Annotated in this window: 113 protein-coding genes and 1 riboswitch (1 of these 114 cut by a window edge); of the genes, 24 read left to right on the top strand and 89 right to left on the bottom strand. The window is 52.4% G+C overall.

Annotated features, from left to right (window positions below; all coding sequences use genetic code 11):
- A protein-coding gene (locus D3P07_RS08495; RefSeq protein WP_119799748.1) for a DEAD/DEAH box helicase crosses the window boundary here: on the bottom strand, positions 1-1,113 show its start. 3,432 nt of this gene lie to the left of the window's left edge; the window shows 1,113 of its 4,545 coding nt (coding positions 1-1,113); its start codon is at positions 1,111-1,113; its stop codon lies beyond the left edge, outside the window.
- A gap of 119 nt (positions 1,114-1,232) precedes the next feature.
- Here D3P07_RS08495 and D3P07_RS08490 point away from each other — a divergent pair, with 119 nt between their 5' ends.
- A complete protein-coding gene (locus tag D3P07_RS08490; protein ID WP_119799747.1) occupies positions 1,233-2,141 on the top strand; it encodes an NAD(P)/FAD-dependent oxidoreductase in 909 nt (302 codons plus the stop codon).
- A 107-nt stretch (positions 2,142-2,248) separates the two neighbouring features.
- Complete coding sequence (locus D3P07_RS08485; protein ID WP_119799746.1) at positions 2,249-2,539, top strand: hypothetical protein; 291 nt, start codon at positions 2,249-2,251, stop codon at positions 2,537-2,539.
- A 104-nt stretch (positions 2,540-2,643) separates the two neighbouring features.
- Here D3P07_RS08485 and D3P07_RS08480 read toward each other — a convergent pair whose 3' ends face one another.
- From D3P07_RS08480 to pyk, 3 genes are all read right to left on the bottom strand, one after another.
- Positions 2,644-2,910: a CD3324 family protein gene (locus D3P07_RS08480; protein WP_119799745.1), complete on the bottom strand. Its 267-nt coding sequence runs from the start codon at positions 2,908-2,910 to the stop codon at positions 2,644-2,646.
- A gap of 378 nt (positions 2,911-3,288) precedes the next feature.
- Positions 3,289-4,257, bottom strand: coding sequence for an EamA family transporter (locus D3P07_RS08475; RefSeq protein ID WP_119799744.1), 969 nt, complete (start codon positions 4,255-4,257; stop codon positions 3,289-3,291).
- Between the two features lie 287 nt (positions 4,258-4,544).
- On the bottom strand, positions 4,545-5,963 hold the full coding sequence (gene pyk / locus D3P07_RS08470; protein WP_119799743.1) for a pyruvate kinase: 1,419 nt from the start codon (positions 5,961-5,963) through the stop codon (positions 4,545-4,547).
- 124 nt (positions 5,964-6,087) lie between these two features.
- Between pyk and D3P07_RS08465 the strand changes: the two genes are divergently transcribed.
- Both D3P07_RS08465 and D3P07_RS08460 read left to right on the top strand, forming a co-directional pair.
- Positions 6,088-6,852 carry a helix-turn-helix domain-containing protein gene (locus D3P07_RS08465; RefSeq protein WP_259391395.1) on the top strand — a complete coding sequence of 255 codons (765 nt, stop codon included), beginning with the start codon at positions 6,088-6,090 and terminating at the stop codon, positions 6,850-6,852.
- A 51-nt stretch (positions 6,853-6,903) separates the two neighbouring features.
- Positions 6,904-8,961, top strand: a complete 2,058-nt coding sequence (locus D3P07_RS08460; protein ID WP_119799741.1) for a molybdopterin-containing oxidoreductase family protein — start codon at positions 6,904-6,906, stop codon at positions 8,959-8,961.
- A 103-nt stretch (positions 8,962-9,064) separates the two neighbouring features.
- Here the strand turns inward: D3P07_RS08460 and D3P07_RS08455 are convergent, their stop codons facing one another.
- The 4 genes from D3P07_RS08455 to D3P07_RS08440 all read right to left on the bottom strand — a co-directional run bounded on the left by D3P07_RS08455 (position 9,065) and on the right by D3P07_RS08440 (position 12,083).
- The gene (locus D3P07_RS08455) at positions 9,065-10,036 is read right to left on the bottom strand and encodes a 2-hydroxyacid dehydrogenase (RefSeq protein WP_119799740.1); all 972 of its coding nucleotides are present in this window, start codon (positions 10,034-10,036) and stop codon (positions 9,065-9,067) included.
- A gap of 22 nt (positions 10,037-10,058) precedes the next feature.
- The gene (locus D3P07_RS08450) at positions 10,059-11,243 is read right to left on the bottom strand and encodes a PstS family phosphate ABC transporter substrate-binding protein (protein WP_259391394.1); all 1,185 of its coding nucleotides are present in this window, start codon (positions 11,241-11,243) and stop codon (positions 10,059-10,061) included.
- Between the two features lie 66 nt (positions 11,244-11,309).
- Positions 11,310-11,675, bottom strand: a complete 366-nt coding sequence (locus tag D3P07_RS08445) for a GerAB/ArcD/ProY family transporter (protein WP_119799739.1) — start codon at positions 11,673-11,675, stop codon at positions 11,310-11,312.
- Positions 11,676-11,696: 21 nt separating this feature from the next.
- Positions 11,697-12,083 carry a hypothetical protein gene (locus D3P07_RS08440; protein WP_119799738.1) on the bottom strand — a complete coding sequence of 129 codons (387 nt, stop codon included), beginning with the start codon at positions 12,081-12,083 and terminating at the stop codon, positions 11,697-11,699.
- Positions 12,084-12,251: 168 nt separating this feature from the next.
- Between D3P07_RS08440 and D3P07_RS26920 the strand changes: the two genes are divergently transcribed.
- Positions 12,252-12,398: a hypothetical protein gene (locus D3P07_RS26920; protein ID WP_182914225.1), complete on the top strand. Its 147-nt coding sequence runs from the start codon at positions 12,252-12,254 to the stop codon at positions 12,396-12,398.
- Positions 12,399-12,569: 171 nt separating this feature from the next.
- Here D3P07_RS26920 and D3P07_RS08435 read toward each other — a convergent pair whose 3' ends face one another.
- The 3 genes from D3P07_RS08435 to D3P07_RS08425 all read right to left on the bottom strand — a co-directional run bounded on the left by D3P07_RS08435 (position 12,570) and on the right by D3P07_RS08425 (position 16,336).
- Entirely contained in the window at positions 12,570-14,405 is a 1,836-nt protein-coding gene (locus D3P07_RS08435) for a polysaccharide deacetylase family protein (RefSeq protein WP_119799737.1), read from the bottom strand.
- Positions 14,406-14,414: 9 nt separating this feature from the next.
- Positions 14,415-15,845 (bottom strand): MBOAT family O-acyltransferase, encoded by a 1,431-nt coding sequence (locus D3P07_RS08430; RefSeq protein WP_119799736.1) that lies wholly within the window; start codon positions 15,843-15,845, stop codon positions 14,415-14,417.
- A gap of 65 nt (positions 15,846-15,910) precedes the next feature.
- Positions 15,911-16,336, bottom strand: a complete 426-nt coding sequence (locus tag D3P07_RS08425) for a GNAT family N-acetyltransferase (protein ID WP_119799735.1) — start codon at positions 16,334-16,336, stop codon at positions 15,911-15,913.
- Positions 16,337-16,518: 182 nt separating this feature from the next.
- Here D3P07_RS08425 and D3P07_RS08420 point away from each other — a divergent pair, with 182 nt between their 5' ends.
- Together D3P07_RS08420 and D3P07_RS08415 are read left to right on the top strand one after the other, a co-directional pair.
- Complete coding sequence (locus tag D3P07_RS08420; RefSeq protein ID WP_119799734.1) at positions 16,519-17,478, top strand: cation diffusion facilitator family transporter; 960 nt, start codon at positions 16,519-16,521, stop codon at positions 17,476-17,478.
- Positions 17,479-17,660: 182 nt separating this feature from the next.
- The gene (locus D3P07_RS08415) at positions 17,661-18,848 is read left to right on the top strand and encodes a chloride channel protein (protein ID WP_119799733.1); all 1,188 of its coding nucleotides are present in this window, start codon (positions 17,661-17,663) and stop codon (positions 18,846-18,848) included.
- Here the strand turns inward: D3P07_RS08415 and D3P07_RS08410 are convergent.
- Together D3P07_RS08410 and D3P07_RS08405 are read right to left on the bottom strand one after the other, a co-directional pair.
- A complete protein-coding gene (locus D3P07_RS08410) occupies positions 18,830-19,708 on the bottom strand; it encodes a radical SAM/SPASM domain-containing protein (RefSeq protein ID WP_119799732.1) in 879 nt (292 codons plus the stop codon). The genes D3P07_RS08415 and D3P07_RS08410 overlap by 19 nt on opposite strands.
- A 46-nt stretch (positions 19,709-19,754) precedes the next feature.
- Positions 19,755-20,198: a thiol-disulfide oxidoreductase DCC family protein gene (locus D3P07_RS08405; protein ID WP_259391393.1), complete on the bottom strand. Its 444-nt coding sequence runs from the start codon at positions 20,196-20,198 to the stop codon at positions 19,755-19,757.
- Between the two features lie 107 nt (positions 20,199-20,305).
- Positions 20,306-20,405, top strand: a riboswitch (guanidine-I (ykkC/yxkD leader).
- Between the two features lie 120 nt (positions 20,406-20,525).
- On the opposite strand from D3P07_RS08405, the gene D3P07_RS08400 reads away from it, so the two are divergent.
- Both D3P07_RS08400 and D3P07_RS08395 read left to right on the top strand, forming a co-directional pair.
- On the top strand, positions 20,526-20,897 hold the full coding sequence (locus D3P07_RS08400) for a DMT family transporter (RefSeq protein ID WP_119799731.1): 372 nt from the start codon (positions 20,526-20,528) through the stop codon (positions 20,895-20,897).
- Positions 20,894-21,208 (top strand): DMT family transporter, encoded by a 315-nt coding sequence (locus D3P07_RS08395; RefSeq protein WP_119799730.1) that lies wholly within the window; start codon positions 20,894-20,896, stop codon positions 21,206-21,208. Before D3P07_RS08400 ends, D3P07_RS08395 begins: the two co-directional genes overlap by 4 nt.
- A 64-nt stretch (positions 21,209-21,272) precedes the next feature.
- On the opposite strand, the gene D3P07_RS08390 is transcribed toward D3P07_RS08395, so the two are convergent.
- From D3P07_RS08390 to sleB, 4 genes are all read right to left on the bottom strand, one after another.
- On the bottom strand, positions 21,273-21,488 hold the full coding sequence (locus D3P07_RS08390) for a cold-inducible protein YdjO-related protein (protein ID WP_119799729.1): 216 nt from the start codon (positions 21,486-21,488) through the stop codon (positions 21,273-21,275).
- A gap of 68 nt (positions 21,489-21,556) precedes the next feature.
- Positions 21,557-22,642 (bottom strand): lactonase family protein, encoded by a 1,086-nt coding sequence (locus tag D3P07_RS08385; RefSeq protein WP_119799728.1) that lies wholly within the window; start codon positions 22,640-22,642, stop codon positions 21,557-21,559.
- Positions 22,643-22,709: 67 nt separating this feature from the next.
- Positions 22,710-23,429: a DsbA family oxidoreductase gene (locus tag D3P07_RS08380; protein ID WP_119799727.1), complete on the bottom strand. Its 720-nt coding sequence runs from the start codon at positions 23,427-23,429 to the stop codon at positions 22,710-22,712.
- A 112-nt stretch (positions 23,430-23,541) separates the two neighbouring features.
- Entirely contained in the window at positions 23,542-24,198 is a 657-nt protein-coding gene (sleB, locus tag D3P07_RS08375) for a spore cortex-lytic enzyme (protein WP_119799726.1), read from the bottom strand.
- 332 nt (positions 24,199-24,530) lie between these two features.
- Between sleB and xerS the strand changes: the two genes are divergently transcribed.
- Complete coding sequence (gene xerS / locus D3P07_RS08370; protein ID WP_119799725.1) at positions 24,531-25,628, top strand: tyrosine recombinase XerS; 1,098 nt, start codon at positions 24,531-24,533, stop codon at positions 25,626-25,628.
- Between the two features lie 58 nt (positions 25,629-25,686).
- Here xerS and D3P07_RS08365 read toward each other — a convergent pair whose 3' ends face one another.
- Positions 25,687-26,208 (bottom strand): ADP-heptose synthase, encoded by a 522-nt coding sequence (locus D3P07_RS08365; protein ID WP_119799724.1) that lies wholly within the window; start codon positions 26,206-26,208, stop codon positions 25,687-25,689.
- Between the two features lie 171 nt (positions 26,209-26,379).
- On the opposite strand from D3P07_RS08365, the gene D3P07_RS08360 reads away from it, so the two are divergent.
- Complete coding sequence (locus D3P07_RS08360) at positions 26,380-27,366, top strand: YpdA family putative bacillithiol disulfide reductase (RefSeq protein WP_119799723.1); 987 nt, start codon at positions 26,380-26,382, stop codon at positions 27,364-27,366.
- Between the two features lie 13 nt (positions 27,367-27,379).
- Here D3P07_RS08360 and D3P07_RS08355 read toward each other — a convergent pair whose 3' ends face one another.
- The 9 genes from D3P07_RS08355 to D3P07_RS08315 form a co-directional block, all read right to left on the bottom strand.
- The gene (locus tag D3P07_RS08355) at positions 27,380-28,720 is read right to left on the bottom strand and encodes a DUF4129 domain-containing protein (protein WP_119799722.1); all 1,341 of its coding nucleotides are present in this window, start codon (positions 28,718-28,720) and stop codon (positions 27,380-27,382) included.
- Positions 28,717-29,850, bottom strand: a complete 1,134-nt coding sequence (locus tag D3P07_RS08350; RefSeq protein ID WP_119799721.1) for a DUF58 domain-containing protein — start codon at positions 29,848-29,850, stop codon at positions 28,717-28,719. The genes D3P07_RS08355 and D3P07_RS08350 overlap by 4 nt, the downstream gene beginning before the upstream one ends.
- A 7-nt stretch (positions 29,851-29,857) precedes the next feature.
- The gene (locus D3P07_RS08345; RefSeq protein ID WP_119799720.1) at positions 29,858-30,817 is read right to left on the bottom strand and encodes an AAA family ATPase; all 960 of its coding nucleotides are present in this window, start codon (positions 30,815-30,817) and stop codon (positions 29,858-29,860) included.
- A 32-nt stretch (positions 30,818-30,849) separates the two neighbouring features.
- The gene (locus tag D3P07_RS08340; protein ID WP_119799719.1) at positions 30,850-31,758 is read right to left on the bottom strand and encodes a polysaccharide deacetylase family protein; all 909 of its coding nucleotides are present in this window, start codon (positions 31,756-31,758) and stop codon (positions 30,850-30,852) included.
- Positions 31,759-31,794: 36 nt separating this feature from the next.
- Entirely contained in the window at positions 31,795-32,469 is a 675-nt protein-coding gene (locus D3P07_RS08335) for an MOSC domain-containing protein (protein WP_119799718.1), read from the bottom strand.
- A 265-nt stretch (positions 32,470-32,734) separates the two neighbouring features.
- On the bottom strand, positions 32,735-34,375 hold the full coding sequence (locus D3P07_RS08330; protein WP_119799717.1) for an amino acid permease: 1,641 nt from the start codon (positions 34,373-34,375) through the stop codon (positions 32,735-32,737).
- 114 nt (positions 34,376-34,489) lie between these two features.
- A complete protein-coding gene (locus D3P07_RS08325; RefSeq protein ID WP_119799716.1) occupies positions 34,490-35,095 on the bottom strand; it encodes a response regulator in 606 nt (201 codons plus the stop codon).
- Positions 35,096-35,111: 16 nt separating this feature from the next.
- A complete protein-coding gene (locus D3P07_RS08320; RefSeq protein WP_119799715.1) occupies positions 35,112-35,723 on the bottom strand; it encodes a DUF3298 and DUF4163 domain-containing protein in 612 nt (203 codons plus the stop codon).
- Positions 35,724-35,782: 59 nt separating this feature from the next.
- The gene (locus tag D3P07_RS08315) at positions 35,783-36,508 is read right to left on the bottom strand and encodes a phosphonate ABC transporter ATP-binding protein (RefSeq protein WP_119799714.1); all 726 of its coding nucleotides are present in this window, start codon (positions 36,506-36,508) and stop codon (positions 35,783-35,785) included.
- A gap of 155 nt (positions 36,509-36,663) precedes the next feature.
- On the opposite strand from D3P07_RS08315, the gene D3P07_RS08310 reads away from it, so the two are divergent.
- Positions 36,664-36,888 carry a hypothetical protein gene (locus D3P07_RS08310; RefSeq protein ID WP_119799713.1) on the top strand — a complete coding sequence of 75 codons (225 nt, stop codon included), beginning with the start codon at positions 36,664-36,666 and terminating at the stop codon, positions 36,886-36,888.
- 55 nt (positions 36,889-36,943) lie between these two features.
- Here D3P07_RS08310 and D3P07_RS27445 read toward each other — a convergent pair whose 3' ends face one another.
- Positions 36,944-37,078, bottom strand: coding sequence for a hypothetical protein (locus D3P07_RS27445; protein WP_259391392.1), 135 nt, complete (start codon positions 37,076-37,078; stop codon positions 36,944-36,946).
- Positions 37,079-37,233: 155 nt separating this feature from the next.
- On the opposite strand from D3P07_RS27445, the gene D3P07_RS08305 reads away from it, so the two are divergent.
- Positions 37,234-37,971 (top strand): HAD family hydrolase, encoded by a 738-nt coding sequence (locus tag D3P07_RS08305; protein WP_119799712.1) that lies wholly within the window; start codon positions 37,234-37,236, stop codon positions 37,969-37,971.
- Positions 37,972-37,974: 3 nt separating this feature from the next.
- On the opposite strand, the gene D3P07_RS08300 is transcribed toward D3P07_RS08305, so the two are convergent.
- From D3P07_RS08300 to pdhA, 11 genes are all read right to left on the bottom strand, one after another.
- Positions 37,975-40,266 carry a type IA DNA topoisomerase gene (locus D3P07_RS08300; RefSeq protein ID WP_119799711.1) on the bottom strand — a complete coding sequence of 764 codons (2,292 nt, stop codon included), beginning with the start codon at positions 40,264-40,266 and terminating at the stop codon, positions 37,975-37,977.
- A gap of 31 nt (positions 40,267-40,297) precedes the next feature.
- On the bottom strand, positions 40,298-41,344 hold the full coding sequence (locus D3P07_RS08295) for a glucosaminidase domain-containing protein (RefSeq protein ID WP_119799710.1): 1,047 nt from the start codon (positions 41,342-41,344) through the stop codon (positions 40,298-40,300).
- 50 nt (positions 41,345-41,394) lie between these two features.
- On the bottom strand, positions 41,395-41,715 hold the full coding sequence (locus D3P07_RS08290; protein WP_119799709.1) for a hypothetical protein: 321 nt from the start codon (positions 41,713-41,715) through the stop codon (positions 41,395-41,397).
- Positions 41,716-41,815: 100 nt separating this feature from the next.
- Positions 41,816-43,303 (bottom strand): glutamate synthase subunit beta, encoded by a 1,488-nt coding sequence (locus D3P07_RS08285; RefSeq protein ID WP_119799708.1) that lies wholly within the window; start codon positions 43,301-43,303, stop codon positions 41,816-41,818.
- Positions 43,304-43,532: 229 nt separating this feature from the next.
- Complete coding sequence (locus D3P07_RS08280) at positions 43,533-44,024, bottom strand: dihydrofolate reductase (RefSeq protein WP_119799707.1); 492 nt, start codon at positions 44,022-44,024, stop codon at positions 43,533-43,535.
- A gap of 17 nt (positions 44,025-44,041) precedes the next feature.
- Positions 44,042-44,998: a thymidylate synthase gene (locus tag D3P07_RS08275; RefSeq protein WP_119799706.1), complete on the bottom strand. Its 957-nt coding sequence runs from the start codon at positions 44,996-44,998 to the stop codon at positions 44,042-44,044.
- 123 nt (positions 44,999-45,121) lie between these two features.
- Positions 45,122-45,610 carry an acyl-CoA thioesterase gene (locus D3P07_RS08270; protein WP_119799705.1) on the bottom strand — a complete coding sequence of 163 codons (489 nt, stop codon included), beginning with the start codon at positions 45,608-45,610 and terminating at the stop codon, positions 45,122-45,124.
- Positions 45,611-45,830: 220 nt separating this feature from the next.
- Positions 45,831-47,246, bottom strand: a complete 1,416-nt coding sequence (gene lpdA, locus D3P07_RS08265; protein WP_119799704.1) for a dihydrolipoyl dehydrogenase — start codon at positions 47,244-47,246, stop codon at positions 45,831-45,833.
- A 3-nt stretch (positions 47,247-47,249) separates the two neighbouring features.
- The gene (locus D3P07_RS08260; protein ID WP_119799703.1) at positions 47,250-48,536 is read right to left on the bottom strand and encodes a dihydrolipoamide acetyltransferase family protein; all 1,287 of its coding nucleotides are present in this window, start codon (positions 48,534-48,536) and stop codon (positions 47,250-47,252) included.
- 39 nt (positions 48,537-48,575) lie between these two features.
- On the bottom strand, positions 48,576-49,553 hold the full coding sequence (locus D3P07_RS08255) for an alpha-ketoacid dehydrogenase subunit beta (protein ID WP_119799702.1): 978 nt from the start codon (positions 49,551-49,553) through the stop codon (positions 48,576-48,578).
- 20 nt (positions 49,554-49,573) lie between these two features.
- Positions 49,574-50,641, bottom strand: a complete 1,068-nt coding sequence (pdhA, locus tag D3P07_RS08250; protein ID WP_119799701.1) for a pyruvate dehydrogenase (acetyl-transferring) E1 component subunit alpha — start codon at positions 50,639-50,641, stop codon at positions 49,574-49,576.
- Positions 50,642-50,924: 283 nt separating this feature from the next.
- Between pdhA and D3P07_RS08245 the strand changes: the two genes are divergently transcribed.
- On the top strand, positions 50,925-51,662 hold the full coding sequence (locus tag D3P07_RS08245; RefSeq protein ID WP_119799700.1) for an alpha/beta hydrolase: 738 nt from the start codon (positions 50,925-50,927) through the stop codon (positions 51,660-51,662).
- Between the two features lie 97 nt (positions 51,663-51,759).
- On the opposite strand, the gene D3P07_RS08240 is transcribed toward D3P07_RS08245, so the two are convergent.
- The 3 genes from D3P07_RS08240 to D3P07_RS08230 all read right to left on the bottom strand — a co-directional run bounded on the left by D3P07_RS08240 (position 51,760) and on the right by D3P07_RS08230 (position 53,752).
- The gene (locus D3P07_RS08240; protein ID WP_119799699.1) at positions 51,760-52,227 is read right to left on the bottom strand and encodes a hypothetical protein; all 468 of its coding nucleotides are present in this window, start codon (positions 52,225-52,227) and stop codon (positions 51,760-51,762) included.
- Between the two features lie 359 nt (positions 52,228-52,586).
- Positions 52,587-53,084, bottom strand: coding sequence for a low molecular weight protein-tyrosine-phosphatase (locus D3P07_RS08235; protein ID WP_119799698.1), 498 nt, complete (start codon positions 53,082-53,084; stop codon positions 52,587-52,589).
- Between the two features lie 2 nt (positions 53,085-53,086).
- On the bottom strand, positions 53,087-53,752 hold the full coding sequence (locus tag D3P07_RS08230; RefSeq protein ID WP_119800014.1) for a trimeric intracellular cation channel family protein: 666 nt from the start codon (positions 53,750-53,752) through the stop codon (positions 53,087-53,089).
- 218 nt (positions 53,753-53,970) lie between these two features.
- Here D3P07_RS08230 and D3P07_RS08225 point away from each other — a divergent pair, with 218 nt between their 5' ends.
- On the top strand, positions 53,971-54,609 hold the full coding sequence (locus tag D3P07_RS08225) for a thiamine diphosphokinase (protein ID WP_119799697.1): 639 nt from the start codon (positions 53,971-53,973) through the stop codon (positions 54,607-54,609).
- 28 nt (positions 54,610-54,637) lie between these two features.
- Here the strand turns inward: D3P07_RS08225 and D3P07_RS08220 are convergent, their stop codons facing one another.
- The 17 genes from D3P07_RS08220 to metH form a co-directional block, all read right to left on the bottom strand.
- Positions 54,638-56,674 carry an endonuclease MutS2 gene (locus tag D3P07_RS08220; protein WP_119799696.1) on the bottom strand — a complete coding sequence of 679 codons (2,037 nt, stop codon included), beginning with the start codon at positions 56,672-56,674 and terminating at the stop codon, positions 54,638-54,640.
- Between the two features lie 573 nt (positions 56,675-57,247).
- Positions 57,248-58,771 carry a glycine betaine uptake BCCT transporter gene (locus tag D3P07_RS08215; protein WP_119799695.1) on the bottom strand — a complete coding sequence of 508 codons (1,524 nt, stop codon included), beginning with the start codon at positions 58,769-58,771 and terminating at the stop codon, positions 57,248-57,250.
- A 92-nt stretch (positions 58,772-58,863) separates the two neighbouring features.
- Complete coding sequence (locus D3P07_RS08210) at positions 58,864-59,646, bottom strand: MBL fold metallo-hydrolase (protein ID WP_119799694.1); 783 nt, start codon at positions 59,644-59,646, stop codon at positions 58,864-58,866.
- Positions 59,643-60,314: a GNAT family N-acetyltransferase gene (locus tag D3P07_RS08205; RefSeq protein WP_119800013.1), complete on the bottom strand. Its 672-nt coding sequence runs from the start codon at positions 60,312-60,314 to the stop codon at positions 59,643-59,645. The genes D3P07_RS08210 and D3P07_RS08205 overlap by 4 nt, the downstream gene beginning before the upstream one ends.
- A gap of 36 nt (positions 60,315-60,350) precedes the next feature.
- Positions 60,351-61,025, bottom strand: coding sequence for a GNAT family N-acetyltransferase (locus D3P07_RS08200; protein WP_119799693.1), 675 nt, complete (start codon positions 61,023-61,025; stop codon positions 60,351-60,353).
- A gap of 21 nt (positions 61,026-61,046) precedes the next feature.
- Positions 61,047-61,907 (bottom strand): carbon-nitrogen hydrolase family protein, encoded by an 861-nt coding sequence (locus tag D3P07_RS08195; protein ID WP_119799692.1) that lies wholly within the window; start codon positions 61,905-61,907, stop codon positions 61,047-61,049.
- A 23-nt stretch (positions 61,908-61,930) separates the two neighbouring features.
- Positions 61,931-63,292, bottom strand: coding sequence for a sensor histidine kinase (locus tag D3P07_RS08190; protein WP_119799691.1), 1,362 nt, complete (start codon positions 63,290-63,292; stop codon positions 61,931-61,933).
- Positions 63,289-63,987, bottom strand: coding sequence for a response regulator transcription factor (locus tag D3P07_RS08185; RefSeq protein WP_119799690.1), 699 nt, complete (start codon positions 63,985-63,987; stop codon positions 63,289-63,291). Before D3P07_RS08185 ends, D3P07_RS08190 begins: the two co-directional genes overlap by 4 nt.
- A gap of 77 nt (positions 63,988-64,064) precedes the next feature.
- Positions 64,065-65,687 (bottom strand): serine/threonine protein kinase, encoded by a 1,623-nt coding sequence (locus tag D3P07_RS08180; protein ID WP_119799689.1) that lies wholly within the window; start codon positions 65,685-65,687, stop codon positions 64,065-64,067.
- 170 nt (positions 65,688-65,857) lie between these two features.
- Positions 65,858-66,877: an SAM-dependent methyltransferase gene (locus D3P07_RS08175; RefSeq protein ID WP_182914224.1), complete on the bottom strand. Its 1,020-nt coding sequence runs from the start codon at positions 66,875-66,877 to the stop codon at positions 65,858-65,860.
- A gap of 51 nt (positions 66,878-66,928) precedes the next feature.
- Positions 66,929-67,270, bottom strand: a complete 342-nt coding sequence (locus D3P07_RS08170) for a cyclic-phosphate processing receiver domain-containing protein (protein WP_119799688.1) — start codon at positions 67,268-67,270, stop codon at positions 66,929-66,931.
- Between the two features lie 41 nt (positions 67,271-67,311).
- Positions 67,312-68,130 (bottom strand): Fpg/Nei family DNA glycosylase, encoded by an 819-nt coding sequence (locus tag D3P07_RS08165; RefSeq protein WP_119799687.1) that lies wholly within the window; start codon positions 68,128-68,130, stop codon positions 67,312-67,314.
- Between the two features lie 6 nt (positions 68,131-68,136).
- Positions 68,137-68,973 (bottom strand): TIGR01457 family HAD-type hydrolase, encoded by an 837-nt coding sequence (locus tag D3P07_RS08160; RefSeq protein WP_119799686.1) that lies wholly within the window; start codon positions 68,971-68,973, stop codon positions 68,137-68,139.
- Complete coding sequence (locus D3P07_RS08155; RefSeq protein WP_119799685.1) at positions 68,970-70,280, bottom strand: ribonuclease H-like domain-containing protein; 1,311 nt, start codon at positions 70,278-70,280, stop codon at positions 68,970-68,972. Before D3P07_RS08155 ends, D3P07_RS08160 begins: the two co-directional genes overlap by 4 nt.
- Positions 70,277-72,559, bottom strand: coding sequence for a DEAD/DEAH box helicase (locus D3P07_RS08150; RefSeq protein WP_119799684.1), 2,283 nt, complete (start codon positions 72,557-72,559; stop codon positions 70,277-70,279). The genes D3P07_RS08155 and D3P07_RS08150 overlap by 4 nt, the downstream gene beginning before the upstream one ends.
- Before the next feature lie 140 nt (positions 72,560-72,699).
- Positions 72,700-73,638, bottom strand: a complete 939-nt coding sequence (gene rnz / locus D3P07_RS08145; protein WP_119799683.1) for a ribonuclease Z — start codon at positions 73,636-73,638, stop codon at positions 72,700-72,702.
- A gap of 117 nt (positions 73,639-73,755) precedes the next feature.
- The gene (gene metH, locus D3P07_RS08140; protein ID WP_397334565.1) at positions 73,756-77,136 is read right to left on the bottom strand and encodes a methionine synthase; all 3,381 of its coding nucleotides are present in this window, start codon (positions 77,134-77,136) and stop codon (positions 73,756-73,758) included.
- Positions 77,137-77,337: 201 nt separating this feature from the next.
- Here metH and D3P07_RS08135 point away from each other — a divergent pair, with 201 nt between their 5' ends.
- A complete protein-coding gene (locus D3P07_RS08135) occupies positions 77,338-77,877 on the top strand; it encodes a 1,2-dihydroxy-3-keto-5-methylthiopentene dioxygenase (protein WP_119799681.1) in 540 nt (179 codons plus the stop codon).
- Positions 77,878-77,970: 93 nt separating this feature from the next.
- Here D3P07_RS08135 and D3P07_RS08130 read toward each other — a convergent pair whose 3' ends face one another.
- From D3P07_RS08130 to yneA, 4 genes are all read right to left on the bottom strand, one after another.
- Positions 77,971-78,759 (bottom strand): HAD family hydrolase, encoded by a 789-nt coding sequence (locus D3P07_RS08130; protein WP_119799680.1) that lies wholly within the window; start codon positions 78,757-78,759, stop codon positions 77,971-77,973.
- A 27-nt stretch (positions 78,760-78,786) separates the two neighbouring features.
- Positions 78,787-79,293, bottom strand: coding sequence for a hypothetical protein (locus D3P07_RS08125; RefSeq protein ID WP_119799679.1), 507 nt, complete (start codon positions 79,291-79,293; stop codon positions 78,787-78,789).
- A gap of 12 nt (positions 79,294-79,305) precedes the next feature.
- Positions 79,306-79,503 (bottom strand): DUF896 domain-containing protein, encoded by a 198-nt coding sequence (locus D3P07_RS08120; protein ID WP_119799678.1) that lies wholly within the window; start codon positions 79,501-79,503, stop codon positions 79,306-79,308.
- A gap of 179 nt (positions 79,504-79,682) precedes the next feature.
- Positions 79,683-80,057, bottom strand: a complete 375-nt coding sequence (gene yneA, locus D3P07_RS08115) for a cell division suppressor protein YneA (protein WP_182914223.1) — start codon at positions 80,055-80,057, stop codon at positions 79,683-79,685.
- A 158-nt stretch (positions 80,058-80,215) separates the two neighbouring features.
- Here yneA and lexA point away from each other — a divergent pair, with 158 nt between their 5' ends.
- Together lexA and D3P07_RS08105 are read left to right on the top strand one after the other, a co-directional pair.
- Positions 80,216-80,842 carry a transcriptional repressor LexA gene (gene lexA / locus D3P07_RS08110; protein ID WP_119800011.1) on the top strand — a complete coding sequence of 209 codons (627 nt, stop codon included), beginning with the start codon at positions 80,216-80,218 and terminating at the stop codon, positions 80,840-80,842.
- 154 nt (positions 80,843-80,996) lie between these two features.
- On the top strand, positions 80,997-81,173 hold the full coding sequence (locus tag D3P07_RS08105; protein ID WP_119799676.1) for a YjfB family protein: 177 nt from the start codon (positions 80,997-80,999) through the stop codon (positions 81,171-81,173).
- A 53-nt stretch (positions 81,174-81,226) separates the two neighbouring features.
- Here the strand turns inward: D3P07_RS08105 and D3P07_RS08100 are convergent, their stop codons facing one another.
- From D3P07_RS08100 to D3P07_RS08080, 5 genes are all read right to left on the bottom strand, one after another.
- Positions 81,227-81,424, bottom strand: coding sequence for a hypothetical protein (locus tag D3P07_RS08100; protein ID WP_119799675.1), 198 nt, complete (start codon positions 81,422-81,424; stop codon positions 81,227-81,229).
- Between the two features lie 135 nt (positions 81,425-81,559).
- Positions 81,560-83,383, bottom strand: coding sequence for an ABC transporter ATP-binding protein (locus D3P07_RS08095; RefSeq protein ID WP_119799674.1), 1,824 nt, complete (start codon positions 83,381-83,383; stop codon positions 81,560-81,562).
- Positions 83,380-83,781, bottom strand: coding sequence for a hypothetical protein (locus D3P07_RS08090; protein WP_119799673.1), 402 nt, complete (start codon positions 83,779-83,781; stop codon positions 83,380-83,382). The genes D3P07_RS08095 and D3P07_RS08090 overlap by 4 nt, the downstream gene beginning before the upstream one ends.
- Positions 83,782-83,823: 42 nt before the next feature.
- A complete protein-coding gene (locus D3P07_RS08085) occupies positions 83,824-84,297 on the bottom strand; it encodes a hypothetical protein (RefSeq protein ID WP_119799672.1) in 474 nt (157 codons plus the stop codon).
- The gene (locus tag D3P07_RS08080) at positions 84,297-84,791 is read right to left on the bottom strand and encodes a TlpA family protein disulfide reductase (protein WP_119799671.1); all 495 of its coding nucleotides are present in this window, start codon (positions 84,789-84,791) and stop codon (positions 84,297-84,299) included. Before D3P07_RS08080 ends, D3P07_RS08085 begins: the two co-directional genes overlap by 1 nt.
- Positions 84,792-85,504: 713 nt before the next feature.
- Here D3P07_RS08080 and D3P07_RS08075 point away from each other — a divergent pair.
- Positions 85,505-86,308, top strand: coding sequence for a DUF2935 domain-containing protein (locus D3P07_RS08075; RefSeq protein ID WP_182914222.1), 804 nt, complete (start codon positions 85,505-85,507; stop codon positions 86,306-86,308).
- Positions 86,309-86,440: 132 nt separating this feature from the next.
- Here the strand turns inward: D3P07_RS08075 and glnA are convergent, their stop codons facing one another.
- The 20 genes from glnA to D3P07_RS07975 all read right to left on the bottom strand — a co-directional run bounded on the left by glnA (position 86,441) and on the right by D3P07_RS07975 (position 110,666).
- Positions 86,441-87,769 carry a type I glutamate--ammonia ligase gene (gene glnA, locus D3P07_RS08070; RefSeq protein ID WP_119799670.1) on the bottom strand — a complete coding sequence of 443 codons (1,329 nt, stop codon included), beginning with the start codon at positions 87,767-87,769 and terminating at the stop codon, positions 86,441-86,443.
- Positions 87,770-87,795: 26 nt separating this feature from the next.
- Positions 87,796-88,206, bottom strand: coding sequence for a MerR family transcriptional regulator (locus D3P07_RS08065; RefSeq protein ID WP_119799669.1), 411 nt, complete (start codon positions 88,204-88,206; stop codon positions 87,796-87,798).
- Positions 88,207-88,267: 61 nt separating this feature from the next.
- Complete coding sequence (locus D3P07_RS08060; protein WP_119799668.1) at positions 88,268-89,563, bottom strand: methionine gamma-lyase family protein; 1,296 nt, start codon at positions 89,561-89,563, stop codon at positions 88,268-88,270.
- Positions 89,564-89,594: 31 nt separating this feature from the next.
- The gene (locus D3P07_RS08055) at positions 89,595-90,578 is read right to left on the bottom strand and encodes an AAA family ATPase (protein ID WP_119799667.1); all 984 of its coding nucleotides are present in this window, start codon (positions 90,576-90,578) and stop codon (positions 89,595-89,597) included.
- Positions 90,579-90,879: 301 nt separating this feature from the next.
- On the bottom strand, positions 90,880-91,557 hold the full coding sequence (locus D3P07_RS08050) for a YdcF family protein (RefSeq protein ID WP_119799666.1): 678 nt from the start codon (positions 91,555-91,557) through the stop codon (positions 90,880-90,882).
- Positions 91,554-92,111, bottom strand: coding sequence for a ribonuclease FAU-1 family protein (locus D3P07_RS08045; RefSeq protein ID WP_119800009.1), 558 nt, complete (start codon positions 92,109-92,111; stop codon positions 91,554-91,556). The genes D3P07_RS08050 and D3P07_RS08045 overlap by 4 nt, the downstream gene beginning before the upstream one ends.
- 189 nt (positions 92,112-92,300) lie before the next feature.
- Positions 92,301-92,954, bottom strand: a complete 654-nt coding sequence (locus D3P07_RS08040; protein WP_119799665.1) for a peptidylprolyl isomerase — start codon at positions 92,952-92,954, stop codon at positions 92,301-92,303.
- Positions 92,955-92,982: 28 nt separating this feature from the next.
- A complete protein-coding gene (locus D3P07_RS08035; RefSeq protein ID WP_119799664.1) occupies positions 92,983-95,469 on the bottom strand; it encodes a transglycosylase domain-containing protein in 2,487 nt (828 codons plus the stop codon).
- 148 nt (positions 95,470-95,617) lie between these two features.
- A complete protein-coding gene (gene hfq, locus D3P07_RS08030; RefSeq protein WP_116044566.1) occupies positions 95,618-95,863 on the bottom strand; it encodes an RNA chaperone Hfq in 246 nt (81 codons plus the stop codon).
- A complete protein-coding gene (gene miaA / locus D3P07_RS08025) occupies positions 95,860-96,882 on the bottom strand; it encodes a tRNA (adenosine(37)-N6)-dimethylallyltransferase MiaA (RefSeq protein WP_119799663.1) in 1,023 nt (340 codons plus the stop codon). Before miaA ends, hfq begins: the two co-directional genes overlap by 4 nt.
- Positions 96,875-97,654 carry a class I SAM-dependent methyltransferase gene (locus tag D3P07_RS08020; protein WP_119799662.1) on the bottom strand — a complete coding sequence of 260 codons (780 nt, stop codon included), beginning with the start codon at positions 97,652-97,654 and terminating at the stop codon, positions 96,875-96,877. The genes miaA and D3P07_RS08020 overlap by 8 nt, the downstream gene beginning before the upstream one ends.
- The gene (gene mutL / locus D3P07_RS08015; RefSeq protein WP_119799661.1) at positions 97,651-99,873 is read right to left on the bottom strand and encodes a DNA mismatch repair endonuclease MutL; all 2,223 of its coding nucleotides are present in this window, start codon (positions 99,871-99,873) and stop codon (positions 97,651-97,653) included. Before mutL ends, D3P07_RS08020 begins: the two co-directional genes overlap by 4 nt.
- A 30-nt stretch (positions 99,874-99,903) precedes the next feature.
- Positions 99,904-102,603, bottom strand: coding sequence for a DNA mismatch repair protein MutS (gene mutS / locus D3P07_RS08010; RefSeq protein WP_119799660.1), 2,700 nt, complete (start codon positions 102,601-102,603; stop codon positions 99,904-99,906).
- A gap of 273 nt (positions 102,604-102,876) precedes the next feature.
- On the bottom strand, positions 102,877-104,268 hold the full coding sequence (locus D3P07_RS08005) for a putative amidoligase domain-containing protein (RefSeq protein ID WP_119799659.1): 1,392 nt from the start codon (positions 104,266-104,268) through the stop codon (positions 102,877-102,879).
- A 189-nt stretch (positions 104,269-104,457) separates the two neighbouring features.
- A complete protein-coding gene (locus D3P07_RS08000) occupies positions 104,458-105,027 on the bottom strand; it encodes an outer spore coat protein CotE (RefSeq protein ID WP_119799658.1) in 570 nt (189 codons plus the stop codon).
- A 208-nt stretch (positions 105,028-105,235) separates the two neighbouring features.
- Positions 105,236-106,225, bottom strand: a complete 990-nt coding sequence (locus D3P07_RS07995) for an aromatic acid exporter family protein (protein ID WP_119800008.1) — start codon at positions 106,223-106,225, stop codon at positions 105,236-105,238.
- A 43-nt stretch (positions 106,226-106,268) separates the two neighbouring features.
- Positions 106,269-107,066, bottom strand: coding sequence for an ABC transporter permease (locus D3P07_RS07990; RefSeq protein ID WP_119800007.1), 798 nt, complete (start codon positions 107,064-107,066; stop codon positions 106,269-106,271).
- A gap of 91 nt (positions 107,067-107,157) precedes the next feature.
- The gene (locus D3P07_RS07985) at positions 107,158-107,955 is read right to left on the bottom strand and encodes an ABC transporter ATP-binding protein (RefSeq protein WP_119799657.1); all 798 of its coding nucleotides are present in this window, start codon (positions 107,953-107,955) and stop codon (positions 107,158-107,160) included.
- A gap of 27 nt (positions 107,956-107,982) precedes the next feature.
- Complete coding sequence (locus D3P07_RS07980) at positions 107,983-108,993, bottom strand: ABC transporter substrate-binding protein (protein ID WP_119799656.1); 1,011 nt, start codon at positions 108,991-108,993, stop codon at positions 107,983-107,985.
- A gap of 158 nt (positions 108,994-109,151) precedes the next feature.
- Entirely contained in the window at positions 109,152-110,666 is a 1,515-nt protein-coding gene (locus D3P07_RS07975; RefSeq protein ID WP_119799655.1) for a carboxypeptidase M32, read from the bottom strand.
- 127 nt (positions 110,667-110,793) lie between these two features.
- On the opposite strand from D3P07_RS07975, the gene D3P07_RS07970 reads away from it, so the two are divergent.
- Positions 110,794-111,129 carry an iron-sulfur cluster biosynthesis family protein gene (locus D3P07_RS07970; protein WP_119799654.1) on the top strand — a complete coding sequence of 112 codons (336 nt, stop codon included), beginning with the start codon at positions 110,794-110,796 and terminating at the stop codon, positions 111,127-111,129.
- An 11-nt stretch (positions 111,130-111,140) separates the two neighbouring features.
- Positions 111,141-111,698, top strand: coding sequence for a beta-class carbonic anhydrase (locus tag D3P07_RS07965; protein WP_119799653.1), 558 nt, complete (start codon positions 111,141-111,143; stop codon positions 111,696-111,698).
- 86 nt (positions 111,699-111,784) lie between these two features.
- Here D3P07_RS07965 and D3P07_RS07960 read toward each other — a convergent pair whose 3' ends face one another.
- Complete coding sequence (locus D3P07_RS07960) at positions 111,785-112,306, bottom strand: DUF309 domain-containing protein (RefSeq protein ID WP_119799652.1); 522 nt, start codon at positions 112,304-112,306, stop codon at positions 111,785-111,787.
- Between the two features lie 136 nt (positions 112,307-112,442).
- Here D3P07_RS07960 and D3P07_RS07955 point away from each other — a divergent pair, with 136 nt between their 5' ends.
- From D3P07_RS07955 to D3P07_RS07945, 3 genes are all read left to right on the top strand, one after another.
- Entirely contained in the window at positions 112,443-112,901 is a 459-nt protein-coding gene (locus tag D3P07_RS07955; protein ID WP_259391391.1) for a hypothetical protein, read from the top strand.
- Positions 112,901-113,194, top strand: coding sequence for a YxcD family protein (locus D3P07_RS07950; protein ID WP_119799651.1), 294 nt, complete (start codon positions 112,901-112,903; stop codon positions 113,192-113,194). The genes D3P07_RS07955 and D3P07_RS07950 overlap by 1 nt, the downstream gene beginning before the upstream one ends.
- 167 nt (positions 113,195-113,361) lie before the next feature.
- Complete coding sequence (locus D3P07_RS07945; protein ID WP_259391390.1) at positions 113,362-115,290, top strand: glycosyl hydrolase family 18 protein; 1,929 nt, start codon at positions 113,362-113,364, stop codon at positions 115,288-115,290.
- Positions 115,291-115,343 lie beyond the last annotated feature (53 nt).

The raw sequence follows: 115,343 nt of genomic DNA, 5'->3' as shown, positions 1-115,343 counted from the left end.
CCCGACGTCAATGCCGAGCTCCAGCGATGATGTTGCAACAAGGCAGCGCAGCTCGCCGCCTTTCAGAAGCGCTTCCGCTTCAAGCCGCTTCTCCTTGGACATGCTTCCGTGATGGGATCTGGCCATCTGATAGCCGGCATGATCGTTAATGCGCAGCACCAGACGCTCGCACAGTCTTCGGCTGTTGACAAACACCAGTGTCGAGGTGCAGTTCGCCATGAGATCGAATAGTCTGTTTAGAATGGGCAGCCATACGCCGTCTCTAGTCTGTGCCGGCACACTCGTATCCGGCATCGTAATGCGCACATCCATGCGCTTCTCCATCCGGCTCTCGACAATATGTACGGGACGCATAGCATAGCCGAGCGGATAACGCTCCTCTTCCAGAGCATCCTCGTGGGGTTCGCTCGCCAAGCCGCCGCAGTCCGGTTCAAGCCCGCCGAGAAATTGCGCCACCTTCCACATCGGCTTCTGGGTAGCGGATACGCCGATTCGCTGAATCCGGACTCCTTCAGCGGCGTTATGCTCCAGCCGCTCTAACGATACGGAGAGATGAGCTCCGCGCTTGTCTCCCGCTAAATCATGAATTTCGTCTACGATGGCATAGCGAACCTCGCTCAGCATAGCCCTGCCTTGCTCCGAGGTTAACAGGATATAGAGCGATTCTGGCGTCGTAATGAGCAGCTCCGGCGGATTCCTGAGCATGGATGCTCGCTGGGACGAAGGCGTATCGCCAGTCCGAACTCCGCTTCGGAAGCCGGGCCACGGCATGCCCAGCGCCTTCGCTTCTTCCTCCAGCTGGCTGGCAAAGGACAGCATATGATGCTGAATATCGTTGTTGAGCGCTTTGAGCGGCGTAATATATAACAGCTTGACCCCTTTTCGCACAGGAGACCTGCCGGTCGTTTTTTCTTGAACAATGGCATTGATGCACGGAAGCAATCCGGCCAATGTTTTACCGGAGCCTGTAGGTGCTGCAATCAAGGTATGACGACCTTCTGTAATCGCAGCCCATGCGCTCGCCTGCACGTCAGTCGGTTCGCCGAATGAGCGGCGAAACCAGGACATGACCGCGGGGTGCCAGACTATGCTATTCCATTCATATTGAGGCATAACTTTCAACTCCAACCGGCATAATAGTGAGAATCTATTCCTTGCCATCCTAGTCCAATTATAGCAGTGATTGCGACGATAGAATAAGAAATCCATTCGGAATTGGAAAAAGGAGTGTCATGATGAACGTATGGGATGTTGCCATTATCGGCGGCGGACCCGCAGGTCTGAGCGCCGCGCTTGTGCTTGGCCGCGCGCTCCGCTCGGTTGTTATTATCGATGAGGATAATCCACGCAATGGGTCTGCGCTCAGCTCCCATGGCTACTTGACCAGAGACGGTGTCTCGCCATCAGCCTTCAGGGAGCTTGGGCGCGAGGATCTGCGCGCTTATGAGCTGGTACGGCTGGAGCAAGATACTGCAGAAAAGGCGTCTAAGGAAGGCAACCATTTCCACATCGCCACTGCCAGCGGCAAATCATACATAAGCAAATACCTGATCGTGGCGACAGGCGCTCGCGACCAGCTCCCGCCTATACCGGGGATTCGGGAATGCTACGGCATTTCGATTTTCCCTTGTCCCTATTGCGATGGATGGGAGCATCGCGGCGAGCCTCTTGCCGTCATCGGCAGCGGCCCGCACTTGTTCGATTATGTGCGGCTCATCTTCAACTGGAGCCGGGATCTGATCGTATTTGCCGATGGAGCATCCATGCTGACGCTTGATCAGAAGCAAGCTCTTCAATCTCGCGGCATCTCGCTGCTTGAGCAGCCGATCAAGTCGCTGTACGGCAGCGGCGGCCAGCTGCAGAAGATTGTGCTGGAAGACGGGCAAGAGATCGCACGGCGAATCGCCTTCCTGGCGGATACCGGAGCACGGGACGCAACCGGAATTCCTGATGATCTGGGCGTCGAACGCGAGGAGGATGGCCAATACGAGACGCTGGAGCATGGCAGCACCCGCATCGACGGATTATATATTATCGGCGACGCCAAGCATTATTTTACAGGGTTAGTCGGTTCAGCAAGCGAAGGCTACGAGGCGGGGGTTGCGATTAATCGCAAGCTTGTGGAGGAAGATTGGGTTTAGTGTCGATAAGTATTCAGGCACAAAGCCAGGTTGCGACAAACATTTCAGCACGAGTCTGATAGGATGATAGGCATGTCGCCTATAACTAGCAGAGGAGCGTTGCGAGAATGAAATTGATTATGAATGAAGGTTTCAACAACGAGACGATCAACTTCGACGGATTTAGCTTTAAAAATTGCAGCTTTACGAACTGTGTCATCATCATTACGACGTTGAACTTCAACTTTGAGGGTTGTTCGTTCTACGGTTCTGCACTGCATGTAAATCCGGATCTGCCTATATTCGAAGTATCCCACCGGCTCTCTCAATCCGTCTACGATACCGAAACCAATTGCTATCGTGACGATTACAAATATCCAAGAACGAAAGTGCCGCTTCCAACCACGAACGTCCATTAATCGCGTACCGATCTCAGCCGTATTTGCAAAAAAAAAAGAACCTCCCGCCGCATCCATGCGACACTCGGGAGGTTCTTTGCATATCGTCCGCTCGTTCTGTTTCATTAGCGCGCCTTCACAATAATCTTGCGAATGCTCTCGCTGGACAAATGGTACTTGCGCTCCAGCTCTGCTACGGTTGCCCCGTTGCTGTAATGCTGGAAAATTTCCTTATTGCGCTCAGCCAGAAGCTTGCGCGTACCGCTCACTTCCCCCCAGCTTGCACGCTGGTTGGACGGTTTCGGAATATAGATTAGATCGCCTTGGATATATTTTTGCAGCTCCAACAGGAGACTAGGGGGAAGCACGTCTCTTCCATTTTTGTAGTTCACGGTATAAATCCTCCTCAAATAGGTTCAAACGTTTCACTTGCAGCATCTCATTCATAAATACATTTTTCATGTCTTGCCGCCTCCCTTTCGTCATTTAGTATTTGGGGTGGTCCCCGGGCTTCTTATGAAGCGTCACTTTTCCATTATAAAGAAAACTTATTTTGAGCACAATCGTTTTTTATCAAATAAAAAGAGGCCCGAAGGCCTCTTCGACTATGGTGATCTCCGATTAATCGGAGATCACCTCTAAGTTGTGAATCACACGGATCATCTCCTTTCCTTCACGTATTGCGTCGGCCCGACAACCAAAGTATACTGCCAATCCGTGGAAGCAGGAAAGGAATAAAACAGCTAAAAATAAACTTTACCAGATTGCGGCTATGCCCCGACACCGGATGAGATGCGTCTGCTGCGCTTAATCAGCTTGATCAGCTCCGGGTATGAGACGCCCGCCAGCACCAGTACAACGCCAGCCCATTGCAGCCAGGACACTTGCTCGTGCAGGACAACCGACGAGAGCAATACCGCGACTGGCAGCTCCGCTGCGCCTAGAATGCCGGCCATGCCTTCGCCGATATGCGGAACGCCGTAAGCGAAGAGCAGCGGCGGGATGAATGCGCCGAACAGTCCCAATAACGTGCCGAACAGGAACAGGCTGCTGAATAAATCACCATTCCACAGAAACTCCGGCGGGAACAGGATAAAGACGAATATCATACCGCCAGCCATCATCCACTTGCTTCGCGTAGCCGGCGCCACTTCAGGCGCAGCATTGCCGCTGAACAGTATGAACAGCGTATAGCTGATCGCGGCCAGGAAGCCCAGCGTCACGCCTAGCGGATGGAAGCTGCCCCCGCCATGCTCCATAATTCCTGCAGCCAATATCGTGCCTCCAAGCAAGATAACGAGCGTAGTGATAATGGCGCGGTTCGGGCGTTTCTTCTGTCTGATGCACTGCACCAGGACGCCAATCCATGTGAATTGGAATAAAAGCAAAATCGCGAGCGAAGCTGGAATATAGCGCAGCGAGTGATAATAGACCAGTCCGGTAATCGCAGTCGGCAGTCCGGCTGCCATAAGCAGCAGCCGCGTCTTCCAGGTCAATCGCTGCAAGCCCTGCTTCAAGCCGTCTCCTCCCGAGTCCTTTCCGGCCTTTCCGGACAATGCGGATTTCCTCTGCTTGCGCTCTATATATGTCGCGAACAGCCACGACAGAAGAAAGCCGATCATCAACTGGCTTCCTACCACTTCGCCTAGTTTATAGCCTTCACCGTATGCGAGCACGACGAATGTCGATAACACGCCATAGCTGGCTGCGCCAACAAACACGGATATCATGTATTTCATGTTGTCTTCTCTCCCCCTGTATCTATCTCAATTGGCTAATAAAACGCAAAAAAGCTACGGATAGCGAGGTCTTGATGAATCATTAGACCTGCCATTCGTAGCAAGGAAGTTAGGCTTCCCGTAGAAACCCCCACCCTGTGCCCAAAGCCGTTATGTGGGGTTATACGAAATGATTGCGTGTACGGATCAGTGTCACTAGCGTGAACCGAACCTCACTAATTGTGTCACCAAGGAGCGTTTCTGTCAATAGCCGGTTGAGCATAAAAATAGTGCTTTTGCCGCTGATCCTACTCCATCTGCCGAATCTGAATCAGGTTCGTCGCGCCAGCCCGTCCGCTCGGAATGCCCGCGGAGATGACGAAATAATCGCCCGACTTCAGCAGCTGCGTACGGGACGCATTGCGTACTGCCGATTTGATCAAGGCGTCTGTGGACTCCGCCCATTCGCCCTTTACCGGGACGACCCCGCGTACCAGCGTCAGACGGCGCAATACATGATCATGTGCGGAAATGCCGATGATCGGCGCCTTCGGACGATATTTGGACACCATGCGCGCAGTGAAGCCGCTCTCGGTCGGTGCCAGGATCGCTTTGGCATCGAGCTGCAGAGATGAGCTGACAACCGCCTGGCTGATCACTTCAGTCGTGGACGAGGATGGAGCCGTCAGCTTGCTGCGGAACAGCTCGGTATAGTCAATCGTCGATTCCGCTCGCTCCGCGATCATCGCCATCATGCGGACGGATTCAAGCGGGTACTTCCCGGCTGCCGTCTCGCCGGACAGCATAACCGCATCCGCGCCTTGAAGCACCGCATTGGCAACGTCGCTAACTTCCGCGCGCGTTGGACGTGGATTCACCTGCATCGAATCCAGCATTTGCGTGGCAACAATGACGGGTTTGCCGGCCAGATTGCATTTTTGGATCATTTCCTTCTGAATCATCGGCACGTCCTCTGCCGGAATTTCTACACCCAGATCGCCGCGAGCGACCATGATGCCGTCGGACACCTCAATAATCGCATCCAGATTCTCGACGCCCTCTTGATTCTCAATTTTGGAAATAATCTGAATATGGCTTGCGCCTGCATCCTCAAGCAGCTGTTTCACTTGCAGAACATCCTCCGCTTTGCGCACGAACGACATTGCAATCATATCGATGCCTTCTTCCACGCCGAATGCGATATGCTTAATGTCCCGATCGGTTACACCCGGAAGCGTCGTGCGAATGCCCGGCAGGTTGACGCCTTTGCGTGGCTTGAGCGGACCGCCGTTCAATACGCTGCATATGATTTCCGTATCTTCCACCGCATCGACGCTAAGCTCGATCAATCCGTCGTCGATCAAGATCTTATCTCCGGTATGAACAACCTTCGGCATATCCGGGTAATTGACGGCAACGCAGCTGCCATTGCCCGTAATCGGTCTGCTGGTCAGCGTCAGCTTGTCACCTGCCTTCAGCTCGTAGCTGCTTTCCTCCAAGGTGCTGATCCGAATCTCTGGTCCTTTAATATCCATCATCACTGCTACGACAGCTGAAGCCGCCGCTGCTGCTTCACGGATCAAGGCGATTCGCCCGCTATGATCGCTAAGCTCCCCATGCGCCATATTCAATCGGGCTACATTCATGCCCGCATTCATCATTTCCTTCAGTATGGATATCGAATTGCTGGATGGTCCCATCGTACATACAATTTTCGTCAGAGTCATGTCGTCATCCCTCCATCTTTAGCTTCGTCCATTGTAGAGGAAAAAAGAGACAACGTACATGCACTATAGTATGATAGATTCATTATAGTATGATTAGAGGTGTCGTATGCTCTCATTCGAAGGAATGCGCCAACATCAAGGTATGAACTGGTACGAAGAGCGCGCTGTACAGGTAAACTCGGCCGTTCTTATTGTAGTGACCTATGGAAAATGCGTCTACTGGATCGATGGCGAAAAGCTGCTGCTGGAGAAAGGCGACTTTATGTTCATCGCCCCTGGTGCAGGCTATTATGGCAAGAGCGTGCCGACCGTTTTTCATGAGCAATTTGTTTTGACTTTCCGCATAGATGCGCCTGAGGAAGACCGGCCGCTTCCAGGCGTCCATGCCTTCATCAAGGCAAAGGCCGGCTGCTACGATATGGTTATCGAGAGGCTTCGAGCCGTATGGAAGGAATGGCAAGAGAGCTTGCCGTATGTGAAGCTTCGGGCGGCGGCGCTGACACTGGAGGCGCTTGCGCTTTGGGGCCGAGAGCTAAGCCGGGGCGAGCAGACCGCCGTGTCGCAGCAGCATGTCGACCGGATGAAGGCTTATCTGCAGGATCACTACCGGGGCAAAGTAACGAAGGAGCATCTGGGTGAGTGCATAAACAGATCGATGAATCACGCCGCCTCCTTGTTCCGCCAGGTGACTGGACAGACGATCAGCGAATATGTGAATAGCCTCCGCATGCGCACCGCCGTCTATATGCTGACGGAATCGCTGCTGACCGTATCGGAAATTTCCGATTATCTGGGGTATTCCGACGTCACCTATTTCCAGCGCGTCTTCAAACGTTCGCTCGGCCACACTCCTTCGGCGTATTTAAAAGAACGCCGCCAGCACGTATAATGGAGAAATAGACTTAATAGGAACCTAACCAGATTTCGGAGTGATGCTATCATGACTACATTTACAGAAAACGGCGTCGTGCGATCCGTATGCCCGTTCGACTGTCCCGATACATGCGGCCTTCATGTTACGCTTCAAGACGGGCGCGTTACTAACGTTACAGGCGATCCCGATCACCCCGTGACAAGAGGGGCTATATGCAACAAGGTCAGACAATTGCCCGACCGTGTTCATCATCCAGATCGTCTGCTGTACCCGATGCGAAGAACCGGCCCGAAGGGCTCCCATCAATTCGAGCGGATCAGCTGGGAAGAAGCGTATGACGAAATTACGCGCCGGATGACGTCAATTAAGGACGAATTCGGAGCCGAGGCTATACTGCCCTACAGCTTCTATGGCAATATGGGCGTGCTGAATGCCGAAGGCATGGATCGCCGCTTCTTCCATCGTCTCGGCGCTAGCAAGCTCGATCGCACGATCTGCAATGCCGCAGGCTCGAAGGGCTACAGCTATACGATGGGCGGTTCCATCGGCATCGATCCCGAAGAGACTGTGCATACGAAGCTGTTCCTCATCTGGGGCGCCAATCTGGTCTCCACCAATATGCACCAGACTATGCTGGCAACAGAAGCCCGCAAGAGAGGCGCTCGTATTATTCATATAGACGTTCACCGCAACCGCACCTCCGCTTGGGCCGACGAATTCATCCTTCTTCGTCCCGGCAGCGATGGCGCGCTGGCTCTGGGCATGATGCACATTTTAATCCGCGACGGTTATGTGAATGAGGGCTTTGTCCAGCATCATACCGTCGGTTATGAAGAATTGAAGCTTGAAGCAGCCAAGTTTCCTCCTTCCGTAGCGGCCGAGCTTACAGGCATTCCACCCGAGAAGATTGAGGAGCTTGCCCGCGCCTACGGTACGACTACCCCATCTTTCATACGGATCGGCAATGGGCTGCAGCATCATGACAATGGCGGCATGATTGTCCGAACGATCGCTTGCCTCCCCGCACTGACAGGACAATGGGCCGAAATCGGCGGCGGAGCGATGAAGGGCAACGGCTGGTATGCCAGAATGAACAATGAGGCAATCGAGCGAGAAGATTTGCTGCCCGAGCCGGATGTTCGCACTGTCAATATGAATCAGCTGGGCGATGCGCTTACATCGCTTGACCCTGCGGTTCGGATGCTGTTCGTCTATAACAGCAACCCGGCTATCGTTGCGCCTGACCAACGCAAAGTCAGAGAAGGACTGATGCGTGAGGATTTGTTCACCGTCGCGCATGACCTGTTCCTGACGGATACTTGCAAATTCGCAGACATCGTCCTGCCGGCAACGGCCCATCTGGAGAATTTGGACCTCTATACCTCTTACTGGCATCATTACGTTCAAATCAGCAAGCCGATCAAGCAGCCAGCAGGCGAAAGCAAATCGAACTTTACGCTCTTCAAGGAACTCGCCCTTCGCATGGGCTTCGAGCCGGAGCTGTTCGATCTATCCGAAGAAGAGATGATTCGCATCGCGCTGGACAGCAAGCACAATCCGCTGCTGAAGGATGTCACCTTCGAGGCGTTAATGGAGCATGATTGGATGAAAGTCGGCGACGGCACCCGCTATCCGAAGACGGACTCCCTGCCTACGCCTAGCGGCAAGATTGAGCTTTATTCCAAGGCGATGCGCGGAGCCGGATTGCCGCCGGTCGCTACCTACACCCCGCTGGCGGAGCCGGAGCACTATCCGTTCCTGCTGACGACTGGGCCTAATCACAGCTATATTAATTCTACCTTTGCTAATCAGGCCAAGCTCCAGAAGCTGGAGAAGCGGCCAACGCTCCATATGCATGACGATGATGCGGCCAGGCTTGAGCTTGCCGACGGGGAACGCGTATTGGTTCGCAATGATCGCGGCGAGGTGCAGTTGACGCTCAAGCTTGGCGGGGATGTGCTTCCTGGCGTGTTGGTGACGCAAGGACTCTGGTGGGATGACGAAGCGGAAGGCCGCAGCACGGTGAACGCCCTTACGCCGCAGCGCCTCGCGGATATGGGCGGAGGAGCCACCTTCTTCTCCAACCGCGTGGAAGTGGTCAAGCTTCCTGCTCATGAAGCATAACGAAAAGCCGAACCAATCACGAGATTGCAAAGCAAAATTACACCTAAAGGAAGCGCCGCTATTTCACGAAATAGCGGCGCTTCCTGTCCTATCTGTTGCTTGTTCAAGATTTGAATTCCGGAACGCGATGAGGCGGTTCCTCGCCTTGCAGGACGGCTACAAGATTGCGCGCAGCAAGCATGGCCATCTCTTCCCTCGTCTTCGCTGTAGCCGAGCCGATATGCGGCAGCAGCAGCGCATTAGGCAGCGCAAGCAGCGGATGATCCGCAGGAAGCGGCTCCTGCTGGTAGACATCCAGGCCGGCCGCCCGGATCGTCCCCTTCTGCAGCGCCTCAATCAAAGCCTCTTCATCGATAGTCGCCCCGCGTGAAGCATTGATAAAGATTGCCGAAGGCTTCATCCATCCGAATTCCCGCTTGCCGATCATTCCTCTGGTTTCATTCGTTAGCGGCGCTAATAATACGACATAATCCGAAGCAGCCAGCAGCTCGTCCAGTTCCATATAAGTGGCGCCATACTTTGCTTCAGCCTCAGGCTTGCGGCTGCGGTTATGATAGTTCACCGTCATCCCGAAGCCGAACGCTGCCCTGCGCGCAACCGCCTCCCCGATGCGGCCCATGCCAATGATGCCCACTGTGGCATGATGCACATCCATGCCGAACAGATTGTCAACGTCGCCCCGCTTCCAGAGTCCATCTCTTACGTAGCGGTCAAGCTCGGCCACTTTGCGGGCGCTGCCAAGCATAAGCGCGAATACGAGATCCGCCACCGTCTCATCCAGCACCTCTGGTGTGTGCGTTCCCGTTACGCCATGACGCTTCATGGCAGCAATATCGAAGTGATTATAGCCGACGCTGACCGTGCTTACGACTTTCAGCTTCGGCGCCGCTTCCAGCAGCGCATCGTCAATGCGCCTGCCACCCGTCAAGTAGCCTTCCGCAACGGAAAGCCGCTTATAGAGCTCTTCTCTAGGAGCCGTGTCCTCCTCTCTCCATGCGTCGACTGTACAATGCTTAAGCAAATAGTCCATAACGGCATCTGAAATGGCATAATCAACAAAGATACTCGGTTTCATGTATGTAACTCCTCTCATGTTGTTACGGCGCGGCAATCGGCGTATAGCCTGTAGCTGCTACGAGCTTCTGTCCTTGCTCCGACCGTATCCAGTTTATCAAGGATTCGACATGAGGATTGCTGGTTCCTGCCGTCACGGCATAGAATGGGCTGCTGAGCGGGTACGTTTCGTTTGCGATGCTCTCCCTGGTTGGATAGACACCATCCACGGAGAGCAGCTTGATCTCTCCGTTCCTTACCATCTCCGTCGCATAATACAAGAAGGTAAAGCCCAGCGCATTCGGATAGTTGCGATAGTCCGACGTGCGCGCAATGATTCCGCCCATCCCCGATGCCACATCTTCCCTGGGCGGATGGGCCAGGCTTCGGCCCTTCATCAGCCGCTGAAGCGCAGATTGGCTGCCGCTGCCCTCTGGACGCTGGAACGCTCTAATGGCTGCCGACTTCCCTCCAAGCTCATTCCAATTGCTGATCTCCCCGGAATAGATGTCCTGGATCTGCTCCGTTGTCAGACCGTTAACCGAATTGTCCGCATGCGTAAAAAACACAAAAGCCTCCCGCCCAATCGGCGTCAGCTTCAATTCCACACCGGCAGCCAGCGCGTCGCCCCGCTGCCGCTCGGACGGCTCGGCAGCGAAGATGACATCCGCCTCGCCCGAGATGAGACTGTCGTAGGCTTGGCTCGTCTTTGTGGAACGCACCTCGCTGCGGATATGATCATACGCCTTCTCCGGATATACCGCCATAGCGAAAGCCGAATAGAGCGGGTACAGCGCTGTAGCGCCGTCCATGATGGGCAGCTCATCTTCGATCCTCAGCGTAGACGGCACATCCAGCATCACAGCTTTGGAGCCGCGAACGAACGGCTCGTAAGCGGCGAGATCGACCTCACCTTCCGCCACCGTCGGCATGCTATCGTGATACATTCGGTTCATCTCATAGCCGAATATGACTGCGCCAAAAACAAGCAGAAGCCCCGCCATGCAAGACCAATACACTTTGCGCTTCATCCATTCGCCCAATCCGATCACCAGCATCAACGACAGTACAATACATACGCTTAAAAGCATCCACATATAAAATAAACGGACACCGGACAAAACGGCGAAGATATAAATAAAAAAGCCGGCAATCCAGATGAGCGGCACAAAAAACAACCCCGTCAGCACTCTCGACCAGAACGAATCCTTTGCAGCCAAGCCGTTCACACATCCCCTCATAGCTGTCTATTTCTATTTATCCACTATAAGGAAATTTCTAGGTGCGGAACAGTACTATTTTGCACTAGTACCGAGTCCTTTGAACCAGATCCGTATATAGGCTAGAGCACACAGCAGCATCGGAAAAAGGAAAACTAACGGAAGAACATAGACGGCAAGCAGCAATTGGCTGAACCAGCCGTCCACAACCAGAGAGCCTTGAAGAACGGGTCTCGCTCCCCGCTCCAGCTGCGGCAGCAGATGATGGGGATTCAGCTCGGGGATGAGAAGCACGAGAATGAGCACGGTGAACAACGTAATGATCGGCACGAAGATTTGTCCGGTTCGCGCAATGACCTCGAATCCCCTTCTAACCGCCCATCGCTGTCGATTCTGGGAATGAGCTTGGAGTTGCTCGTTGTCAGATGAATGGCAATGGATTCATCCTTCGCAACGGTGTCGTTAATACCGTGCTAGGCTTGATCTGATTTGTAATCCAGAAGAAGCCGTGCGTCTGCTCATGATTGGCTGGATACGAGAATATTGCCGGCTTTTATTCTCGGCACCCATCCCCTCCTGGCCGTCTCCCGATTCATTGCCGCCTGGAGAAGGGAGAAAGATCTCTACACACAGCTTGACCCGTCCCCAACCCGCCATCTCTTGGCGCAGCTCATCCAGACGATCTTCATGCGTCAATCCGCTGAAGAATACAAACATGCTTGGCAATTGCTCGCCGGTCCGGAAGTGATAAATAGAAGAGTCGCTGCAATCGTTCAAAAAATGCTTAAGCTTCTCCCGCGTCTCTTCGATCCGGCTGGCCAGCGGCGTATTCTGCTCATTCATAGACATCTCCCTTGGCTCCCGATGAGTTAGACGTCCTTATCGTTTGCCAGTTCCTGCTTTTTTATCCGAATGGCGCCATGGCTGGCATTCCCGCGATAGATAAACGTCTGCTGGGAAAACTAATGATGCTCGCTTCATGCGGGCCAATACACCGCAAAATGGAGGAATCCGATTATGGGTCGTCACAAGCAGCGCTCCTCAGCAGGCAAAAACGTGTCGTACGCGATTCGCTCAAGGCAAGCCGAGAATGACGTAGCAGGTTCAGTGGCTCAGCATCGGAACCAAAAGGGACATGCGCCGAACAATCCGTCTACAGGCTAGATGATTGAATCAGAGAGCCATATAACAATCCGATCACTATGGCTCTCATGGACGCAAGTCCCCAATCCGTACGCGAATGACAAAAAAGACTGTCAGGCTGATGCTAATGCCCGGCAGTCTTTTTTACGGCTATATGCCAAACTGAACATTCGTTGTTTTTAATGATCCTGCTTATTTGCCCTGCAGTCTTGCAACCAGCGTCTCGCTCGGCACTTCCGGCCCGCCATTTATGCGTTTCAGTGCAAAGAGCGAATCCGGGTCGCCTTTGATGATTCGGCTGATCCCTGATTTCGTCGATAAGGTAACGCGGTACCCCATGTCCTTCAGTATCTGCTCGGACAAATGAGAGTAGTAGCCGAATGGATACGTAAAGACATTCACCGTATTGCCAAGCTGCTGCTCGATCGAATCCGCCATGCCTCCGATATCAGACAGAAGCGCTCTGGCGTAATCTCCGTTGGATTCACCCGGCAATTGCAGCACACCGCTGCGAACCGAAGGATCATCCGGGTTTGACTCATGCATGTCATAGCTATGGTTCTGGATATCGATGACACCAGAAACCTGCATCTCCTTGGCCTGCTTCCATGTGAAGTGGGGATAAAACTGCTTGCCCGGAATCCGATGCTCATCGCGTCCGACGGACCAGCCGATAATCGAAATCGTCGCATGAAGACCTAGTTCCTTCAGAACGGGATAACCGTATTCGTAATTGCTTAGGTATCCGTCATCGAACGTAATAGCAACCGGATTATCCGGCAATTCCTTCTTCCCGTCCACATAATCGATCAGATCCGTGATCAATACCGCGTTGAAGCCAGCAGCCTTAACCGCCTCCATATCGCTGCGGAACTTTGCTGGCGGCGTAATCAGCGAATTCGGCTCATACGGATCGTCGTCTATATGATGATAAACAAGGATCGGAATGTCGATGGCATCCTTGGAAAGTGCTTCTGGACGTTCGAATACGGCGGCTGCGTGCTCTGCCACATTGTCTTTGGTCGTGTAATGTCCGAATTCGCTTGGCACATACACACTGTCATCCTGGAAGATGTACCCCAGCATCATGCTGCCAAGCGTATTGCGGTAATGCATCGTATCGTAGAAGTAGCGCGGATCTCCGCTGATCGTCGTATAGCCGGAGAAGTCCCAGAAGTCCGTAACATCAGCCAGCTTGGTCCAATACGTCTTCAGCTCTTCCATATCATAGCTGAGCAGCTCCTGCTCGGAGGTTGCTCCCGTAATAAGCCGGAACGTTGCGCCATGCGACTCCACGTACGCCTTCATACGCGAAAGTGCCTCGACGTTCTTGTCGAGAGCCGAAGCCTCCAGCTTGCCGAATGGCGCGAATGCCGATTTGTTCGCTTGCATATATGCTTCCAGGTCATCAACCTTCTCCGCGTCCCGTTTTACTTTGTTATAGACGCCTGTTTCCGGTATGAATTGCGAGTATTCGAACGAGTCGACCGCCCGTTTGGCGTAGCCCTCCAGCTTGGAATAGCCGTACGAAGGGTTCAGCTTCAGATAGTCCAGATAGAACGAGAACTTCGATTCGCCCGAAACTTTGGCATGGAGCGATTGTTTGAAGTCTGTCGCCTTCTCGTTGAAGTGGCTGATCTCCTGCAAGCTCATATGAACGACAATATTCTTGGGCTTGTATTCATCCATCAAGTAATAAAGTGTTTTCTCATAATCATGGAAGTCGCCGCCATACATCAGCATACTGTAGAACTTCGCATCGTCTCCATAATACTTGTTCAGCAGCTCGGGCGATATCGAGCTTGACTTGGAACCGCCGATAATATACGAATTATAGCGTTCATGGTACTGATCCAGGTAGCCGATTTTGGCTACGCGCGGATTATTGACCATATTGTAGGAATGCCATTTCAACACCTTGTCGCCGAATACGCCGAAGGGATCAACGACAATATTGAAGCCCGCTACGACCGCCGCTGCCAGCCCCAGCGAAGCGACGAATGCGATCAACCATTTGCGCAAACTCATTACGTCACCTCAGAATTGGAAATATAAGAAATTAGACACTGACGTCATCTGCGCCAGCGAGATACCGAGCAGCAGGGCTGCTGCCACCGCATATCGAACGCTTGGCTTGAAGTCTTGGGTCAGCTGTGCCGAGTTTTTTCCGAAGAATGAAATCGCCATGCCGACAAGCAGAAGCGCAATCGTATAAGCGTTGTAGGCGGCGAAGCTCGCCACCTTGTCCAGAGCCAATGCCATATCCATACCGGCAAAATCCCTCAGGCTGAACATCTTGCGAATGACAATCCAGGCCTCGCCCATCGTATCGGACACGAACAGAATTCGTGTTCCGATAACTCCTGCGAACGTCATGGTCCAGGCCAAGACAAACGGCAGCTTCCACTTGTTGCGGTACATGAAATGGGACATACATACGAATATGCCGTTAATAATGCCCCATACGATAAATTGCCAGCCTGCGCCATGCCAGAAGCCCGAGACAAAAAACGTCATCATGACGGAGAAGTAGAAATTGAAGCTTCCGCTTCCCTTGCGGTAGAAGCTGCGGAAGATATAGTCCGACAGAAACTTCGACAGCGTCATATGCCACCGCTGCCAATATTCGCGGAAATTCCGCGCCTTGTAAGGCGAATTGAAGTTATGCGGCAGCCGAATATTGAAAAACAGCGCAAGTCCAAGCGCCATATCCGCATATCCTGACAGGTCGAAATAATACGATATCGTATATCCGACTGATGCCAGCCATGCGGAGAGTGTATCCCCCGCTCCAACGTTAGCGTAGAAGGTTGCGGCATAACTGGTAATGGGATCGGCCAGCATGATTTTTTTGGCGCAGCCGATTGAGAACAGGAACATCCCCAGCATAATATTCGTCGGATTGATGCGGCGCATCGCCTTGTCCTGGTATTGCGGAATGACATCGGCATGATGCACGATCGGACCAACGATCAATTGCGGGAAGAAGGTAATGAACAACAGGAAGTCTACTATCGGTGTTTCCTTGGTCAGCCCTTTATAGCAATCAACCAGATAAGCGATCAGCTGGAATGTATAGAACGAGATCCCCAGCGGCAGCACAATCTCCAGCAGGGGGAAGGCTTGTCCGGTCAAATGATTGACATTTTCAATAGCAAAATTAGAATATTTGTAATAGCCAAGAAATGCAACGTTAAGCAGTAGTCCAATGGCAAGCAGAAGCCGCTTCGTCCAGTTCGCACCCCTCTTGCCCGCTTTGACAATCATACTGCCGATCGCAAAGTTGACGAAGATGTCGAGCATGAACAGGATGACGAAGGTACCGCTGCCCTGCGCGTAGAAATAAATAGACGCTATGACAAGCCATAGCTTGGCAACATTCGGTTCCTTCACATAGGTTAGCAGCCGGTAGACGAGAAAAGTCACCGGCAGGAATAGGAATATAAATGTGTAGGTTGAAAAGATCAACGTAGCAACCTTCTTTCAATAGATGCATCAATGTCGATGAACGACTGAAAACTCCGTATAAGCCGTTACAGCTTCTTAATCATGCGAATATGGGGAATGCCTTCCTCCATGAATTCATCGGAATCGGCCGTGTAGCCCAGCTTCTCGTAGAAGCCCGCCGCTTGTGTCTGCGCATGAAGCTTCGCTTTCGTCAGTTCGGCTTCCCTGGCTACTTCTTCTAGCTCCGCCATGACAGCAGCGCCGATTTTATGTTTGCGGTACGGCGCAAGCACGCATACCCGCTCCAGCTTCGCAATCCCGTCAACGACCCGAATTCGGCCAGCCCCGGCTGACTCCCCGTTGTACTTGACCAACACATGGATCGCATCTTCCTCATGCTCGTCAATCTCGACGTCGGGAGATACGCCCTGTTCATTCACGAATACCTCCATACGGATGCGGTATGCTTCGTCCAACTGTTCCTTCGATTCTACTCTTTCACTTGTAAGCATGACTCTCCGCCACTCCCTTCCTCATATCTTCTCCATTATAATGCTATCTCCGCAAATTGCCAAAATGGTTCAAATATCGACGTTATCTCCGCCATGCATTCCTTTATTGAAGAAAACCCATAATACACATATAATGACTTGTGATAGCTGTTAAAGTTTGGGTTATGGAGGGTCAATCATTTATGGGCAATTTTTGGACGCTTGTCAAAAAAGGCAATACCTCATCTGCCACAGCCGCGCTTGGCAATACCGGTCTAGCCATCATTAAAGGGATAGGTGCGTCCATCAGCGGCAGCGGCACGATGTTCGCCTCCGCTATGCATTCCGTTGCGGATGCGGTGAACCAAGGCTTCGTCTTCTTCGGAAGTGTACTCGCCGAACGTCAGCCAACCAAGCGATTCCCGACGGGCTTCGGCAGGGTCGTGAATCTGTTCTGCATGATCGCCGTCATTGTGGTCACGATTATGGCGTATGAGACCTTCCTCAAAGGGATTAAGCTGATCAAGCATCCCGAGGAAGCAACGAACTTCTGGCTCAACTTCATCATTCTGTTCATTGCCATCGCCATTGACGGCTCTATCCTGATCAAAGCCATGAAAGAGATCGTCAAAGAAACGCGAAGCGGAGCGAAGGGAATGGGCATCATCCCCTCTGCCATCCGCAATGCTGGTCGAGCCGCTCCGCCGACCCGGCTCGTATTCTATGAAGATATTGTCGCAACACTCGGCGCCGTTTTTGCCTTGCTCGCGATTATTCTTGCCGAATACTCCACCTTCAAGCTAATGGACGGCATCGCCACCATTCTGATTGCATGCCTGATGATCGGAGTCGCCTTCAAGGTTGGTTATGACAACATGGTTGGTCTGATCGGCGTCGCAGCCCCGAAGGATGTGGAGGAACGGCTAGGCGCTATTATACTGGAAAACCCTGATGTTGCCGATATCGGCAAGATGCGCATCGTTCAGGAAGGCAAAAATTATCATGTAGAAGCCTACGTAGAGCTTCGCAAAGGCTTCTCGCTTGCGGAAGCGACCGAGATCAATCATCGGATACGCGCCAAGCTGCTGGAAGATCCAGATGTTGCCGATGTCACGCTTGGCATTATGGATGATAACGGAATCATCTCCTGGAAGCGCCCATAACCGTAAGACGACATAGCTGTAATTCTGCTGCCCGCTGCGGCGACATGGTCATTTTCGGATGGCTGTGTCTGCCTTATGCGGGCTTTTGCATATTCCCATTCCTGAAGCAGGCATTCCATTGTATAATAGAGCCGTTGTCTGCTCATTAGACAATTGACATATTCCGGAGGAGCTGCAACCTGATGAAATGGCTCAAGTGGATTCTTCTTCCCATAGGAATCGGAGTCTCAGCCGGTTCGGCCTCAGCCCTTTTTCTCGCCAGTCTCGAGCGCGTTAGTGCACTGCAGAGCCGTTATGCCTGGCTCTTATGGCTCCTGCCTATAGGCGGCGCAGCAGTGAGCTTCATCTATATGAAATACGGCAAAGAGGCCATTCGCGGCAACAACCTTGTATTGGAACAAGTACATAGCGGGAATGGCAATATTCCCTTGCGGATGGCTCCGCTCGTTTTGTTCGGCACGCTCATTACACACCTCTTCGGAGGTTCGGCGGGACGCGAAGGAACCGCCGTACAGATGAGCGGCAGCCTCTCCTCTGCCATTAGCAGAAGACTCGGTCTTGATGACCGTAATCGCAGAATAGCGGTATTATGCGGAATCGGGGCCGGCTTCGGTTCCGTATTTGGCACGCCGATTGCCGGCGCCATATTCGGCTTGGAAGCCAGCAGCCGAGGCGGTCAGCGTTATCAGGCGCTGCTTCCTTGCTTAATCGCCAGCTTCACAGGTCACGGGGTGACGCTTGCATGGGGTATCAAGCATAGCCATTTTGCGATAGGCACACTCCCGCCCGTTAGCTGGCTCGCCGTATTAAAGGTCGCGGCGGCAGCATTTGCTTTTGGATTAGCGGCAGCGCTGTTCATTCATCTTACCGCCATGCTGAAGAAGCTGTTCGCGCGCGGATTCAAGCATCCGGCGCTTCGCAGCTTTGTAGGCGGGATCATCATGATTGCGCTTGTGTATGGGGTCGGCAGCCGCGATTATGTGGGACTGGGACTTCCTCTGATGGCAGACGCCTTTGCCGGCGAGACTTCACCGCTCGCCTTCCTGTGGAAGATCCTGTTCACAGCCGTAACGCTCGGCTCCGGCTTCATGGGCGGAGAAGTAACGCCGCTGTTCGTTATTGGTTCCGCGCTTGGCAGCGCGCTATCGCCTTACCTGGCTCTGCCAGCAGCATTCCTTGCCGCATTGGGCCTCGCTTCCGTATTCGGTGCCGCCTCCAAAACGCCAGTTGCCTGCACTATTCTTGGTTTGGAGCTATTCGGGGTACATGGAGCTCTGTATATTATGATTGCATGCTTTATCAGCGCGGCCGTCTCTGGACGCACAGGCATCTACGAATCCCACGTCCGTACTTACGTCCCGAAGCGTTGACGGTAGCCGCACTTCCGGCACAGCTCCTCGACGGCTTCCCTGCGGGAGAAGCCGTCGTACAGGTTGGTTGCCCGCTCTCCTTCAATAATCTCATCGAAAGGCTTATCGTGGATGTTGCCGAGGTTAATGACACCCTCTCCATCCAGACAGCATGGAATAACCGTTCCGTCGATTAAGACGCCGGCTTGATTGCGAAGCGCATAACAGAATCCTTTTCCGTCATCCTCCGGCTCCTTCAAATCGGGCCACTTGAATTCGGGATCTTGATTCAAATATATGTTGTCCGCGATCTTTACGCCTGTCCCGGGCTTGAATTTCTCTTCAATATGGTAATCAAGCGAATACGCCTCTTCAATCATCCCGAGAAGCTCTCTGTTTTTATCCTTTTGCTTGTTCACTTCATTATCCATGTCCAAATTCCATAAGCGATACGATATAATGACATCGCTTGATTCCTGAACTTCCTTCACGAAGGCCAAAATATCCGCCAAGTAACCCGCCTTATCCTCCGAGCCGGGATGCCCGTCAAAGCTGTGCAGCGAGAAATTGATTTGCCGCAGAGCCGGCTTATGGAGCAGCTTCGCTTTGTTTTTGGTAATAAGCGTTCCGTTCGTCGTAATATTAACCTTGAACCCCTTCTCATGCGCGATATCCAGCAGCATGTCAATCTTAGGATGCAATAGCGGTTCACCTTTTACATGAAAGTAGATATAGTCGGTGTATGGCTTTATCTGATCAAGCGTTCGGCTGAAGTCTTCCACAGACAGGAAGCCTTTGGCTCGTTGCGTCGGCGGACAGAAGGTACAGGACAGATTGCATATACTAGTCGTTTCTATATAAAACTTCTTAAACTTTTTCATCCGGCTTCTCTCCAATGGTCGCATTCAAATCAGCATTTCCTTACGATTACGAAGCGATGCCGTCCTTCACGAATCGGGACAACACTTCAGGGGTAGGCATCAGGCAGGACGGCGCGCCGCCGCCAAAGCGATGTCGGTTTCTTGCTACCCATCGATATACCGCATCACGCAATGGCGCAGGAACGGCAATGAATGCATACAGCATGCTCCTCCAGCCTCCCAGACCTTTCAGCACCCTTAACGCAGCGCCAGAGTTCATATAAAATCGCTCGTTCTCATACAGAACGAACGAATCCCAATCATCCGTATTTAAGCCGCCTTGTCGAAGCAAGCGCTGACCAGCGGCGGATTGCAGCGTCGCGAAGGAAAAAGCGCGCTTCTTGTCATGTTCAATCAAATATCGGGTAATATGCTGGCACAGATGGCATTCCCCATCGATCAAGACGATCGCCTCGCCCCCGGTCCGTCTTTGCTGCTGCAGCATAACCATGACACATCCCCTCTCCAATTCGATTACCTTCATCCTATCATATTCATAGCGAACTTGCACTTGACCCCTGCCCCGGAGTGTACTATAATCAAACGAAACTTCATGAAATAATAGTCTTCTAGGGTTCCGCGGCAGATGCCGGTCTGGTCCGAGGGAAGACACGCGGCTGCCGCCGCGGCAACACGGAGGGATAAAAGCCCGGGAGAACATCGACCAGATGCTTCCAGGGCTTTTTTTGTGCCTATTTTAATCAATTGCTGCCCTGTTTGGTCCTGTGAATGAAGTTTTATGCAACATCAAAAACTAAAGAAAAGGAGTGGACGTACAATGAAATCGAGCCAAAACAAGTATTGGCTGCTCGTTATCGTGGCGGCTTGTTTTGAAGTGTTGTGGGTGATGGGCCTCAAGCATGCCGAAAGCCTTCCAGCGTGGGCGGGAACGATTGTCGCAATTATCGTCAGCTTCCTGCTGTTGATCTATACAGCGAAGAAGCTGCCGACAAGCACGGCTTATGCGGTATTCGTCGGACTGGGGACAGTAGGCACCGTACTCGTCGAGATGACAGTCTTTGGCGAGCCGTTCCGGTGGAGCAAGATCGGATTAGTAGCCGTACTTCTCATTGGCATCATTGGCCTTAAAATGGTCACGCATGACGGAGATGAAGACCCTCTCCCTAAGAAAGAAGGTGAGCCTGCATGAGTTGGTTTCTGGTCATACTGGCAGGATTGTTCGAGGTCGTCGGGGTAGCGGGTATTGCCCAGTATAACAAAAAAGCATCGCTCCAGAGTGCCCTTATGCTCGGCGGCGGCTTCCTGATCAGCTTCATTCTACTATCCCTTGGCATGAAGGATATGCCGATGGGTACAGCATACGCGGTATGGACGGGTATAGGCACGGTCGGCAGTGCGCTTGTCGGTATCTTGTTCTTCCGCGAATCCAAAAGCTTTATGCGTATTTTGTTTATCGCACTTGTACTCGGTGCCGTCATCGGCCTTAAGCTTATCGGCTAATCGGTCATAACAATCAATCGCCCATGCTCCGTTAACGGAACATGGGCGATTGGCATAAAGAGGATTAGAAGTCTGATTTGGGTTTGCGGGGCTGAGACTTTGCTTTGTTCTGAACAGGGGGGAGATGCCTCATGCTTCGGAGCATTGGACCGCTGCAGATTGGGCATTTCTGCTCGGATGCCGCGAACTCATCCCTTACCCATGCTTTGCATTCCGCGTTTTTGCATTTCCAAATCTTCGTAGGCTTAAGGTTTTCTTTCGTGTCTGTGCTGGTTGTCAAGAATAACGATCCCTTTCATCTATCCAATTTCATTCGGATTTCTCTGTTTTATTTATATCATTAATCATTTATGCATTAAAATATGCAGGAATAACACAGACCGGTTTTGTTGCTTCCGCTTCATACCCAGTAGCACGCAACGTTCCCTGCTCCGCATCCACGCGGAACGTCACGATGTTGTTTGCGTCGCGATTGGCAGCAAGCAAATATTGACCATTGGGCGTTAAGGCGAAATGCCTTGGGTGTCCGCCGCCTGACGGCATGTGTTGGATCAGGCTTAAGCCGCCGTTCTCTGGATCCACCGCGAATACGACGATGCTGTCATGTCCGCGGTTAGAGCCGTACAGGTAGCGTCCGTTACCCGAGATTGCAATCTCGGCGGTTCCGTTCTCTCCGCTATAATCGGCAGGAAGCGTGCTGACCGTTCCCAACACTTCAAGCTTTCCTTGCGCCGAATCATACGCTAACGAAGTAATCGTGGAATCAAGCTCATTGATCACAAAAGCAAATCTCCCGTTCGGATGGAACGTCAGATGCCGGGGACCCGCTCCTCCGTGAAGCTTAACCATGTCATGAGGCACGAGCTTGCCCTCCTCAGCATCGAGCCGATAGATCGCAATCATATCAAGCCCAAGATCCTGCACGAGCAAGAAGCGGCCGTCAGGACTGTAAAAGCTGGAATGCGGATGGGGCCTATCCTGCCGCTCGGGATCGACGCTGCTTCCCTCATGCTGGCGCACATCGCCCACTTCTCCGATGGAGCCGTCCTCCTCGATGCGCAGCAGTCCGGTCATTCCGCCGTGATAGCTGGTCACCGTCAAGAAGCGGTTGCCTTGATCGCGCTGAATATGACAAGTTGTGCCCGCCACTGTCAGACGACGGCTAATCAGTTCAAGCTTCCCTTCCTTATCATCAATACGGAATGACGCCGCCTCACCCGCTTTCTGGCCTTCTGCATTTACGCCTTCCGATATCGAATAAAGCAGCTTCCGCTCCGCATCGACATGGACGAACGTCGGATTTTTCAAGCCGGCATAAGAGCCGGTCTCCAATAATTGCCCGCTCGACTCATCAAGACGGAATACGCGCAGTCCTTGATCGGATTCTTCGGCGTATGATCCCGAGAATACAAGCAATTGACGTTGTTCAGCCACAACCTATTCCTCCCCAAGAAATCAGATAGTTAGTATGGACGGCCGGATGCCAGTCCATTCGCCTTATTTAGGACTTGTCCGTGCCGGGAGCGCAATATCCGTCCGTACAAGAAGCCCCGCTCTGATCGTCGCTTACTTGCACAAGCGTCGGATATTTGGCCTCCCACGCCTTATTCAGCGTGTCCAGAAATACAGCCGGAGATTGCGCGCCGGATACGGCGTACTTCCGGTCGATCACGAAGAACGGCACACCGCGAATACCCAACCGGCTGCCTTCTTCCTCTTGGCCGCGGACCACATCCGCGAACTGATCCGATTCCAGAACGGCTCTAACTGCTGCTTCTTCAAGTCCAGCTTCGACCGCAAGCTCTACCAGGCGCGCTTTGTCCGAAATATCTTCATTATCGGTAAAGTAAGCCCGGAACAAGCGCTCCGCCGTCTCTGCGCCGCGGCCCTGCGACTCGCCATATTGAGCCAGGCGATGCGTGTCGAAGGTGTTAAGCTCCATTGCGTCATCGAATTTAAAGTGGAGGCCAACGGCAGCTGCTTGCTGCACGAGATTGTCACTGGATGCTTTCGCTTGCTCCACAGTCATGCCGTATTTTTGGGACAGCATATCGTACGTGCGGATTCGAGCGCTCGAATCCGCCTTCGGATTAAGCTCGAAGCTTCTGAATTCGGTCACGATATGTTCCTTGTGGGCGAATTGGGCTAAAGCTGCCTCGAATTTCTTCTTCCCGATATAACAGAACGGACATACAAAGTCCGACCATATTTCAACTTTCATGTACTTCCACCTCCTGAATGAATATAACCTTTATTATACCATGTTCCATTCGAATGAACGAATACAGGCATACAAAAAACACGCCCCGCCATCCAATGGCGGAGCGTGCTGTCTAGACTGCAAATATATGGCGACCAATCTTTCCTGTCTGTGTACGTGTCCAGATCCACGAGGAAGTCGCGGTATCCGGATTAAAGTAATACAACGCGCCATTCGTCGGATCGTAGCCGCGAACCGCGTCGAGTGCCGCCAGGTAAGCTTGCTTGTCCGGCATCATGAAGTATTGGCCATCATCTACAGCGGTGAACGCTCTCGGCTGTTCAATGACGCCCTTCACCGTATTCGGAAAACGGGAGGAGGCCAGCCGGTTCATGACAACCGCCCCAACGGCAACCTGTCCCACATACGGCTCGCCTCTGGCTTCGCCATAAATAATTCTGGCTAGCAAATCAAGCTCATGCTTGTTAACGGATACTTTCTTCAGCATCGCCCATGTCTGGTTTCCGGCTATCCCGTCAGCTGCCAGCCCATAGTCCCGCTGGAAACGAACGAGAGAGTCTCTGGTAACAGGTCCGAAATACGGGGTAATGTCCGTATTGAAATAGCCTAGTACTTTCAAGCGATATTGTAAGTCCGGAACATCCGGAACTGAGCTTCCATAAGACAACGTTTGCGGCGCGGCTGCATGCGCAGTCGGAACGGACAATCCGGTTAATGCGGATAATCCTACAGCGAATGCCAACGTCATGACAACGAGTTTCTTCTTCATCTAGAGACATGACCTCCTTCATTCATTGCCGCACAGCGACTCGTTGTAGTGTAACATAGTTGCAATTATCATGTAACAGAATTGAACTAATTACATGAATTTACTAATAAAATTGAAAGTTCAAGAGAAAAGATTAAATTTCTTAGAAAAATAATTTGTTCATACTAATAAATATCGCGCTCATCCAGAAGTAACATACGATTAATTCCATTCATCAACCTATGGAGTTTTTTATCCGATAATCAATCAGAAAGAAGTTGTCCAAGGATTGTCCCCCAACACGCCCATTGGTACAATAAGCTAAAGAGATAGATATTCGAGGAGAAAAAGCAATGAACATTATAAAGATGAAAGACAGGCAGGAGCTGGACGCCAAGCTTCCGACCATGCCATGGTACATCGAGCAATTCATCAACTATAAGCTGCCCGACCTCTCCCCGTCCTCGCTAGTGGAATATATGAGGGATTACGAGACGTTTCTTCATTGGCTTATCAGCGAGGGGCTGACCGAAGCGGCTAATCTGAAGGCCGTACCCCTTCAAGACCTGGAGACGCTCAAGATGGAGAGCATCGATGCGTATCGTATGTTCCTCTCTACCTATAAGCCGGAGCGCAACAATCGAACGACGATTTCCAGAAAGCTGTCCTCGCTTCGCTCCTTGTTCCATTATTTGAGCCAAATCGCAGAGGATGACGACTTTTACCCGCTCCTTAAGCGAAATGTGATGGCGAAAGTTTCGATCAAGCGCACGCACAAGCCGAAGGACACCGCTGCTAAGCTGGAGGGCAAGCTGCTGCAGGAAGAGGAAATTACGGAGTTTCTTGACTATATCAAGCAAGGGTATGGTATAGAGATCGCGAAAAACAAGCAAGCCTCCTATTCTTATGAGCTGAACAAAATTAGGGATGCTTGCATTATCAGCTTTATTCTTCATTCCGGTCTTCGCGTCTCGGAGCTGGTCAATCTAAATACGGATGACATAGATCTGAAGAAGAAGCTGTGTTACGTTTACCGCAAGGGCAAAAACGACGATACCTTCAAAACACCCGTTTACTTCCGCAGCGAAGCGGTTGAAGATTTGAATCATTATTTATCCCTGAGAGAAACCCGCTACAAATGCCCTAGACGGGAGAAAGCGCTGTTCCTCGCCGTCGCCAACGGCAACAATGAAGGCTCCCGAATGACGAAACGGGCGATCCAGGCAATGGTGATCAAGTACGCCAAACGCTTTGGCAAGCCTTATCTGTCCGTCCATAAGCTTCGGCATTCCTTCGCTACGGACTATTATTTGCAGAATGATATTTACAAAACGCAAGAGCAGCTTGGGCATGCTTCACCCGAGACTACACAAATATACGCGCATCTGACAGATAAGACGATGGCCGAGGCCATCGACCGCAGACAGCAAGAAGGCAAGTTGGACGATTAGGGCGCTGCCCCATCCAACTTGCCTTTTTCTATTCTATCGTATAAGCGCATAACCGCTGCTACACTTCCAGGTCCTCAGCAGAGATGCCCTCCTCCACTGCAAACTCGAAATCCTCGATATCATATACTTGCACGGGCACTTCAGCCTCGATAAGCTTATCTTGAAACTCGAATTGATCCGACAGTAGCGGAATCCCCAGCTTCATACCAGTTAGCAGCAGCTCCGTCTCGATCGGATCGAAGATTTCACCATACTGCGCATTGTCCATCGCATTCACTACGGTAAAATGAATCTCTTCGCTTAGCAAGAGCGCCGAGCTTTCCCGCCAAGGCACCTGCAGCGCCTTCTCGATCTTTTTCCGGTTCAGCGAATCCTCGAAAAACGCGATCAGCTCCATGATTTTCTCCTTCACGTGGCCGTCATCGTCGGGATTGTCCATCACCGGGTCCGAACCGTCCCTCATATCGTACAGCTCCGCTATGGAGGAATAGGGAACAACATAATCAACCGGACGACTCGGGACGAGAAGATGTCCATACGTTGCTACCATTACTGCTTCTATTACAAACCGTCGACGCATGCCACTCCCCCTGTTTCAATCTATATTAACGTTAAGCTTTCACCATATTATACAACAAACCGATGCTCGTTCAAGATAGTTATTCGCCAAATTTGCGCACCGGCGCTGTCCGAAGTACAATGTGAATAATCATAAAGTATACCAGTGACCGTTCTACAGGAGGATTCAAGCATGACTAATCATACAATCGAACATACCATTATAATAGGCGCGGGACCGTGCGGCCTCGCTGCAGCGATCGAGCTCCAGCGCGAGGGCATCCGTCCGCTCATTATCGAAAAACGCAATATAGTCCATTCCATCACCCAATACCCTACATACATGCATTTTTTCAGCTCGCCCGAAAATCTGGAGATTGGCGATATTCCATTCACAACAGCTAATGACAAGCCATCCCGGCTGGAGGCGCTTAACTATTATCGCACCGCCGCACAGCGCCATCATGTACGCGTACAGCCCTTTGAGACAGTCTTGTCCATAACGCGTACCGAGGAAGGCTTCAAGCTGAGCGGTGAAGACCGCTTCGGATCGCCGAGAGAACGCTATTGCCGCCATGTCATCATCGCCACCGGCTACTTCGACCATCCGAACCGACTGGGCATCCCTGGCGAGGAGATGGACAAGGTAAGCCACTTCTTCCATGAAGCCCATCCTTATGCAGGGATGGAGGTCGCCATTATCGGGGGCAGCAACTCCGCTATCGACGCCGCATTGGAGTTGGAGCGTGTCGGCGCGAAGGTAACGGTCATCTATCGCGGGTCGCACTATTCCTCCAGCATCAAGCCTTGGGTCAGACCAACCTTTGAAGGCAAGGTAGCCAAAGGCTCCATTGCCATGAAATTCGCTTCCAAAGTTATCGAAATTGCCGATACGCATGTTGTCGTTCAGCACGAAGGCGGTGAAGAACAGCTCGCCAACGATTTTATATTGGCCTTGACTGGTTTCCATCCTGACCGCGGCTTCTTGATGGAAACCGGCGTGACGATGGAAGCTGAGGGATACCCTACCTTCGATGAAAATACGATGGAGACGAACGTTCCAGGGATCTATCTGGCAGGCGTTGTAGCCTCCCGGCATGAAGCCAATGAAATATTTATCGAGTCCGGGCGCTTCCATGGACGCAAGATCGTCCAGCATATGCTTGAACAACAAAAATAACGGCGATCCGCCGTTATTTTTGTTTTCGCTTATGAGGCTGCAATTTCGAGCGTAAATGCTGCACTTGTTCATCGCCAGGCTCTTTGTCACCGTAACGGGCTCCCTCGTATTGCTCAATAAAAGAATGAACCCACTCCCTATCGCCTGCCTTTTCCATTCTCCCGTTCATATCTGCAGCGGTCTCACGAGGCGTCAAATGAAGCTTATGCTCATAGCCATGCTTCGTTGCGTCGGACACCCATTTTCGATATAAGTATCTTACCCGTTCCCGATTCGTAGCAAGCGAATTCCATTCATCGTTTTTGCCCTCGCCGGAGCCGAACAAAGATCTAAGCTTGTTCTTCATTCGATTTCGGATATCCGATAAGGACATCAGGCTCTCAATCTCATCCGTATATCCCGTCTCAGGCTCCGGCTGGGCGACTCGGCGTCCTAGCAGCTTGTTGATCATCATCTTGATGGCATGGCCGAATTTTTTGAACACCAGCTTAATAACGTACACTGTTACTGCAGCCATTAGAATCACGAAGACGACAAAAATTAATATCTCCAAATAGTCCCAGAAGCGATATTCCTTCGGCTCAACCTCCGGCAATATTAGCGGTGGCGGAGGCGGTTCTTCAATTGGCGGCGCTGGCTCACCCGACCCGATTCGGCCAAATATGGCCCGAAGAATGGAGCGAAACAAATCCTCTATCGCCTGCCTGAATTGCGCAAATGCCATCACGAGGCCCAGCAAAGCCATTAAAGCAATAATCCATATCCGGTTCTGCTTGCGCGTAGCCTTAAGCGCCAGCGACTTCCGATGATCGACCACTTCATTCGTGACATGGCGTTCATTCACAATAACCAGAAGCAGGAATATGGAAGCTATCATGCCTGCATTCAGAATACCTGTATACTCGCTGAGCGGCTGAATTAGCACCATCTTCAGAATTTGGGTCGCCATATAAGCCACTATCCCAGTTATCATATGAACGCTGTGGAAGCTGGTCTTCCAGCCTTGATTCAATTGCTCGTAGCCTCTACTCGTGAATAAGGCCCCGAGCAGCGTCATCACGATGAGCGGGATGGGTGTCATGTCCGTGCCTGTCAGCATAGCGACAGCGGCTCCGTGGGCTGCAGCTGCAATCAGGATGAGCAGCAAGCGGGTAATGAACCGAATTCGCGTATGAGCGCCCAGTACGGCAAGAGGAACGCAATAGGCGAGCGGGAGCGTCGCCAGCCACCAGTTCATGGTCGCAGCAGGCAGTAACAATATCGTAAGCGTCATTAGGATCGGAAAATAAAATAATAGCTCGATATAACCTGTTGCGATGGCTCTCCACAACGGGATACGCGATGTTTTTGTCATGCGCTCATCCCCTCCCTAGCCTTCACAGATGCCTCTGCATGCTCGGGATCCGATTTCGCACTCGGAATTTCCCACACCGTCACCGAGTTGCCGCCTGCGCGCAGCCTCTCAGAAGCAAGCTCCAGCGAATCGTTCCAATATGCGGAAAGGATGACGATATCTCGGTCCGAATAGCCGAGCGACGCTTCGTGCTCCAGCAGCTGCTTGAACGCTACAGTTCGGCTAAGCTGAAGCATAGCCATAACCTCCAGCAGCAGCAGCATATGCTCATGTCCGCGGCTGCTCTCGATGCGAGCGCTGTCCAATCCGGATTCAATTGGCATATTCGCGGCAAAACCGGCCGCCATGCCTTCTACGATTGCGGCATTCGCTATGCCTGCCGCCCACTCAATCCCCCGCTCAATAAGCGGCTCGTTCGATACGGATCTCCACATGGATTCGCTATCCTCGACGTTAAGCAAAATCAATATATTTCGCTCCGCCGTATAGTCATACTGATGAACCTGCAGTCCGCCTGTTCGCGCGCTGGCCTTCCAGTTAATCTGCTTCATGGAATCGCCGGGCTGATACTCTCGCGAACCTGCAACCACGAACGGATCGGGAACGATGAAACGCTTAACGGTGTATTCGCCCTGCATGCTGCGGGAGGGCAGCAGATGAAATGGAACATCGGCAGGTCGCGGATAGACAACTAGCTCGTCGTTTAACTGAAATTGCGTATGATTCAAAAATACGCCCAGCAGATCGCCGCCCGTCATCGTAACGGAATTAAGACGGTAACAGCCTCTCTTCAACGCTTTAATAGAATGTGTCCGGGTCAGTCGCTTGTAGCTCCCCAGGCTGAAGAAGCTGCGATGATTCTGATACAGACTGCCGCTGCTCACTTCAATGTTCTCACCCTGGCGGAATTGAAGCTGCGCGGGCAGCTGAGACTCGACTCGCAGCCAAGGAACGGGCAAGCTCTTCCGGTTCTCAAGCTGCTCTACAAGCTCGATCTCATCCCCTGCGAAGCAGGTATGCTGACGGAACTTTCGGCTGTAACTGAGCTTGCGAAGCGCAAGACGCTTGAACATGCGCCCTTGTCCATAAATGACTGCCAACGTAAACAGCAAGAACCAAAAGATATACATAAACGGACTACCTGGACGCGAGTCCGGTCTCTGCCGGCACTTCTAACTGGCGGATAATATCCTCCAGCACCTTCTCCGCCTGTCCTTGCGTCCGGGCAATGCCGCGCAGAGAAAGACGATGCGCAAGTGTCGGCCTCGCCATTGCCTTAATATCGTCTGGCGTTACATAATCGCGTCCGCGCAGGACGGCATGAACCTGTGCCGCCCGCAGCAGCGCCTGGCTGCCACGGGGACTTACCCCAATCGCCACATCTTCTCTTGTACGTGTCCGCTCCACGATGGCCAGCAGGTAGTCCAGCACCTCATCGGAGATCCTCACCGATCGGTACGCTTGTCTCGCAGCTGCGAGCTCATCCGCCCCGGCAATAGGCTCCAGCGTTTCCAGCGGATCATGCTCCTTGAAGCGCTTGAGCAGTCGAAGGCCTTCCTCCGTAGTCGGATAACCCATCTTCACCTTGAACAGGAAACGATCGAGCTGGGCTTCCGGCAGCGCGAACGTCCCATGATGCTCAATCGGGTTCTGCGTCGCGATAACCATAAATGGAAGGTTCAGCTGCATCGTTTCACCATCAATGCTCACCTGGCGTTCTTCCATACATTCCAGAAGACTGGACTGCGTTCTTGGCGTCGCCCGGTTAATCTCATCCGCAAGCAGCAGGTTCGTGAACAGCGGTCCTGGCCTGAACTGAAATTCGCCGTGCTTCTGATTGTAATAATGAATGCCGCTTAAGTCCGAAGGCAGCAGATCGGGTGTGAATTGTACTCGCTTGAAGGCAAGCGACAGCGACTTCGCGAACGACTTGGCGAGCACAGTCTTCCCTGTCCCGGGTACATCCTCCAGCAGCACATGACCGGATGTCAGCAGACCGATGAATAGAAGCTCGACTACCTCCTCCTTGCCGATAATCACTTCACTGACGTTCTGTTTGATGCCATCTGCCAATTGTTTAACCGCTTGCAAAGACATAGATACAACTCCTTATATAGTGGTTAGTTGAATTATGTGCGGCTTCGCTGTAATCTCTGGAGGTCGCTCCAACGGATCAGCTTGATGCCCTGCTCTTCGATCGTCTTGCGCACGTCCGCATCGCGGAAAATATCGAATTCCATCCCGCGCTTCACCGGTTCGCGGTGAAAGGCGTTCAGCTCATCCGTTACGTTAGATGGATGGATAATCAATTCCGATACGCCCGGCTTTAAAGATGTCAGCAGCTGCTTCATATCGGCCTTGAATGAATCGAAGCTTTCACCCTCTTGAAGCGGGAATGGCAAGCCTAGCAAATAATCCAGAATGACTATGCCTTTGGCATCCGCTAGCGCTGCGACCGCACGCGCTTGCTCCTCCATCTCCGGCGGAGCGACGCCGCTCTCCACCTGCACGTACCTCGGAAGCCGGAATGGCAGGCCGTAAGCCGCGCATACATCCAGCACCTCGACCATAAAGTGTTTTCCGGTCTGCAGACCATATAAGCTGCCCATGTGATTGTCGGCATGCGTTGGCTTCATCCCTAGCTTGATCGCCTTCTCGATTTGATTCGTCAGCTCCCGCTTCACATGTTCCGATTCCGCGTGCAGCTCAAAGCTGCGTACATCTGGATGAAAGTAGCCTTCAGCTGTCGTCAAAGATGTGACATCGCTATCATTCGAGACAGGTCCCCAGCTGTAAGCACTCCATTCGCTGGTGAAGGTCAGATGCACGCCTACATCATGCCCAGGATGAGCCGCGCTCCATAACGCAGCTTCCCTTGCCCACCCGCAAGGCATCATGATCGTGGCAGAGCTGATCGCACCCTCTGTCAGCAATTGTTGTACAGCTGTATTGACCGAATGGCATAATCCGTAATCATCGGCATTAATTATAAGAAGTCGATCATCCGCGTTATATCCTAGCTCTTGCGCCAAGCTCATCTTCCATACCTCCATCCGATTATTTAATGGCATATATTATTCATGACGTTCCGAAGACAGCTTGTTCAGTCTCGCTGTCAATTGATCACGCCAGCTTGCCGCCAGTTCTGCTATATCAAGCAGCGTTTGAATCGCTTTCATATTGGATTTATCCTTATACATGACGCGGTTGGCGTCTGCTATCGTGAGCCTCGCTTTGTGACGCTCCACGATGACAACAGAATCTCCTGCCTTCACAGTGCCTTCCTGCAGCACACGGAAGTAGAATCCCGTATATCCCGTCTGCTGCGCGAGCGCTGGCAGCTCAGGCAATCCATTGCGCAAGCCCAGCTTGTAGCAAGGCTGTCTAGGCTGGCTCACTTGCAGCACAGTATGGCCGATTGCCACAATATCGCCAATGTGAATCTGATCCTCTGTCCAGTTGGACAGCGTGAAATTTTCTCCAAACGCCCCATTCTGGAAGGGACGGCCAAAATGCTCCGACCAATAGGGATACCTGTCTACAAAATAAGCGCAGATTGCCTTGTCCGGCCCGCCATGGTGAACCGTATCGCCTTGTCCATCCCCTTCTATGCCGAGAACATGTACCTTTCTCGCTTCTTCCGAGGCTGATTTGAAAATGCCGCTGAGCACTTGCTTCGCGCCATGCTGCAGCAATTGGGGCTGCCCCACTTGCAGCGAAGCCAGGGTAGCCGTACCACCTTCGTTCATGCTGCTCCTCTTTTCTATTAATCTCGTTTATCTATGTCCATTATAAGCTTTACAGGGAGAAGTTGGCAAAGAAAACAGTGCCATTAATATTAATGACACTAGTTAATACGACGCTCCACCATTAACCCTTTCGACATGTTCTTTGCCAGCCCCTAAAGCCGCTGTCGAAACCGTTTAGTTTCTGTCCGTTATTGCGCTTCCCCGGGAAATGATCAGCCGGAAATGATTCATTTCCCATCTATGCGCCCTTCTGTTCCAGCTCCATTCAGTTTCGAATTTCACTGCTGCTCGTAGTTGCTCCTGCCTTCCATAGAAACCAGGTCTCATATAACGCTAATAGCAAACCTAAGCCAAGTGCGGCGATTGCCGCATCCAATGTCAGAAAGGCAATTGCCAATATACCGCTCAAGCCTAACCAGCAAAAAGCAATCGCATTAACCGGTTGACTCCATTCCCCTAGATGCCACGGCGCGTCGCGCCATATCCCTTCCATCTCGCCGCGGCTTCCTCCATGTCGGGCCTGCAATCGCTCCCGCAGCCTGAGTCCGATTGGAATCGCATAGGCAGTATGCAGGAAGACGATGGATACAGCCAACAGTCCGATGAATGTTTCGTTATTCCACCATAACTGAGCACAGAGCAGCAGCAATATTGCCGCTGCAGCGGCAGTCCAACTGCCGAGTGAAGTTATCCTCCCTTCAGAGGAGACACGTCCGATCCATCTGCTGCAAGGGATCGATTCATCCCTCGCCAGGCTGAACATGATCCGTGCGCATACCGACATGGACTGAAGACCGCTTGCCCCTAGTGATACGATGATCAGAATGGCTATGAGCCATGAACCGCCCCAGCCTGTCATCGCTGTCCGGACAAACCAATCGAAGCCTTGTGCGGCTGACGCCCCTGATGCAGATAGCATCAAACCCCCTGTCCCATAGGAATGCGCGGCAGCCAAGGAAACGAGCGTCAGCAAGATCAGCCCGGCAATGTATGTATAGGCGGTGGACAAATAAATCGCCCATGGCACCCGCACTCGCGGCTCAAGCGTCTCTTCTGCACCAGCTGCCGCTCCATCCATCCCGAGAAATAGCTTCATGAGCAGCAGCAGACCAACCAAATACGATTCCGGACGGACATGCTCTAGAAAGCTTGCCGTATTGAATTGATACAGAACAGCTGCGGAATAGGAATTCGGCCACAACAGCCACAGAATTGCTCCCGCCACAAGTCCGGCCGTAAGCAGCTGCATCCAAATACCTGCGCCATGCAGCCAGTTTATCAAGACGCCCCCCCAATGCAGACATAGGGCTTGCACAACCGCAATGAGAACTGCCAGGCATAAGAAGCTGATGAATGAAGGCGTATAACCGAAATACCAAGACGCGACACTGTCAGACAAGTAGGCGCAACCTCCGATGAAGAGCGCAAGCATCGTTATATGGCCTGCAACGTGGAACCAGCCGGCACGTCTCCCCCATTTCGCGCCTCCCATCACAATGGATGCATGCGACAGGCTCCCTGCCGTTGGCATCGCGGAGGCGACCTCTGCCAAGCTGCTGCTCACACATATATAGCATAACGCCAGAATCGGCAAGCCGAATCCGATAATGGACAATCCCCCTTGTCCTACTGCCGGTCCGAACCAGAGAGCCGCGCTTCCGATCAAAGCCATCGTGCCGAACGACAAGCCGATTGTCTGCCAGCTGCTTCTGTCTCGCCGCAGCGGCTGGGTCAAGCCGAACCGGTACAGGTCCTGCCTGTCCTGCATGGCTTGCGTTTCCTTGCCGTAGCGCATCATGCTTTGATATCTGCTGGTCCGATAACCGGTACTGGCCTTATAAGCCAATGCAAAGATCAGCACGCATACAATGGCAGCCAACAGCAACCCGATATAAGCGGCAATCATGTCCTCACCCCCATATCCTACTCTATGTGAAGAGGCATCAGGGCATGCAACTTGTACTTCTATGGCACACGCAAAAAGAACCTGTGACTCGCAACAGCAAGCCAAAGGTTCCGATCAGCTGATCTCACGTTGTTGAGCTTCGCCGGCCATATCGCGCACGGCTTGCTTCACATGCAGAAGATCAAATGGTTTTTCAAGCAGGCAATGAATGCCAAGCCTTCTGGCTTCCGCCAGCATATCCGCATCGGCGAATGCCGTCATAATCGCAACAGGAGCCGGGTTGTCCGCTTCCCGAATGGCGCACAGCACGTCAACACCGCTCATATCCGGCAATCGAATATCCAGCAGGACGCAATCCGGATTTTCGCTCAGCCACTTGGCAATCGCATCCCTCCCCGTAGAAGCCTGCAGTACGCCATAACCTTCCTCCTGGAGCATCTCCGCCATCAGTATGCGCAAGGCATTCCCATCATCCACAATTAGAACAAGAGGCTGCTCGCGCGCAGCCTTCGATTCGAACAACCTCTCAGTTGAAGACAGGACTTGCAAGGAAGCAGGAGCGCTCGCTTTTGCCGTCAGGGCGTCGGAATGCGTATAATACGGAGCCGAATAGCTGTTATATTCGCGGGACCGTCTCCGCGCATTTCGCTTTGCCCGGGTGAAAGCCGCTGCCAAGACCAATATCGCCAAGGCTGCGGCAAGCCAATACGTAACGATCATAGATTACTCCCTACTGTTAGTCATTTGCGAGCATGGGGCCAAGCGGCCCTTCTTCATTAATGATATCTTGAATAGCATAGACCGATATCGGAAAATACAGAAAACCATAAGCATATGCAGCCAGCTCATATAATTCGAAATAAATGACAAGCGAACGGTCTGCGATATAGAAAGGCTGATCCGGCGCAACGCTTTGGAACGGCTCCAATGTGGGAATGTCCCGTTCCTTTATGCCCTTGGCGACATACTCGTTAATCCGAGCCACATAATCGCTTCCAGACTTGAACAGCTCGCTTAGACTATACGATCTGCCCGTTGAAGCTTTAAACGTCAACGATTTCTGAAGCGTCATGCCGTGTGCGCCGCCTGTATACGCATAGTTGTACAGAGAGAGGCTGAATACGTCCTTTTCGTTTGTTTTCACTTCAAAGTAGGCGATCATCTCCGCTCTCGGATCATCCAGACTTCCTTGGCTGTTGACGAGCTGCTGCGCAGCCTCTAGTATCGCTTTGTTGATCCGGGCATCCGCTTCTGGATTCGCACCGCCGCTTATGTATGGAATGGACAAATCCGCTTTTGGGAACGATGCCTTTGCCGTCTGCACGACGAGAGGCGCTTGAGGAGCCATAGCCATTCACCATCCTGTTCATAAGATGGTTCATTGTATGCCGCGGGGCGCTCGGACCATTACAGCTGCATCTTCTCGCGTTCTGTCAGGCGTCTTCCGTATACATCAAGGACGAGGTTGCCTTTGTTCAGTCCCAATATCCGGTCCGCATACCGTTCGGCCCAATCGCCCTGATGCAATACGGCAATTACGATAATGCCCTCGTTCTTGCACAGATTTTTCAGCTCGCTCAGTACCGCGTCCGCCGCATGCGGGTCCAGTCCCGACACCGGCTCATCGGCTACGATGACCTTCGCACCGTGGACAAGCGCCCTGGCAATCGCCATGCGCTGCCGTTCACCGCCGCTTAAGTGCTTGGCCGGCAATTTCGCCTTATCCAGCAGCCCGCGCTTCTCAATCATGTCCATCGCGCCCATATAGTCGTCGCTGCGAACCATGCCTGTCCATCTGCGCCACGCCGGCGTCTGGCTGACGGAGCCGATAATGACGTTTTTTAATCCGCTTTTCTCCGGGAACAGGAACGGCTTCTCCTCCAGGTAGGCAACTTGCTGCTTAACCTTTCGTTTGGCAAGAATCCCTTCCTTGAATACATCCTTCCCGTTGAACATATAGGTACCGGCACTCCAGCTCTCCTGCAGCGCCAGACATTTCAGCAGCATCGACTTCCCGCTTCCGCTGCTTCCCTTCACGGCAATAAAGTCGCCTTCGTACGCTTCGAAGCTAATATCGTTAAGCACCTTGGGACCGCCGGGGATCCGCTTTGTCAAACCCTTTATTCTCAACATGTTCCGCACTCCTTCTGCTCGATGCCAGCCTTCTATGAATCTAGTTTAAAGTAAATAAAAAACTCTTTCCACCCGAACAAATGTTTGCTATAATAAAAACAAGAACAAATGTTCTGAATATTATAAAACCTATCCTTAAAGGAGGCTAGATCACCATGAAATCCAACTGTGAAAATTTCCGTTTTGTAGAGAGAGGACGCTCTTCCCGCGACTTGACGTTTAAGTTTTATAATGACGGACGTCTCGTTATTCTTGATAACGACACAGAGGAGGTGATCAGCCCCCGAGACTTGAGAAGCGACAGCCGCGACTTCTACGTTCGCAAGCGCATCGCCTTTATTAAGAACCAGCTGACGGCGAGCCAGTTGAAATATGCATAATGACGAAGAGGAGAGAGCGGCTATCTATAGCGGCTCTCTCCTCTTTTTCGCTGCCCTACGGCTGCTTGTCAATTCCGTTTAGACTTGGAGGACGTTTCGCTTGTTTGCCTGTCTTCGGCGTAATCGCCTCTTCCTTTATACTCGCGTCGTCCTGCTGGTTGTGGATCTTTTCGCTTTTGTTGAACGGCATCCGGATCACCTCCATTTACATTATGCGGAAGCGTGAACCGTCCTATGCCTTTCTTAATAAGACAAGTTACGCTGCCGCACATTGACTATTGGCTGGCATTTGCGGTAGATTGGTCATACAGCAGCAACGGCTAATACAAAGGAGACTCGCCTATTATGAAACAACATATATTTTTCGACTTGGATGATACATTGATTTATTGCAACAAATATTTCTTTTTTGTCGTGGACCAATTCGTGGATTCCATGTCCACCTGGTTCAGCGGCTACAACATCGTAACGCCCGAAGGGATTCGCGACAAGCAAATGGAGAGGGATATCGCGCTAATTGGTGATACCGGTTTCAAGAGCGAACACTTCCCCCAATCCTTCTTGGACACGTATGTCCACTTCAGCGATACGACAGGAAGAAAACGTTCAGTCGTCGAAGAGGATTTTCTATGGAAGCTCGGAATCAGCGTATACGACCATGAGACAGAGCCTTATCCCAATATGGAGCATACGCTTGACGAACTGGCTTCCGCCGGACATGAGCTTCATCTCTATACCGGCGGCGAGCTGCTCATTCAGCAGCGCAAAATCCAGCGAATGGGGCTAGAGCGTTATTTTAGCTCACGCATCTACATCAGGCAGCTTAAGAATAACGATGCGCTTGAGCTGATTCTGAAGCAAGGCACCTTTGACCGCGAGCATACTTGGATGATCGGCAATTCCATTCGCACTGATGTTGTGCCTGCCTTAGCCGCGGGCATTCATGCCATTCATGTGCGCACGCCGGAAGAATGGCATTACAATGTCGTACAGATTGACGTTCAGCCCAAAGGCGCTTTCTTTACATTAGATAAGCTCATTGACGTACCAGATACGATCCATCGCTACTTGAACCGCGACTAGCGTCTAACCATCTGCTTCCACAGCAAGCTCGCCAGTCGCTGCATGCCTCAGCACGATCCTGCCTTGCGTCTCTGTCCCATCGGCCAAAGTCAGCTTCAGCTTGGCGGTTTTTCCTTTCTCCGCGATTGCCCGCACCTGGGCGTCCGTCAAGCTGCGGCCAAAGCTTTCCTTCCAAATAACGAACGAGCATCCGCTCCGGTAATGGGAGCAACCATACCCTTTCCGCCCCATAAACAATCTCCCGCCGCAGCCAGGACGCGGACAAGCCGCAATCGTACCGTCTCCCGGCGCTTCGGCCCGCTCTTTCACCGCTGTGCTTCTGCCAGCAGCGCTTGGTGATGCTCCGGGTGAATTGCTGCTTGCCCGGCTGCTGCGTTCTGGCGAAGCGCTGCGAGAAGAACGCTGTCCTCTGGCGGACTTCCCCTTCCCCGGCTTCTCGTCTCCTTCGAACGCCTTAATATCGGCTCGTGCTTGTTGACGAACCTTATCTACGATCATCGTAGCGAACTTCTTCACATTTTCCATAAACACAGCATCCGATGCGCTGCCTCTGGCGATTTCATTGAGCCTGCGCTCCCACATGCCGGTCATTTCCGGAGACGTCAGCAATTCCACACCTGCGGCGCGGATCAATTCGATTGCCGTCCGCCCCTTCTGGGTAATCATGATCCGTTTGCCCTGCATCGTGACATAGCCTACATTCTTGAGCCTCTCGATGGTTGCCGCGCGCGTGGCAGGCGTGCCTAAGCCGGAATCCTTCATAGCATCCCGAACCTCTTCGTCCTCAATCTGCTTGCCTGCGCTCTCCATCGCCTTGAGCAGCGTGCCTTCCGTATAGTGCTTGGGCGGCTGCGTCTCTTTCTCCTTCATTGCGGCATCCACACATTGCACATGGACCGCCGGATTGACAGAGAAAGGCTCCAGAACCTCTTCCTCCTCCTCGGAGGAATCGTCGTCTTTGTCTTTCTTGCCGCCCTTGGGCTTCTCCTTCTTCTGGTCGGCATAGAGCACTTTCCACCCTAAGCTAAGAAGCTCCTTGACTGTCGTCTTGAACGTCTCCTTCTCCACCTCGGTCAGCACGGTATGAGATTTATATTCCGCAGCCGCATAGAACTGGGACAGGAAACGACGCACGATCAAATCGTACAGCTTGGCTTCATCGGGCGACAGCCCGTTCGCCTTCCGATGCGTCGGCAGAATCGCATGATGGTCCTCGACCTTGGCAGGATTGCATACAAACTTATTGCCCTTATGCACCAGGCTTTTATTCGCTCCCTTGGCCCACTCATCGTACGAAGTGCCATGCAAAGAGGACAAGGTCTTGTGCATTTCCGGAATATTCTGCTCCGTCACATAATTGGAATTGGTACGGGGATATGTGATCACCTTATGCTTCTCGTACAGGGCTTGCGCCGTATCCAGCGTCTTTTTTGCCGAAAACCCGAATTTTCCGTTCGCTTCCCGCTGCAAGAGCGTCAAATCATACAGCTTGTACGGATATTCCTTCACATCCTTCACTTCGTAGGAAACGATCGAACCCATTTTCCCTTTCACCTTGGCTGCTATCGCTTCCGCCTTCTTGGCATCGGTCATCCGCTCGCCCTGCCATAACCCGCGATAGGCCGTATCCTCTTGAAGAAACTTGGCCTCTACTTCATAGAACTTCAAGGAATCGAAGCTTTCAATCGTTTTTTGGCGGTCATAAATAAGTGCCAATACAGGCGTCTGTACCCGGCCAACCGATAACAACACATTATGTTTCGTCGTAAAAGCGCGAGAGCCGTTCATGCCGATAAGCCAATCGGCTTCGCTTCGGGCAGTCGCGGCTTTCGTTAAATTATCGTATTCAGTGCCTTCTCTCAGCTCGGCGAAGCCCCTGCGTATCGTCTCCGGCGTCAGATCGGATATCCAGAGCCGCTTGACGGGCTGGCTCAGCTTCAGATGACGTTGAATGAGGGAAAAAATATATTGACCCTCTCTCCCGGCATCGCAGCTATTCACAAGCGAATCGCATCGCTTCGCAAGTTCTTTGATCACCTTCAGCTGATCCATCGTTTTTTTGTTCGGGACCAGCTTGAACACTGCCGGAATAATGGGCAGATCACCGATGTTCCAGCGCTTGTACTTATCGTCATATGCATCAGGCTCAGCTAATCCAATCAAGTGGCCGATTGCCCACGTAATGATGTAACGCTCGCCTTCTATATAGGTACGGTGATTTTTCGCTTTGGGATCGATGGCGGCCGCAATATTACGTCCCATGTCTGGCTTCTCCGCAATGATTAGTGTCTTCAACTGGGGGCTCGCTCCTTTGCTTTGCTCATGATCATCCGGACGTCTCCAACGCTTTTATAATCGAAGCGAAAATGGTTCGTACGCCCTTCGACCAATTAGGGTCCTCTGCATATTCCCGGTTAATCCATGTAAACGGGTCTACATCAGACGGCCTGTCCTTGCTCAGTCGCGTAATGGTCCTCGCCGCAATCTGCGACGATTGCTCAATCGACGTATTAAATGCTTGCCAGCTATGAAAGACATTGAAGGGATTGTTGGCGATCTCCTTCGCCCGCTCATGCTTCCGCGGCACGAATCCCTGCTCCTGGCCGGTGATGGCGATCAGGAAAGCGGGGTGGATATCAAATTCCTTGGCCGTCTTCATAATGGCGTCTATGTAAGGCGAATCTGCTAGAATTGAAGATTTACTCTCCAGAAAAGAGATGAGCTTGTCCTTATCAATCAAGGCATACTTAAGCTCAGACGGCAGTTCATTAGGCGATGCTGCAGAGGCTTCCGCCGGGAGCTGCAATCCGGTCTCCGCTCCAATAGCTGACGGCTCTTGTACCCGCTCTTGTGTCTGCGACCAGCCGAAAAGCATGGACGCGGTAACTACGATAACTGTTAAGGTACCATAAAGCGTGAGGCTTCTCCGGCGCTGCTTCCTGATGATCGCTCCGCTTGCAGAAGGCAGCGGAATAACGATAGCTGCTTCTGATTCTCCGACCAAATGCCCTCTGTACGGCAGGCGGGCGGATTCTGTGCCGCTCCACGAAGCTTCCTGCTCTCTCCTCCACTTGCGAAACGGCTCCGCAACAGACGGATTCTCCATATCCAGCTCCATGCACAGCACAAAAATATCATCGGGACTAACGGGACGCTGCTGCTCCAGCACCGTCGAGCGAATGAGCCGGTATGTCAGCTGCTTTTTTGTTTCCAGATCAAAGTCAGGCAATTGGTTATGAATAATGCGCGCAACCGCGTCTGCGACAATCTCCGCACGCTGGTCGCTTGGCATGGAGGCATACTTATGATGCACATAGCTGCGTATGTTGTGAACATCGGTTGGCGTTAACACATAGGCAAGTTCTGCGGGCACCGGCCTCTCCCCCTACGCATGATTTCACCATCATTTTACCACAACTTGCCTTATTGCGGGGGAGTCAGGTTCGAAATCTGTTCCTGAATATCGGATTGCATGATGTAGGCGCGAACCTGTTCTTTCTCGCTGAACGTCAGCTGATATTCACAGTCGCAATCTTCGTCCTGCGGGATCATCTGCACAATTGTGCCGTCCAGTGTACAGATGACATAGACGGTGAATTGGATCAGATCGTCCGGCACAGGCGTGCTTTCATCCAAAGTCGGCTGGAGTACGATATCTACCCATTGATTGTCCCGGCGCTCCATTGATGCATCAAATCGAATAAACCGAAGCTCCGTTATGAGATCTGAACCGTATTTAATCATATCATCTCTCCATTTCCCTCTAATTCTGGGCAAGCAAGAAAAGCGCCCTAGGGCGCTTCCTTATGAATCCTATAAATATAGCCTAACATAGAGCCGCTTCTTATGGAAGCATCGATGAGCCCATCAGATACTTATCCACTTCACGGGCAGCCTCGCGGCCTTCATTGATCGCCCAGACAACCAGGCTTTGTCCCCGGCGCATATCGCCAGCTGCGAATACTTTGTCAACATTCGTAGTGTACTTGCCGTACGGGGCTTTCACATTGGAACGACGATCTTGTGCAAGTCCAAGCTGGTCAATCAGCGTCGTTTCCGGACCTTCAAAGCCTACAGCTATGAATACCAGATCCGCTGGCCATACTTTTTCCGTACCTGGAATTTCTTTATAAATTTTACGGCCGGTCTCATCTACTGTACGCTCGATTTGAACCGTGTGAAGCTCCTTCAGCTTGCCGTTCTCGTCGCCTACGAATTTCTTCGTTAGAACGGAGAATGCACGAGGATCTTCGCCGTATAGCGCTTTTGCTTCCTCTTGCGCATAATCTAACGTATAGACGTTAGGGAATTGCGGCCAAGGGTTGTTGATGGAATCACGTTCCAGCGGAGCTTTGGCATGTGTGCCGAATTGCGTAACCGACTTGCAGCCATGTCGAAGTGCGGTAGCTACGCAGTCCGTACCCGTATCGCCGCCGCCGATCACGATTACATCCTTATCTTTTGCGGAAATATAGTTGCCGTCTTCCAGATTGGAGTCCAGGTAGCTCTTAATCGTGCCGTTCAAATAATCCATCGCCATATGAACGCCGTTCAGATCGCGTCCCTCGATCTCTACATCGCGTGCGCGCGTTGCGCCGCCGCACAGAACGACTGCATCAAATTTCTCCACGAGTTCGCTTGCTGTGATATCTTTGCCGATCTCCGTATTCGTGACGAACTCGATGCCTTCTTCTGTCATCAAGTCAACACGACGCTGTACGACATGCTTCTCCAGCTTCATGGTCGGGATACCGTAAGTAAGCAGCCCGCCGATGCGGTCAGCACGCTCGTATACCGTTACGGTATGGCCCGCTTTGTTCAACTGCGCTGCCGTAGCCATGCCAGCCGGGCCGGAGCCTACGACTGCTACACGCTTGCCGGTGCGCACTTTAGGAGGCTGGGGAACGACCCATCCTTCTTCGAAGCCGCGATCGATAATCGCTTGCTCGATCGTCTTGATCGTAACTGCGTCACCGATTAGGCCGACCGTACACGAACCCTCGCATGGTGCCGGACATACACGTCCTGTGAATTCAGGGAAATTGTTTGTTTTGTGCAGGCGCTCCAGCGCCTCACGCCACAAACCTCTGTAGATCAAGTTGTTCCACTCGGGAATCAGGTTGTTCACTGGGCAACCAGACACCGAACCGGCGAGCTCCATGCCTGTATGGCAATAAGGCGTTCCGCAATCCATGCAGCGTGCGCCTTGGGTACGCAACTGTTCGTCGGACAAATGCTTATGAAATTCGTTCCAATCCTTAATGCGCTCAAGCGGGTCACGATCGGCCGGCAATTCGCGCTGATATTCCATAAATCCAGTTGGTGTAGACATGATCGAATTTCCTCCATCCCTGTTTCCCGGTTGCTTCACGTACACGTACAAGATACGATATGAGACCACTTGCGGGAATCCATATATTATTGAACACAGCATGCTGTGTCAAATCCGGTAGCTTATTATAACATGCTAGCATTCCTGCAATGAACACGTTAATGGACTATCCGTACAATCATTTGCACTTTATGACATATCGTTCGTACAAATGTCCATCCCGGATCCATTATCGATCGGCCCGTTCATAAGTTTGGAATGTGAAGTCATATGGATTCCGTTCATCTTGACCTTTGAACTCGCTGCTCGCAAGTCTCCAAGATCTCTCATCAAAAGCCGGGAAATACGCATCAGCATCATCGACTTCCATTTCCACTTCGGTCAACAATATCCGATCCGCATGAGGCAAGGCCAGCGCGTAAATCTCCGCACCGCCAATAATCATCAGCTCTTCCTCTCCGAACGTTCGGATGGCATCCTCCAGCCTATGAATCACTTCACAACCGTCGAGGTGCAAATCCGTCTGGCGAGTCAATACGACATTGCGCCGGTTCGGCAACGGTCTGCCGAGTGATTCGAACGTTTTTCTGCCCATCAGCACGGTCTTGCCTGTCGTCATTCGTCTGAAATAAGCCATATCCTCCGGCAAGCGCCAAGGAAGTTCGTTACGGACGCCAATAGCCCGATTCCGGTCCATCGCCGCGATTAACGTAATGGTCATCTTCTCATCCTCCTCCCTTACACCGCTACGGGTGCTTTGATCGTCGGATGCGGATCGTAAGCTTCCAGCGTCAAGTCTTCCATTTCGAAATCGAACACCGATTGCTTATCCGTATTCATTAGCAGCTTCGGCAGCGGCTTCGGATCACGGGACAGTTGAATCTCAATCTGTTCCATATGGTTCGAATAGATATGGGCATCGCCAAGCGTATGAACAAAGTCGCCTACGCCAAGCCCGCATTCATGAGCGATCAGATGAGTCAATAGCGCATAGCTTGCGATGTTGAACGGAATGCCCAGGAAGATATCGCCGCTCCTCTGATAGAGCTGGCACGACAGCTTGCCCTCCGACACATAGAATTGGAACATTGTATGGCAAGGAGGAAGAGCCATCATCGGCACATCTTCAGGATTCCAAGCCGATACGATAAGTCTTCTTGATTCCGGGTTGCTCTTGATCGTTGCGATTACATCCTTCAGCTGGTCGATGGTTCCGCCCTGCGTGGTCTTCCAATCTCTCCACTGCTTTCCGTAGACATTGCCTAGCTCTCCATACGCATCGGCAAATTCGGAATCGGCCAATACGCGCTCCTTGAACGCTTCCATCTGCGCTTCATATTGAGCGGCGAATGCCGAGTCCGTCTGAGAGCGCAATCCGAAGTTCGTCATATCCGGTCCTGAATAGGCTTCGCTTTCGACCCAGCGCTTGAATGCCCATTCATTCCAAATGTTGTTCTTATGTTGAAGCAAATAGCGGATATTGGTGTCTCCTTTAATAAACCAAAGCAGCTCGCTCGCTACGAGCTTGAAGGGTACGCGCTTCGTCGTCAGAAGCGGAAAGCCTTCACTAAGCGAAAATCGCATCTGATAGCCGAACGTAGAGATCGTTCCAGTCCCTGTACGATCTTCCTTCCGGACGCCATTCTGCAGCACATCCCTCAATAATTGCAAATAAGCCTGTTCGCTGGTGCTCATGGGAGACCTCCTTCAAATCAATATCGCCATCATCGGCGTAATCCTATACGAAAAAGCTCGCGCTTTTAACCGTTAAGCATGCGATCTGTCGCAAAATAACTATTATTATAACATTAGTTGTAATTAGTTGCCCAGCCTGTGTTTCTTGCGGTTTTTGCGCAGCTGATGACGATCCGGCGCTGTTGCGAACAGCTGGCGCTCTAACTCGCTCTCCGGTACAACCGACGGAACCGGGCTAGGCTTTCCGTCCTCACCAAGCGCGACGAAAGTGAAAAAGGCTGTCACGGTAACCGCACGTGTCCCGGCGTACAAATTCTCCGCAGTTACGGATACATAGATTTCCATGGAGCTGCGATGCGTCCAGCTGACGAACGCTTCTACCTCGATCACTTCGCCGACCCGAATCGGTGCGAGAAAATCCAGACTATCCGTCGAAGCCGTCACAACTCTTGTTCTCGCATGTCTCATGGCTGCAATCGCGGCTACTTTATCCATATACTCCATCAGCTTGCCGCCAAACATGGTATCGTAATGGTTCGTATCGAGAGGAAAAATGAGCTGCGTCATAATCGTTCGTGAATCGCTCGACCGTTTTTGCCCTTCCTGATTCATGCTGATCCAGCCCCTTTTCTTCATCTTCGTATTTTGTTTCTTCATTATAATATATGCAAAAAGGGATAGGCAAAGGGAACTGCATGAAATAAATGCAAAGCAAATCTTGCGGAAGTTACACGAAAGGCTGCAAGCGCAAAGAAACCCCGCTGCACTTTTATGGTAAAAGCGCAGCGAGGCTTCATATTCGTACTGATCTGTATCTTATCGCTTTATTGAATTACTTGGCAACCGTATGGATCGGGTGTCCAAGTGCAACTTCAGCCGCATCCAATACGATCTCGCCCAAAGTTGGGTGAGCATGGATCGTCAGAGCGATATCTTCAAGCGTTGCGCCCATCTCAATTGCCAGAGCCAGCTCGGCAATCATGTTGGAAGCTTCAAGGCCTACGATATGCGCGCCCAGTACCAGACCGGAGTCAGCGTCTGCTACCAGCTTCACGAAGCCTTCTGTAGCGTTAAGCGACATTGCGCGGCCGTTGATAGCGAATGGGAATTTGCCCACTTTCACGTTGTGGCCTTGCTCCTTCGCTTCTTTCTCGCTCAGGCCGACGCTTGCGCATTCAGGATCGGAGAAGCATACAGCCGGTACGCATTTGTAATCGATCACGCTTGGTTGTCCTGCGATCGCTTCAGCAGCTACGCGGCCTTCGTACATCGCTTTGTGTGCAAGCGCTGGACCAGCGATGATGTCGCCGATTGCGAAGATGTGCGGAATGCTGGTACGGCATTGTTGGTCAACTTCAACCAGACCGCGATCTGTCGTTTTTACGCCGATCAGGTCAAGGCCAAGCTCGCCATCCGTGTTCGGGCGGCGGCCAACGGTAACAAGCAGGTAGTCCGCTGTTACTTTTTCTTCTTTGTCGCCTACTGTGTAGGTAACCGTTACATCTTTATCGGTTTGCTCAGCGCTTTTCGCTTGAGCGCCTGTTACGATATCCACATTTTTCGCTTTCAGCTTCTTCGCAACGATGGAAGACATATCTTTGTCGAAGCCTGGAAGTACGGAATCGGAACCTTCGATTACCGTTACTTTCGTGCCGAACTTGGAGTACATTTGGCCAAGCTCGATTCCGATGTAGCCGCCGCCGATTACGACAAGGCTCTTCGGAATTTCAGGCAGCGACAATGCGCCTGTCGAGGACACGATACGTCCGCCGTAAGGGAATGCCTTCAGCTCGATTGGACGGGAACCCGTCGCGATGATGCAGTTTTTGAAACGGTAGCGCGGCGCTTCTTGATCGTTGAATACGCGAGCTTCGTTTTCGTTAATGAACATCACTTCGCCTTGGAAGAACTGTACTTTGTTCGCTTTCAGCAGCGAAGCTACGCCGCCAGTCAGCTTCTTAACGATGCCGTTTTTGAATTCTTGCACTTTGCTGAAGTCAACCTTCGCTTCGCCCACTTCGATACCGAAAGCGGAAGCGTGACTTACAGACTCATATTGATGAGCTGCCGAGATCAGCGCTTTGGACGGAATACAGCCAACGTTCAAGCACACGCCGCCTACATACTCTTTGTCTACGACCAATACGTTTTGACCAAGCTGTGCTGCGCGGATAGCGGCTACGTAACCGCCAGGACCTGCGCCAATGACTAAAGTATCAATATCTAAGGAAGCATCTCCAACTACCATTTGTTAGACCTCCATTATGAACAGCTCAGGCTGTGCCAGCAGCTGTTTGATATAATTCATAAAGTTTTGTGCTGTTGCGCCGTCGATCAGACGGTGGTCGAAGCTCAGGGACAATGCCATTACAGGTGCAGCTACAATTTCGCCGTCACGTACAACCGGCTTCTCAGAGATACGGCCAGTACCCAGAATCGCAACTTCAGGGAAGTTGATAACCGGCGTGAAGAACATGCCGCCTGCGGAACCGATGTTCGAGATCGAGATTGTGCTGCCTCTCAATTCGTTCGGAGCAAGCTTGCCGTCGCGGCCGCGAGCTGCCAGGTCACGAATCGTGTCAGCGACCATAAAGATGTTTTTGCGGTCAGCATCTTCAATTACTGGAACGATCAAGCCGTTGTCCGTATCGGTAGCGATACCAATGTTGTAGTACTTACGGTATACGATTTCTTGATTTTGCTCATCCAGCATGGAGTTCATGATTGGGAACTGGCGGCAAGCCGCTACCAGAGCCTTCACGATGAACGGCAGATACGTAAGCTTAGAGCCTTTTTTCTCTGCGTATGGCTTGTATTTCGAGCGAAGGGCAACCAGCTCAGTAACGTCTACTTCGTCCATGATCGTTACGTGCGGAGCCGTGTAAACCGACTTCACCATAGCATTAGAAATCGCTTTGCGGATACCTTTGAACGGTACGCGCTCTTCTGGGCGGTAAGGAGTGCCAGCCGCTACTGGGGCTGCTGCTTTTGCCTCACCAGCCGAAGCTGCTTTTGCTTCCGCAGGCGCTGCCGCTTCCACTGCTGCAGGTGCTCCGCCGAATCCGTCCACGTCGTCACGTGTGATGCGTCCGTTTTTGCCAGTACCGCTAACTTGAGTCAGGTCAACGCCCTTCTCGCGAGCGTATTTGCGTACGCTTGGCGTAGCCAATACTTGAGCGTTCGTCGCTTTTGCTTCAGGAGCAGGTGCAGCAGCTGGTGCTGATGCGCTTGCAGGAGCCGCCTCTTCCTTCTTCGGCTCTTCAGCCGCAGCAGGAATCGCTTGCTCAGGAAGATCGCCTTCCGCGTCAATTACGGCTACCAGTTCGCCGACATGGCATACCTGTCCGTCCTTCACCAATACTTCCAGCACTTTGCCGTTAACCGGGCAAGGTACTTCGACGATAGCTTTATCGTTTTGCACTTCCATAATAATGTCATCGTCTGTCACTGTAGCGCCCGGCTTAATCAGTACTTTGATGATTTCGCCCTCATGCAGGCCTTCGCCTAGCTCTGGGAATCGATATTCGAATTTAGCCACCGATCGTAACCTCCTTTTAAAAATGTTCCGTCAATTAGATTAGAATTGGATAACTTTTTGAGCCGCAGCCACGATGCGTGCTGGCGTAGGCAGCCATTGATCTTCGATTTGAGCGAACGGATATACCGTATCCGGACCCGCTACGCGAAGCACTGGCGCTTCCAGGTGCAGAATCGCTTTTTCGTTAATTTGCGCGATAACTTCGGCAGCTACGCCGGATGTTTTTTGCGCTTCTTGAACCACGATTGCACGGTTTGTTTTTTGGATCGATGCCACGATGGTGTCGATATCAAGCGGCACGAGGGAACGAAGGTCGATGACTTCCGCTTTGATGCCTTCTTTTTCGAGCTCGTCTGCTGCTTTCACCGCTGTATGAACCATCATGCCGTAGGCGATGATCGTTACGTCGCTGCCTTCGCGAACCACGTTCGCTTTGCCAATCTCAACGGTGTATTCGCCTTCTGGAACGTCGGCTTTGAAGGCACGGTACAAGTTCAGATGCTCCATGAAGAATACCGGATCGTTGTCGCGAATCGCGGAGATCATCAGACCTTTTGCATCGTATGGATTGGATGGAATAACGACTTTAATACCAGGAGTCTGTACAGCCAGACCTTCCAGGGAATCCGTATGCAGCTCAGCTGCTTTGACGCCGCCGCCGAACGGCGTACGGAATACGATTGGCGAGTTGTAGCGACCGCCGGAACGGTAACGCATACGCGCAGCCTGGATGAACATTTGGTCAAGCGCTTCGTAAATGAAGCCTACGAATTGGATCTCGGCGATTGGACGCAAGCCTTGCACGCCCATGCCTACTGCCAAACCTCCGATTGCGGATTCAGCAAGCGGCGTATCGAATACGCGCTCTTCACCGAATTCTTCCTGCAAGCCTTCCGTTACGCGGAATACACCGCCGACTTTACCTACGTCCTCACCGAAGATGAGCACGTTGGAGTCACGTTTCAGTTCTACGCGCATCGCATCGCGAATCGCTTCAAGCATATTCATTTGAGCCATGATCGTTTCATCCTCCCCTTTTATTGAAAATCAGCTTTTTGTTCTTCCAAGTATTGCGGTGTTGTTTCGAACATTGTATCGATCAAGCCGGCAACAGTCATTTTCTCTACTGCTTCCGCTTTTTTGATGTTTTCGTTAACCGCTGCTTTTGCTTCTTCTTTGACGCGGTTTGTATCTTCTTCTGTCCACAGGCCTTTTTTCTCCAGGAACTTGCCGAAGCGGATAAGCGGATCTTTCAGCGCCCATTCTGCTTCTTCGTCCTTCGTACGGTACTTCGTAGCGTCATCCGCCATCGAATGCGGACGGAAACGGTATGTCAGCATCTCGATCAATGTCGCGCCTTCGCCGTTGCGGCCCAGTTCAGCTGCGTCTCTTACTGCTTTAATAACAGCAAGCACGTCCATGCCGTCTACTTGCACGCCTTTGATGCCAGCCGCAACCGCTTTGTGAGCGATCGACAGTGCCGCTGTTTGCTTGGCGAACGGAGTTGTAATCGCATAGCCATTGTTTTGAACAGCATAGATGACAGGCAGTTTGAACACGCCTGCGAAGTTAAGGCCTTCATAGAAGTCGCCTTCAGATGAACCACCGTCGCCCGTGTACGTAATTGCTACGCGTTTCTCGCCTTTTTTCTTGAACGCCATTGCAACGCCGGTAGCGTGAAGAATTTGTGCACCGATAATAATCTGTGGCATAAGTACATGTACGTCCTCAGGGATTTGGCCGCCATGCTGGTGACCGCGGGAATATAGGAACGCCTGGTACAGAGGCAGGCCATGCCATACTAGCTGAGGCATGTCGCGGTAGCCCGGGCAGATAAAGTCGTCTTTATTCAGCGCGTATTCGCTGCCGACCATTGAAGCTTCTTGGCCCGATACTGGCGCGTAGAACCCTAGGCGACCTTGGCGGCCCAGGTTAACGGCACGCTCGTCCCATGTGCGGGTGAATACCATGCGATACATAATTTCTTTTAATTGCTCATCAGTTAGATCCGGCATCAGATCCGGATTAATTACGTCTCCATCGAGTGACAATACAGATAGCGGCGTAACCGGTTCCGTTTGAACTTCGTATGGCAGTTTGCTCATTTTGAACGCTCACCTCAATCGAAATATTTGAAAATCGGGTACCTCTGTTATAGAATTATTATAACCCTGTTTAACGAAAATGGTCAAAGCAAAAAACAAAAAAACCGTTGTTTTTTCGCTTATTCTAACCATTCTGTTAACGAATTGTATATGCTACAGCATCCGAAATTTAGTGGTACAGAATAATACAACAGCTTGTATTCGCCCCATTTCCCGTATGTACCTTACTATTGTTTACCCACAACAGCAGTAATCCATTCAATTCAGATAAGGAGATTTGAGCATGACTGACGAACGCTATTTGAAAAGAACGATTTTGAAGGAAACGGTAGACAGCCGTTATTTGGCCGAGGGGCAGCGTAATCTGCGTGTATTTCTTCCGCCTGGCTACAACGAAGTGCTCAGTTATCCAGTCGTCTACTGCCAGGATGGAGAAGATTTCTTCAACTTTGGCCGTGTGGCGACAACGGCGACGCAGCTGATATTGGACGAAGGCTTGGAGCCTTTCATTATAGTAGGCGTTGACGTCGACAAAAAAGTACGTACCGAGGAATATGCGCCGGACGGCAATCGCCATGAGGCCTACCTTCGTTTCTTCGCCGAAGAGCTTGTCCCCTTCATAGAAGAGAAATATCCGGTACGCCGCGAACCGGAGCACCGCCTGCTGGCGGGCGATTCGCTTGGCGGTACAGTCTCGCTGCATCTGGCGCTGTCGTATCCGCAGCTATTTACACGGGTGATGTCCATGTCTGGCGCATTCTACGCCAGCTCGCAGAGCATTGTAGGCAATACGCTTGATCTTAGCTGGCTGGACATTTACATGATCGTCGGACTTCAGGAAGATGCTTATGAGACAGACCGCGGCGTCTACGACTTCGTCGCGCTAAACCGCAACACGCGCGCCTTGCTGGAGCACAAAGGCGCCAACATCTTCTATGAAGAGAAGGACGGCAAGCATCAATGGGGCTTCTGGCAAAAAGAAATCCCGCAGGCGCTTCGTTACTTTATTGAGGTTGAGTAGGCGGCGGTTGTTAACTCCATTATTTGCTTAGTTAAGAAGACTTGCCTTAAGGAGGGGAGCATCAAGGCTGTTGTGCCTTGATGCTTCTTTTTTTGAATTACTGCACACGCTTCGACTGCTCTCCGCTCTCTAAGCCGATTTTCTCGGCTTGCAGCTCTCTCATCAGCTGCTCTCCGCTCTCTAAGCCGAGTTTCTCGGCTTGCAGCACTCTCACCAGCTCTTTTCCACTCTCTAAGCCGAGTTTCTCGGCTTGCAGCACTCTCACCAGCTCTTTTCCGCTCTCTATGCCGTGTTTCTCGGCTTGCAGCACTCTCACCAGCTGCTCTCCGCTCTCTAAGCCGAGTTTCTCGGCTTGCAGCACTCTCACCAGCTCTTTTCCACTCTCTAAGCCGAGTTTCTCGGCTTGCAGCACTCTCACCAGCGCTTTTCCGCTCTCTAAACCGAGTTTCTCGGCTTGCGGCACTCTCACCAGCTCTTTTCCGCTCTCTAAGCCGAGTTTCTCGGCTTGCAGCTCTCTCATCAGCTGCTCTCCGCTCTCTAAGCCGAGTTTCTCGGCTTGCAGCACTCTCTTTTCCGCTCTCTAAGCCGAGTTTCTCGGCTTGCAGCACTCTCACCAGCGCTTTTCCGCTAGCTAAGCCGATTTTCTCGGCCTACAACTTACAGTCGCCACATTCGCATCCCCCTTATGCCTTTCGCACAAAAAAAAGAGCTGCTCCACAAGTTATGGTATATAACTCTCGGAGCAGCCCTTCACATTGTGTCGGTTTATAGCGGCATGGAGACGAACAGCCAGTAGAGGAAGTCAATAGTTATTAATTAGTTTGCGTACGAATGAGGTGACAGAGTATCAGTCGAGCACGAAAGCTAATATGAGCAAAATTACATCTATCTAGCCACTATACAATTCAGCACGATACCCGCACATCACACAGATAGCCCTATATCCGCCTTGATTTTATCAAGCAAAGCGTGACAGCCTTCGTTAACGAGCTCATACACATAGTCGAAGTTTCCTTCATAATAAGGATCTGGAACATCCACCACGCCTCTGTCCGGAAGAAGCTCCATAAAGGTGAACACCTTGCCGGATGTATTCTCACCCACAGCGCTCGCCATCATCTCTCGCGCATCCTTCAGGTTTTTCTGGTCCATACAGACAATATAATGAAAGTCAGCCGCATCCTGCGGGCTCACTTGCCTGGCTTTCATACCGGCATACGAGATGCCGTGGGCGTCAAGGACACCCCTAGTTCCTTCATGCGGCTCACGGCCAATATGCCAATCACCTGTTCCGGCAGAGTCTACCGCAATGCGGTTCTCCAGCCCCTTCTCCATAATCAGCTTGCGCATCACCGCTTCCGCCATCGGCGATCTGCATATGTTGCCAAGACATACGAATAATACACGAACTTCATGTTCCATGCTTATTCATCTCCTTTCTTGTGCTTCAATTTTCGAATAGCTGCTTGCTCTGATGCGGCAAAAGCACCCCTTAGAGACCTTCTCGGAAGCTTCCATTTGTAATAGACCGACAGCATTCTGAACGTAATAATGATAACGAATAATGCAAGCAGCTCGATCGTTGATTTGAACCACCCAAGCCCGATCGCCACACCAGCCAGCATCGCCCATACCGCGTAGATCTCATCCTTCAAGACAAGCGGCTTGCGACCTGCCAGCACGTCGCGGATTATCCCGCCGCCAATACCAGTCAGCATAGCGGCTACTAGCACCGCACTTAGCGGGTGCTCCATCTTGGTCGCGTACAACGCACCTTGGATGGCAAAAGCCGATAACCCAATCGCATCAAAAAAGGCTTCGCTTCGCCTCCAGCGCAATATCCATCTGACCGGCAGCAAGAAGGCAATGGTCATTGCCGAGAGTGCGGTCATAAATAAATAACCCTGGCTCCATAGCGTGGTGACCGGAACACCGATCAACAGGTTCCGCACAACCCCTCCTCCGAACGCCGTCACGAGTCCCAGCACGTATACGCCCAATATATCGTATTCTTCCTCCATCGCCACAACCGCGCCGCTCACCGCAAAGGCAATCGTGCCGATTAAGCTGAATACACTGAAAATGTCCATGCTCATGGTCAAGTTCACTGCCGATATCCCCGCTTCCCGTCCGTTATGCATGGCAAACCTCCATGCGTCCCTTCCCATTTTATATCCGGCCTCCCCTAATCGCAACGACAATTTTTGAGCAGATTGTCGAATCAGGCGGGAAACGATATACTGAGAGTCGTGTCCCCTCTTTGCGGACACTTGACCCTTATTCATAGGCCAGAGAGGAAGTACCTTTCATGCAGCAGCGCATCATTATTTTCGCCGGAGGGAATTTGGGGCCTTGGGCTCTTCAGCCTATCACGCCCTCCGATACGTTGATCGGCGCGGATAGCGGCGCCATATATCTGATTAAGAACGGCTTCGCGCCTCATATCGCCATCGGCGACTTCGATTCAGTCACAGCAGGGGAAATGGAGCTGATCCGTGAACGCAGCGGCAATACCATCTCATGCGATCCTATTGACAAAAACTACACCGACACTGAGATGGCATTCCGTTTAGCGCTGGACATGAAACCGGAGCAGGTACTCCTGCTTGGCGCACTTGGCACCCGCTTCGACCATTCACTTGCGAATGTGCATCTGCTGGCGCTGGCGAATGAACAAGGCGTAGAAGCTGCGATTGCAGACGAGCATAATGAAATTCATTTGATTACGAAAACAACTCTGTTCCATCGAGATCATCATCCACAAGTATCCCTTCTCCCTTTGTCCGAGCAAGTAACCGGCATTACGCTTACCGGATTCCAATACCCGCTGCATGAAGCAACACTGAGCATCGGTCAATCGCTTGGCATCAGCAATGTGATGACGGCTGGGCAAGGTACGATAGAGCTGAGAGAAGGTATGCTCCTGGTCATAAGAAGCCGGGACTAGCGCGAATAGCCTAGTCTGGAACTGCCCCCTATTCCGGGGGCAGAATGATTTCCAACCCTTCAACATGCTTGCGGCCCATCTCATGGCGTACCTTCCGGTGCTCCTTCGATTCGAAAACGATGTCCAGATCGTATGATTCGCCAGGATACAGCTTCTCTTTGGCAATGTACATCTTAAGGCGCTTGTGGTTAAAGCTTAGTTTCTCCCCTTTCACCTGAACGATGACATTCCCTTTCTCGTCTGCCGACCGGTATACGACACCTGCCCGCTTCAGCGGATAGATCCACACGGAATCCCCTTTCTGGAAAACTCGCTTTGGTGTGATTAATGGAGAATGCGATGCCGATTCCACCTGCTCTGTCAGGACGGGCGGCTTGCTAAATGATGGTATAGCGGACGGCTTCCCAGCTCCCAATGGACGATCCACATTATACGATGTTGGCTTGGATGCGTACGGCTGCTCATCAAATTCGGCTTGATCATTAGCACCCTCCCAAACCAATCCATCCTTCTCGGCATTAAAATCTATTGCCTGTTCCTTCTTGCCTGTTAACAGACGCTCCGCTCGGAGCATAACCGCCTCCGGCAAGCCGAATCGTCTGGCGATCGCGAACGCATGGCTGTCCCCTGCTTCACCTATCTCAAGCCGGTATAGCGGCTTAAGCGTACCCGGGTCAAAAGCCATTCGGCCATTTTGACAGCCAGGCGTGCGAGCGGCAAACGATTTGATCTCATTAAAGTGCGTCGTCGCTCCGACAAGTGAACCTCTCTCCAGCAGCATTTCCAGTACAGCGATGGATAACGCGATTCCTTCCGACGGATCGGTGCCAGCCGCCATCTCATCCAGCAACAGAAGCGATCTGGTGTCGGCGACATCGAACATTTCCTTCAGCACGGCGATATGCGAGGAGAAAGTGCTAAGCGACTGCTCCAGACTTTGCCCGTCACCAACATCCGCTAAGACATGGCGGAGGATGCCAAGCACGCTCCCTTCCTCGGCCGGTATGAGCAGACCGGATTGCGCCATCAGCACAAGAAGTCCGATTGTTTTGAGAGATACTGTCTTCCCGCCTGTATTTGGACCTGTTATAATCAGTTGCTTCCACCGGATGCCAAGCTCTGCGTCAAGCGGCATGCTTCCTGTGCCCAGCAGCGGATGCCTTGCCCCTTTCAACCAAATGACCGGCTGATCGCTTAGCGTGACACGCCGTCCTTCATAACTGCGGGCCAGCTTGCCGCGGGCCATAATAAAGTCAAAGCTCGCCATTGCCTGAGCATTCGTCTCCAATGCATACGCATAGCCTTCTGCCAATTGAGAAAGCTGCGACAGCACCACCGTGCGCTCCCGTTCCTCTGCAGCGCGCCATTCAGCCAGCTCTTGCTGCAGCTCCGATATATCGGCCGGTTCGATAAAGAGCGTCTGGCCACTAGCGGATTCATCCAGCACGTTACCCGGCACTTGCTTGCGAAGCTCACGCTTCACGGCCAGCACGAAGCGGTCTCTCCGCTTGCTGACGATGTTCTCCTGCAGAGAACTGCGGTACTTGCTCAGCGAATGCTCCATTTTCCGGCTTATCTTATCTTCTGTTGAATAGATATGTCTGCGAACATAAGCCAGATCGGAGCTGGCTTCATCCGTCAGTCTGCCGTAACGGATACATCTCCCCAGCTCCTCGCGAAGCTGCTTGCAATCGTCCAGCGATTCCGCATAGGTCGCTATCGTCGGCGCAATTTGCATCTTGCCGCGCATATACCTCTTCATCTGGGCGACAGAAGCAAGCCATACAGATAGCGCTTCAAGCTCTTGCTCCGTATAGCTTCTGCCTTTCCCTAACAGCACAAGAAACGCTTCGATCCCTTCCATGGCTGACAACGGAATGCTGGCGCCGCTTCCCAGCAGCTCGGAGGCTTCGAAGGTCTCGGTCTGCCATGCCTCGATTTGCGCTTTGGACAAGCTTGGCTTCATCCCCTCCGCCAACCGCTTGCCTGCGTCTGATACGGTCAAGTCTACCGTCATTTTTTTGATCTTGTCATACTCCAATTTTCTGAACGTTGATTCATTCATTCCTTAATTCCTCCTTAAAAATGAGCATAAAAAAGACAGCAACGAAAACGCGAGCGCGTTCCGTTCCTGCCTTATAACAAATGAAGCCATTTATACCCGAATAACCTGTGTCTATGCGACGCAGCTCGAAAAATGGGTATAAAAAAACCGTGCATGTGAGCACGGTGATTTGGCCTCATCCTTATAGCATGGTGGGCGGAAATCCTCATGTTCTCAACTCATGGGATCAGACGACGAAATAAGCCTACTAAATCGCGATTAAAAAAATTCGCAATCATTGAGACTAACACAAAGATAGCAATTGAACGTCATTTGTCGCCAAGTCGCCACTTTCGTCCTGATCATATCCAATTACGAGTTAAGAACACCGGTAATCATTAAAATTGCCCCTTTATCATGCTTATTCCCTCTTATCGTAAAGAAAACGGTTCTACATGTCAAGTCAGCGATCGACAATTGTATATTTGCCCCCTATACAAAAATGGAGAGCTCGGACTCGCTTGCCCGGTCTATACTCGAACAGCCTGCCATTCCTGCGTTGCAGCCATTGCAAACCGCGGCCCCTATGCACCGTTATATATCATCAATCAGCTCGTCGAGCTTCCTCTGCCGCTTTCTCTCCCGGATGCGTCGCGCCTTCTCCTCATCGCGCAGACAGCGGATCAATGCAAAGCACATGCCGACGATAATTGCAGCGAAAGGAAGCGAAGTCACGATGGAAGCCGTCTGCAATCCGTTAAGTCCTCCACTCAGGAGCAATACGATCGCAATGGTCGATTGCAGCACTCCCCAGGCCAGCTTCACCTTTGCTTTCGGGTTAGGATCGCCATCCTGTGACAAGATGCCTAAGACGAACGTCGCCGAATCCGCAGAGGTTACGAAGAAAACCACAATAAGCAGAGTCGCCACGCCGGAAGCAAGCTGGCCTAGCGGCAGTTGATTCAGCAGCAGGAACAAAACGGACGTAACATCCTTCTCCGCAGCGGAAGCAAGCGGAATATGCTTCAGCAGTTCCATATGCAAGCCCGTTCCACCGAATACTGAAAACCATAAAAAACCAAGCAGGCTTGGCACAATAAGCACGCCGAGGATAAACTCCTTAATCGTTCTTCCCTTCGAGACTCTGGCGATGAATGTTCCAACAAAAGGTGTCCAGGAAATCCACCACGCCCAATAAAAAAGCGTCCAGTTGCCGATCCACTTGCTCTCCGAAAAGGGAGACAGCCGCAAGCTCATGCCAATCAAATTTTGCACATACGAGCCAAGTGTATTCGTCAGCGTGTCCAGAATAAAGGCGGTTGGGCCGAGGCAGAAGACGAATAGCAGCAAGCAAAACGCCACAATCAGATTAGCTGTGCTAAGAATCTTAATGCCCCGGTCAAGCCCGGACAACGCCGAAGCCATAAACAAAAAGGTCATCACAATAATGATCCATATCTGCGTACCTGTTGTCGTCGCCAAGCCGAACAACGCGTTCAAGCCGCCGTTGATCTGTAAAGCCCCCAGGCCTAGCGACGTTGCTACACCGAACACCGTGGCAATGATAGCAAGCAGATCGATGCTTTTTCCGATCGGCCCGTAGACGCGATCGCCAAGAAGAGGCAGAAACGTAATGCTAATCAAGCCTTTTCGACCTTTGCGGAATTGATGATACGCCAGAATAAGCCCTACGATTGTGTAGATCGCCCAGGGATGAAGGCCCCAATGAAAAAAAGAATACCGCATGGCAACTCTGGCAGCTTCGTGCGTTCCTCCGGTCAACCCTTCTGGCGGCACCATATAATGCGACAGCGGCTCCGCGACACCCCAAAACACAAGTCCAATGCCCATACCTGTGCTGAAGAGCATGGAAAACCAAGTCAGCAGCGAATATTCCGGGTCGTCATCATCGCTTCCCAGCTTGAAGTTTCCGTATTTGCCGAAGGCCAGAACAAACGAAAAGACCAAAAAGCCAAACATAGACAGCAAATAGAACCAGCCGAATTTCGCGATCGTAAAGTCAAATACGACGTTGGCGACAGACGACAGCTGATCCGGCTGCAAAGCCCCCCAAAGCACAAACAAAGAAACAATGATGATGGATAGCCGGAAAACCATGACAAGTGCCCCCTTATATGCCATAGCATCTCCTGCTGTCCACAAAAATATAGGGCTGCCCGCCATGTTTTTCACATGCCAGACAACCCTATTCAATCCCTTATTTCTATCGTCATGCCGGCTTTCGCAAACTGGATGCCCTCTGGCATCATGTATCGCTTATTCACATCAATGTCATGTGACAGATGCGTCAGAACCATCCGGCCGGGCTTCCATAATTCAAATAACCCTACTGCTTCTTCCACATCATAAATTGAGCGCGTCTCCAGCGGGAATGGCTCCTTGACGAAGCTGGCGCCTAATATGACGAGGTCCGCACCGTACAACGGTTCTTGCTGTTGTTCGGTCATATCAATGGCATCCGGGCAATAGATCCATCGGAAACTGTTGCTGGCGTGGACAAACTCAAAGGCATAGGAATAGCCATTGCGGCCATGATGAACCCGAAAACACCGGATGTACCATTGACCGAGCACCAGAGGCTGCTCCATCGGAATCAACCGAATTCGTGACGCGATCCACGGAAATCTTGATGAAATCTCTGGGATCACTTCCGGCGGACAATACGCCTGTCCAATCTGATCCGTCCACCTGCATGCGTCATACCATTCCGGCAATCCGCCAATATGATCATAATGGGCATGCGTAATCAGCATACGATCCAATGCGCGAAGCCCGGCGATCTCCATCTGGCTTCCCCAATCGGGTCCGCAGTCTATCCATGTCGTGCCGGTTTCAGGGTCCGAGATTTGCAAGGATGGCCTAAGCCTGCGATTGCTGCCTGTGGATCGCGCTTCCGAACATACGCCGCAATCGCAATAAGAACGGGGAACCCCTTGCGAGTCCCCCGTTCCGCGGAATGTAATTGTAGTCATAAAGGCAGCAAACGGACTTTACTCATGCCTTTAAGATAGTCGATCATCGACAGCCAAGCTTCAGGCTTGTTCGGCAGCGCCGAATAATAACCGGTAAGGAAAGCAACGACAAGCGACGCGTCAATCTCATCTACCGTCTCGTCTTGTGGCAGGAATCCAAGATCAAGCTCCGTAACCGCATGGCCTTCATGGTCCCATGAAGGATGAACATACGGTAGATCAAGGCGTTTGTAGCCCATATGAGACAGGACTTCTCTGCGGACATACGGATTCATTGGCGATACGCCGCCGAATTCATGGGACGCTGCGCGGTAAGGATCATAAATCTCCGCAAACATGCCGATAGGCTCCGTGCCAGACTCGTTAGCCAGTCGCTCCAGATCGCGTTGACGGCTCCGCATCAGGAATCGACCAACCCCTAATGATGGTTTGCCGATAATCGTAAAGTCGGTCATTGCAACACGCAGCGCAGGGTAATATCGGTACTCCGTAGAACCTACAACCTCTTCTCCATGCAAGGCTGCGTATACGTGAATGCTTTCATCCAGCAGCGGCTCTCTCCACAGCTCGTAAGCCAGCACTTCCTCCGGCGGAAATATGGAGCCGAGCAGTTCATGCAACGGCTTGAAATAAGGATCGTCTATCGAGGTAATACGATGGTAAGACAACATAATATCGTCACTCCAATTCTGCTTATGATATCGTCACTTAGCCGCTTCAGTACGAAACGGGTTGCGCCATTCCATGATGACCGCATGATTAAGGGATTCTTCGTCTTCCAGGTAGTTCTTGGCAATACCAACCGGAACACGGCCGCAGCGCAGTAAGAATGAAATAACGGGGTCTGTCCATTCTCCTGCAAGCACCTTCTCAACATACTGCTGGGGAGTAGCTTCCTGCGACTTGGCCTGGTAACCCGGCATTCGGCCTCCGCCAAGCAAGCGCTCCAGACGCATCTGCACGACAGTCTCGTACATCGACTGCATGAGCCATTTGCCAATACCTGTCTTGCGATACGCCGGGATGACACAAATATCGACAACGTACAGCGTATTGCCATCCGGACGATGATTGCGGATATAACCGTTATCCGTCACGGCCTCCCAGCTATGGTCATGTCCATATTCACCGATATCGACAATAAGCCCGGTCATGGAGCCGACAATATTGCCGTCCACTTCAGCGCAGAGCGCCCCCTCGCGGAACCGGCCCACATGCTCGCCGAGCTGTTCCTTATTCCATAGCAGCTCTTCAGGAAAAGGCGGAGGGAAGCTAAGTCTCTGCGCTTCAATTAAGCCTTCATAGTCTCGCTCTGAATAATTACGGATGATAGCCTCAACAGGTTTTCCGTTATGCCATACATAAAGATGCTTGTTCATTCGCGAAGCTCCTCTCCGCCCTTAGCTCCAGTCCGGATACAGATCCGACCTTCTGTCCCTCCAGGTCATAACCGAGCCGTTCTTCCTGACTTCCTCAAGCAACGATAGATCAAGATCGCCTACAACGAGCATATCGTCATTGATAATACCTTCCGCAATGATCCCTGCAGGAGGGAATGGAATATCGTTCGGCGCGAGAATAGCGGCTTGGCCAAAGTTGGCGCGCATAAAGTCCACCTTGCGGAGGGCACCTACCGTTCCTGTCGTTACGACATAAATTTGATTTTCGATTGTTCTCGCATGACAACAGTAACGAACGCGATAGAAGCCATGTCGGTCATCCGTACAGGACGGGCAGAAGATTACGTCCGCTCCCTTCGCTCTCGCCATCCGCACGATCTCCGGAAACTCAATATCGTAACAGGTGAGCATCGCAATCGTGCCGAACGGCGTCTGGAATACCTCGACTCCATCACCCGGCGACATATCCCACTCCTCTACCTCTGTAGGAGTCAGATGAATCTTGTGCTGTACATCGATTCTTCCGTCAGGATGGAATAGATGGGCTGCATTGCGGCGTTTTCCGTCCTGCACTTCAACAACGTGTGTACCCCCGATAATATACATGCCGTATGTCTTGGACAGATCGGCAAACAACCGCTTGTAATCCTCCGTGTAATCAGGCAGCCTGCCGATCGGGAGCGCTTCGCCTTGTTCGTCTCCGATCGATAGCAGCTGCGTCGTCATAAATTCAGGGAAGAGCAGGAACTGAACGCCGTATTCCGACGCATTCCTGACATAGTGGGTAACTTGCTCTTCGAATTGCTGGAAACTCTGGATGTCGGCAAGCTTATATTGCACCGCCGCTACACGATACTTCATAGTAGGTCTCCCCCTGATCTTCATTATTTGCGTTGCTTGAACTGAAGTGTAATGGTTGTGCCAAGCTCTGGCAAGCTAAAAACGTCGATCTTGCCTTCATGCAGATCGACGATCCGCTTGGCAATCGAGAGGCCGAGACCAACACCGCCCGTCGAGCGGCTTCTGGCGCCGTCTACACGGTAGAAGCGTTCGAATAAATGCGGAATCTCCTTCTCCGGTATGCCCATGCCTTTATCCTTCACTTCGATCTTCACGATGTTCTTCATCAGCGTGATCGAGATATCAATCGGTTCCTTGGAATACTTGATCGCGTTGTCCAGCAGTATGACGAGCAGCTGGCGGATTTTGTCCTTATCGCCCATCATGCGGACAACTCTAGACAGCGCCTTCACGCGAATCGGCCGCTGGAAAGTCGTTTGCATCATCGTCGCAAGCTCGTCGACCACCTGCACCACATCGAACATCTCCAGCCTCAGCCAGTCCTCCTGCTCCGCTTCGGCAAGCGTAAGCATCGATTTGGTCAGATTTTGCAGCCGTGTCGCTTCCTTGGCGATCGCTTCGATCGCCTCATCACGCACGCTCTCGTCATCTCTTCCCCATCGCTTCAGCATGCCCGCATAGCTGCTGATGACCGTAAGCGGCGTCTTCAGCTCATGCGAAGCATCCGCTACGAATTGCTTCTGCCTCGCAAAAGTGCGGTCAAGCCGCTCAATCATTTGATTGAAGGCCCGGATCAACTGCTGCAGCTCGGCGGACTCTTCGCGGTTGCCCATATCGATCTGGCGAAGCTTGCCGCTCCGGTCGATCTCGCGCATCGTATTGACCATCTGCTGAATCGGCGCGGTTAGCCTTGAGGTGAACCAATACGTACCGAAGATGGCGAATAAAATCGCGCCGCCGCTCGTTACGCTGAGCGCTGCTACGAGCACCTGCAAATAATCATCCAGTTCATCCAGAATGCGCATCACTTCCAGCATGGCGATTACTTTGCCATTCTCGAATAGCGGCACCTGCATGAAGATGATTCTCTCTCCGCCTCTCGTAATCATACCGGAGTCGTGATAAGCCTTGAACTCCGCCGGAATTTCCAGCAGTGCCGTGTGAGTGGCCATGCCGGTGATATTCAGCACCCGGTTATTGGGCGCAATGATACGGACCATCTCGTTCATACTGCTGTACTCCTCCAGCAGCTCCGGAGAGCTTAGCCCGCGTCCGCTCTGGATTCGCGGATTCTCCAGCATGAGGTTGACCTTGGTCGAGATGACCTCTTCTTCGCTCTCTGTCGTAATTTTGATGACATAGAAGTAGACGAATATATTAAAGAAGATCAGAATTAATATAAGCCAAAAAATCGTAAAAAGCGTAAACCGTTTACGCAGCGTCATGCATCCGGCTCCTTTATCATGTAGCCTACGCCGCGTACCGTATGAATCAGCTTATGGCGATAGCCCTTGTCCAGCTTTTGGCGCAAATAACGGATATAGACATCGACGAGATTGGTCTCCCCGATAAAGTCGTAGCCCCATACTTCAGATAGGATATCCTCGCGAGACTTCTCTTCATTGCGATTCTCAACCAGATAGACGAGCAGCTCGAATTCGCGAGGCGTCAGCTCGATCAGCAGATCCTTTCGGAATACTTTGCGCGTACGCAGCTCAATTGTCAGATCGCCGAGCTTAATCAGATCGGAGCCTTCCGCTTCCTTCGGATACTGCTGGAAGATGCGCAGAATGTTCCTTACCCGCGCCAGCAGCTCCTCAACCGCGAACGGCTTCGTAATATAATCGTTTGCTCCGTGCTCGAAGCCGCTCACCTTGTCGGGAACCGTATCTCTTGCTGTAAGCAATATAATAGGAACTGGATTGCCGGCTTGCCGGATAAGACGAAGCACTTCAATACCGCTCATCTCCGGCAGCATCACATCCAGAAGCACAAGCTGCCATTCGCCGGAGGACGCCATCTCGTAGCCTTTGCGTCCGTCATGGGCTACACCTACCGTATAGCCCTCGTGTTCGAGCTCTAACTGTAATATGCGGGCGATCCCCGCTTCATCTTCAACGACAAGTATGCGTTCATTCATGAGTTTGGACCTTCCTTCTTGTTAGAATCCCAACAATATTATCATCATAAAGAAGGATATGTCCAATTGCAAGAGAACTAGCTATTCCCGTTGCCGTCCAAATGCCTGGTCAGCCTGTCGCATAGCGGAGTCAGCGCTTTGCCTAACCGATAGTCCAGTACTGTATTTTCTGTCATCCACTTATTGCTCCATAACGCATTCAGCACCGCATCCTGCGGCAGCAGCGGAATCGTGCATACCGGACGACTCGGGAAGAGCGACAGCCATTCCGTTCTGGCACGGAACCGCACATCTTTGTTGGCGACCCAATGCAGCGTCCCGCCGCTGTCCTTTAGCTTCTCATCAAGCTCAATCAGCCGCTGCACATGATCGACTTGCCACTTCGCAATAAAGGGATCACCGACAGCAATCACGTGCATTGATTCCATTAACCAATATAACGCGTCAGGCTCATGCCATTTGCTGGAGAAATCAATAATATTCATGTCGCTGCCGAACTGCCGGAGCTTCTGCTCGAATAGTCTGGAATCTTGTCCGTTTTGCGACAGCTGATGGGATGGCACGACGCACCAATGGATAGCATTGCTGTCCTTTTTCCTTCGATTGTAGAGCTCCTTATAGCTAATCAACCCGTTTTCATCAATGGAGTCCCGCTTGGATCTTGCGGGCAGCAGCTCAATCCACTCCGGCTGAACGCCGTAATATTCCGCAGCCGTGACTGAGCAGCCTCTGCGGCCGAGCATCGTCGACAATGTAATGGACAGCATCGTAGCGCCTGCTCCAGGGGACATGGAGATCACACTGACAAGCGCCGGTTTAATACGGTTCATATGCATATCCCAGCGCTTCGGGGCGTCATCCGATAATACGGCCTGAGAAGAAAAGGCTTTCAACGCTTGCTCCACGTCAAGCATAGACTGATAGCGATGTGCAGGCGTAGGCTGAAGCATTCGCTCCAGAACGGTGCCGAATGATGCAGGGAAATCCTTAGGCAAGTGCGGGATGATCGACCGGTAGCCACCGGAATCACCATCGTACGTCCGGACGCCGTTTGAAGCGATGTAATACAATAAAGCACCCAGACCGTAGATGTCCGTCCGAGCGTCGCTTTGTCTCCCGTCCCGCTGCTCCGGCGCCGCGAAGCCAAGCGTGCCAAGCTTCACCGTATCTCCGTGCTGTCCTTCCTTATATCTTCTGGATATGCCGAAATCGATCAGCTTAATGTTGCCTTTACGGTCGATCATCACATTAGACGGCTTCAAGTCGCGATGTATAATGGCAGAAGGACGTGAATGCAGATAGACTAGTGCCGAGCATAGCTGCAAGCCGATATGAATCAGCTCGGGAAACGTAAATCCGCTCATCGATTGATTCAACATGCTTGCAATCGTATTGCCGTCAACGTAGTCCATGATCAGCACTTCTCTTCCTCCGCCTTCCTGCGGCGGAAAATAGTCGGTGATGAGCGGCAAGTATGGATGGCTCAGTTTCATTAGCGTATGGGCTTCTTCCGAATAGATGCCTGATCCGATGCTGCTTGACGTTATTTTCATCGCGCGCACAGTGCCTTCAAGCTTCAAATCCTCTACTGCATAGACAATTCCCATGCCTCCTTGTCCAATCACGCGAATGACACGGTAACGTTCTTCGACTATCGTGCCATTCTTCAAAAGTTCGCTTCCTGCTTGATTGTTCATCATCTGTTAGTCTCCTTCTTCTCCCAAACGAAAAAAAGCATCACGAAATCACCTGCCCACGGCAGGTGTTTTTCGGGATGCTTTCCCATTTCATATATGGTTGGTTATGCCATAATTATAACATAGTTGAGATCGTTGCGAATAGAGCAACGATGACGAGCATGCCGCTCCCGCTACTCCTTGATGCGAAGATGCAAGGTAATCTCTTCTCTATTGTGGAAGAGCTGCTTGGCCTTCAGCACGGTAAACGCCGTGCCCAGCCGCTCCTTCACTTCCCTAATGGTCTGCAGCGGCTTGCGGTGCATAAGCTTAACGGTAACGATCGCAGTCGCTCCAGGAGTCAGCGCGTCCTTCAGATCCAGGACAAGCTTGCTCATCAGCATCGGACTCCAGCTCATGTCACAAACAAGCAGGTCAAAAGCTCTCTTGGGAAGCTTGGCATCGGACGCATTGCGCTTGATATGTGTAAGCGCCGGGCTTGCCAGCAGCGACGGATGCATGTCAGCGGGATCAATAGCCGTTACACGCAGACCGCGCTCCAGCAACAAGGATGTCCAGCCGCCGGGTGCAGCGCCTACGTCCAACGCTTGCCGGTAATCCATATACCGCAACCCGAATGCTCTCTCCGCTTCAAGCAGCTTGAACTTGGCTCTGGACACTTGTCCCTCTTCGCGCTGGAACCGTACGGCTCCCCCCGGCCAATCCGACAGCATGTCTTCCGGCGTGGCGAAACCGACATACAGCTTGTCCCCTGCTGCATACACAGAGATAATCATCTCAGGCTGCTGCACGACAGGCTCTGCTTCCAGTTCCTCCAGCACCGCATCCAGCAGCGCCTTTGTATCGGAAGCCGTGTAATGGAACGATGTTTTGGCATTTCTACGAATATGTACAGCCGTCCTCTTTTCTTCAAAAGCAAGACGGGCGTTGCGGATCATGTCCGCCAATCCCTGCAAATCAGACGCGCTTCCGTCAATATCCATTACCCGGTCGACCGGTTGGATATGGCGGAGGAAGATGGGCTCATCCCGATGAATAGCCGCGAGAGCTTCTGCTTGCTCCATTGTGCAATTCATGAGGAACACCTCTCCTGCGGCAAGCTGAGTGAAGCTTGCCCCCGGAATTAGTCTTCGAAGCTCCTCCATAGCGTAAGGAGCATAGGTTTGATTCGCTGTTCCGATCCATTGACTCACGATGGCTAAGCCTCTTTCATTATGATGTTATAGTATGCCGTATCTTAAGCGCTAACGACGTGCTGCCTCTGATACTTCGTCCAGCAGCATCTGAGGCATAGGACCTCCGAATAATTGTACATCCGCTGGAATATGCCCCGTAAGCGCATGGTACATTTGCTGCCTCCCTGGAGCGCTGGACGTATGCAAATAGATGCGCCGCGGATATTTCCCGGATTGAATCAGGTGATGCACAACTTCATATCCCGTAGGCTGGCCCCAGCCTAAGTCGTAGTCCAACGACAGAATATCGATCGTCTCCCCGTCGATAAGCTGCTTGCATTCCTCTGCTGACTTGGCAAGCACGAATCCATGTGGACATTTGCGGAAGTCATCCAGATATACGTGGATCATTCAGACCCTCCATCCGATTTGCTCACATTGTGAGTAAATCCTCATTCGCTTATTTCCTGACATTCCGTGCAAGCGAATGCTTTCCGGTTGCCCGCTGTGAGCTTCTTAACCGTCCCACCGCATCTTGCACAGGCTTGACCTTCCCGCTTGTAGACCTGGAAGCGCTCGGCGAACCCGCCCGTCAGCAAATCGCCTTCGAATAGCGGTATCTCGCCGGCTCCCCCATGGGAGATGGCATCGCGCAGCACACTGCCCATCGCTTGGTATAGTCTCTCCCAAGCGCCGGCATCCAGCGATTGAAGCTTTGCATCGGGCCGAATCTTAGCTGCAAACGCTATCTCGTCGGCATAAACCGGACCGATCCCGGAGATGAGCCCTTCATCCATTAGCGCAGTCTTGAGCGTGCTTCTCTTCTTCGCAAACCGCTCCACAAAGCGGGTTAGCGTCAGACGCTTGTCTAGCGGATCGATGCCGCGACCTTTCATGTATTCCTCAAGCCCTTTTACGGACATCAGCTTTATGTCTTCGCCTTGCAAGCCATAGAACGTGACATAACGCTCTCCAAAAGAAATCGTCACAGAGGCTTTCGCATCCTGCGGCTTGTCTCCGGTTCCACAATAAGCATAAGCATCATAAGGGATGTTCACTAGAAGGCGCTTGCCATTATCCAAATGGAAAACCAGATGCTGCGCTCTCCGTTCGACGAACCAGACGGTCGTCCCGACTACTTGACCGCTCAACTCTGTCTTGGCGGCCTCATCCATACCTTGGTGATGGATGGTTATTGCTGTTACTTGGGCGCCCGCATAACGTTCAGCCAGCATTGCCCGATAGATATCCAACTCCGGCAGTTCCTGCATCTAGGCTTAATCCTCCCTGCACATGCTGTTTGCACTTAGATTGCTTGCAATTTCTTGTCTCAAATCATCCAATGTATTGCATATTCGGTCAGGCCTGCAACCGGCAGCAGCCGTGAATTGTTCCACATTATCGGCATGGGTCAGACCCGTCAGGACGAGCACTGCCTTGCATCCTGCCGCAAGGCCGGCCGCTATATCCGTAGCTATATTATCCCCAACGACCCAGGTTTCCTCATGATGAACCCCAAGCCGCCTCAGGGAGTAGTCCATCAGAATAGATGAAGGCTTGCCGATGACAACAGGTTTCTCCCCGCTTGCCGCTTGCAGCATCGCTCCTATGGAACCAGCGCCCGGAATGAGGCCGTCCGAGGAGGGCAGCAGCAGATCGGGATTGGTCATTACATAAGCAGCGCCAGCCCGTATGTATCGAACCGCTCTCGCCATTCGCTCATAGCTCATGGACCGGTCGATTCCCTGTACGACAAAGTCGGGTTGTTCGTCATCCGTCAAGCGGCAGCCGGCTTCCTGCAGCGCGCTGCGCAAGCCAACCTCTCCGATGACGAAGACGGATGCTCCCGGCGCCTGATCGGCGATATAACCCGCAGTTGCCTGGGCGGATGTACATACATCCGATGCCTGAGCGGGTATGCCCATCGCCGACAAACGCCCGGCTACTTCTTCCGCAGAGGTTGATGAATTGTTCGTTACGAATTGATAAGGCAATTTGATTTCATTGATATATGCGATAAGGCGATCCGCCCCATCGATCCGACTGGTGCCGTGATACAGCGTCCCGTCCAAATCGATTAACAGTCCGCGCAAGCGGGCGTTCGTTTCACTCATGAGTCCATCCCTCTTCTATCCAGCTTCCGCCGCAGCCTGGCTACCCGATTGCGAAGGCTGTCCTGCTCCGATTGATGCTTGCGATTGCGCTGACCAAAGAGAGTAAGCCGCTCATGCCGCTCCAGAGCTCGCAGGGCATAAGCAAGCGCCGATTCCAGATCCTTCGTGCGGTGTTCATCATACATCGCAAGCTCAATACAGGCTTCAATCACATCCTCATGCGACTGGGTTCCGGCCTGCACAATGGCTTTCTGCCACAATAACACAGCCCGCCCCCAATTTCCAGCCTTCTTATCGCTTGCCGCCAGCATGAGAAGCGATGATGAAGCAGCTTTCTCATGCTGGATTGCCCGCTCGAACAGCAGCTCCGGCAATGCGCCCAATCCCATGCGATTGAGCCATAATCCTGTACGTACCAGTTCCTCCGCTTCCTCCGGATAAGGAATCCGTCTGAAGATCTGCTCCTGAAGCAGCCAGCCGAAGCGGATCGATAAGCAAGCGAGCGACAAAAGATCGCTTTCATTATGGCGGAATACACCTTCGAGCGGTGCTGGATCTCCGTCTCCTAAGTACTGGAAATAGAGTTGCGGCGCCAAGGAACCTGGCACATCATCCAATCGGGTAATGCCAAGCCGTTCCTCTTCAATATGGCTTAACTTGCATGAAACGAGCGTATTCCGCCAGATGGCGCGCGAAGGATGCAAGAAATCAAGATGCAGCGGTGACCAGTCTGCAAGTCTGATTGCATTCATGATCATGCGATTCTGAACAAGCGGCCAATCGAAAGTTTTACCATTATATGTGGCAAGATAAGTATAATTGCGAAGCTTTTTCTGCAAATCCGACAACATAGCGAACTCCTCGGCCGGATGCCGGATTAAGGTCTGCTCAACTACAAACGAATCGCCGCTCATATAGCCGATTCCAACCATGAACGGGACATTCCCCGCTCCAACGCCAAGTCCCGTCGTTTCCAAATCCAGATAAAGGATGGATTCAGGCGCGGGCTCGCCCGCCGCCGGATGAAAAGATGACAATCCGGCTGCCGCTTCCTTTAGTTCGCCAACAGTGTGCGTACCATGCCGATGATCGAGCGGTAAGACGGTTCTCCTCATTAAGTAAGAGCCTGCTTCATTGCGGCGAAGGGAAACTCCAAAAGCTGACCAGCCCGGATGCAGCCGGTCCTCGTCATCCGTCTCAACCGCAACAGGAATCGACCTGGCCGCAACTGTCGTATCGTCTTCTGTAGCTTGTGTTTCGCTTGCCGTCGCCCTTAACCGATTCATTCGGTCGCGCAAGCCGCTCATACCGCACCCGCTTCCAGGAGCAGTTCAAGCGCTTGCTGCTTGCCGAGCAGCCCCACCTCTTCAATTGGACCGACGCAAGCGGGACAGCCGCTGAGACAGCCGCAAGACGTAATCATCGATTTGGCGTGGGCAAGCAGCTCGTCATGCACCTCATACAATCGCTCGCTTAATCCGACGCCGCCGGGATAGCGGTCGTAGAAGTAGATTGTCGGACGCTGCGTATGCACCGCCTTTACCTGTGGAACAACGCGAATGTCAAACGGATCGCACATGAGATATAGAGGCGCGATATGCACCAGTACATTCGCAATGCCGAGCAGAGCGAACTGCATCTCGTTTTTGCTCTTGCGCGCCGCCGCTTCTTCGCTGAACGAGAACCAGTAGCCGCTCGTATGCAGCTCCTCTTCCGGCAGATGAATGGGTCCCGAGCCGATATTCTCATGGGAGCGCAAACGGATTTTTTTGAAAATCGTCGCTTTGGCATTGACCGTTACTTCACCGTATTGCCTGAGCAAGTCGCCAGTCTGCTTCTCTTTGTCCACATGAAGGACCTTAAGTTCAACGGCCAAGTTGGCGTCCGTATAATAGTCGACGTCCACTTGACGCACATAAGCTTTCTTCTCGGGATAATCGAGCTTCTCGACCTGGAACTGAACGCCTTCATGGATGTAGATCGCTTCCTCATGAATGAGCGTGGGCGCGCTGAAGCGATCCACCTCCCCAAGCACGCGGTTATCGTTCGTCATATCGACGATAATGAAATTTTCCTGTGCTGCGGAACGAAGTGAAATATTGTGTGCAGGGAATGACTGCTCCATCCAGAACCATCGGTCGCCCGCCTTGTGGAGCACCTTCTCCTCCACCAGAAATTCCATCATATCCGCCAGCGACTCCGACCCGAACGTCTCTCCCTCGCGGAATGGCAGCTCATAGGCCGCGCATTTCACATGATCGATCAGCACGAGCAGATTATCCGGATGGATCAGCGCCCGCTCCGGCGGATGGCTGAAGAAAAAGTCCGGATTCTGGATCATGTATTGATCTAAGGGGTTGCTGCTCGCAACGAGGAATGTCACCGAGCTCTCCATCCTCCGTCCGGCCCGTCCGGATTGCTGCCAGGTGCTTGCGATGGTGCCCGGATAGCCATTCAAGACGCAGGCTTGCAGTTGACCGATGTCGATGCCCAGCTCCAGGGCGTTCGTGCTGACTACCCCGCGAATTTCGCCCGTGCGAAGTCCCTTCTCAATCTCGCGCCGCAGCTTCGGCAAGTAGCCGCCTCGGTAGCCTCTAATCGTCTTGCCGTCCAGCTTGTCGCGGATGAGCTCTTGCAGATAAGTCAGAAGCAGCTCGACGCGAACGCGGCTTCTGGCGAATACGATCGTCTGAACGCCTTGCTTCAGCAGCATAGCTGCAAGCTTCTGCGTCTCCAGCACGCTGCTGCGGCGGATGCCAAGCTGCTTGTTGACAACAGGCGGATTGTAGAGCACAAAGTGTTTTTCGCCCATTGGCGCGCCATTGTTGTCCACAAGCTCGACACGCTCGCCGATCAGCCGCTCCGCATGCTCCTTCGGATTGTCAATGGTTGCAGATGCGCATATGAACTGAGGATTTGAACCATAGAATCGGCAGATCCGCTTCAGACGCCGAATGACGTTGGCGACGTGGCTGCCGAATATGCCTCGGTAAGCATGCACCTCATCAATGACAATATATTTGATATTCTCGAACAGCTTGACCCACTTGGTATGATGGGGCAGAATCGCGGAGTGCAGCATATCGGGATTTGTCACAACAATATGGCCGCTGTTGCGGATCGCCGTTCGCACCGTTGGAGGCGTATCTCCGTCGTAAGTGTGGGTTTTGATTCCGCTTTCCATCAGATCGGCCAGCACTTGCAGCTCCGCCACCTGATCCTGAGCCAGCGCCTTCGTCGGGAACAAGTAGAGCGCTCGTCCCTCCTCCTGCTGAAGCAGGCTCTGCACAACCGGCAAGTTGTAGCATAACGTCTTGCCTGAAGCTGTAGGTGTCACAGCGACGACGTGGCTGCCTCTTCTGACTGCCTCGTACGCAGCCGCTTGATGCGAATAGAGTCTCTCAATTCCGCGCTTCCGAAGCGCTTCCCGCCATGCGGGATGCAGATCATCCGGCAGCGGCGCGAACTTCGCCTCACGCGGAGGCAAGGTGCGCCAATGCGTCACATTTTCCATGACTGACTCGTTCGCCTTTAGCTGCCCAAGCCATTCCTCCAGATTCGCCGCTCTCCCCGTCCATCGATTCATTGCCTTCACTCCTCTGCCCAGCCAAGCTTGTCTTCTATGTAAATAATCAACTTCGTCCATTCGTAGATTCGATCTTTATTGTACAGAATACATGTTCGCTCGGCAATGTCATTTTCAGGACTTTGTCCTTCCCGCTGCCGTTAACGCTCGTGAACACGAGGAATCTCCACCATGCTTAGGTCGGTAGCGGCGATGACCTGCGGGAAGACAGCAGCTGCTTCCTCAACGAGCTTAGACAGCTCTTCATTGCTGTATCTGCCGCTGAAATGTGTCATGGCGACCTTTTTGGCTCCAGCCCTTACTGCCGTCTGCGCAGCTTCCACCGTTGTACAATGGCCGAATTCATGCGCCTTCTCCTCCAGTCCTGCGGCAAAGGTCGCCTCATGTACGATCAGATCGGCATTGCGGCTGAGCGTCTCCGCCATCTCGCAAGGGCTGGTATCGCCAAGAACCGTTACAATCCGTCCTCGCAAGACGCCGTCCGTTACAGCTTCCGGCGTGATGAGCGTACCATCCTCCAGCGTGATGGAATGCCCGGATTTGAGCTGGCCGAACAATGGCCCGGATTTGACGCCTAAGCTGCGCAGCTTATCCGCCATGAGTGGTCCTCGCTTATCTCGCTCCTCTACTCGATAGCCGAGGCATGGCACGCGATGGACCAGCGGACCTGCTTCTACCCGGAAACGCTCATCCTTGTAGATGGATGCTTGTTGTTCGTCCAGCTCGTGAATGATGAGCTCATAATCCAGAACGGTGGCTGTGAGCGAAAATACGGTTTCGATATATGACTTCAGTCCGGCAGGCCCGAACATGGTCAGCGGCGTCACGCCGCCGTCGAACGATCTGCTGCTCAGAAGACCCGGCAATCCGTATAGATGGTCGCCATGAAGATGGGTAATAAAGATCTTCTCGAGCTTGCTCAGCTTTAGCGGCACATGCATGAGCTGGTGCTGCGTCGCTTCTCCGCAATCGAACAGCCACCACCCCGTCTCCGGCTCAGGCAGCTGAAGCGCGATAGCGGTCACATTGCGATGTTTGTTTGGCCGTCCGGCCCCCGTACCCAGAAACCACATTTTCATCGTTCAGCCCTCGCTTTATTTCATTTTTTATATGTACTGTACCGATCTGTAATGAGAAAGGAGCCCTCCGCCTTCGGATTGCGGAATCCGAATACGAAAGGCTCGTACTTGATACGGTTATACCTTCTCTACGTTAAAGTATTGCGCTTCCGGATGGGCGAATACCATAGCCGATACCGAAGCTTCCGGTTCCATCATAAAACCTTCTGTCAGCTCTACGCCGATATCTTCCGGCTTCATCAGCTCGAATAGCGGGCCTTGATCCTCCAGATTCGGACATGCCGGATAGCCGAACGATACGCGAATGCCCTTATATCGCGCTCCGTGGCGCTGCTTCATCGTCATCTCCGGCGGATCAGGATAGCCGCATAGATCGCGCATCCGGTGATGGATACGCTCAGCCAAACCTTCCGCAACCTCCAGTGCAACTGATTGAAGAGCATGGGAGCGCAAATAATCGCCTTTATCCTTCCAATCATTTGCCAGATCGCGAATGCCCTGTCCCGCCGTTACGACGAGGAAGCCCACATAATCCATCACACCGCTGTCAACCGACTTCAAGAAGTCCGCCAAGCAGAGATAAGGCTCTACATGCTGACGAGGGAAGGTGAATCGCTTAATTTCCTTGCCAGGCTGCTCAGGGTCATAGATGATAACATCATTGCCTGATGATTGGGCCGGGAAGAAGCGGTACATGGCATTGGCTTTCAAATACCCCTCCGCACTGCCCTCCTTCAAGATTTCATCCACGGTTTCTTTCAAGTGCAGCGCCTTCTCATTGCCCTCGGCAAGCAGCTTCTCAACAGTGCCTTTCAGCCCAAGGTGATGGCCTAACAGCATCTGCATATTGACGTAAGGCACGATATGCGGGATCGGCACATCTCTCATAATGTGGCGTTCCAAATCCGGCGGCGCGAATACGGGCGCGTTCGGATCAATCTTTGAGCGGACTGCGCGCGTCAACTGCGGCATAGGCTTCACTTCTTCTTCCAATGCTGCCCCTGCGGCCTTGAACGCTGCAAGCTCTTCCTCCAGCTTCTGCCGATGCTCAGGGTCCATAAGCCTGTTGGCAATATCGAGCCCGTCCATTGCATCCTTCGCATACAGCACAAGACCGTCATATTCCGGGCCAATTCTTGTCTTCGTGAATTTCCGCGTTAGCGCGGCGCCGCCGACGAGAATCGGAGCGTCTATGCCGGCAGTGCGCAAGTCCTGCGCTGTGATGACCATTTGCTGAGCCGATTTCACAAGCAGACCGGACAATCCGATTGCGTCCGCTTTTTCGTTGCGATACGCTTCAATCAGTTGCTCAGGCGGTACTTTAATGCCGAGATTAATGATTTTATAACCGTTGTTGGAAAGGATGATCTCAACTAGGTTTTTGCCGATATCATGAACGTCACCTTTGACGGTAGCAAGAATAATCTTGCCTTTGACCGCCGATTCCGACTTCTCCATGAACTGCTCCAGATGGGTCACGGATGCCTTCATCACTTCTGCGCTTTGCAAAACTTCAGCTACGATCAGCTCGTTGTTGTTGAACAGCCGGCCGACCTCTTCCATCCCTCTCATGAGCGGTCCGTTAATGACTTCAAGCGCCGCGTATTTCTTAAGCGCTTCGTCCAGATCCGGGATCAAGCCTTCCTTCGTTCCTTCTACGACGTAAGAAGCCAAGCGCTCCTCCAGCGTCAGGTTCGAAAGCTTCTCTTTCTTCTCAACCTTCTTATTGCGGAACGCCGCGACGAATGCAGCTAGTGTGTCGTCGTTCGTATTGTAGATTAATGCTTCCGCAAGCTTGCGTTCTTCCTCCGGAATAGAGGCGTATCTCTCCAGTTTCTCCGTATTGACGATCGCGTAGTCCAATCCCGCTTTGGTCGCATGGTACAGATAAACGGAGTTAAGCACCTCGCGTCCGGCATCCGGCAAGCCGAAGGAGATGTTGCTAAGACCCAGAATCGTCTTCGTCTTCGGATACTTCTCCTTAATCATACGAATGCCTTCCAGCGTCTCAACCGCCGAACCAATATATTGCGGATCGCCGGAGCCGACCGGGAACATGTTAGGGTCGAATATAATATCCGCCGGATTAAGGCCGTATTTCTCCACCAGCAGGTTGTAGGAGCGATCCGCTACTTCCAGCTTCGCTTCGCGAGATACGGCTTGACCCCGCTCGTCGATCAGGATCATGACAACCGCAGCGCCGTAGCGGTGGATCAGCGGCACGATTTTCTCGAATTTCGATTCGCCATCCTCCAGGTTGATGGAGTTGATAATCGCTTTGCCTTGCGAATATTTGAGACCCAGCTCAATAATATGATCATAGGTGGAATCAAGCATAATGGGCGCTTTGATCTTCTTCACGACTTGCGGAAGGAAGTTATGGACGGCATACGCCTCGTCGATATCGGTATCCTGCAGGTTGATGTCAATGACATGCGCCCCGCCCTTCACCTGAGATCTGGCTATTTCGGATGCTTCATCGAACTTCTCTTCTTTAATTAGACGCTTGAACTTGCGCGACCCGGATATGTTGGTTCGCTCGCCAATCATAATAGGGCGATTATCCGCTTCGATAAATACGGTATCAATTCCGGATACCGCGTCGGAATGCTCGCCAAGCTTCGTTCTCGGGGCAAACTTCGCCATCGTCTCCGCCATAGCGCGAATATGCTCAGGCGTTGTGCCGCAGCAGCCGCCCGCAATGTTCAGCCACCCTTGCTCCGCAAAGGCGGACATCTTCATCGCAAGCGATTCCGGCGATTCGTGATAGTTGCCGTTCTCATCCGGCAAACCGGCATTCGGATAACAGCTTACTGCTGCGCTCGCAATCTCGCTAAGCGTCCGGATATGGTCGCGCATAAATTCAGGGCCTGTCGCACAGTTCAGACCGATGGAAATCGGCTTCAAATGCTCTAATGAAATATAGAAGGATTCAATCGACTGGCCGGCAAGCGTCGTCCCCATTGGTTCAATCGTGCCGGAGATCATAATTGGCAATTCACGGCCGAGTGTCTCAAAGGCGTTGCGAATACCGATGCTGCCGGCTTTCACGTTCAGTGTGTCTTGGGATGTCTCAAGCAAGAGAGCGTCTACATCGGCTTCAATGAGCGCAAGCGCCTGTTCGTAGTAGCTGTCAACCAGCTCGTCGAACGTTACGCCGCCCGTTACGGACAATGTCTTAGTCGTCGGTCCAAGCGCTCCCGCTACAAATCTTGGTTTCTCAGGCGTGCTGTATTTGTCAGCCGCTTCGCGCGCCAGCTTGGCAGCCGCCAGATTAATCTCACGCGCCTTCTCTGGAATGTCGTAGTCGGCCAGAACCACGCTGGTAGCGCCAAATGTATTGGTCTCCAGAATATCGGCCCCTGCTTCCAGGTATTGCTCATGTATTAATGAAATGACATCAGGTCTCGTCAGCACGAGCATTTCGTTACAGCCATCCAGCTCAGCGCCGCCGAAATCGTCTTCCGTCAAATTCGCTTGCTGAATCATGGTGCCCATTGCGCCATCCAGAATGAGGATACGCTCCTTGAGCAATTGTTCTAATTTCTGTCTCGACAATGTGCTACACCCTTCCCAAAATCATTACCAAATAGTTTAACAGAATCACCTTATACTGAAAAGGAACTTCCATCGACAATCGCTTTGAATTGAATTATAATCATTATATCATTTAATTTCTATTGGAAAAGAGGGAATGGTATGGCTGAAATTCGCATTCGCAATACAGAGGAACGGATTAAAGGAGAAGAAAACGTTCGCGCTTTTCTGGACAGCCAAGAGGTGCTGTACGAGCATTGGGATCCAAGCAAGCTATCCGAGGAGCTGCAAGATAAATTTGTGCTGTCCGATGAAGAGAAAGCTGCAATTCTAAAAACGTATGAAACAGAAATTAGCGACCTTGCCGCGCGCCGCGGTTACAGAACTTGGGACATCATCTCCCTGTCTGACGCAACTCCTAATCTTGACGAGCTGCTGAAGAAATTCGAGAATGTCCATACGCACACAGAAGATGAAGTTCGTGCCATTACAGCAGGACGCGGTATCTTCATCATTAAAGGAACTGACGATGTCGGTTACTTCGATGTTGAGCTGGAAGCTGGCGACGTTATCTCCGTACCGGAGCATAAAGCGCATTTCTTCACGCTTATGGAAAATCGCCAAATCGTAGCCGTTCGCCTCTTTATCGAGACGGAAGGCTGGATCGCCCATCCTTACGCAGATCCGACGTTTTCGAAGTAAGACTGTATGAGAATAAAGCTGCAAGCCCCTCCCGGCCAAACCGACCGGTAAGGGGCTTGTTTTTGTGCCTGAAGTTTTTACAATTTAAAACGATTATTGTTCCAGAATCTGGAGCAGCTCTTCCAGGTTCGCAATTTCATACGTAGGAACAATCTCATCGTTGCGCACCATGCCGTGGCGGTTAATCCAGACGGATGTCATGCCAATCGTGTTCGCTCCAAGGATGTCCGTCGTCAGCTTGTCTCCCACCATGATGCCATGATCGGGTTCGATGCCGAGCTTCTCCAGCGCATGCTTGAAGATCGACGCCGCTGGCTTCCCTTCGCCGAACTGTCCTGAGATGATAATATGATCAAAGTAAGGAATAAGTGCCGGCACACCGTCCAATTTCTCTTTCTGAAGATCAGGAGAGCCATTTGTAAGCAGCAGCAGCTTATATTTGCTCTTCAGCTTGTCAAGGACAGCAAACGTTTCGTCGTAGACGATGGGACGCTTGCGTCTCTCCGCCGGGAATTGCTCAGCCAGCTTGGCGCCAAGCTCCCGATCGTCGACACCCAGCGCCTTTAGCCCGCGCGTCCAGGCTTCTCTCCGGTAATTCGGCGCAAGCTGCTGAAGCTTGCGGAATTCTTCTTGCTCGCCTTCCGCAAAGTTTGCCCACAATCCTTCGAACGGATTGATACCAATCATCTTTGTGAAAGGAAATGTCTCATAGGATTCATACAGCTCTCTTGCTTCCTTGCGTACAGCCGCTTCCAGCTCGCCGATATCGACGCCTGTCGCCTCTGCCCCCGCTCTGCAAGTTGCCTCGAATGCTTCCTTTACACTGCGGTCATCCCATAATAGCGTGTCATCCAGATCAAATAATACCGCCTGTTTGGCCATGATGGTCTCTACTCCCCCACGAATCTATTATTTTTCGTCAAATGCAATGCCATGCGTACCCGCGAATGTTTTCAGCTTTGCTGCCATCTCGTCCGTCTTGAAACGGTTGAGCAAGCGAGAATAGGTCCAGCTGGCGCCCTTCTGCGGCATAATCGTGACGTATCCGTCTTGTACCCGAATGCCTTTAATATCGGCAACATTCAGACGCTTGTCCCCTGTAAAACGGCGCGACTGCACATAATCCTTGCCGATCGTCAAATAAGGCTTGCGGAGGAAAAACAATGCCGCCAAAATGATATAGCAAGCTACGGTCACCCAATACATGGTGGTCGCCTCGAACTTAGGGTCGCCTTGCATGACAAAGCTGTACATCCCTACAAAAATCAACAGCAAAATCGGAAATACATAGTTGCGTCCTGAATAACGATCCTTTTTCTCCGCATTAAATACGACCGGCGCTCCGCCACTTTTTTTGCGGACCTTATTGATCTTGCTCATGTTTTTACGTACTTTGCGTTCCCATGACCGTGACAAGGTTAGTTCCTCCTAATGCTTAATGTTGTTGTCCTCTTCGTCTTCGACGTATTTAATCGAATCGAGCTGCTGCTTGAAGTTGCTTTTGAAGTTGTTCAAATAACGCTGCCTCAATTCGTCGCGCTCTTTCGTTTCCTCGTCCGTTAAGCCAACCGTTTTATTTTTGCGGGAAAGCTCGTTAATACGTGCGATCAATTTATCGATATCCATGTGTTTCAACTCCCCTCTAGCTGTAAACATTGCATTCCTTACCGTGACAATACGAACCGTTATGATCAAGGTTACAGGAATTGTTCATTTTTGAACTCAACTCTACTAGTATACCAGAAAATGAGACAAAAAAAGAGCGCTATAACCCAAAGGTTGCAGCGCTTCTTGCACTTCTTCTATTATAGATCCGGAATGATCAGCTGTTGCCCCGGAATAATCAAGGAATCAGTCAAATTGTTGCGGTTCTTAATCGTATAGACAAGATACCGGACATCATCATGCTTCTCCGCATATCGTCTCGCAATCGACCACAAGGAATCGCCGCTTCCGACTGTCACTACCTGCTCTTGCTCCGTTGGCTCCACCGTGCCTGATGCCTTTGTTCCCATTAGCATAAAGCTTGTAAAGAGCAGCACAGCTACCAATAAGCTTGCCACGATCCGCATGCCATTCGCCTTGATCCAGCCGCTAATGACACTTATGTATGTCGTATTCTTGGATGTGTCAGGTTCCATGTGGATGGAACGGTATGAAGAAGGATTCATTATCATCATAATCAGCACCCCAAACATTTGTTCTGTTCTCAGAATAACACGAACAAATGTTCCAGTCAATAGAAAAATACGAACCCTTGTGCTTGAGAACTTATGTTTGTACGAACTGCGGTTCTGTGTTATAATTTGACACAATAAGATGAATGGAGATGATGTACGTGTCGAAGCTGTCCAAACGGCAACATTCGATTCTTGAATTTATCAAGCAGGAAGTTCGGGATAAGGGTTACCCGCCCTCCGTTCGGGAAATCGCAGAAGCCGTTGGCCTGCTGTCCAGTTCCACCGTTCACGGCCATCTGGACAGGCTGGAGAAGAAAGGCTTCATCCGCCGCGACCCAACCAAGCCTCGCGCTATAGAGATTCTGAATCAAGACGATAATGACAATGACAATGTCATTCCGTTTCCAGTCGCGCAAGTGCCGATCGTGGGTAAGGTTACGGCCGGCATTCCGATTACGGCTACGGAGAACATAGAGGATTATTTCCCCCTTCCTTCCCATTATGTCGGGGACAGCAAAGTCTTTATTCTTAACGTTATCGGCGAGAGCATGATTGAAGCAGGCATACATAATGGCGACTACGTCATCGTACGCCAGCAGCAGACGGCCAACAACGGCGAGATCGTCGTTGCGATGACAGAGGATGACGAGGCAACCGTCAAGACATTCTACAAGGAGAAGGATCATATCCGTCTCCAGCCGGAGAACGCTACGATGGAGCCAATCCGTCTGAAGAACGTCACGATTCTCGGCAAGGTCATCGGATTGTTCCGCGATATCCATTAATAATAGCAAGAAGGCTGCTCGCATGATTTTCATTCATGTCAGCAGCCTTTTTTGATCACAGACATCTTGTTCAACAATAGAATCACTATAAAATCCATCCATTCCTTCATCGCGGCTAGCTTCCTGCCGATATAGCTAGTAGGAGGTGTATAACTTGGATATTGGCGCATTATCGATCGCATTAAGCCAATCAAGGCTCGCTCAATCCGTAGGCATCAAGATGCTTAGCATCGCCAAAGGTCAAGCCGAGCAGCAAGGGCAACAGCTGACAGACATGATTGGCAAGAGCCTCGACCCTAATCTTGGTCAAACCCTGGATCTTCGAGCGTAATGATTCAACCCGCGATTATCGCGGGTTTTTATTTTACATGGCTGCCAAGTCTCCTACGCTTTCCACACATGTCTGGAAATCTCCACATCCACTACGTTATCCTCGTTAAATATACGCATAGCCCCTGCCGAGTAGCAATACGCTTTGAACTGTTTGCCTTTCACCGAAATGATGCGCACATCACGAATCGACACGTTTTTCTTCCTGTCAATATATATAAGCTGCACGACCTTGCCCATATAGCTCTCCATGCTAATCACCACCCGATCGAATGTATGTTCTTATTATATCCAAAACATACGTTCGCGTCACATGAAGTTTTTACCTTTTTCGACAGCTTGACTATGGCCCATTGGCAATGAGCAAAGAAGGAGCAGCGCCGGTGGTTATACACCCAGCGACTGCTCCTCCCATTCTTTCGTATACCAGCCTGCTTGCTTGCGGAACATCGCCGCATATTCTCCATTGCGTATCATTAAAGCATCATGACTTCCCTCTTCCACCAGACATCCATCCTTAAGCACAATAATGCGATCCGCAAACCGGCAGCTTCCCAGACGATGAGTGATAAATACCGAGGTTCTGCCGTTCGTTAACTTCATCAGGTTCTCGAAGATAGCCGCTTCGGTCATGGGATCAAGCGACGCAGTAGGCTCGTCCAATACAATGAGCTCAAACTCCCGGTAAAAAGCCCGATTCAGTGCAATACGCTGCCATTGACCGTAAGAGAGCTCATGGCCGCCATCGAATTGAACGCCAAGCACGGTATCCCAGCCTTGCGGCAGCTTCTGAATAAAGGATGCGGTATTCGCTTCTTCGCTGGATTTCTGAAGCTTGTGCCGGTTGGCAATCTCGTTGATGCCGCCTAAACCAATGTTTTCCCATACCGGGAAGGGAAACTGCACAAAATCTTGGAAAATCGCGCTCATGCGGCTTCGAATGCTGGAAGAGGATATGCTCGCATATTCTACCCCATCGACTGCTATGGAACCTTTGTCCGGCGCATACAATCCAAGCAGACATTTCGCCAGCGTGCTCTTGCCTGCTCCATTATCTCCAACAATGGCTATCGTTTCACCCGCCCCAATCGAAAAGCTAATGCCATCAATCGCCGGACCGGGGGCTCCATCGTATTGAAAGGTAAGATGCTCGACCGTTATGCCTTGCTTGATCGGGGACGGAAACACCTGATCGCCCTCCTCCCCATTCCCTTCAGGGAGATTCACAAATGAAATCATTTCATTAGCATGCAGCAAGCCCTGATGGATGTTGGAGTAACCCTGCGCCAGCCCCTGAACAAGCGCTTGTGAGCTGAACAACGCTTGTGCCAGCGCAACGTATTGACCGATCACCAGCCCGCCATTCGCACCGGTATGCAAGGCGAACAGCAGCATGCCGCTCAGCAGCGTCAACGTGAATAGCTGCACACTATAGGTGATGCCAATTGTTTTCCTTTCGAGGGCAAGCAGTCTGCCGACATTCCTCAAGGCGATTCGCTTCCACTTATCGATCAAATAAGAGGCCAATTCAAATACTCGAATCTCCTTGGCGCCCTCCCTGCTTTTGAGCAGGTTGCTAATGTAGGATGACATGCGCTCATCCGGCGTCTGATGAATGATCAGCTTGAACATCGCTTTGCTTTCGAATAGGTAGGACCATAACATAGGCACAACGAGAAGCAGCATGCCGAGCGACAGCAACCAATGAAATTGAAACAGAATCACCATATAGCCGATGACGGTGATCATGTTCTGAATCATGGTCAGAATCGTAAAAATAATGCCTATGCCTTGGAGCTGCATGCTAAAGGACGTCCGTTGCAGCCGGTCATAGTTCAGATGATTGTCAAAATAAGAAAGAGGCAGCCGGTTCACTTTCGTCGACAAAAGCTCATCGAAGTATAGTGTGGCACGCTGGTTAAATAATTGTTGCGTATATTTAAATACGCCTCCCAATAATGCGCCGGACAAAAGCAAGGCAAGCTGCAGCCCTACAAGTATCTGTACGTCTCGCATCCCCTGATCGCTGTTCCCTTGAAACAGCAGCGCCGCTTCCTCCACCAGCCTGCTCGTTAGTGCAAGCTGCGCGATTGGAATAAACGCCTGTGCCAGCGTAATCCCAATGAGAATCACAAGCGCCGCACCTGAAATTTTCCATAAAATTGGAATCAACAAACCGAACGTGCGCAGCTTGCCGAATGATTTATTCATGATGGGTCCAGGCTCGCAATATATAGTGGATAATGAGCCAACGTCTCTCCATCAGCATCGGTCATGACAAAGTGGAACAATCCTTCTTCATGCACCACAAATCGCGGCTGGAAAGCCATATCGAGACCAGCAGGAGCTGGAGATACGCGCTTATTGACCAGTCCTTCGCATTTTTTCTCCCATACCGTCTGATGATCGGCATCATAGACTTTAATCCAGACCACTCCATGATCCGTACCGTAAAACAATACCTTTGCCCACAAATAAAAAAGCGTAACCGATGGAAATGTACGTATGTGCACGACATTGCGCACATTTTGAATACAATGCGCCCTGGCTTCATAATTGTCGGTAACTCGATCCGCGATAACAAGCTGTCCGCTTATAGCTGCGTGCATATTCAACTTCCCCTTCGGAATGGAATCATAACCTCTTCTGCTTTACCCTCTTTGGACTCCACACTGCTCATACAGATGTCCGATATGCTGAATCGTAAATTGCTGCATCATTAAGCCCTTTTCAAGTATGATGGCCGCCGGTGTCGCCTCAAGCTCAAATCTCGCTTTATAGATGTTCTCCTCCATCGTATAGACGGGGAAGGAATAGTCATAATAACGAACCAGTTCCTCGTTCTCCTCCTTCAGCCCGCTGCTGACAACCAAGAGCAGACCATCGAAGTCAGTCCCAAATGCAACAAGCTCAGGCAGCAGATCGATACAGCTGCTGCAGGTTAACGAAACGAAGAGAACCGCAGCCTTCTCGGCTTCCGCAAGCCTGGCATCCAATGCAAAGCCAGGAAACGGCACGCCGGGGATAAAGGGCTGCACGGCTGTTTCGACTGGACTGGAAGAATAGGACTGCTCTCTCTCCAGCGTTTCCCGTTTGAACAAATCACGAAAGCTTCGCTTGCTCATTACAGCTCCTCCTTCATGAAAAGTACTGCTTGCGGCTTCATAAATCTTTTGAATGGAAACATCAGCTTCTCCCAATACTCCATGCTGCCCGCATGCTCAATCGTAATGATTTGCCCTTCCGCATTTAATCCGTATGCCCATGGATAACCGCGGGTCTTCAGCTCGCCGAACATGACATCATCCGTTGCATGATAAAGCCGTGCGGACGGGTGAAAAATCTCCTTCGCTTGCTCGAACGTCCCTTTCTCCGTATCGATGAAGATAACCAGATTCATTGCGGGATATCGCTGGATCAAAGCGTCGATCGCCTCCATCGCAGGCAGACAAGGAGCGCAGGTCGTGCTAATCGTAGCAATCAATAAGTAATCGGTTATGAAATCATATAATTGCAAGGAATCATAATTGGGAATACGTATATTGGGCATGAAATCGCCGATTTGCAATCCTTCTTCCACTTTCAGAAATGATGGCAACTGTTTCTCCATCTGATCCATCGCGTTCCCTCCCCTTTTTATCGTTTGAAATAGCAGAAAGAGAATCTCTCAAGCAAATCGAGAGATTCTCCGCGAAACTTAATTTTACCAGCAATCACAAGGCCCGTTAACGCTGCAATTTTCGGAAGGACATACTAATACTCTTCTTCTTGTGTGGCTATTTGCACCTGGGCAATAGCTTGTGCAATACGTAACCCATATCGAGGATCTACATCCGTTTGGACATGCCATTATTATTCACCTCCTTTCAGTAGGCAACATATTGGGCAAGTTAATCTATCCCCTCTAGCACGAATTTAATATTTTTGGAATATATTGCTTCGATAGTTAACAATATATAACCTGAATATATAATTGTAAACGGTTTCAACGAAACCTTACAAAACATTACAGCAAACGACAAAATGCAACGAGCGCCTCCCAACATCAATTGAAACAAGTGCATTTTGGGTATATTTTACTATTTGAATAAGCAAATGACGACGACATAATAAATGAAGATGCACTCATTAATTATCGGGGGTTAGTCGAAATGGTTGTGATTTATTCAAGCGTATTCTCGGTATCGACTTCCTTTTACTCGCCGTTCTCATCGTCGGCATGCTTGTGACTAAAAATAATGAGAGTGAGCTTTTGGGGTAATAAGGGAATAGTACAAATTCTCCTCTCATACAGTACTCTTAAAGATTACGGTCTCAGGGGAGATGCTGCCAATGTTAGATCAGTCATTTGTAGCGCGTTCATTAGAAGAAGTTAGGTTTTGGTCACGAATTATGAAAGAGCATTCTCTTTTTCTTCGATTGGGGTTCCGTTGTGAGGATACTCAATTGATCAATGAGGCCAATCATTTCTATGCCATCTTTGAAGCCATCGAAAATAAATCCAATGCGTTTACGATTGGAACAGATCCCACCGTCATAAAAAGATTCAATGAAGAAGTACACACTGCAGTTTCTTATATTTGGGCTTTCAAAAGAAAAGTGCTCGGATTAATACTGACATGCCAACTCCCAGGAGCGAACAACTTCCCATTGTTAGTTGATCATGTAAGCAGAGAAGCTAACTATTTCAGAAATCGGTTGTCGGAATTAAATACAGGTCGCCTGGAGCCTCTGCCTGATGCCATTATTGATGAAAACGTCTTTTTTCTAAGAATTATGGCTGATCATGCCAAATTCATAAGCCACTTGCTTGATCCTTCCGAGCGGCAGCTAGTGGAACAGGCAAATAACTTCAGTCAAGAATTTGACACCTTGCTATTTCAAGCAAAGGACTTGGAATCAATGCGTCCTCAATCGCAAACGGTTCCGCTCCTTGACCAATTTCTGGACCAAAACAGGGTGTCCGTTAAATCGCTTCGCGACTTCAAAAAAACAGCTCGAGAACTAATTGAAGCCTGCCGTATCAAAAGCATCATTCATCCTTTATTGGCGGACCATGTATTTCGAGAAGCAGAGCATTTCCTTGTTATCATTGATATGTTTGAAAACAGTCTAACCGGAAATCCTTCCCATTAAGGCCGAACGATATATTCATATAAGCAAATCAAAAAGGGGACGCATTTCGGAGGCAGTCAAGTAATCTGCGATTACTCGATTGCCCTCGAAACAACATCCCCTTAAATCCGCGTTATTACGGAATGTTCCCTATTAGTAATGCGTCAAATATTGATCGCGTTCCCATTGGTGAACTTGCGTGCGGTACATATCCCACTCGATTTCCTTCAGCTCGTAGAAGTGTGCCAGTGCGTGGTCGCCGAGCGCTTCACAGACGATATCGCTCTTCAGCATTTCGTCCAGCGCCTCTCTCAGGTCAACCGGCAGACTTGGAATGCCTTCGTCTACCCGCTCTTCTTCCGTCATGATATAGATATTGCGGTCAATTGGAGCCGGGAGCGGCGTCTGGTTGCGAATGCCATCCAGGCCAGCCTTCAGCATGACAGCAAGCGCCAGATATGGATTCGCTGTCGGGTCCGGGTTGCGCAATTCGACGCGTGTCGAGAGACCGCGCGATGCCGGAATACGGATCATTGGCGAACGGTTGCTTGCCGACCAGGCCACGTAGCAAGGCGCCTCATAGCCCGGAACCAGACGCTTGTACGAGTTGACCGTCGGATTGGTAATAGCCGCCATTGCGCGTGCATGCTTCAGCACGCCTGCCATGTAATAACGAGCGGTATCGCTAAGGCCAAGCTTGTCCTTCTCGTCGTAGAACGCGTTCGTGCTGCCTTGGAACAACGACTGGTGACAGTGCATGCCCGAGCCGTTAACCCCGAATAGCGGCTTCGCCATAAAGGTGGCGTGCAAGCCGTGCACGCGCGCGATCGTTTTAACAACGAGCTTAAAGGTTTGGATTTGGTCCGCCGCCTTAATCGCATCGGCATATTTGAAGTCGATCTCATGCTGCCCCGGAGCCACCTCGTGGTGAGAAGCCTCGATCTCAAAGCCCATCTCCTCCAGCGTTAGCACGATCTCGCGGCGGCAGTTCTCGCCCAGATCCATCGGCGCCAGATCGAAGTAGCCGCCTTGATCATTCAGCTCCGTCGTCGGCTCGCCGCGCTCGTCCGTCTTGAACAGGAAGAACTCCGGCTCTGGACCCACGTTCATCGCCGAGTAGCCCATCTCCTCAGCTTCCTTCAGGGCACGCTTCAGAATGCCTCGCGGATCGCCTGCGAATGGCGTGCCGTCCGGCATATAGATATCGCAGATCAGTCTTGCGACGCGATCCTGCGCTACCCAAGGGAAGACAACCCAAGTATCCAGGTCAGGGTATAAGTACATGTCAGATTCTTCGATACGAACATAACCTTCGATGGAAGAACCATCGAACATCATTTTATTATCAAGAGCCTTATCCAACTGGCTTACCGGTATTTCGACGTTTTTGATCGTACCGAGCAAATCGGTAAATTGAAGACGGATAAACCGTACGTTCTGCTCCTCTGCTATACGCTTGATATCTTCTTTCGTGTAGCTCACTAGATCATCTCCTCTGGTCGATTTCACTACCGTTTATTTAAGAAACGGGTCAGCTGTCCCTGAATCATGGATGCTTGCCCCGGCCTCTTCTCAAGAAGCTGCTGCTTCAGCAGGCGATGCAGTTGCTGGTCGGACAGCTCGCGGCGCTTCACCTCGGACTGCTCGCTGACGATCGTCGCATCATCCGATTCCTTGGATACCGGATTCATGACCTGCTTAATGCCTGCGATATTAACGCCCTTCTCGATCAGAGATTTGATCTCGAGCAGCCGTTCTACGTCGTTGAACGAGAATAGCCGCTGATTACCGGCCGTGCGCGCCGGCACGATCAGCTCGTGCTGCTCATAATAACGGATTTGCCTGGCCGTTAGATCCGTCAGCTTCATAACGATGCCTATTGGAAATAAGGCCATATTTCTGCGAATTTCATCAGCCATGTCGCATCAACCTTCCAGTCGCTCATTTATAGGTTCATTGTATCGTTGAGCCATAAATGTGTCAAGTTGTGTGAGGTTTAATCACAACCAAACCTTTTTTGACCAGCTTAGTTAACGCAATCAATACACCGTATTTGGCATGGGCATACGTCAGTCCGCCTTGCATGTATGCGATGTACGGATCACGGATCGGGGCATCTGCCGACAGCTCCAGACTGCCCCCCTGGATAAAGGTGCCTGCTGCCATAATGACAGGATTCTCATAGCCGGGCATGTCCCACGGTTCGGGCACAACATGGGCATCCACAGCCGCCGCCTCCTGTATTCCCTGCACAAAAGCGATCAGATGATCCGCTTGTCCGAATCGGACTGCTTGAATCAGATCCGTTCTTGGCTCCCGCCAATGAGGCTTGCTCTCGAAGCCCAGACGCTCGAACATGGCCGCCGCAAAGACGCTCCCCTTCAGGGCTTGTCCGACCAGATGAGGGGACAGGAAGAGCCCTTGGTACATCGAACGCATCGTTCCCAGCATAGCGCCGACTTCGCCGCCAATGCCCGGAGCGGTCAGCCGGTAGGAGGCTGCCTCCACCGCCTTCTGTGTACCCGCAACATACCCGCCGGTCTCCGCAAGACCGCCGCCAGGATTTTTGATAAGCGAGCCAGCAATAAGATCGGCTCCAACCTGAGTCGGCTCCGTCAGCTCCGTGAACTCTCCGTAACAATTGTCCACGAAGATCAGAACATCCGGCTTCAGAGCTTTGACACGCTGGATCATATTGCCGATTTGCTTCACGGTAAAGCTCGATCGCCAGTCGTAGCCGCGCGACCGTTGGATGCCTATCACTTTGGTTTTCTCCGTTAAGGCCGTTTCAATTCCGCCCCAATCCAGGCCTCCGTCAGGAAGCAGCGCAACCTCGTTATAGGCGACCCCCCAGTCCTGCAGAGAGCCCTTGCCGTCTCCCGGCTTGCCAATTACCTTGTGCAGTGTATCATAGGGCTTTCCTGTAATATAGAGCAGCTCATCCCCTGGACGAAGCAGTCCGAACAGGGCGCAGCTGATCGTATGCGTGCCGGATGCAAAATGCGGTCTGACCAGCGCCGCTTCCGCGCCGAATACATCTGCGTACACCAAATCCAATACTTCTCGGCCCCGATCGTTGTAACCGTACCCCGTCGACCCGGCAAAGTGATAATCGCTTACTTGATGGCGCTTGAACGCCTCAATAACCTTCCATTGATTGCGTTCCGCAGTCCGATCGATGCTGCGGAACGCTTCACCAACCCGTTCTTCCTCTGCTTCTGCCATCTGGAGCAGACTTTCCCATAGCTCCCCGTTCTCGTGTTGAATATTGCTCATGCTTCTGCTTCTCCCTTATTCAAATTGCAGCTTAGCTTCGATCTAATTTCAAGTCCTCCGGCCGAATCGACATTAACTCGCCTTTGCCGGGCACCGAATTGGAATATTGTCCGATCAGGCGCACGGCTTGATGCCGAATCGCCTTCTCAATCGTATTGCGCACGAATCTAGCATTGCTGAACGAAAACATATCGCTTTGCTTCTCCTGCATCAGATGCTGGCGAAGCTTGAATACCGTCTGCGGCATCATCACATAATCCCGTTCCTTCACCATCAGCTCCCCGATTTGAATCAGTTGGTCTACTGAGTAATCGGGAAACTCGATCTGAATCGGAAAGCGCGAAGGCAGACCCGGGTTCGTCATCAGGAACTGCTCGATCTCCAGCGGATATCCCGCCAAGATTAACACAAACTGATTGCGATGATCCTCCATCGCCTTCACCAGCGTATCAATCGCTTCCTTGCCGAAGTCCTTCTCTCCGCCTCTGGCAAGGCTATACGCCTCATCCACGAACAAGACGCCTCCCAGCGCCTTGCGCACGAGCTCTCTGGTCTTCTGCGCCGTATGGCCGATATATTCGCCGACCAGGTCGGCTCTTTCCACTTCGATGAGATGACCTTTGGTCAACACGCCCATCTTCTGGAGGAGCTTCGCTACGATTCGAGCGATAGTCGTTTTCCCCGTGCCGGGATTGCCCTTGAATATCATATGATAAACTTGAGAGCCGCCATACAAGCCTGCCTCTGTCCGCATTCGGCTAATATAGAGCAGCGCATAAATCTCATAGACCAGTGACTTTACGTTGTCCATGCCGATCATCGGCTCCAGTTCCTTCTGGATATCGGCAAAGTGATCCACCGCAGGCAACGGCTTAACAGCCGGCAGCGGTTCCGCTTCAAGCGCATGGGCTGAAGCGCTATTGCCGAACGTCTCATGGCTGCGCAATACGACATTGATCTGGCGGGAAGGTCTACTTGATCCATTGCCTGGTCCCGATACGACGTGTCCGCTCATCTGGTGCATCACCTTTCCTTTTCAGAAGCTGCTTGCACTGCAAGAGGTTGTTCAAAAAATCCACTTGTGATCACGATCCAGATCAGAATGCCTACTCGACATCGAATATGGCATTCAGCCGGAACTTCCGGTGCTCACGCAGCTTCCACTGCCCTCCGCTCCTCATTTCCTAACTTCATCCCATCTTCTGCAGCGTTTTGAAAAAACGCATCATCGGAAGCATAAGCTCATGTGCTGAAAACCGGACTTTTTGAACACGCATTACAAGTGTATTCTATCTCGCAGCAGCATATTAGCAGATTCAAAGCATGGACTCAGGTGAACGGAGACCGGCGGTCAGCAGCAGCCAGTCCAGCTTCCACTTCGTATAGGCCAGCACTTCCCTGGAATCGTTGTAAAACTCGTTCAGGACACGCGACTTCACGCCTGCTACGCCAGCAAGATCAAGCCCTGCATACTTCGCAATCTCTCCGGCGCGTGCTGCATGGTAATCATGCGTAATGACCAGATACGTTGCAAGTCCCTGCTCTTCGGCGAGCATGCTGCTGAACAACAGATTTTGATAAGTGCTCGTCGATTGCGTCTCTAGCAACAGCTTGTCTTCAGGAACGCCTTTCTCCACCAAATAGTTCCGCATACCCTCCGCCTCGGACAAAGTTGAAGCTCGCCCTCCGTGCCCTCCGGAGAGGATCAACGCCTTTACCGTCCCGTTCTCCAGCATCGTGCGGGCATACTCCAGCCTCTCTCTCAGCGCAGGGCTGGGCCGATCATTCCATAGCGCCGCACCCAGTACAATTCCGGCATCAGCAGCGGGATACGCCTCTTTGGGGCTATAGCCGTTAATAAGCCACAGCATATAGCCGCTCCATAGGACGCCAACTGCGATTCCCCACATGATCAAACGAAATAAGAGCAGCCACGGGCGAAATGCACGCTTCCGTCTCCGCGGTCTGCTCTTCTTCTGAACTGCAGCTTTCATGATTCGCTTAGCTCCCCCGTTCTCTCCGCCAGCGTCTTGCGATGCTTAAGACTTAGCGTAAAATAACGGAATCTTCCGTTGCGGATGCTGGACAACAGCCTTCCAGCTGTCTTGCGGGCCAGTGCGACATCTCTTCCGTTCACGTCTCCTTGACGCAAGGCGTCCTCCAGCTCATCCTCATCCATCAGATAAACCTCGCCGCTTGGCAGCACTACCACATCCAAATACAAATCGTCAAACCACGGCACCTGCTGGTCCGTTAAGCCTTGCGTCTTGCATACATCGATATACCATTGAACGACGCGTCCTTTGTCATCGAACATCGTCGTCACGACAAAATGCTCACCCTTCGGAAAATGCTGCATCCACAAATAACCGCGATCGGCCAGACAGAGTCTCCGTCCGTCGTATTCCTTCCATAGCGGCTCCCTTAACTCATGAATCCGATAAAAGGTAACCAGACCTCGGAACTCGTCGCCGTCAAGCGCCAGGCAGGAGTAGCTTCTCCGCAGGATGCGGCGCCAATTCGCCCGGTCGGAAAATTTTCTCTTCATGCGGAACGTACCTTTCCGTTCATATTGGTAACCCCTATAGAGAAAGATTACCATATCTTAACGTCCATCTCCACCCGACGGGGAAAATAAACACGTACCGCCTGTACAAACGCGGGTAAGAATGGATGCCTTACGAACAAAAAAGCGCATCCGTCGACCCTTAATCCAATCGGCGGATGCGCTTTATGCCTACACGGTCTCAATGTTGACTGATTCAATAATGATATCCTCGATCGGCGAGCCGTTCTCAACCGGACTCGACGCAATCAGACGGACGGTATCCATTCCGCTTACGACTTTGCCGAAGATCGTATAGTTCGGCTGCCGGTTGAGATTGGATGCCTCCGGGCCTGTGCAAATAAAGAATTGACTGCTTCCGGAGTTCGGTGCGCCTGTATTGAACATGGCCACCGTTCCTTCCTCGTAGACCGATTCCGAACTTAGCTCATCGGGAATCCGGTAACCAGCATTGCCCGTACCGTTGCCCTTCGGATCACCAGTCTGGATCATAAAGGATTCAATAATAGAATGAAACTTCAGGCCTTCATAGAAGCCTTCGTTCGAGAGGAATACAAAGTTGTTCACCGTCACGGGTGCCGCCTTCGCATACAGCTCAACTACGAATTCTCCTTTGCTTGTCGCGATCTTGGCCTTATACTGCTTGTCCAGGTCAATCGACATTTGCGGCATTCTATCCCAGCTTACGGCCTTAATCGGGCCGTTGTCGGACTTACCGTCCGACAACGTCACCGCATTGCCTTTGGCCCCGCAACCGGCAACCAACAGCATGAAAGCTATGACTACAAGTACGTTTCGGAATGTTCCCCAACCTCGAATCGACATGTCCAACCACCTATTCCCTGCTATATGCTTAGAGTCCGCCTACCGATACGCCGTCTTCTGCATGGCCGGCAGGAGGCGGCGTTGGCTCGATAAGGCCGCCTTCCCCTTCTCCACCGCCGGCATTGCCCGTATCGCCAGGCGTCTCAGACATGCCAGGATCGGTCACTTCGCCGCCATCTTCTCCGCCGTTGCCGTCCTCCCCGCCTTGGTCTCCGTCGCCCGGAGGCGTCACTGGAGGAGGCGTCGGATTATCCGGCTCCATCGGAATTTCCGGAATGCCGATATCGATCTCCGGCACGGCGATCGTTATGACATTGGAAGGCTCGCTGCGCTGATTCGTCGCAGCATCATAAGCGACAACGTAATAATCATAGGTTACGCCCGGGAAGACGCTCATATCCTCAATATATGGCGTTAACGTATCCACGAAGCGGATATAATCGCTTGCGCCGCTTTCTTTCCGGTACACTTCATAGGTGATATCCTTTGCGTCCACCGGATCCCAGCTTAACATTACTCTTGCTTCTGCCTCGGAGAGTTCCGCCTTAAAGTTCTTGATTGTCATTGGCGGTTTGTTTTCCTTCACGTTGCTCGGACGCTTAAAGCTGTCCTTGGCAACGCCTTTCATCGCTGGACGCATCACTTTGGCGAACAATGCCGCCGACTGTCCCCCGCCTTTGGTAAGCAAATGTTTTACATCTGTCTTATCGTAGCCCATCCAGACTGCGGCTGTCCACTCCGGCGTATAGCCGACGAACCAGGCATCTTTGATGCCATTGCCCGTGTAGCCCGGAATACCGGCTTGCGTCGTGCCTGTTTTGCCCGCAACCGGACGGTCGATCGCCGCTCTTACGCCAGTACCGCCCTTCTCTACAACAGCTTGCATCATTTCTGTCAAATACCATGCGGTATCCGGCGACATAAGCTGCTGAGAAGGCGGCGCTTTGTATTCCCAGTTCTTCTTGCCAGTAATCTTCGTAATCGTATGCGGATCGACAGACTTGCCGCCGTTCGCCATGATGCTGTAGGCCGTTGCCATCTGCAGCGGCGATGCGCCGCGTGTCAGACCGCCAAGCGCCATCGCGAGGTTGCGGTCGTCAGGCTCCAGCGTAAGGCCCAGCTTCTCCGCGAAGGCCGCCCCTTGCTTGACGCCAACTTCATTCAGCATCCATACCGCCGCCAGGTTGCGCGAGTCCTTCATCGCTTGCGTCATCGAGACAGGAACAGCACCCCATCTGTCTTGCGGACAATAGTTCGAGAAGCACTTCTGGTCGTTCTTCAGCGTGGACCACGGGAAGTACTTGCCCGACTCCAGCGCTGGGCCGTAGGCGACAATCGGCTTGATCGCCGAGCCCGGCTGGCGCAACTTGTCCACGCGGTTCCAACCGCGCGACGAGTAATCGCGTCCGCCGGCAATGGCTTTAATCTCGCCATTCCGGTGGTCAATGATGATCATTGAGCCTTGCACGATTTGGTCGTCTGCACTCTCTTCGAAGTTGGATGGATCGGCGAATTCCTTATCCATCGTATCCTGAGCTTGCGGATCAAGCGACGTATGGATATGCAAGCCGCTCACACGCAGCTCTTCCTCGGACAAGCCGGTAATCTTCATTGCTTCTTCCAAGACGTAGTCGGCATACGCATGGTACTTGCCGTTCTTCATATCGTTCTGATTCGCCGGAGCCTCATACACAACTGCCTGCGCTTCCTTCATCTCCGGTTCCGTAATATAGCCTTGATCGTGCATCAGACGAAGGACAACAGCTCTGCGCTTCATCGATTCATCCGGATTAATGAGCGGATTGAACCGGTTTGGCGCTTTCGGCATGGCGGCCAGCGTCGCGGCTTGCCATAGCTCCATATCTTCAAGCTCTACGCCAAAATAAAACTCAGCCGCCGCCTTGATGCCATGAATCCCTTTGCCAAAATAAATCCGGTTCAGGTACATCGTCAAAATTTCATCCTTGGTCAGCTGCTGCTCAAGCGCAACTGCGATGGAAGCCTCCGTCGCTTTGCGGAAAAACGTCTTGTCAGCGGACAAGAATACGTTTTTGGCAAGCTGCTGAGTAATCGTACTGCCGCCCTCGACGGCACTCCGTGCGATGACGTCCTTCACAAGCGCGCGTCCAATCGCCCAGAAATCCAGTCCCGAATGCTCCAGGAACCGCTGATCCTCTGTAGCGACAATTGCGTTTTTCATAAAATCAGGAATTTCCGAAAATTCCGCTACCTCACGATGATCCAATATATCGTATAGCCTGGATATTTCATTGCCGTTAACGTCATAGATAATGGATGCTTCACCGAACTCCAGCTTGCTTCCATGCTCTTCAAGCAGCCTCTCGCCGTTGAGAACAATTAATAGATAGCCAATAATGCCGCATACAATGGCAATTACTGCCGTAAAAAAGAGACCGTAAAACCATGCTTTCCCTGACATCCGTTTCTTTTTCTTTGTCTTTTTGTTTGTTTTCGTAGTAGTGGTGGTGGTTCTTCTCCTAGGTTGTTCAGCCATGATGACTCCCCTCCTGCATCCTTGCTTCGTTTTTTCCAGCTTTGCCGCGAAAAGGCAAGAGCAACCCAGCTCAGAGCGGGTTGCCCTTGCATGCCGCTATCTAGTTAAACGAATCCCTCTATAAGAAAGTTTCACATTGACCGCTAAACTAGCCCTCAGACGGGTTTTGTTCCTGCTGCATCAAAGAAACGTTCCGTTGCGGTACGAAGGTGGAAATTGCATGCTTGTACACCATCTGCTGACGGCCTTCGCTGTCAATGATGATTGTGAAATTATCAAAGGCTTTGATCACGCCCCGAATTTGAAAACCATTCATCAAAAAAACGGTAACCGGAATGTTATCCTTTCGCAACTGGTTCAGGAACGTATCTTGAATATTGATTGATTTGTTCATTGGACGTTACCCCCGTCTAAAAAAGATTGATTAGAAGTATATTCAAGATGATCTTGAAACTTTCCTGCTATTATAGCATGAATCGAGCGCAAATGGTTGTGAAAATTTTCCCCCATATCGAACCAGTGGATATCCTGCATGTGCCGGAACCAAGACAATTGCCGCTTGGCGAACCTTCGCGTATCCCGCTTCAGCAGCTCTACAGCCGCCTCGTAGCTGCACTCTCCCCGCAAGTAACGGGCGATTTCTTTATACCCGAGCGCTTGCATCGGCACAGCATGCGGCGGCAGGTTGCGGGCAAGCAGCCGCTCCACTTCCTCGACCAGCCCTTCCTTCAGCATCTCGTCGATACGGAGCTCGATCCGGCGATACAGCTCGGCACGATCCATCGTCAGACCGATCAGAACCAGGTTGTACGGCGATTCCTTCTTCTGCCCCGCTTGCTGCTCTGAGAACGACTGTCCTGTCGTATGATGCACTTCCAGCGCGCGGATCACGCGCCGAATATCGTTGGGATGCAGCCGCTCGGCCGCAATGGGATCGACTTCTGCAAGCTTCCGATGAAGCGCCTCCGCTCCGTTCCGCTCGGCATAGGCTTCCATCTCCGTGCGAAAGACCTCGTCCGAACCTCTGTCGGCGAATTGATAGTTATAGCAGAGAGACTCGACGTAAAGCCCCGTACCGCCAACTACGAACGGCAGCTTGCCCCGAGAGGCGATGTCCGCGATGGAGCTGGACGCCTCCGCTTGAAAGTCGGCAGCGGAATAAGCTTCCTCCGGAGCCCGTATATCAATTAGGTGATGAGGCACGCCTTGCCGCTCATCTTCTTTTATTTTCGCAGTTCCGATATCCATCGTCCGGTACACCTGCATGGAATCGCCGGATATGATCTCCGCGTTCCAAGACCGGGCAATGCTCAGGCTAAGCGCTGTCTTTCCGACAGCTGTCGGGCCGATGAGGACGAGCAGCGGCTGCTTGCCTGCAGCGCGATCCCCCGGTACTCCCGTTAGATCAGTCAATGGTAATCACTCCGTATGCTATTTTCGATGAGTTGAACTGGGTTCGCGTGAAGCCAAGCCGCATGAATTCATCGCTGACGCCGTTTTCTTTCATGATGACCGTCTTCCTGGCGACGCGCTTCGCCTGTTCGACAACTTCCAGGCTCAGCTCATCCATATTGACAAGCGAGCGAAAGGCGCCTATCGCAGCCGATTCCATGATGGGCTGGCGAAACATCGGGTCAAAGTAGACGATATCTGCACTCTTGTCCGGCTGGGCTGCCAAGTAATCGGCATGATTGCTGCAATTCATTTGAATCCGCCTCATCGCATCGTTCACATCCGGCAGTCCCGTATCGTAATGCCTTAATCCTTGTCTCACCAGCGAGCAGAGGACTGGCTCGCTCTCCAGCGCAATCACTTCACCCCTCTCTCCTGCCGCATACGAGAAGACAAGGGCATCTGCGGCCATGCCTGCTGTGCAATCGATAATGCGATCGCCCGGCTCACAGCGCGACAGCCCAATGAGCGGATCGCTTTCGCCCTTGCGCAGCCGCTTCACCCGGATAAACGCCATGCTGGGATGAAAGAACAGCGGCGGCTCCTCCGGGTGTTCATAATATCGCGTCTCGGTATCCGTAACGATGATGACACGATTATCGCCGCTTAACTCCAGCAGCTTGCGCACGGACATGCCTCTGCGCGGTCTCGCATCCGCTTGAAGCTCGGCGGCCAGCTTGCCCGCCTGCTCCAGCGATCTAGGTGTTGGCCTCGGAGCCGTCGTAATAATCATGACATCACCCGTTTGAACATTTTTTCAAGCTGATAAGTGGATAGATGAACAATAATCGGCCGTCCGTGCGGACAAGTGTAAGGCTGCATGCAGCGCGACAATCGCGCCAGAAGCGTATCGCCTTCTTCTCTTGTCATCCGGTCATTAGCTTTGATAGACGCCTTGCAGGCGCACATAATCGCCGCCTTCTCTCTCAGCTTCGTCACGTTGATCGATTTGCGCTCCTCAATGAGCAGCTCCGCCATTTCCTCGATTAGCGATTGCTCCTCGCCCTCCGGCATCCATTCCGGATAGGCGCGGACGAGGAAGGTCTGCGCTCCGAACGGTTCGATCTCGACACCCGCCTCGCGGAACAGGTCGGTCATGTCCCGCAGTTGCGCTGCATCCCCCGGCGTAAATTCAAGCGTCAGAGGGACGAGAAGCCCTTGGCTTGCAGCAACAGGATTCCCAAATTTATGAAGGTAATACTCATAATTAATCCGTTCATGCGCGGCATGCTGGTCGATCAGATACAGTCCGTCATCCGCTTGCGCGACAATATAGGTGCCGTGATGCTGGCCAATCCAATGCAGCTCCGGGAAGCTGGGTACGGCGCTTGGCATCTCGTCGGCTTGCCCCTCACCCGTGTACGCGGCATCAGACTCCGGTTTGGTTGGCATTCCTTCCGCCGGGTTGCTTGATGAATCAACAGCTCCGTCCGCTTCTCCTATTGTTGGTTGCACAGCTTCATCGCGGGACAGATTGGGCTGCTCTTGAATAGGCGATACCGCGTTCCCTGCTGCAGGCGCTGTATGGTTCTCGTTGCCGTAAGACGCTGTAGCGGCTTCCCGCCATGCCCAATCCTCATCACGTGGGTCAGGCGTCTGTGCAGACGGCGCGTACAGCCTTTCCGCGGCATCCCGCGGCACCTGCTCCCGATGGGGAGGCTGAGACTGCCAGGATGGCCGATCGGAACGGCCTCCTTGCCTGACTGAACCGCGCACATCCTTGCTGCTTGCCTGCTTGCCTTCTGTTTCGGGAGAATATGAACCGAATGAAGCGGATGCAGCCGCCTCGGAACGGGCAGATGAAGACGCTGCAGCAGCAGCGTCAGCTCCAGAAGTCGGCGAACCTGGCTGCCCATTCCCTTGGGCTTGTTCGCCAATTCGGTCTGCAATATGGAACGAAATCGCATCCTGCACATACTCGGGCTTGGAGCGGCTGCTCCCCGTCGCTGCTCCAGGTATGTAACGATGCGCGCCAAGCGCCGCCTTCACCGTTCGCTCGATCAGCGCGCGAAGCTCCGTCTCCTTGCTGAACCGCACCTCCATCTTCGAAGGATGTACGTTCACATCCAGCAAGCCGGGATGCATGCCAAGCTCCAGCACAACAAGCGGAAAGCGGTTGATCGGCAGCAGCGTATGGTAGGCTTGCAGCAGCGATTGATTCACCGCATGGCTGCGGATATACCGCCCGTTCACCACCGCCGTAATGCCGTTGCGGTTCGCCCGGGTCAGGTCCGGCTTCGATATGAAGCCGGTTAGTTCATAATCGGCGTCCGATCCGGAGACGGGAAGCATCGCCTTCGCGGCGCTGGTGCCATAGATGGCAGCGATGACCTGCAGCCTGTCCCCGGTTCCCATCGTGCGAAGCAATGCATTGCCATTATGCTTCAACGTAAAGGCAATGCCGGGATGTGCAAGCGCCAGACGATTAATATAATCGGAGATATGGCCAAGCTCCGTTTGGATGGACTTCATATACTTAAGCCTGGCAGGCGTATTGTAGAACAGATCGCGCACGCTCATGTCCGTGCCCCGCGGAGCATTGGCGGGCTCGTCCGCCGTGACATGACCGCCTTCGATCACCAGCTTGCGGGCAAGCCCGCTGTCTGTATTGGCCGAGATGCACGTCAGCCTGGAGACCGCTGCGATACTGGGCAGCGCCTCGCCCCTGAAGCCAAGGCTCGCAATGCGGAACAAATCGCTGCTCGTCGAGATTTTGCTCGTCGCATGGCGTTGGAAGGCCGTCGCGATATCATCTGGTTCGATGCCGCCGCCATTGTCCGTCACCCGGATCAGCGTCAGACCGCCTTCCTCGATGGCGATATCAATCTCTGTGCCGCCTGCGTCAATCGCATTCTCCACAAGCTCCTTGACGACGGAGGATGGCCTCTCCACTACTTCGCCGGCAGCAATCTGGTTCGCCAATTGCTCATCCAGCACTTTAATTCTCGACATGTCTTCACGCTCCTTCCAATATGGACAGCACTAATCTCTCAGCTTTGCTTTCCTGTCATTCAGCCACTGCATCGCCATCATCGGCGTCATATTGAACAGATCCAGACTGCGAAGCTCCTCCGCAAGCTGCTCCGCCTTTGCCGATGCCTTGCGCGCCTTCGGCGACTCCGCTGCCGCCGCGGACTCCTCGAACATCGACAGCTGCACAACAGCGCTGCTCTTGACAGGACCAGGCTCTGCAATGGTTGCCGGCTCCGTAGTTGCTACGGGACTGTAAGGCACAGTGCCCCGTCCTGCAGCTTCAAGAGGCACACCAGCGCTCTGAGACGAACGCTTGTTATGATCGCTGCCTTCCGTCTCATCCAAAAGCTCGTAAGCTCTGCCGATGATGGAATTCGGAAGTCCCGCCAGCTGAGCGCAATAGATGCCGTAGCTTGTGCTGGCCGCGCCAGGAATCAGCCTGCGCAGGAACGTCACGTCATCCCCGCTTTCTTCCACGGCCATGCGCACGTTGGAGAGCGACGCCAGCGAATCCTCCAGATGCGCAAGCTCGTGGAAGTGGGTCGAGACCAGCGCTTTACACCCGATATGATGATGTACGTATTCAATGACTGCCTGAGCGATCGCCATTCCCTCGCCCGTAGACGTTCCTCTGCCAAGCTCGTCAATAATAACCAGACTCGCGGACGTCGCTTTCTCCGTCATCGTCTGGATATCCTTCATCTCGACCATAAAGGTGCTCTGGCCGCCGATCAGATCATCCGCCGCGCCGATGCGCGTGAAGATGCGGTCGACCAGCGGCAGCACAGCCGACTTCGCAGGCACGAAGCAGCCGATCTGCGCCATCACGCTAATCAGCGCCGCTTGGCGCATATAGGTGCTTTTGCCTGCCATGTTCGGACCCGTGATGAGCAGGATGCGCTGTTCCTCCGCGCTAAGTCGCGTGTCGTTGGCGATGAACGGTTCTCCGTCCATCATCGCCTCCACGACGGGATGGCGTCCCTCTGCTACTGCTATATCGAATCCCTCCGTCATGCTCGGCCGCATATAGCGGCGTTCGGCGCTGACGGTGGCGAACGATTGGTACACATCCAGCTCCGCAATCATGGAAGCGGCGCGCTGCAGCCGATGCAGATGCAAGGCGATATGATCGCGCAGCTCCAGGAATCTCGCATATTCCAGATCGACCATCTTGTCTTCCGCTTCAAGAATGAGCCTCTCCTTCTCCTTCAGCTCCGGTGTGACGAAGCGCTCGGCATTGGCGAGCGTCTGCTTCCGCTCGTAGCGGCCTTCCGGCAGCATCGACAGATTGGCTTTAGACACTTCCAGGAAATAGCCGAACACTTTGTTGTAGCCGATCTTCAGCGATTTGATGCCCGTCGCCTCGCGCTCCGAACGCTCCAGCTCGGCCAGCCACTTCTTCCCGTTCGTGCTCGCTTCGCGGAGCTGATCCAGATACTCGTCGTAGCCTGCGCGAATCAAACCGCCCTCCCGGATGGATACGGGAGGCTCTTCGACAATGACCGTCTCGATCATATCCGCCAGATCGGAGCAATCGTCGGCATCCTGCACCAATTCCTGCAGTATCACGGATCCCGATGCCTCGCATAATGCGGTCAAAGACGGGATACGGCGCAACGAGCTCCTCAGCGCGTTCAGATCGCGCCCATTCGCATTGCCGTACGCGACGCGTCCTACAAGCCGCTCCAAGTCGTAGATCGGTGACAGCTCCGCGCGAACGTCTTCCCGCAGAATGAGATCGCGGTACAGTGTCTCCACCGCGTCGAGCCGACGATCGATTGCGCTCCGGCTCAGCAGCGGCTTGTCAATCCAGCGGCGCAGCAGCCTTGCCCCCATCGAGGTGCCTGTCCGGTCCAGCAGCCACAGCAGCGAGCCTTTCTTGCTGCGGTCGCGCACCGTCTCGGTCAGCTCCAGATTGCGTCTTGTATAGTGGTCCAGAATCATATATTGATTCGGCTCATAGGATTTGATCGCCGTCACATGACCAAGCGAGCGCTTCTGCGTCTCCTCCAGATAACCGGTCAGGACGCTTACCGCCTTCAGCCTCGCTTCCTGCAAGCCTGCAAGCTGCTCCTCGCCGAATTGCGCCGCCACGCGCTCGCGAGACACGGCGCCGCGCTCCGTCAGCGGAATCTGGCGGCCCCATGACGAGTCGCCCGACAATTGACGGATAAGCGCTTCATCGCCAACGACTTCTGACGGCACATACACATTCAGCTCGTCGATCATTGAGGCCGGAGATTCCGGGAAAGAAGTGACATAGAGCTCTCCTGTCGAAAGATCGCATGCCGCGACGCCAAGCATGCCGCCAGCGGCCGCGACTGAGGCGATAAAGTTGTTCGACTTGCCTTCCAGCGACTTGGCCTCCATGACCGTGCCGGGCGTCACAATGCGGACGATCTCGCGGCGGACGACGCCTTTGGCAGCTGACGGATCTTCCACCTGCTCGCAGATGGCAACTTTGTAGCCCTTCTCGATCAGGCGATTAATATAGTTCTCAGCGGAATGGTAGGGAACCCCGCACATCGGAATTTTGGCGCTGCCGCCGCCATCTCTGCCTGTAAGCGTAATCTCCAGCTCGCGAGAAGCGTTGATCGCGTCGTCAAAAAACATCTCATAGAAATCGCCCAATCGGAAAAACAGGAATGCGTCCTTCGCTTCCTCTTTTACGGACAAGTATTGCTGAATCATCGGAGTATAACCGGCCATTTCATCGTTCCTCCCGATATGTACTTGATCATAATTGCGTGTATGCGTGAAGAACCTCCGCCGTGCAACAAGCGGCTTGTCCTATTATGCGGTCTGATCAGATAAGGTTGCCCGAACGCATCAGAATCCCGCTCCGGCGCATACTTGCGCTGTCGCTGGATCTCCCGTTCGGCAGCAAGCCATCTCTTCATTATACCAATCGGAAGGAGTCTAGGCTATAACCCGCAGGCAAGATATAACCCAATAGAGTGATCTGCCGGCACCCCAAGCTGCTCATTGGGCAGAAGAAGGAATGCGCCACTTCCCCCGAATATCCTTGCTTTCATCCCAGGTCTTCCCTTGCCGCGCCGACTCGAACAAGGGCTCGATATAGCGGGCCAGCGAAGGGTAGCTCTCCGTCGCGGATACGGCCTCCGCGACCGCGTCCAGGCAGCCGGCCAGCTCCGTGCGGTCGCCGGCGTAATAAGCCTCCGCGAAGCGCTCCTCCTGCGCGGGAATGCGCGGCATGTGCAGCGCTTCCCGCGCGCACAGCAGCGCAAGCGCGAACGCGGCCTTGGCCGCTGCCGGGGATACAAGCCAGCTCGGCAGCGTGCGGTACTCGAACCCGCCATGCGGCTGCGGGCGGAAGTCCCCGAGCGCGCCATAGCGGGGACGGCGGCCCCGCCCGGCGGGGTCTTCCACGAGCGCGAGCGGATATGCCGCGCAGCAATCCAGCAGGCGGAGCAAGCGGCCGGTCAGCGGCGCTCCGCTAATATGGATATGCCCGCCGAGCGCCAGCCCCGGCAAGGGCATCGCTCCGGCGACCCAGCGCAGCTCCTGGTCGCCGATCCTGGCGGCGGCGCGCGCAAGCAGCCGCCGCACATTCGCGGCTAGCGCGGCGGGCGTCTCCGCCGGATCGGGCCGCAGCTCGGCGACGGGGTAGAGCAGCCGCCGCCCAATATACATGGCATCGGCGCCGGCTGCGCCCCTTGCGCCTTCGCCGAAAAACCGCGACGCCGGGGCCAGCTTGCCCTCCGTCGTCAGCAGTGCAAATTCGGGATCGGCGCCAATGAGCAGTCGCCTACCCTGTTTCCCTGCTATGTCGGCGGCATACTTCGCCGCGAATTGCCTCGCAAGCTCTGCCCCTTGCAGTGTATCCGCCGCAAGCGGCCATGCCGACATAATCGCGGCGCGTCCCTCGTCGCTCAGGGTGACCTCGGCTTCGCCAATCTCCAGCCCAAGCGCATAGAGCGCCCGCACCGCGACCCTGGCAACGCGGCGCAGCTGCGGAGCTTCCGGCCAGCCCTCGGCAGTCAGCAACTGGGATCGGCCATTCACAAGCCGGTGAATGGCATGCGGCTCCAGATTGAGCACGGTCACACGATAAATTCTCGCGTCAGCGCTTCCTTCCACGACGCAGCTCAGTCCTGCCTGTCTCCATATCCGGAACCGCTGCTCTGCGCTCATTCTGGCCGCTTGCGCTGCGCCCGCATTCACAATCCATACCCCGCTGTACGCATCAAGCGATATTGCCGTTCGCAGCGACGAGACAATGACCGCATCCCCTGCACGCATGCCGGCGCATGCGGCAACAGTTGCACTGCCAGAATGGCCTTCTTGCGACTCAGCAGACTGCACGCTTGCAAGCTCGCTGTCATCCCCTCTCCATAGCCATGTCGATGCCATCGCCAACCGCCTCTTTCTCCTCAAGCTAGTATCAAACCGTCCTGTATGGCCGCTCCATCCCAGTCTGCCTGCCAGGTCTTAGCCAAAAAAGGGCTGCGGTCAAAAAAAAGGAGGGCTTTCGCCCTCGAATCTGCCGCACATTCGGCATATACTGCGTTATCCGCTCCCAGCGCGGAAGAGTTCATTCCCTTACAGCTCGTCGTCTAGCAGGTCAGCATCCAGATCCTCGTAATCACCGTCGTCATCGCCGAGGCTGAAATCCAGATCCTTGTCATCCAGGTCGTCGCAACCGCCTGGAATAACCGCTACACATACCTTCGTCTCGGCGATCATCTCGACCGCGAACTCACGCTCCACCCGAACAATGACGCTTGATCCGTTAGAAGAGATATTCGCTTCGATACAATTAGGCTCCTGGAGCACTTCCGCAGACACTTCCTCCGTGGAAACCCTATGTTTAGGATCTACATACGAGAGCGGTACATTTTCGACGAATTGTACGGATTCCTTGGCTACATCAGTTTGCGAGTTTTTGTTGTACGAATACCAAATGTTGATATCGTAAGTACCGATCACCTCAATACCGTCGCCCGAACGAACCGCTTCATACTGATGGTTGATGATCCATGCGCCCAAAATACTGGTCGGATGGTGAGGCGGTGTAACGGTATGGGTTACAGTGGAAAACTTACGACCTTTGCCGCAGACAGCTTTAGTAATAATTTCTCTGCACTGTAGCTGTTTATCTGCAATAGTCATTGATTTAACCTCCTCCATACAATCATTCAATTAAAGTGTATGCAGGTCATAGGCGTTTGTTGATTAAACGAGTCTAATCAACGAAATTTATTTTACATGCCTCCTGCGGCAAAGCGCCATTCCCCGCAGGAAACGAATGCAAGGCCGTCGGTAACATTCTTTCTGTACATCTATATTCAGCCGCCGGTCGAATTATGAAATAAGGCCCTTAATTTGAGCCGCTTTTCCTCTTCTCCCCCTCCGCCGGAGCGGGTTTTTTCTTCATTCGCTTCGCTACGGCCAAGTAACGGTCCACCTCATGCAGCAGCGTAAGCAGCGCGGCGCGAATCTCGAATTCCTCCCGCGTCTTTGGCAGCTCCATCTCCCGAAACGAACGCATCAGGTCGAATACCATGCCCTCCGCCTTGCCTTGATAGACTTCCGATTTGACATCTCCGGCAAGGCGCTCCAGCAGCTCGGCGATCAGCTCGCCTTGCGGCCATTTCTCATAGACGAGCGCAAGCTCCGACAACATCTGCTGGATGGAATAAAGCTGCTGTCTGCGCATCTCGAAGTAGCCTGGCCAATAGGAAGAAGGCTCCTGGTACCATAGCCGGTTCTCCGCATTGCGGATAGAGCGCTTTGCCCCGTCCTCTATGATCCGGTGAGCCTCAAGCAGCTCCGAGCCGTTCCACAGATGCGCCGGATCGCGCAGTGTTGCCGCCATCTCGCGGAAGATCGTACTGAGCGCATGCTCAAGCTGCGAGCGCACCGCCAGCAGCTCCTTCTCGTCTTTGGGCATATAGATGAAGTTGATTGCCGTCGCCCAGCCGAGGCCGACGAACAACAGCAGGATCTCATTGCCGAGAAAGGAAGCCGTGACTTGTCCATGCGTGAACAAATGAAAGACGATAACCGCGCTCGTAATAATGCCGTCCTTGAGCTGAAATCTGGACAGAATCGGAAAGGAAACGAGTATGTAGATGGCTACTGCCCAATAATGAAAGCCGAATACCGTGAAAATAAGCGAAGCGAAAAAAAGACCCAGCACCGAGGCGACAAACCGGGCAGAAGCGCTCTTAAGCCCCTTCTTCCGCGTCACCTCAACGCCGAGTATAGCCAGCATGCCTGCCGATAAGGCCGGTTCCAAGCCTAAATAATAGGCGGTATATATGGCGGCGATTGCCGCAAGTGCTGTTTTGATTACTCTAATACCCATGATGACGCCCTCTAATCCGGTAGATTGATTTCCTTCCATCATCCTACCGTTCCCGCCAGCCCTCCGTCAACCGCTTCTCCAGCGCTGCGACGAGCTGGTACATCATCGTAGCGACAATGCCGATCACGACAAGACTGGAGAGGACAAGCGTAAAGTTGAATACTTGAAAACCATATATAATCTGATAACCGAGGCCGATCCTCGCCACCAAAAATTCCCCTACAATCACGCCGACCCAAGCGAGTCCTACGTTCACCTTCAGTGTGGCGATAATGACGGGAAACGATCCGGGCAGAATAACCAGCCGGAACAGCTGAAGCCGTGACGCTCCGAACAAGCGAACGACCTTAATGTAGCCGGAGTCGATCTCCCGGAACCGATTATAAATATTGATGGTCGTAATAATGACCGTAACCGAAAGCGTGATGGCTACAATGGACATGAATCCCGGACCCAACCCTACAATAAATATAGGTCCCAATGCAACCTTAGGCATGCTGTTCAACACAACCAGATAAGGATCAAGCACACGGGAGAGGAACGGAAACCACCATAGAAGAGCCGCAATGACCGTTCCCAGAATCGTACCCAGCGCGAAGCCCGCTATCGTCTCTGTAACTGTCGCCCCTACATGAGGCCACAGCGATCCGTCCGCTGCCGTCCTAAGAATCTGATCGAAGAGCTTGCTGGGATAGCTGAACAGCAGCGGATCGATCCACTTATTCCTTCCCGCCGCTTCCCACAATCCGATAAACAGCACGAGCAGCGTGAGCTGCGTCGTGGCAACACCCCAGGACAATGACCGGGATTTGCGTTTATGCTTGGTATATAGATTATCCATTAATGCCACACGATCTTCTTGGATGCCGGACAATTCCAGCTGGTGATCCGTCTCATGGCCCTGCTCATTCTGTGCTTTGCGCGGATGGCTGTCATTCATCGCTTTCACCTCCACCACCGTCGACCGCATCCAGCTCCGACCACAGCTCCTCGAAGAGCAGCTGAAAGTTCGCCAGCTTGCGCGCCGTCATCGGGTCGGCCGATCGAATTTCTGCGGGAACCTTGATTTCCTTGCGGATATGCCCCGGATTGCGGCCCAACACGATGACCCGGTCGCTCATCGCTGCAGCCTCCGCGAGATCATGCGTGACGAGGACTGCGGTTTTGCCGAGCTTTCGGAGTGTCTGCACTACCAGGTCCTCAAGCTGGAGCTTAATATGAAGATCAAGCGCCGAGAACGGCTCATCCAGCAGCAGAACTTCCGGCTCCGTTACAAGCGTCCGGGCAAGCGCAACCCTTTGGCGCATACCGCCTGACAGCTCATGCGGATATCGGTGGCCGGCATCACCGAGCCCAAGCTCCGCAAGCCAACCGTCCACAGCTTCCATCGACTTGCGTGTTTTGCTCCCGTTAATCTCAAGTCCAATAGCGGCATTATCCCTAATGGAGCGCCACGGGAACAAATAATCTTGCTGCAGCATATACCCGACCTTGGGAGAAGGCCCGCTTACCCGCTCTCCTCCGAGCAATACCTCGCCCATCGTCGGCGGGAACAGTCCCGCCAGCAAGCTGAGCAATGTTGTTTTCCCGCAGCCGCTAGGTCCGACAAGACTGACGAACTCTCCTTGCGCTACAGAGAGGTCAATGCCCTCGACGGCCAGCGAAGCCCCTTTGTCATTCACATACACATGAGAGAGCCGCTGCAGCGCCAGCGCCGGAGTATCCTTCATTCCATCGCCCCCTCGCAATTGAGTATTCTACTTCACCGATGCAATAGCTTCCTTGGCGAATTCGGTATTCACCAGGACACTATGCTCCGGCCGCTGGTCCAGCTCTCCTGCGGATGTGATGACATCGATCAGATTGTTCCATTCCGCCTCATCAACTATCGGGTCTGCGGCGAACGAGCCTTGCTGCTTGTAACGATCGATCGAGCTTACGAGAATGTCGCGGTCCACATTGTCAAAGTACGGCAGTACGACATCGGCAATTTCTTCCGCGCTATGGTCGGCAACCCAATTTTGCGCTTTGTAGACGGCATTCGTGAACGCTTGAACATCTTTATTGTTTTTCTCGATAAAGCTTCCTTTTGTCATAAACACGGTATACGGCAGTATTCCGCTCTCCGTGCCGAAGGAAGCGACGACATGCCCTCTGCCTTCCTTCTCGAAGATGGATGCCGTCGGCTCGAACAACTGCACATAGTCGCCAGTCCCGGATGAGAAGGCAGCCGGAATATTGGCAAAATCAACATTCTGAATTAACTCCAGATCATGGTGCGGATCGATGCCGTTCTTCTTCATGGCGAACTCCCCGGCCATCTGCGGCATGCCACCGACTCGCTGGCCCAGGAAGACACTGCCCTTAAGCGAGTTCCAATCAAAGTTGTCGATTTTCTGTCTTGCTACAAGGAAAGTGCCGTCCGTCTGCGTCAGCTGCGCGAAGTTGATCACCGGGTCGTCAGCGCCTTGCTGATACACATAGATCGACGTCTCCGAACCGACAAGCGCCACATCGATCACATTCGAAAGCAGCGCTGTCATCGTCTTGTCGCCGCCCGGCGTCGTCGTCAATTCAATCTTAAGCCCTTCTTCCTCGAAGAAGCCTTTCTCAATCGCTACGTATTGCGGCGCGTAGAAGAGCGACCTCGTCACTTCTCCGATCCGGATGAGCTTTTTGTCCGAATCTCCCTTTCCGCAGCCTGCAAGGGCTACAGCAGCCGCTAGCATAAATGCAAGCAGCAGCGTGCCATATGCACGTTTGCCCATAACTATACCTCCCGCCAAATAAGCAAAAATAGATGTACCACAGCGTATGCGGGAGCTGCCAGCGCTGTGATAGCAAGGTTGACACGAACGCAAAAAAGCCGGTCCGCGCACGTCCCGGGACGGCTGCGAACCGACTTTCTACTATTATATAGCAATATTTACAACTTGTAGATGTCCGTGTACTTCTTCGTCAAATAATCGACGAGGTATTGCGGATCAAGCGGCTTGCCCGTAACGGCTAGCACCAGCTCGGACGGCGTGCGAAGCTTGCCGTACTTGTAGATGCGCTCCGCCAGCCAATCCTTGATCGGGTGCAGATCGCCTTTCCCGACCAATGACCACATGCCGTTGAGCTCCCGCTCCATCGTATCCGCGAATTGCGCGGCATACATATTGCCAAGTGAATAGGACGGGAAATAGCCGAACGCGCCGCCCGACCAATGTACGTCCTGGAGAACGCCTTCCGCGTCATTCGGCGGCGCAATGCCGAGATACTCCTTATACTTGTCGTTCCAGAGTGCGGGCAGATCGGAGGCCTTTGCACCGCCGTTGAAGATCAGCTTCTCCATCTCGTAGCGGATAATAATATGAAGGTTGTACGTCAGCTCGTCAGCCTCGATACGAATAAGCGAAGGCTGTACGGTATTGTTGCCTCTATAGAACTGGTCCACCGACACGTCCAGCTGCCCCGGGAACCGCTTCTGCAATTCACCGAAGTAACGTTCCCAGAATGGACGGCTGCGTCCAATCACATTTTCCCAGAAGCGCGACTGCGATTCGTGAATGCCCATGGATGTACCTGTGCACAACGTCGTATTCGTCAGCTCAGGCATGATGTTCTGCTCATAGAGCGCATGTCCGCCTTCATGAATCGTACCGAATAGCGCACTGGTCACGTCATTCTCCAAGTAACGGGTCGTAATGCGAACATCGCCCGGATTCAGCCCGGTCGCGAACGGATGCGCGCTCTCGTCAAGCCGTCCCGCTTCGAAGTTGTAGCCCATTTGCTGAAGAATGAACAGACTGAATTCTTTCTGTGCGGGCTTGCCGAAGGTCTGGCGCAAGAAGGATGTGTCCGGCTGATGCGGCGAAGCTGCGATTGCAGCAGCTAAAGGCACCAGCTGATCCCGCAAGCCGCCAAATATGCCATCGAGCTGAGTGACCGTCATACCCGGCTCGTACTGATCGAGCAGCACGTCATAACGGGTTTCCTTTACACCCCATAGATCAATGAACTGGTTCGTATAGGAGATGACTTTATCCAGATAAGGCTGGAAGCCTGCATAATCGTTGTTCTCTTTTGCTTCCTCCCATTTGTTCTCCGATTGCGAGGCCAGCACGACATATTCCTGGTACAGCTTGGGCGGAATCTTCACGCTGCGGTCATATTCCTTGCGTGTCTCCGTCACGAGGCGGCGGTCGATCTCTGACAGCTCCTCATAGGCGCCTTTCTCTTCCAGCGCCGACAGCAGCTCGCCAAGCTCTGGCGAGGTCGACACTTTGAACATATCGGCAGAGAGGATGCCGATCGATTCCGACCTTGTATCCATCCCATTACGCGGTGCTCCGGTACGCAGATCCCAATAGAGGACGCCAAGCGCTTCCTCATAGCTTTTAATTTTATGTACGGTATCTCTGAATTGGCTCAATACAGTTCCATTTGCTTCCGACATTTCTATGTTCCGCCTCTCTCACCGGCAACCCAATCGCCCGGCATGCTTGATCTTGGAGTATTCACTCCTTATAATCATCTTAAACCTGCATGACCGGCATTCGCAACAGGAGAAGGAGAGATTTTCAATGCATATTACATTTACAGAATCCGCCGCAAGCCGATTGGCCCCGCTATTAGCGGACGGCACGGCTAAGCTTAAGCTGCTCCACGATACCGAAGGCTGCGGCTGTGTGATGAGCGGCGTTCCGACGCTTCAGTTGGTGCGCGAAGCTACGGTTGACGATAAGGAAGCGATCGGCGAACCGTTTCCCTTTCTCTATGAGCCCAGACATGAAGTATTTTATGAGCCGCAACTGAAGGTTGACTTTAATCTGGCAAGTAACAGCTTCTCTTTGCGAAGCGACAACCAGACCTATACAACGCAGTTGCGCCTCATTCCATTGCAGTCAACCGAACGCTAGGAGGAAATCAAGTGAGCAAAATCGACGACATCCTGAGCTACAACGAGCAATTCGTATCAACCAAGGCATATGAGCAATACGCCACAAGCAAATTTCCCGACAAAAGAATGGTGATTTTAACCTGTATGGACACGCGGCTTACCGAGCTGCTGCCCAAATCAATGAACCTCAAGAATGGCGATGCCAAAGTCATTAAGACCGCGGGCGGCATAATCACCCAACCCTTTGGAAGCGTCATGCGAAGCGTGCTTGTAGCCGTATACGAGCTTCAAGCCGACGAAGTGTTCGTCGTGGGGCATCATAATTGCGGCATGACAGGCCTTAATCCGCAAGAAATTATTCAACATATGACCGAACGAGGCGTTCCGGAGTCCACGATCGAGACTTTGAAACATTCCGGGGTCAATCTTCTGCGCTGGCTGAGAGGCTTTGACAATGTGAGGGACAGCGTTGTGAACAGTGTCAGCATCATTCGCAATCATCCGCTTCTTCCTGCCAACATCCTGGTTCATGGCCTGATCATTGATCCCGATACGGGCGAGCTGGAGCTCGTCGACAAAGGCGAATAGACGCCTTGCCGCCATATGCTATACATAAGAAGAGGGAGCGGCCGCGGCCGCTCCCTCTTCTACTCTTTCAGCGATAACTATTACAGCTATGTATTCGTCCGTTTCTTCAGTAAGGCTTCCTCTCGCGCAGCAACAACCATCGTCCGATCGCGAAGAAGATGTCGGTGTATAAGCGCTTGATTCTCCGCCGGACTAGCCGTTCCCCAGCTGTATCCGCCCGCTTCACAGGCTTGCATGCATAATCGGAGCAGCTCCTCATCCGTCAGCTTGATCTCGATATCCTTGAACGGAGTGCCGGCCTCTACAGCCTTGCGGCGTTCTTCCAGCTGAACGCGGAGCGACCGGGCATCCATACCAAGCTGTACCAGTTGCTCATCCGCAAGCTTTCCATCTGCGCTCTCGTACATTTTGGCGGCTCCGCGCCTGTTGCCGCGCCGCTCATGGTATTGTCCCACCGCTATCTGAATCAGGCCGACCCATGTATCGCCCATGCCGTCATCCGGATGCGCCTTCCAGTATTCCTCCAGCAGCTCATGGCATTCGAAGTAGTCCCGGGTTGCATGAAATTCAACCAGATACGCAATATAAGCATCAGGGTATTTGCCCATTAGGCCTTCCTCCTGTCCATTTTCAAAAAAAAATTAAAAAAATAATTTCAAGATAATGAAACCTTCCTTCATCTTATCCGTATTTCAGGATGATAGCAATCTATGCACATCACCAAGCAGGAGGAGAAAGATCATAATGAAAAAAGGAATTCTCGTAATGCTGGCTCTCACACTGTTCTTGAGCTTCGGTTTCGGACAAGTAGCAGACGCCAAACGCGGCGGCGGCTTTAAATCGCCAAAACAAAGCTTCACCCAAACGCCTAAGAAATCGGACAATGTCAATCAGTCCAATCCGGGCACGGGTACAAAAGCGGGTGCAACTACCGGCGCTACAACTGGCGCAGCCAAGTCCGGCGGCCTGTTCGGCGGCAGCGGCTTGATGAAAGGTCTTATGATCGGCGGTTTGGCAGGCATGCTGTTCGGCGGATTATTCGGCGGCATGGGCGCTTTCGGCGAGATTTTGGGACTGATGATCAACGTGCTGGCAATCTTTGCGGTCATTATGCTCATTCGCGTTGCCTGGGTTTACCTTCGCAACAACAAGAATAAGAACAATAACAACAATGGTACGCCTGATCAACGGAGACCTTACTAATCGTGAGAATCTACACCGATGAGATTATAAATGCAGTATGCCTGAACTACGCCGAGCGCAGAGGCGTGCAGCCTGGAGACATTGAGGTGCAGCTCTCCTGGGACGAAGAATACGGCTATACCGCGGAGCTTTGGGTTTCTGGCCGCAGCCAATATTTGATTGAATCCAACTTGCTGGAATCGATTGAGCAATACATGCATTCGCATCACAACCGCAGAGTTTTCCGCTCCGATATCAAGCTGGATATTGACGAGGATGCAGGCGAATTTTTTGCGGATATCGCAGATCAATAGCACCAAGCCACCATCAAGAAGCAGCGCTTTCGAGCGCCGCTTCTTTTTTTATCCTGTCATGCAAGTCGCTATCGGAACGATTCATCCATTGCCACTATTTTCATTATATAAGTATAGCAACTCCACCCTCTCCTTCTGCGTCTAATAGAGTAGATTGCGAGAGGAGTGTGGTACTAATACGTAACGCAAAACGAATCAGCATGGTAGTGGCGCTTATCCTGCTGCTCCAGTCGTTCCTGACGCCTGGCGCAAATATAGCGGAAGCAGCACAAGCTACCAAGTATCGGGTCTACCAGTATGACAAGGCGCTCAAGGAATTCGCGAAGGAAGCGGACGCCATCCGGTATGCCCAAAGCTTCAATTACAGCCATGTCGAGCTCATCGCGGACCGCAAGTGGCTATGGAACAACTTCCCAAGGTACAAGGTGTACCAGCGCGGCGAATCGAACAGCAAGCTGGAATTCCGCACCTATCAGGAAGCGCTGAACGTAGCCAAAACCCTGAAGGACGTACATATCCGCGATCTGCAAAATGTAGGCTGGGTCTATGAATCCTATCCGCGATATCAACTCTACCAGGGTGACAAAACGTTGCCGAATTGGTCCTTCCATACGCTTGATCAAGCCAAGAAGGAAGCGGCAAAATGGGGCAATGCGCATATTATCGACCTGTCTGCGAACAAGTGGATCTGGGATAACCTGACTGCAGCCCAAGTGAAGGCTCAAGGCTCGGCAGCAGCCGTCTACCAGCTCGTGGTGAACGGCGAGCCTGTAGCGGATGCCAAGCTGTACTCCTTCCTGAAGAACGCGATTGCGGCCTCGGCCGACATCCCGAACAGCCAGGTAGTGAATACGGTACGGAATGAGGTTGTGCATTCCAACGTTCCGGCATTTGAGGTTAGACAGAACGGCAAGCTTATCAAGAGCTATATCAGCCTGGACGCTGCCGTCAAATATGCCAAGACGCTAGCGAATGCGGAAGTGCTGCAGAATGGCGCAGCGCTATGGTCGAGCTATCCGTACCTGGAGGTCTTCCAAGGAGACCGGAAGATCAAGACGTTCCATCAGATTGACTCAGCGCTCTCCTATGCGAAATACTATGCCAACATTACGATTCGCACACTCGACGGACGCGCACTGTGGAACAATATCAAGTCGCTCCAGATTCTAGGCTGGAACGGCAGCAGCGCCAGCTCCACGATTATGAACCATGTAGCCAATACGCAAGGCTTGACGATCGACTCGCCGACCTGGTTCGAGCTGACTGCCGCTGACGGCACAATGAAAGATATGTCCGATCCTGCTGTTGTCAAAGCCTTGAAGGAGAAAGGCATTCTGGTCACGCCGCTGCTTCATAACGGCTTCGACCGGAAGATGACGACCGCGTTCTTGAAGAATGCTGCCGCTCAGCAGAAGTTTATCGATGCGCTTGTCAAGCGTTCCTCAGAGCTTGGCGTATACGGCATCAATATCGACTTCGAGGAAGTGGCTGGCGCCGATCGGGCAGCCTATACCGCTTTCGTGAAGAAGCTGACAGCTGCGGCGCATGCCAAAGGGCTGAAAGTGTCGATTGATCTTCCACGCGGCAGTGTAAGCTGGAACCACCTGACGGCCTACGATCATGCGGCTATCGGCGCAATCGTGGATACCGTCATCATCATGGCTTATGACGAGCATTGGAAAGGCAGTGACAAACCAGGCTCCGTTGCGGGTTTGAAGTGGGTCGAGGAAGGCGTTAAGCAATACCTTGACTACGGTATTCCTCGCAGCAAGCTAATGCTGGGCATGCCGTTCTACGTCAGAGAGTGGCGGATCGCGCCAGACGGCAAGCTGGTCGATAATCGCGCCATCTTTATGAAGGAGCTGCCTAAGCTGATTGCCGACACCGGCGCCAAAGGCGAATTCGATGCCGTATCCGGCCAGTGGAAGTATACGTATAGCAAAGACGGCTATACGCATGTCTTCTGGGCAGAGACGCATGATACTGTACTCGCCCGAATGGCGATTGCCAAGAAATACGATCTCGCAGGCGTCGCCGCATGGCGGCTTGGCTACGAGGATGCAGAGCTCTGGACGAAGATGCTTAGAGCCAAGTAAACACATGCAGAATGCGTAAGCTGATGCAGCATACAAGCCCTGAACCGGTTACT

The sequence above is a fragment of the Paenibacillus sp. 1011MAR3C5 genome (genome assembly GCF_003591485.1).
Taxonomy (GTDB): Bacteria; Bacillota; Bacilli; order Paenibacillales; family Paenibacillaceae; genus Pristimantibacillus.
Note: the sequence above shows the minus strand (reverse complement) of the source record. Positions and strands in the feature narration are given on the sequence as shown.

Excerpts from the sequence above, each read along its gene's own strand:
- hfq (WP_116044566.1), bottom strand. The coding sequence starts at position 95,863 with ATGAACAAATCAATCAATATTCAAGATACGTTCCTGAACCAGTTGCGA.
- pyk (WP_119799743.1), bottom strand. The coding sequence starts at position 5,963 with ATGACTCTGACGAAAATTGTATGTACGATGGGACCATCCAGCAATTCG.
- D3P07_RS08080 (WP_119799671.1), bottom strand. The coding sequence starts at position 84,791 with ATGGATCAGATGGAGAAACAGTTGCCATCATTTCTGAAAGTGGAAGAA.
- D3P07_RS08475 (WP_119799744.1), bottom strand. The coding sequence starts at position 4,257 with ATGAAATACATGATATCCGTGTTTGTTGGCGCAGCCAGCTATGGCGTG.
- D3P07_RS08050 (WP_119799666.1), bottom strand. The coding sequence starts at position 91,557 with ATGAAAGCTGCAGTTCAGAAGAAGAGCAGACCGCGGAGACGGAAGCGT.
- D3P07_RS08275 (WP_119799706.1), bottom strand. The coding sequence starts at position 44,998 with ATGAGCACCAGCGAACAGGCTTATTTGCAATTATTGAGGGATGTGCTG.
- D3P07_RS08455 (WP_119799740.1), bottom strand. The coding sequence starts at position 10,036 with ATGAAACCGAGTATCTTTGTTGATTATGCCATTTCAGATGCCGTTATG.
- D3P07_RS08060 (WP_119799668.1), bottom strand. The coding sequence starts at position 89,563 with ATGAGCAATATTCAACACGAGAACGGGGAGCTATGGGAAAGTCTGCTC.
- D3P07_RS08350 (WP_119799721.1), bottom strand. The coding sequence starts at position 29,850 with ATGTATATCTTTTGGTTCTTGCTGTTTACGTTGGCAGTCATTTATGGA.
- D3P07_RS08200 (WP_119799693.1), bottom strand. The coding sequence starts at position 61,025 with ATGAACAAGCATCTTTATGTATGGCATAACGGAAAACCTGTTGAGGCT.
- D3P07_RS08005 (WP_119799659.1), bottom strand. The coding sequence starts at position 104,268 with ATGGCATCGACATGGCTATGGAGAGGGGATGACAGCGAGCTTGCAAGC.
- mutL (WP_119799661.1), bottom strand. The coding sequence starts at position 99,873 with ATGTCGAGAATTAAAGTGCTGGATGAGCAATTGGCGAACCAGATTGCT.
- D3P07_RS27445 (WP_259391392.1), bottom strand. The coding sequence starts at position 37,078 with ATGCCGTTCAACAAAAGCGAAAAGATCCACAACCAGCAGGACGACGCG.
- D3P07_RS07975 (WP_119799655.1), bottom strand. The coding sequence starts at position 110,666 with ATGTCGGAAGCAAATGGAACTGTATTGAGCCAATTCAGAGATACCGTA.
- D3P07_RS08095 (WP_119799674.1), bottom strand. The coding sequence starts at position 83,383 with ATGAATAAATCATTCGGCAAGCTGCGCACGTTCGGTTTGTTGATTCCA.
- D3P07_RS08045 (WP_119800009.1), bottom strand. The coding sequence starts at position 92,111 with ATGAAGAGAAAATTTTCCGACCGGGCGAATTGGCGCCGCATCCTGCGG.
- D3P07_RS08405 (WP_259391393.1), bottom strand. The coding sequence starts at position 20,198 with ATGGTTATGCTGCAGCAGCAAAGACGGACCGGGGGCGAGGCGATCGTC.
- D3P07_RS08195 (WP_119799692.1), bottom strand. The coding sequence starts at position 61,907 with ATGAAGTATCGTGTAGCGGCGGTGCAATATAAGCTTGCCGACATCCAG.
- D3P07_RS07990 (WP_119800007.1), bottom strand. The coding sequence starts at position 107,066 with ATGGATAATCTATATACCAAGCATAAACGCAAATCCCGGTCATTGTCC.
- D3P07_RS08290 (WP_119799709.1), bottom strand. The coding sequence starts at position 41,715 with ATGATTAAATACGGTTCAGATCTCATAACGGAGCTTCGGTTTATTCGA.
- D3P07_RS08135 (WP_119799681.1), top strand. The coding sequence starts at position 77,338 with ATGGCTGAAATTCGCATTCGCAATACAGAGGAACGGATTAAAGGAGAA.
- D3P07_RS08280 (WP_119799707.1), bottom strand. The coding sequence starts at position 44,024 with ATGACCATTACGTTAATCGCGGCGATGGACCGGAATCGGGCTATTGGC.
- metH (WP_397334565.1), bottom strand. The coding sequence starts at position 77,136 with ATGGGCACCATGATTCAGCAAGCGAATTTGACGGAAGACGATTTCGGC.
- lpdA (WP_119799704.1), bottom strand. The coding sequence starts at position 47,246 with ATGGTAGTTGGAGATGCTTCCTTAGATATTGATACTTTAGTCATTGGC.
- D3P07_RS08000 (WP_119799658.1), bottom strand. The coding sequence starts at position 105,027 with ATGACTATTGCAGATAAACAGCTACAGTGCAGAGAAATTATTACTAAA.
- D3P07_RS08415 (WP_119799733.1), top strand. The coding sequence starts at position 17,661 with ATGAAATGGCTCAAGTGGATTCTTCTTCCCATAGGAATCGGAGTCTCA.
- D3P07_RS07995 (WP_119800008.1), bottom strand. The coding sequence starts at position 106,225 with ATGGGTATTAGAGTAATCAAAACAGCACTTGCGGCAATCGCCGCCATA.
- D3P07_RS08185 (WP_119799690.1), bottom strand. The coding sequence starts at position 63,987 with ATGAATGAACGCATACTTGTCGTTGAAGATGAAGCGGGGATCGCCCGC.
- D3P07_RS07980 (WP_119799656.1), bottom strand. The coding sequence starts at position 108,993 with ATGGGCAAACGTGCATATGGCACGCTGCTGCTTGCATTTATGCTAGCG.
- D3P07_RS08220 (WP_119799696.1), bottom strand. The coding sequence starts at position 56,674 with ATGAATGAATCAACGTTCAGAAAATTGGAGTATGACAAGATCAAAAAA.
- D3P07_RS08400 (WP_119799731.1), top strand. The coding sequence starts at position 20,526 with ATGAAATCGAGCCAAAACAAGTATTGGCTGCTCGTTATCGTGGCGGCT.
- D3P07_RS08130 (WP_119799680.1), bottom strand. The coding sequence starts at position 78,759 with ATGGCCAAACAGGCGGTATTATTTGATCTGGATGACACGCTATTATGG.
- D3P07_RS08085 (WP_119799672.1), bottom strand. The coding sequence starts at position 84,297 with ATGAGCAAGCGAAGCTTTCGTGATTTGTTCAAACGGGAAACGCTGGAG.
- D3P07_RS07955 (WP_259391391.1), top strand. The coding sequence starts at position 112,443 with ATGAAAAAAGGAATTCTCGTAATGCTGGCTCTCACACTGTTCTTGAGC.
- D3P07_RS08410 (WP_119799732.1), bottom strand. The coding sequence starts at position 19,708 with ATGAAAAAGTTTAAGAAGTTTTATATAGAAACGACTAGTATATGCAAT.
- rnz (WP_119799683.1), bottom strand. The coding sequence starts at position 73,638 with ATGAAAATGTGGTTTCTGGGTACGGGGGCCGGACGGCCAAACAAACAT.
- D3P07_RS08360 (WP_119799723.1), top strand. The coding sequence starts at position 26,380 with ATGACTAATCATACAATCGAACATACCATTATAATAGGCGCGGGACCG.
- D3P07_RS08315 (WP_119799714.1), bottom strand. The coding sequence starts at position 36,508 with ATGTTGAGAATAAAGGGTTTGACAAAGCGGATCCCCGGCGGTCCCAAG.
- D3P07_RS08330 (WP_119799717.1), bottom strand. The coding sequence starts at position 34,375 with ATGATTGCCGCTTATATCGGGTTGCTGTTGGCTGCCATTGTATGCGTG.
- D3P07_RS08325 (WP_119799716.1), bottom strand. The coding sequence starts at position 35,095 with ATGATCGTTACGTATTGGCTTGCCGCAGCCTTGGCGATATTGGTCTTG.
- D3P07_RS08435 (WP_119799737.1), bottom strand. The coding sequence starts at position 14,405 with ATGAGTTTGCGCAAATGGTTGATCGCATTCGTCGCTTCGCTGGGGCTG.
- D3P07_RS08165 (WP_119799687.1), bottom strand. The coding sequence starts at position 68,130 with ATGCAGGAACTGCCGGAGTTGGATATCTATCGGGCAATGCTGGCTGAA.
- D3P07_RS08160 (WP_119799686.1), bottom strand. The coding sequence starts at position 68,973 with ATGAGTGAAACGAACGCCCGCTTGCGCGGACTGTTAATCGATTTGGAC.
- D3P07_RS08490 (WP_119799747.1), top strand. The coding sequence starts at position 1,233 with ATGATGAACGTATGGGATGTTGCCATTATCGGCGGCGGACCCGCAGGT.
- D3P07_RS08355 (WP_119799722.1), bottom strand. The coding sequence starts at position 28,720 with ATGACAAAAACATCGCGTATCCCGTTGTGGAGAGCCATCGCAACAGGT.
- D3P07_RS07970 (WP_119799654.1), top strand. The coding sequence starts at position 110,794 with ATGCATATTACATTTACAGAATCCGCCGCAAGCCGATTGGCCCCGCTA.
- D3P07_RS08100 (WP_119799675.1), bottom strand. The coding sequence starts at position 81,424 with ATGGAGAGCTATATGGGCAAGGTCGTGCAGCTTATATATATTGACAGG.
- D3P07_RS08420 (WP_119799734.1), top strand. The coding sequence starts at position 16,519 with ATGGGCAATTTTTGGACGCTTGTCAAAAAAGGCAATACCTCATCTGCC.
- D3P07_RS08170 (WP_119799688.1), bottom strand. The coding sequence starts at position 67,270 with ATGATCCACGTATATCTGGATGACTTCCGCAAATGTCCACATGGATTC.
- D3P07_RS08460 (WP_119799741.1), top strand. The coding sequence starts at position 6,904 with ATGACTACATTTACAGAAAACGGCGTCGTGCGATCCGTATGCCCGTTC.
- D3P07_RS08345 (WP_119799720.1), bottom strand. The coding sequence starts at position 30,817 with ATGTCTTTGCAAGCGGTTAAACAATTGGCAGATGGCATCAAACAGAAC.
- D3P07_RS08335 (WP_119799718.1), bottom strand. The coding sequence starts at position 32,469 with ATGAACGAAGGTGGTACGGCTACCCTGGCTTCGCTGCAAGTGGGGCAG.
- yneA (WP_182914223.1), bottom strand. The coding sequence starts at position 80,057 with ATGATGATAATGAATCCTTCTTCATACCGTTCCATCCACATGGAACCT.
- D3P07_RS08155 (WP_119799685.1), bottom strand. The coding sequence starts at position 70,280 with ATGAGCGGCTTGCGCGACCGAATGAATCGGTTAAGGGCGACGGCAAGC.
- D3P07_RS08485 (WP_119799746.1), top strand. The coding sequence starts at position 2,249 with ATGAAATTGATTATGAATGAAGGTTTCAACAACGAGACGATCAACTTC.
- D3P07_RS08235 (WP_119799698.1), bottom strand. The coding sequence starts at position 53,084 with ATGGAACATGAAGTTCGTGTATTATTCGTATGTCTTGGCAACATATGC.
- D3P07_RS08065 (WP_119799669.1), bottom strand. The coding sequence starts at position 88,206 with ATGGCTGATGAAATTCGCAGAAATATGGCCTTATTTCCAATAGGCATC.
- D3P07_RS08380 (WP_119799727.1), bottom strand. The coding sequence starts at position 23,429 with ATGAAAGTTGAAATATGGTCGGACTTTGTATGTCCGTTCTGTTATATC.
- sleB (WP_119799726.1), bottom strand. The coding sequence starts at position 24,198 with ATGAAGAAGAAACTCGTTGTCATGACGTTGGCATTCGCTGTAGGATTA.
- pdhA (WP_119799701.1), bottom strand. The coding sequence starts at position 50,641 with ATGAGCAAACTGCCATACGAAGTTCAAACGGAACCGGTTACGCCGCTA.
- D3P07_RS08365 (WP_119799724.1), bottom strand. The coding sequence starts at position 26,208 with ATGCGTCGACGGTTTGTAATAGAAGCAGTAATGGTAGCAACGTATGGA.
- mutS (WP_119799660.1), bottom strand. The coding sequence starts at position 102,603 with ATGGCCGGTTATACTCCGATGATTCAGCAATACTTGTCCGTAAAAGAG.
- D3P07_RS08180 (WP_119799689.1), bottom strand. The coding sequence starts at position 65,687 with ATGATGAACAATCAAGCAGGAAGCGAACTTTTGAAGAATGGCACGATA.
- D3P07_RS08120 (WP_119799678.1), bottom strand. The coding sequence starts at position 79,503 with ATGGATATCGATAAATTGATCGCACGTATTAACGAGCTTTCCCGCAAA.
- D3P07_RS08310 (WP_119799713.1), top strand. The coding sequence starts at position 36,664 with ATGAAATCCAACTGTGAAAATTTCCGTTTTGTAGAGAGAGGACGCTCT.
- D3P07_RS08425 (WP_119799735.1), bottom strand. The coding sequence starts at position 16,336 with ATGCTTACAAGTGAAAGAGTAGAATCGAAGGAACAGTTGGACGAAGCA.
- D3P07_RS07960 (WP_119799652.1), bottom strand. The coding sequence starts at position 112,306 with ATGGGCAAATACCCTGATGCTTATATTGCGTATCTGGTTGAATTTCAT.
- D3P07_RS08090 (WP_119799673.1), bottom strand. The coding sequence starts at position 83,781 with ATGCACGCAGCTATAAGCGGACAGCTTGTTATCGCGGATCGAGTTACC.
- D3P07_RS08320 (WP_119799715.1), bottom strand. The coding sequence starts at position 35,723 with ATGGCTCCTCAAGCGCCTCTCGTCGTGCAGACGGCAAAGGCATCGTTC.
- D3P07_RS08055 (WP_119799667.1), bottom strand. The coding sequence starts at position 90,578 with ATGAGCGGACACGTCGTATCGGGACCAGGCAATGGATCAAGTAGACCT.
- D3P07_RS08440 (WP_119799738.1), bottom strand. The coding sequence starts at position 12,083 with ATGTCTATGAATGAGCAGAATACGCCGCTGGCCAGCCGGATCGAAGAG.
- D3P07_RS08190 (WP_119799691.1), bottom strand. The coding sequence starts at position 63,292 with ATGACGCTGCGTAAACGGTTTACGCTTTTTACGATTTTTTGGCTTATA.
- D3P07_RS08225 (WP_119799697.1), top strand. The coding sequence starts at position 53,971 with ATGCAGCAGCGCATCATTATTTTCGCCGGAGGGAATTTGGGGCCTTGG.
- xerS (WP_119799725.1), top strand. The coding sequence starts at position 24,531 with ATGAACATTATAAAGATGAAAGACAGGCAGGAGCTGGACGCCAAGCTT.
- D3P07_RS08285 (WP_119799708.1), bottom strand. The coding sequence starts at position 43,303 with ATGTCTACACCAACTGGATTTATGGAATATCAGCGCGAATTGCCGGCC.
- D3P07_RS08465 (WP_259391395.1), top strand. The coding sequence starts at position 6,088 with ATGCGCCAACATCAAGGTATGAACTGGTACGAAGAGCGCGCTGTACAG.
- D3P07_RS08230 (WP_119800014.1), bottom strand. The coding sequence starts at position 53,752 with ATGGACATTTTCAGTGTATTCAGCTTAATCGGCACGATTGCCTTTGCG.
- D3P07_RS08305 (WP_119799712.1), top strand. The coding sequence starts at position 37,234 with ATGAAACAACATATATTTTTCGACTTGGATGATACATTGATTTATTGC.
- D3P07_RS07985 (WP_119799657.1), bottom strand. The coding sequence starts at position 107,955 with ATGAAGGATACTCCGGCGCTGGCGCTGCAGCGGCTCTCTCATGTGTAT.
- D3P07_RS08255 (WP_119799702.1), bottom strand. The coding sequence starts at position 49,553 with ATGGCTCAAATGAATATGCTTGAAGCGATTCGCGATGCGATGCGCGTA.
- D3P07_RS26920 (WP_182914225.1), top strand. The coding sequence starts at position 12,252 with ATGGGTCGTCACAAGCAGCGCTCCTCAGCAGGCAAAAACGTGTCGTAC.
- D3P07_RS08075 (WP_182914222.1), top strand. The coding sequence starts at position 85,505 with ATGTTAGATCAGTCATTTGTAGCGCGTTCATTAGAAGAAGTTAGGTTT.
- D3P07_RS08150 (WP_119799684.1), bottom strand. The coding sequence starts at position 72,559 with ATGAATCGATGGACGGGGAGAGCGGCGAATCTGGAGGAATGGCTTGGG.
- D3P07_RS08210 (WP_119799694.1), bottom strand. The coding sequence starts at position 59,646 with ATGACTACAATTACATTCCGCGGAACGGGGGACTCGCAAGGGGTTCCC.
- D3P07_RS08340 (WP_119799719.1), bottom strand. The coding sequence starts at position 31,758 with ATGAGCTTGGCGCAAGAGCTAGGATATAACGCGGATGATCGACTTCTT.
- D3P07_RS08040 (WP_119799665.1), bottom strand. The coding sequence starts at position 92,954 with ATGTCGATTCGAGGTTGGGGAACATTCCGAAACGTACTTGTAGTCATA.
- D3P07_RS08035 (WP_119799664.1), bottom strand. The coding sequence starts at position 95,469 with ATGGCTGAACAACCTAGGAGAAGAACCACCACCACTACTACGAAAACA.
- D3P07_RS08215 (WP_119799695.1), bottom strand. The coding sequence starts at position 58,771 with ATGGTTTTCCGGCTATCCATCATCATTGTTTCTTTGTTTGTGCTTTGG.
- D3P07_RS08395 (WP_119799730.1), top strand. The coding sequence starts at position 20,894 with ATGAGTTGGTTTCTGGTCATACTGGCAGGATTGTTCGAGGTCGTCGGG.
- D3P07_RS08270 (WP_119799705.1), bottom strand. The coding sequence starts at position 45,610 with ATGAATCAGGAAGGGCAAAAACGGTCGAGCGATTCACGAACGATTATG.
- D3P07_RS08020 (WP_119799662.1), bottom strand. The coding sequence starts at position 97,654 with ATGATTATTACGACGGCTCCGAGGCCAACACCTAGATCGCTGGAGCAG.
- D3P07_RS08245 (WP_119799700.1), top strand. The coding sequence starts at position 50,925 with ATGACTGACGAACGCTATTTGAAAAGAACGATTTTGAAGGAAACGGTA.